The sequence below is a fragment of the Bacillus litorisediminis genome (assembly GCF_022808645.1).
GTDB lineage: Bacteria > Bacillota > Bacilli > Bacillales > JC228 > Bacillus_BF > Bacillus_BF litorisediminis.
Window position 1 is genome coordinate 57,672 of record NZ_JAKZKT010000001.1, and the last position, 115,343, is coordinate 173,014.

General features: G+C 38.1%; 104 protein-coding genes, 12 pseudogenes and 1 riboswitch (2 of these 117 cut by a window edge). Of the genes and pseudogenes, 43 read left to right on the forward strand and 73 right to left on the reverse strand.

Translation table 11 applies throughout. The annotated features are described in order from the left end of the window. The 4 genes from MLE14_RS00250 to MLE14_RS00265 form a co-directional block, all read right to left on the reverse strand. Nucleotides 1–1,191: the 5' portion of a BTAD domain-containing putative transcriptional regulator gene (locus tag MLE14_RS00250; RefSeq protein ID WP_243296242.1), read on the reverse strand. It extends 2,031 nt beyond the left edge of the window; the window shows 1,191 of its 3,222 coding nt (coding positions 1–1,191); the start codon lies at nucleotides 1,189–1,191; its stop codon lies off the left edge, out of view. Nucleotides 1,192–1,360: 169 nt separating this feature from the next. Beyond that, on the reverse strand, nucleotides 1,361–1,915 hold the full coding sequence (gene lepB, locus MLE14_RS00255) for a signal peptidase I (RefSeq protein WP_390627890.1): 555 nt from the start codon (nucleotides 1,913–1,915) through the stop codon (nucleotides 1,361–1,363). A gap of 30 nt (nucleotides 1,916–1,945) precedes the next feature. Further along, nucleotides 1,946–2,572, reverse strand: a complete 627-nt coding sequence (locus MLE14_RS00260) for a TVP38/TMEM64 family protein (RefSeq protein ID WP_243296244.1) — start codon at nucleotides 2,570–2,572, stop codon at nucleotides 1,946–1,948. A gap of 229 nt (nucleotides 2,573–2,801) precedes the next feature. Continuing rightward, nucleotides 2,802–4,799, reverse strand: a complete 1,998-nt coding sequence (locus MLE14_RS00265) for a S9 family peptidase (RefSeq protein WP_243296245.1) — start codon at nucleotides 4,797–4,799, stop codon at nucleotides 2,802–2,804. A 187-nt stretch (nucleotides 4,800–4,986) separates the two neighbouring features. Between MLE14_RS00265 and MLE14_RS00270 the strand changes: the two genes are divergently transcribed. Further along, nucleotides 4,987–5,385 (forward strand): hypothetical protein, encoded by a 399-nt coding sequence (locus tag MLE14_RS00270; protein ID WP_243296246.1) that lies wholly within the window; start codon nucleotides 4,987–4,989, stop codon nucleotides 5,383–5,385. On the opposite strand, the gene MLE14_RS00275 is transcribed toward MLE14_RS00270, so the two are convergent. After that, complete coding sequence (locus tag MLE14_RS00275; RefSeq protein ID WP_243296247.1) at nucleotides 5,371–5,940, reverse strand: competence protein ComK; 570 nt, start codon at nucleotides 5,938–5,940, stop codon at nucleotides 5,371–5,373. The genes MLE14_RS00270 and MLE14_RS00275 overlap by 15 nt on opposite strands. A 164-nt stretch (nucleotides 5,941–6,104) precedes the next feature. On the opposite strand from MLE14_RS00275, the gene MLE14_RS00280 reads away from it, so the two are divergent. Further along, nucleotides 6,105–6,344 (forward strand): IDEAL domain-containing protein, encoded by a 240-nt coding sequence (locus MLE14_RS00280; RefSeq protein WP_243296248.1) that lies wholly within the window; start codon nucleotides 6,105–6,107, stop codon nucleotides 6,342–6,344. 76 nt (nucleotides 6,345–6,420) lie between these two features. Here MLE14_RS00280 and MLE14_RS00285 read toward each other — a convergent pair whose 3' ends face one another. Then, on the reverse strand, nucleotides 6,421–7,686 hold the full coding sequence (locus MLE14_RS00285) for a M48 family metallopeptidase (protein ID WP_243296249.1): 1,266 nt from the start codon (nucleotides 7,684–7,686) through the stop codon (nucleotides 6,421–6,423). A 904-nt stretch (nucleotides 7,687–8,590) separates the two neighbouring features. Here MLE14_RS00285 and MLE14_RS00290 point away from each other — a divergent pair. Beyond that, nucleotides 8,591–13,519: a lamin tail domain-containing protein gene (locus MLE14_RS00290; protein ID WP_243296250.1), complete on the forward strand. Its 4,929-nt coding sequence runs from the start codon at nucleotides 8,591–8,593 to the stop codon at nucleotides 13,517–13,519. Between the two features lie 217 nt (nucleotides 13,520–13,736). Here the strand turns inward: MLE14_RS00290 and MLE14_RS00295 are convergent, their stop codons facing one another. The 6 genes and pseudogenes from MLE14_RS00295 to MLE14_RS00320 form a co-directional block, all read right to left on the reverse strand. Continuing rightward, nucleotides 13,737–14,741: a DUF3231 family protein gene (locus tag MLE14_RS00295; RefSeq protein WP_243296251.1), complete on the reverse strand. Its 1,005-nt coding sequence runs from the start codon at nucleotides 14,739–14,741 to the stop codon at nucleotides 13,737–13,739. Between the two features lie 485 nt (nucleotides 14,742–15,226). Then, nucleotides 15,227–15,523, reverse strand: a complete 297-nt coding sequence (locus MLE14_RS00300) for a hypothetical protein (protein WP_243296252.1) — start codon at nucleotides 15,521–15,523, stop codon at nucleotides 15,227–15,229. Between the two features lie 987 nt (nucleotides 15,524–16,510). Continuing rightward, the gene (locus MLE14_RS00305) at nucleotides 16,511–16,879 is read right to left on the reverse strand and encodes a DUF2294 domain-containing protein (protein ID WP_243296253.1); all 369 of its coding nucleotides are present in this window, start codon (nucleotides 16,877–16,879) and stop codon (nucleotides 16,511–16,513) included. Between the two features lie 297 nt (nucleotides 16,880–17,176). After that, a pseudogene (locus MLE14_RS00310) lies at nucleotides 17,177–17,696 on the reverse strand (carbonic anhydrase). 75 nt (nucleotides 17,697–17,771) lie between these two features. Beyond that, nucleotides 17,772–20,396, reverse strand: coding sequence for a DUF2309 domain-containing protein (locus MLE14_RS00315; RefSeq protein ID WP_243296254.1), 2,625 nt, complete (start codon nucleotides 20,394–20,396; stop codon nucleotides 17,772–17,774). Continuing rightward, nucleotides 20,396–21,928, reverse strand: a complete 1,533-nt coding sequence (locus tag MLE14_RS00320) for an NADH dehydrogenase subunit 5 (protein WP_243296255.1) — start codon at nucleotides 21,926–21,928, stop codon at nucleotides 20,396–20,398. The genes MLE14_RS00315 and MLE14_RS00320 overlap by 1 nt, the downstream gene beginning before the upstream one ends. A gap of 671 nt (nucleotides 21,929–22,599) precedes the next feature. Between MLE14_RS00320 and tnpA the strand changes: the two are divergent. Continuing rightward, nucleotides 22,600–23,086, forward strand: a pseudogene (gene tnpA / locus MLE14_RS00325) (IS200/IS605 family transposase). 152 nt (nucleotides 23,087–23,238) lie between these two features. Continuing rightward, a pseudogene (locus tag MLE14_RS00330) lies at nucleotides 23,239–24,542 on the forward strand (IS3 family transposase). A 13-nt stretch (nucleotides 24,543–24,555) separates the two neighbouring features. Here the strand turns inward: MLE14_RS00330 and MLE14_RS00335 are convergent. From MLE14_RS00335 to MLE14_RS00350, 5 genes and pseudogenes are all read right to left on the reverse strand, one after another. Further along, nucleotides 24,556–25,177, reverse strand: a pseudogene (locus MLE14_RS00335) (transposase); the annotation flags it as partial. A gap of 209 nt (nucleotides 25,178–25,386) precedes the next feature. Next, entirely contained in the window at nucleotides 25,387–25,518 is a 132-nt protein-coding gene (locus MLE14_RS00340) for a hypothetical protein (protein ID WP_243296256.1), read from the reverse strand. A gap of 25 nt (nucleotides 25,519–25,543) precedes the next feature. Further along, the gene (gene sda, locus MLE14_RS22665; RefSeq protein WP_390627896.1) at nucleotides 25,544–25,669 is read right to left on the reverse strand and encodes a sporulation histidine kinase inhibitor Sda; all 126 of its coding nucleotides are present in this window, start codon (nucleotides 25,667–25,669) and stop codon (nucleotides 25,544–25,546) included. A 190-nt stretch (nucleotides 25,670–25,859) separates the two neighbouring features. Continuing rightward, a complete protein-coding gene (locus MLE14_RS00345) occupies nucleotides 25,860–26,876 on the reverse strand; it encodes a DUF3231 family protein (RefSeq protein ID WP_243296257.1) in 1,017 nt (338 codons plus the stop codon). A 1,305-nt stretch (nucleotides 26,877–28,181) separates the two neighbouring features. Continuing rightward, on the reverse strand, nucleotides 28,182–28,625 hold the full coding sequence (locus MLE14_RS00350) for a hypothetical protein (RefSeq protein WP_243296258.1): 444 nt from the start codon (nucleotides 28,623–28,625) through the stop codon (nucleotides 28,182–28,184). 1,384 nt (nucleotides 28,626–30,009) lie between these two features. Here MLE14_RS00350 and MLE14_RS00360 point away from each other — a divergent pair. Further along, entirely contained in the window at nucleotides 30,010–31,044 is a 1,035-nt protein-coding gene (locus MLE14_RS00360; RefSeq protein ID WP_243296259.1) for a two-component system sensor histidine kinase NtrB, read from the forward strand. A gap of 572 nt (nucleotides 31,045–31,616) precedes the next feature. On the opposite strand, the gene MLE14_RS00365 is transcribed toward MLE14_RS00360, so the two are convergent. Beyond that, nucleotides 31,617–31,970 carry an NAD(P)H-binding protein gene (locus tag MLE14_RS00365; RefSeq protein WP_313897721.1) on the reverse strand — a complete coding sequence of 118 codons (354 nt, stop codon included), beginning with the start codon at nucleotides 31,968–31,970 and terminating at the stop codon, nucleotides 31,617–31,619. 299 nt (nucleotides 31,971–32,269) lie between these two features. Between MLE14_RS00365 and MLE14_RS00370 the strand changes: the two genes are divergently transcribed. The 5 genes and pseudogenes from MLE14_RS00370 to MLE14_RS00390 form a co-directional block, all read left to right on the forward strand. After that, nucleotides 32,270–32,965: a DUF4405 domain-containing protein gene (locus MLE14_RS00370; RefSeq protein ID WP_243296261.1), complete on the forward strand. Its 696-nt coding sequence runs from the start codon at nucleotides 32,270–32,272 to the stop codon at nucleotides 32,963–32,965. Further along, on the forward strand, nucleotides 32,958–33,191 hold the full coding sequence (locus tag MLE14_RS00375) for a hypothetical protein (RefSeq protein ID WP_243296262.1): 234 nt from the start codon (nucleotides 32,958–32,960) through the stop codon (nucleotides 33,189–33,191). The genes MLE14_RS00370 and MLE14_RS00375 overlap by 8 nt, the downstream gene beginning before the upstream one ends. 29 nt (nucleotides 33,192–33,220) lie before the next feature. Continuing rightward, nucleotides 33,221–33,532 (forward strand): annotated as a pseudogene (locus tag MLE14_RS00380) (cyclophilin-like fold protein). 16 nt (nucleotides 33,533–33,548) lie between these two features. Next, a complete protein-coding gene (locus MLE14_RS00385) occupies nucleotides 33,549–34,703 on the forward strand; it encodes an MFS transporter (protein ID WP_243296362.1) in 1,155 nt (384 codons plus the stop codon). Between the two features lie 187 nt (nucleotides 34,704–34,890). Further along, nucleotides 34,891–35,460, forward strand: a pseudogene (locus tag MLE14_RS00390) (SDR family NAD(P)-dependent oxidoreductase); the annotation flags it as partial. 296 nt (nucleotides 35,461–35,756) lie between these two features. Here the strand turns inward: MLE14_RS00390 and MLE14_RS00395 are convergent. The 3 genes and pseudogenes from MLE14_RS00395 to MLE14_RS00405 form a co-directional block, all read right to left on the reverse strand. Further along, a pseudogene (locus MLE14_RS00395) lies at nucleotides 35,757–36,086 on the reverse strand (helix-turn-helix domain-containing protein); the annotation flags it as partial. After that, nucleotides 36,064–36,285: pseudogene (locus tag MLE14_RS00400) on the reverse strand (hypothetical protein); the annotation flags it as partial. The pseudogenes MLE14_RS00400 and MLE14_RS00395, both read right to left, overlap by 23 nt. A 36-nt stretch (nucleotides 36,286–36,321) precedes the next feature. Then, nucleotides 36,322–36,696 carry a hypothetical protein gene (locus tag MLE14_RS00405; RefSeq protein ID WP_243296263.1) on the reverse strand — a complete coding sequence of 125 codons (375 nt, stop codon included), beginning with the start codon at nucleotides 36,694–36,696 and terminating at the stop codon, nucleotides 36,322–36,324. 904 nt (nucleotides 36,697–37,600) lie between these two features. Here MLE14_RS00405 and MLE14_RS00410 point away from each other — a divergent pair. The 5 genes from MLE14_RS00410 to MLE14_RS00425 are packed head-to-tail and all read left to right on the forward strand — an operon-like array spanning nucleotide 37,601 to nucleotide 40,704. Continuing rightward, complete coding sequence (locus tag MLE14_RS00410) at nucleotides 37,601–38,473, forward strand: AraC family transcriptional regulator (protein ID WP_243296264.1); 873 nt, start codon at nucleotides 37,601–37,603, stop codon at nucleotides 38,471–38,473. Between the two features lie 25 nt (nucleotides 38,474–38,498). After that, nucleotides 38,499–39,161: an AraC family transcriptional regulator gene (locus tag MLE14_RS00415; protein ID WP_313897719.1), complete on the forward strand. Its 663-nt coding sequence runs from the start codon at nucleotides 38,499–38,501 to the stop codon at nucleotides 39,159–39,161. Nucleotide 39,162: 1 nt separating this feature from the next. Next, a complete protein-coding gene (locus MLE14_RS22350) occupies nucleotides 39,163–39,369 on the forward strand; it encodes a GyrI-like domain-containing protein (RefSeq protein WP_390627901.1) in 207 nt (68 codons plus the stop codon). A gap of 17 nt (nucleotides 39,370–39,386) precedes the next feature. Then, nucleotides 39,387–40,247 carry a hypothetical protein gene (locus tag MLE14_RS00420; protein WP_243296265.1) on the forward strand — a complete coding sequence of 287 codons (861 nt, stop codon included), beginning with the start codon at nucleotides 39,387–39,389 and terminating at the stop codon, nucleotides 40,245–40,247. After that, a complete protein-coding gene (locus tag MLE14_RS00425) occupies nucleotides 40,240–40,704 on the forward strand; it encodes a DinB family protein (RefSeq protein WP_243296266.1) in 465 nt (154 codons plus the stop codon). Before MLE14_RS00420 ends, MLE14_RS00425 begins: the two co-directional genes overlap by 8 nt. Nucleotides 40,705–40,905: 201 nt before the next feature. Here MLE14_RS00425 and merA read toward each other — a convergent pair. Together merA and merR are read right to left on the reverse strand one after the other, a co-directional pair. Further along, a pseudogene (merA, locus tag MLE14_RS00430) lies at nucleotides 40,906–42,545 on the reverse strand (mercury(II) reductase). A gap of 514 nt (nucleotides 42,546–43,059) precedes the next feature. Then, nucleotides 43,060–43,458: pseudogene (gene merR, locus MLE14_RS00435) on the reverse strand (Hg(II)-responsive transcriptional regulator). Nucleotides 43,459–43,654: 196 nt separating this feature from the next. Between merR and MLE14_RS22355 the strand changes: the two are divergent. Beyond that, nucleotides 43,655–44,938 (forward strand): annotated as a pseudogene (locus MLE14_RS22355) (IS110 family transposase). A 616-nt stretch (nucleotides 44,939–45,554) separates the two neighbouring features. On the opposite strand, the gene MLE14_RS00450 reads toward MLE14_RS22355, so the two are convergent. Continuing rightward, nucleotides 45,555–45,857, reverse strand: a complete 303-nt coding sequence (locus tag MLE14_RS00450) for an AzlD domain-containing protein (RefSeq protein ID WP_243296268.1) — start codon at nucleotides 45,855–45,857, stop codon at nucleotides 45,555–45,557. Further along, complete coding sequence (locus MLE14_RS00455; protein WP_243296269.1) at nucleotides 45,850–46,587, reverse strand: AzlC family ABC transporter permease; 738 nt, start codon at nucleotides 46,585–46,587, stop codon at nucleotides 45,850–45,852. Before MLE14_RS00455 ends, MLE14_RS00450 begins: the two co-directional genes overlap by 8 nt. Before the next feature lie 120 nt (nucleotides 46,588–46,707). On the opposite strand from MLE14_RS00455, the gene MLE14_RS00460 reads away from it, so the two are divergent. Then, nucleotides 46,708–47,259, forward strand: coding sequence for a helix-turn-helix domain-containing protein (locus MLE14_RS00460; RefSeq protein WP_243296270.1), 552 nt, complete (start codon nucleotides 46,708–46,710; stop codon nucleotides 47,257–47,259). An 821-nt stretch (nucleotides 47,260–48,080) separates the two neighbouring features. Here MLE14_RS00460 and MLE14_RS00465 read toward each other — a convergent pair. The 8 genes from MLE14_RS00465 to MLE14_RS00500 all read right to left on the reverse strand — a co-directional run bounded on the left by MLE14_RS00465 (nucleotide 48,081) and on the right by MLE14_RS00500 (nucleotide 56,339). Further along, entirely contained in the window at nucleotides 48,081–49,640 is a 1,560-nt protein-coding gene (locus tag MLE14_RS00465; protein ID WP_243296271.1) for a fatty acid--CoA ligase family protein, read from the reverse strand. Between the two features lie 137 nt (nucleotides 49,641–49,777). After that, nucleotides 49,778–51,097: a 6-phospho-beta-glucosidase gene (locus tag MLE14_RS00470; RefSeq protein ID WP_243296272.1), complete on the reverse strand. Its 1,320-nt coding sequence runs from the start codon at nucleotides 51,095–51,097 to the stop codon at nucleotides 49,778–49,780. Then, complete coding sequence (locus tag MLE14_RS00475; RefSeq protein WP_243296273.1) at nucleotides 51,094–51,417, reverse strand: PTS lactose/cellobiose transporter subunit IIA; 324 nt, start codon at nucleotides 51,415–51,417, stop codon at nucleotides 51,094–51,096. Before MLE14_RS00475 ends, MLE14_RS00470 begins: the two co-directional genes overlap by 4 nt. Nucleotides 51,418–51,421: 4 nt before the next feature. After that, nucleotides 51,422–52,165 (reverse strand): chitin disaccharide deacetylase, encoded by a 744-nt coding sequence (gene chbG, locus MLE14_RS00480; protein ID WP_243296274.1) that lies wholly within the window; start codon nucleotides 52,163–52,165, stop codon nucleotides 51,422–51,424. Nucleotides 52,166–52,168: 3 nt separating this feature from the next. Beyond that, the gene (gene celB, locus MLE14_RS00485) at nucleotides 52,169–53,485 is read right to left on the reverse strand and encodes a PTS cellobiose transporter subunit IIC (RefSeq protein ID WP_243296275.1); all 1,317 of its coding nucleotides are present in this window, start codon (nucleotides 53,483–53,485) and stop codon (nucleotides 52,169–52,171) included. A gap of 11 nt (nucleotides 53,486–53,496) precedes the next feature. Continuing rightward, nucleotides 53,497–53,805 (reverse strand): PTS sugar transporter subunit IIB, encoded by a 309-nt coding sequence (locus MLE14_RS00490; RefSeq protein ID WP_243296276.1) that lies wholly within the window; start codon nucleotides 53,803–53,805, stop codon nucleotides 53,497–53,499. A 789-nt stretch (nucleotides 53,806–54,594) separates the two neighbouring features. Further along, nucleotides 54,595–55,584 (reverse strand): lipoate--protein ligase, encoded by a 990-nt coding sequence (locus tag MLE14_RS00495; RefSeq protein ID WP_243296277.1) that lies wholly within the window; start codon nucleotides 55,582–55,584, stop codon nucleotides 54,595–54,597. A 20-nt stretch (nucleotides 55,585–55,604) separates the two neighbouring features. Further along, nucleotides 55,605–56,339 carry an MBL fold metallo-hydrolase gene (locus tag MLE14_RS00500; protein ID WP_243296278.1) on the reverse strand — a complete coding sequence of 245 codons (735 nt, stop codon included), beginning with the start codon at nucleotides 56,337–56,339 and terminating at the stop codon, nucleotides 55,605–55,607. A 203-nt stretch (nucleotides 56,340–56,542) separates the two neighbouring features. On the opposite strand from MLE14_RS00500, the gene yhfH reads away from it, so the two are divergent. Continuing rightward, a complete protein-coding gene (gene yhfH, locus MLE14_RS00505) occupies nucleotides 56,543–56,677 on the forward strand; it encodes a protein YhfH (protein WP_243296279.1) in 135 nt (44 codons plus the stop codon). A 106-nt stretch (nucleotides 56,678–56,783) separates the two neighbouring features. Here yhfH and MLE14_RS00510 read toward each other — a convergent pair whose 3' ends face one another. From MLE14_RS00510 to hemE, 3 genes are all read right to left on the reverse strand, one after another. After that, nucleotides 56,784–57,287 (reverse strand): DinB family protein, encoded by a 504-nt coding sequence (locus MLE14_RS00510; RefSeq protein ID WP_243296280.1) that lies wholly within the window; start codon nucleotides 57,285–57,287, stop codon nucleotides 56,784–56,786. A 125-nt stretch (nucleotides 57,288–57,412) separates the two neighbouring features. Beyond that, nucleotides 57,413–58,348: a ferrochelatase gene (gene hemH / locus MLE14_RS00515; protein ID WP_243296281.1), complete on the reverse strand. Its 936-nt coding sequence runs from the start codon at nucleotides 58,346–58,348 to the stop codon at nucleotides 57,413–57,415. 72 nt (nucleotides 58,349–58,420) lie between these two features. Next, complete coding sequence (hemE, locus tag MLE14_RS00520) at nucleotides 58,421–59,461, reverse strand: uroporphyrinogen decarboxylase (RefSeq protein ID WP_243296364.1); 1,041 nt, start codon at nucleotides 59,459–59,461, stop codon at nucleotides 58,421–58,423. A 227-nt stretch (nucleotides 59,462–59,688) separates the two neighbouring features. Here hemE and MLE14_RS00525 point away from each other — a divergent pair, with 227 nt between their 5' ends. Then, nucleotides 59,689–60,201 carry an antibiotic biosynthesis monooxygenase family protein gene (locus tag MLE14_RS00525; RefSeq protein ID WP_243296282.1) on the forward strand — a complete coding sequence of 171 codons (513 nt, stop codon included), beginning with the start codon at nucleotides 59,689–59,691 and terminating at the stop codon, nucleotides 60,199–60,201. A gap of 22 nt (nucleotides 60,202–60,223) precedes the next feature. Here MLE14_RS00525 and MLE14_RS00530 read toward each other — a convergent pair whose 3' ends face one another. Genes MLE14_RS00530 through liaF form a run of 3 tightly spaced genes read right to left on the reverse strand, consistent with a single transcriptional unit; the run spans nucleotide 60,224 to nucleotide 62,967 of the window. Next, nucleotides 60,224–60,853: a response regulator gene (locus MLE14_RS00530; RefSeq protein ID WP_243296365.1), complete on the reverse strand. Its 630-nt coding sequence runs from the start codon at nucleotides 60,851–60,853 to the stop codon at nucleotides 60,224–60,226. Nucleotides 60,854–60,857: 4 nt separating this feature from the next. After that, nucleotides 60,858–61,928, reverse strand: a complete 1,071-nt coding sequence (locus tag MLE14_RS00535; protein WP_243296283.1) for a sensor histidine kinase — start codon at nucleotides 61,926–61,928, stop codon at nucleotides 60,858–60,860. Further along, entirely contained in the window at nucleotides 61,915–62,967 is a 1,053-nt protein-coding gene (gene liaF, locus MLE14_RS00540; RefSeq protein WP_243296284.1) for a cell wall-active antibiotics response protein LiaF, read from the reverse strand. Before liaF ends, MLE14_RS00535 begins: the two co-directional genes overlap by 14 nt. A gap of 188 nt (nucleotides 62,968–63,155) precedes the next feature. On the opposite strand from liaF, the gene MLE14_RS00545 reads away from it, so the two are divergent. After that, nucleotides 63,156–64,553, forward strand: coding sequence for a hypothetical protein (locus MLE14_RS00545; RefSeq protein ID WP_243296285.1), 1,398 nt, complete (start codon nucleotides 63,156–63,158; stop codon nucleotides 64,551–64,553). Between the two features lie 1,306 nt (nucleotides 64,554–65,859). Here MLE14_RS00545 and MLE14_RS00550 read toward each other — a convergent pair. From MLE14_RS00550 to MLE14_RS00560, 3 genes are all read right to left on the reverse strand, one after another. Next, the gene (locus MLE14_RS00550) at nucleotides 65,860–66,237 is read right to left on the reverse strand and encodes a hypothetical protein (RefSeq protein WP_313897720.1); all 378 of its coding nucleotides are present in this window, start codon (nucleotides 66,235–66,237) and stop codon (nucleotides 65,860–65,862) included. Nucleotides 66,238–66,332: 95 nt separating this feature from the next. Next, nucleotides 66,333–66,842: a YbaK/EbsC family protein gene (locus MLE14_RS00555; RefSeq protein ID WP_243296286.1), complete on the reverse strand. Its 510-nt coding sequence runs from the start codon at nucleotides 66,840–66,842 to the stop codon at nucleotides 66,333–66,335. Nucleotides 66,843–66,924: 82 nt separating this feature from the next. Next, complete coding sequence (locus MLE14_RS00560; RefSeq protein ID WP_243296287.1) at nucleotides 66,925–67,572, reverse strand: phosphatase PAP2 family protein; 648 nt, start codon at nucleotides 67,570–67,572, stop codon at nucleotides 66,925–66,927. 129 nt (nucleotides 67,573–67,701) lie between these two features. On the opposite strand from MLE14_RS00560, the gene MLE14_RS00565 reads away from it, so the two are divergent. Then, nucleotides 67,702–68,898, forward strand: coding sequence for a M20 family metallopeptidase (locus MLE14_RS00565; protein WP_243296288.1), 1,197 nt, complete (start codon nucleotides 67,702–67,704; stop codon nucleotides 68,896–68,898). A gap of 30 nt (nucleotides 68,899–68,928) precedes the next feature. Here the strand turns inward: MLE14_RS00565 and MLE14_RS00570 are convergent, their stop codons facing one another. Genes MLE14_RS00570 through MLE14_RS00580 form a run of 3 tightly spaced genes read right to left on the reverse strand, consistent with a single transcriptional unit; the run spans nucleotide 68,929 to nucleotide 71,602 of the window. Beyond that, complete coding sequence (locus MLE14_RS00570; RefSeq protein WP_243296289.1) at nucleotides 68,929–69,636, reverse strand: EcsC family protein; 708 nt, start codon at nucleotides 69,634–69,636, stop codon at nucleotides 68,929–68,931. A gap of 27 nt (nucleotides 69,637–69,663) precedes the next feature. After that, nucleotides 69,664–70,866 (reverse strand): ABC transporter permease, encoded by a 1,203-nt coding sequence (locus tag MLE14_RS00575; RefSeq protein WP_243296290.1) that lies wholly within the window; start codon nucleotides 70,864–70,866, stop codon nucleotides 69,664–69,666. Next, nucleotides 70,859–71,602, reverse strand: a complete 744-nt coding sequence (locus tag MLE14_RS00580) for an ABC transporter ATP-binding protein (protein ID WP_243296291.1) — start codon at nucleotides 71,600–71,602, stop codon at nucleotides 70,859–70,861. The genes MLE14_RS00575 and MLE14_RS00580 overlap by 8 nt, the downstream gene beginning before the upstream one ends. A 539-nt stretch (nucleotides 71,603–72,141) precedes the next feature. Here MLE14_RS00580 and MLE14_RS00585 point away from each other — a divergent pair. Then, the gene (locus tag MLE14_RS00585) at nucleotides 72,142–72,576 is read left to right on the forward strand and encodes an HIT family protein (RefSeq protein WP_243296292.1); all 435 of its coding nucleotides are present in this window, start codon (nucleotides 72,142–72,144) and stop codon (nucleotides 72,574–72,576) included. A gap of 125 nt (nucleotides 72,577–72,701) precedes the next feature. Then, nucleotides 72,702–73,241, forward strand: coding sequence for a tryptophan transporter (locus tag MLE14_RS00590; RefSeq protein ID WP_243296293.1), 540 nt, complete (start codon nucleotides 72,702–72,704; stop codon nucleotides 73,239–73,241). 52 nt (nucleotides 73,242–73,293) lie between these two features. Here the strand turns inward: MLE14_RS00590 and MLE14_RS00595 are convergent, their stop codons facing one another. After that, a complete protein-coding gene (locus tag MLE14_RS00595) occupies nucleotides 73,294–73,491 on the reverse strand; it encodes a hypothetical protein (protein ID WP_243296294.1) in 198 nt (65 codons plus the stop codon). Between the two features lie 242 nt (nucleotides 73,492–73,733). Here MLE14_RS00595 and MLE14_RS00600 point away from each other — a divergent pair, with 242 nt between their 5' ends. The 4 genes from MLE14_RS00600 (at nucleotide 73,734) to MLE14_RS00615 (ending at nucleotide 75,911) form a co-directional block, all read left to right on the forward strand. Next, complete coding sequence (locus MLE14_RS00600) at nucleotides 73,734–74,090, forward strand: YtxH domain-containing protein (RefSeq protein ID WP_243296295.1); 357 nt, start codon at nucleotides 73,734–73,736, stop codon at nucleotides 74,088–74,090. 88 nt (nucleotides 74,091–74,178) lie between these two features. Further along, entirely contained in the window at nucleotides 74,179–74,769 is a 591-nt protein-coding gene (locus MLE14_RS00605; RefSeq protein ID WP_243296296.1) for an HTH-type transcriptional regulator Hpr, read from the forward strand. A gap of 255 nt (nucleotides 74,770–75,024) precedes the next feature. Further along, the gene (locus MLE14_RS00610; RefSeq protein ID WP_243296297.1) at nucleotides 75,025–75,570 is read left to right on the forward strand and encodes a DUF3267 domain-containing protein; all 546 of its coding nucleotides are present in this window, start codon (nucleotides 75,025–75,027) and stop codon (nucleotides 75,568–75,570) included. Between the two features lie 161 nt (nucleotides 75,571–75,731). Continuing rightward, nucleotides 75,732–75,911 carry a hypothetical protein gene (locus tag MLE14_RS00615; protein ID WP_243296298.1) on the forward strand — a complete coding sequence of 60 codons (180 nt, stop codon included), beginning with the start codon at nucleotides 75,732–75,734 and terminating at the stop codon, nucleotides 75,909–75,911. Between the two features lie 65 nt (nucleotides 75,912–75,976). Here MLE14_RS00615 and MLE14_RS00620 read toward each other — a convergent pair whose 3' ends face one another. From MLE14_RS00620 to MLE14_RS00630, 3 genes are all read right to left on the reverse strand, one after another. Next, nucleotides 75,977–76,069 carry a YjcZ family sporulation protein gene (locus MLE14_RS00620; protein ID WP_243296299.1) on the reverse strand — a complete coding sequence of 31 codons (93 nt, stop codon included), beginning with the start codon at nucleotides 76,067–76,069 and terminating at the stop codon, nucleotides 75,977–75,979. 47 nt (nucleotides 76,070–76,116) lie between these two features. Beyond that, nucleotides 76,117–76,203: a YjcZ family sporulation protein gene (locus tag MLE14_RS00625; RefSeq protein WP_097158301.1), complete on the reverse strand. Its 87-nt coding sequence runs from the start codon at nucleotides 76,201–76,203 to the stop codon at nucleotides 76,117–76,119. Nucleotides 76,204–76,313: 110 nt separating this feature from the next. Then, nucleotides 76,314–76,397, reverse strand: a complete 84-nt coding sequence (locus MLE14_RS00630; RefSeq protein WP_243296366.1) for a YjcZ family sporulation protein — start codon at nucleotides 76,395–76,397, stop codon at nucleotides 76,314–76,316. Between the two features lie 210 nt (nucleotides 76,398–76,607). Between MLE14_RS00630 and MLE14_RS00635 the strand changes: the two genes are divergently transcribed. Next, nucleotides 76,608–77,489 (forward strand): peptidylprolyl isomerase, encoded by an 882-nt coding sequence (locus MLE14_RS00635; protein ID WP_243296300.1) that lies wholly within the window; start codon nucleotides 76,608–76,610, stop codon nucleotides 77,487–77,489. Nucleotides 77,490–77,549: 60 nt separating this feature from the next. Here MLE14_RS00635 and MLE14_RS00640 read toward each other — a convergent pair whose 3' ends face one another. From MLE14_RS00640 to MLE14_RS00655, 4 genes are all read right to left on the reverse strand, one after another. Next, nucleotides 77,550–77,732 carry a sporulation YhaL family protein gene (locus tag MLE14_RS00640; RefSeq protein ID WP_279326734.1) on the reverse strand — a complete coding sequence of 61 codons (183 nt, stop codon included), beginning with the start codon at nucleotides 77,730–77,732 and terminating at the stop codon, nucleotides 77,550–77,552. A gap of 84 nt (nucleotides 77,733–77,816) precedes the next feature. Continuing rightward, nucleotides 77,817–78,761, reverse strand: a complete 945-nt coding sequence (yhaM, locus tag MLE14_RS00645) for a 3'-5' exoribonuclease YhaM (protein ID WP_243296301.1) — start codon at nucleotides 78,759–78,761, stop codon at nucleotides 77,817–77,819. Between the two features lie 98 nt (nucleotides 78,762–78,859). After that, nucleotides 78,860–81,844, reverse strand: a complete 2,985-nt coding sequence (locus tag MLE14_RS00650) for an AAA family ATPase (RefSeq protein WP_243296302.1) — start codon at nucleotides 81,842–81,844, stop codon at nucleotides 78,860–78,862. 16 nt (nucleotides 81,845–81,860) lie between these two features. Continuing rightward, nucleotides 81,861–83,072 (reverse strand): metallophosphoesterase family protein, encoded by a 1,212-nt coding sequence (locus MLE14_RS00655; protein WP_243296303.1) that lies wholly within the window; start codon nucleotides 83,070–83,072, stop codon nucleotides 81,861–81,863. 368 nt (nucleotides 83,073–83,440) lie between these two features. Here MLE14_RS00655 and MLE14_RS00665 point away from each other — a divergent pair, with 368 nt between their 5' ends. Next, nucleotides 83,441–83,626, forward strand: coding sequence for a YhzD family protein (locus tag MLE14_RS00665; protein ID WP_243296304.1), 186 nt, complete (start codon nucleotides 83,441–83,443; stop codon nucleotides 83,624–83,626). 79 nt (nucleotides 83,627–83,705) lie between these two features. On the opposite strand, the gene MLE14_RS00670 is transcribed toward MLE14_RS00665, so the two are convergent. The 4 genes from MLE14_RS00670 to MLE14_RS00685 all read right to left on the reverse strand — a co-directional run bounded on the left by MLE14_RS00670 (nucleotide 83,706) and on the right by MLE14_RS00685 (nucleotide 87,983). Continuing rightward, nucleotides 83,706–85,229, reverse strand: a complete 1,524-nt coding sequence (locus MLE14_RS00670; protein WP_243296305.1) for a coproporphyrinogen III oxidase — start codon at nucleotides 85,227–85,229, stop codon at nucleotides 83,706–83,708. 172 nt (nucleotides 85,230–85,401) lie between these two features. Continuing rightward, on the reverse strand, nucleotides 85,402–86,268 hold the full coding sequence (locus tag MLE14_RS00675) for an HAD-IIB family hydrolase (protein WP_243296306.1): 867 nt from the start codon (nucleotides 86,266–86,268) through the stop codon (nucleotides 85,402–85,404). A gap of 160 nt (nucleotides 86,269–86,428) precedes the next feature. After that, on the reverse strand, nucleotides 86,429–86,782 hold the full coding sequence (locus tag MLE14_RS00680) for a YlbF family regulator (RefSeq protein WP_243296307.1): 354 nt from the start codon (nucleotides 86,780–86,782) through the stop codon (nucleotides 86,429–86,431). A 67-nt stretch (nucleotides 86,783–86,849) separates the two neighbouring features. Further along, nucleotides 86,850–87,983: a DUF445 domain-containing protein gene (locus MLE14_RS00685; protein ID WP_243296308.1), complete on the reverse strand. Its 1,134-nt coding sequence runs from the start codon at nucleotides 87,981–87,983 to the stop codon at nucleotides 86,850–86,852. A 131-nt stretch (nucleotides 87,984–88,114) separates the two neighbouring features. Between MLE14_RS00685 and MLE14_RS00690 the strand changes: the two genes are divergently transcribed. From MLE14_RS00690 to MLE14_RS00725, 8 genes are all read left to right on the forward strand, one after another. Continuing rightward, entirely contained in the window at nucleotides 88,115–89,434 is a 1,320-nt protein-coding gene (locus tag MLE14_RS00690; RefSeq protein WP_243296309.1) for a YheC/YheD family endospore coat-associated protein, read from the forward strand. 16 nt (nucleotides 89,435–89,450) lie between these two features. Further along, nucleotides 89,451–90,533 (forward strand): YheC/YheD family endospore coat-associated protein, encoded by a 1,083-nt coding sequence (locus MLE14_RS00695; protein WP_243296310.1) that lies wholly within the window; start codon nucleotides 89,451–89,453, stop codon nucleotides 90,531–90,533. Next, complete coding sequence (locus MLE14_RS00700; protein ID WP_243296311.1) at nucleotides 90,530–91,891, forward strand: YheC/YheD family endospore coat-associated protein; 1,362 nt, start codon at nucleotides 90,530–90,532, stop codon at nucleotides 91,889–91,891. Before MLE14_RS00695 ends, MLE14_RS00700 begins: the two co-directional genes overlap by 4 nt. Continuing rightward, complete coding sequence (locus MLE14_RS00705) at nucleotides 91,888–92,976, forward strand: YheC/YheD family endospore coat-associated protein (RefSeq protein WP_243296312.1); 1,089 nt, start codon at nucleotides 91,888–91,890, stop codon at nucleotides 92,974–92,976. Before MLE14_RS00700 ends, MLE14_RS00705 begins: the two co-directional genes overlap by 4 nt. A gap of 83 nt (nucleotides 92,977–93,059) precedes the next feature. Continuing rightward, a complete protein-coding gene (locus MLE14_RS00710) occupies nucleotides 93,060–93,272 on the forward strand; it encodes a DUF5342 family protein (protein WP_243296313.1) in 213 nt (70 codons plus the stop codon). 62 nt (nucleotides 93,273–93,334) lie between these two features. Beyond that, nucleotides 93,335–93,541, forward strand: a complete 207-nt coding sequence (locus MLE14_RS00715) for a hypothetical protein (RefSeq protein WP_243296314.1) — start codon at nucleotides 93,335–93,337, stop codon at nucleotides 93,539–93,541. A 119-nt stretch (nucleotides 93,542–93,660) separates the two neighbouring features. Further along, nucleotides 93,661–94,569, forward strand: a complete 909-nt coding sequence (locus MLE14_RS00720) for a PucR family transcriptional regulator (RefSeq protein ID WP_243296315.1) — start codon at nucleotides 93,661–93,663, stop codon at nucleotides 94,567–94,569. A gap of 131 nt (nucleotides 94,570–94,700) precedes the next feature. Beyond that, nucleotides 94,701–95,852 (forward strand): ABC transporter ATP-binding protein, encoded by a 1,152-nt coding sequence (locus tag MLE14_RS00725; protein ID WP_243296316.1) that lies wholly within the window; start codon nucleotides 94,701–94,703, stop codon nucleotides 95,850–95,852. Nucleotides 95,853–95,896: 44 nt separating this feature from the next. Here the strand turns inward: MLE14_RS00725 and MLE14_RS00730 are convergent, their stop codons facing one another. Further along, complete coding sequence (locus tag MLE14_RS00730; protein WP_243296317.1) at nucleotides 95,897–96,151, reverse strand: hypothetical protein; 255 nt, start codon at nucleotides 96,149–96,151, stop codon at nucleotides 95,897–95,899. Nucleotides 96,152–96,443: 292 nt separating this feature from the next. Here MLE14_RS00730 and MLE14_RS00735 point away from each other — a divergent pair, with 292 nt between their 5' ends. Continuing rightward, nucleotides 96,444–96,653: an alpha/beta-type small acid-soluble spore protein gene (locus tag MLE14_RS00735; RefSeq protein WP_243296318.1), complete on the forward strand. Its 210-nt coding sequence runs from the start codon at nucleotides 96,444–96,446 to the stop codon at nucleotides 96,651–96,653. 59 nt (nucleotides 96,654–96,712) lie between these two features. Here MLE14_RS00735 and fumC read toward each other — a convergent pair whose 3' ends face one another. The 4 genes from fumC to MLE14_RS00755 form a co-directional block, all read right to left on the reverse strand. Beyond that, nucleotides 96,713–98,095: a class II fumarate hydratase gene (gene fumC / locus MLE14_RS00740; RefSeq protein WP_243296319.1), complete on the reverse strand. Its 1,383-nt coding sequence runs from the start codon at nucleotides 98,093–98,095 to the stop codon at nucleotides 96,713–96,715. 90 nt (nucleotides 98,096–98,185) lie between these two features. Further along, entirely contained in the window at nucleotides 98,186–98,347 is a 162-nt protein-coding gene (locus MLE14_RS00745; protein ID WP_243296320.1) for a hypothetical protein, read from the reverse strand. Nucleotides 98,348–98,788: 441 nt separating this feature from the next. Further along, entirely contained in the window at nucleotides 98,789–100,807 is a 2,019-nt protein-coding gene (locus MLE14_RS00750; RefSeq protein WP_243296321.1) for an ABC transporter ATP-binding protein, read from the reverse strand. Then, nucleotides 100,804–102,564 carry an ABC transporter ATP-binding protein gene (locus MLE14_RS00755; RefSeq protein WP_243296322.1) on the reverse strand — a complete coding sequence of 587 codons (1,761 nt, stop codon included), beginning with the start codon at nucleotides 102,562–102,564 and terminating at the stop codon, nucleotides 100,804–100,806. Before MLE14_RS00755 ends, MLE14_RS00750 begins: the two co-directional genes overlap by 4 nt. A 605-nt stretch (nucleotides 102,565–103,169) precedes the next feature. Here MLE14_RS00755 and MLE14_RS00760 point away from each other — a divergent pair. After that, the gene (locus tag MLE14_RS00760) at nucleotides 103,170–103,322 is read left to right on the forward strand and encodes a hypothetical protein (RefSeq protein ID WP_243296323.1); all 153 of its coding nucleotides are present in this window, start codon (nucleotides 103,170–103,172) and stop codon (nucleotides 103,320–103,322) included. 115 nt (nucleotides 103,323–103,437) lie between these two features. Here MLE14_RS00760 and thiT read toward each other — a convergent pair whose 3' ends face one another. Further along, nucleotides 103,438–104,037 (reverse strand): energy-coupled thiamine transporter ThiT, encoded by a 600-nt coding sequence (thiT, locus tag MLE14_RS00765; protein WP_243296324.1) that lies wholly within the window; start codon nucleotides 104,035–104,037, stop codon nucleotides 103,438–103,440. An 86-nt stretch (nucleotides 104,038–104,123) separates the two neighbouring features. Next, a riboswitch (TPP riboswitch) is annotated at nucleotides 104,124–104,225 on the reverse strand. Nucleotides 104,226–104,359: 134 nt separating this feature from the next. Between thiT and MLE14_RS00770 the strand changes: the two genes are divergently transcribed. Continuing rightward, complete coding sequence (locus MLE14_RS00770) at nucleotides 104,360–105,481, forward strand: histidine kinase N-terminal domain-containing protein (protein WP_243296325.1); 1,122 nt, start codon at nucleotides 104,360–104,362, stop codon at nucleotides 105,479–105,481. A 41-nt stretch (nucleotides 105,482–105,522) separates the two neighbouring features. On the opposite strand, the gene MLE14_RS00775 is transcribed toward MLE14_RS00770, so the two are convergent. The 10 genes and pseudogenes from MLE14_RS00775 to MLE14_RS00815 all read right to left on the reverse strand — a co-directional run bounded on the left by MLE14_RS00775 (nucleotide 105,523) and on the right by MLE14_RS00815 (nucleotide 114,218). Continuing rightward, nucleotides 105,523–106,449, reverse strand: a complete 927-nt coding sequence (locus tag MLE14_RS00775; RefSeq protein ID WP_243296326.1) for a glycerophosphodiester phosphodiesterase — start codon at nucleotides 106,447–106,449, stop codon at nucleotides 105,523–105,525. A 99-nt stretch (nucleotides 106,450–106,548) separates the two neighbouring features. Beyond that, complete coding sequence (locus MLE14_RS00780) at nucleotides 106,549–106,719, reverse strand: twin-arginine translocase TatA/TatE family subunit (protein ID WP_313897644.1); 171 nt, start codon at nucleotides 106,717–106,719, stop codon at nucleotides 106,549–106,551. Between the two features lie 95 nt (nucleotides 106,720–106,814). After that, the gene (locus MLE14_RS00785) at nucleotides 106,815–107,795 is read right to left on the reverse strand and encodes a ComEC/Rec2 family competence protein (RefSeq protein ID WP_243296328.1); all 981 of its coding nucleotides are present in this window, start codon (nucleotides 107,793–107,795) and stop codon (nucleotides 106,815–106,817) included. Nucleotides 107,796–107,943: 148 nt separating this feature from the next. Then, entirely contained in the window at nucleotides 107,944–108,318 is a 375-nt protein-coding gene (locus MLE14_RS00790; RefSeq protein ID WP_243296329.1) for a hypothetical protein, read from the reverse strand. Between the two features lie 34 nt (nucleotides 108,319–108,352). Continuing rightward, nucleotides 108,353–108,439 (reverse strand): annotated as a pseudogene (locus MLE14_RS22670) (spore photoproduct lyase family protein); the annotation flags it as partial. A 30-nt stretch (nucleotides 108,440–108,469) separates the two neighbouring features. Next, nucleotides 108,470–108,706, reverse strand: coding sequence for a transcriptional regulator SplA domain-containing protein (locus MLE14_RS00795; RefSeq protein WP_243296330.1), 237 nt, complete (start codon nucleotides 108,704–108,706; stop codon nucleotides 108,470–108,472). A 76-nt stretch (nucleotides 108,707–108,782) separates the two neighbouring features. After that, on the reverse strand, nucleotides 108,783–109,232 hold the full coding sequence (locus tag MLE14_RS00800) for a YusW family protein (protein ID WP_243296331.1): 450 nt from the start codon (nucleotides 109,230–109,232) through the stop codon (nucleotides 108,783–108,785). Nucleotides 109,233–109,357: 125 nt separating this feature from the next. Next, nucleotides 109,358–110,377, reverse strand: a complete 1,020-nt coding sequence (ltaE, locus tag MLE14_RS00805; protein WP_243296332.1) for a low-specificity L-threonine aldolase — start codon at nucleotides 110,375–110,377, stop codon at nucleotides 109,358–109,360. 266 nt (nucleotides 110,378–110,643) lie between these two features. Next, entirely contained in the window at nucleotides 110,644–113,760 is a 3,117-nt protein-coding gene (locus MLE14_RS00810; RefSeq protein ID WP_243296333.1) for an MMPL family transporter, read from the reverse strand. Next, nucleotides 113,757–114,218: a MarR family winged helix-turn-helix transcriptional regulator gene (locus MLE14_RS00815; RefSeq protein WP_243296334.1), complete on the reverse strand. Its 462-nt coding sequence runs from the start codon at nucleotides 114,216–114,218 to the stop codon at nucleotides 113,757–113,759. Before MLE14_RS00815 ends, MLE14_RS00810 begins: the two co-directional genes overlap by 4 nt. A 221-nt stretch (nucleotides 114,219–114,439) precedes the next feature. On the opposite strand from MLE14_RS00815, the gene MLE14_RS00820 reads away from it, so the two are divergent. Together MLE14_RS00820 and MLE14_RS00825 are read left to right on the forward strand one after the other, a co-directional pair. Next, nucleotides 114,440–114,880 carry a DUF6376 family protein gene (locus tag MLE14_RS00820; RefSeq protein WP_243296335.1) on the forward strand — a complete coding sequence of 147 codons (441 nt, stop codon included), beginning with the start codon at nucleotides 114,440–114,442 and terminating at the stop codon, nucleotides 114,878–114,880. 304 nt (nucleotides 114,881–115,184) lie between these two features. Then, nucleotides 115,185–115,343: the start of an anthranilate synthase component II gene (locus MLE14_RS00825; RefSeq protein ID WP_243296368.1), read on the forward strand. It continues 432 nt past the right edge of the window; only the first 159 of its 591 coding nucleotides appear in the window; it begins with the start codon at nucleotides 115,185–115,187; its stop codon lies beyond the right edge, outside the window.

Here is a 115,343-nt window from a genome sequence, read left to right on the forward strand (position 1 = left end):
TTCTAATTTACCTTCCTTAAGCATTTGTGAACCATGCTCCTGTAAAATAGCGGCTACGGCAAAATCCTGACCAATCTTATCGTAGATTCGGATTGCCTTCTCATACTCTCCATTCCGTTCATAATAACGGGCACTTCGTTCGTGTAAAATATGATATTGTCTGGGCTGATTCGTATATAGCTGTTCTTGGAGAAATTCACGAAATAATGCATGGTACCTGTATGTTCCTTCACTATCTGCATGGAGAAACAAGCTTTTTTGAGAAAGCTGGCTCAACATTGCTTTAGCACCTGTTAACCCTAGTACCTCTTCACAAAGATCTGCTGAAATTTCATCAAAAACAGCAGTCTGTTCAAGAAATTGCTGAAGCATCGGAGGCTGTTTTGAAAATACCTCTAAAGCTAAATATTGAAATAAATCCTGCAGGGAAGTTTGTGAAGAATGGATTTTTTGTGACTCCATCCGTTCAAATTTTAAATTCTCTGCAATCATACTGACGGCAATAACCCATCCTTCTGTTATCCGATAAATATGGGCAATATCCTCTTCGGCGACATGCAGCTCATGGTAATCGACAAGGAGAAGCTCCACTTCCTCTTGCGATAATTTGAGATCCGTTTCTCCTATATCTAACAGTTGCCCATTTACCTTTAATTTCGTAAGAACCGACCAATTTGGCCGAGTTCGTGTTGAAAGGACTAAATGTAAGGACTCAGGGATATGTTCAATCACAAGTTCAACCCATTTTTGAATAAGATATGAACCTTCTGTATGGTGAAAATCATCCAAAATTAAAATAAGCGGAGTATCTAGCCTATAAATTTCATTGACAAAAATAGAACAAAGCGTAAACAGTTCCTCTTCTCGAATGTACCGATCCATTTCTTGCATATATTCCTTTAAATCCTTGCCAAAGTCGGGAAAAAGGCGTTTAACTGAGTAAATGATGTAATCGATAAAAGGGAGAATATCATCATCATGAGAAGTAATCGTATACCAGGAACAGGCCACTTTTTCATCCCGTACATAAAGAGATAATGCCGTGCTTTTTCCGTATCCGGCTCCTGATGTAAGGATTGTAACCGAATAAGCCGAAATCGCTTTCATTTTCTTGAACAAACTGGCACGTCGAATATAATTAGGCCGAACCTGAGGTGGCATTAACTTCGTTTGTACAATCATCTGATTCATTGTTTTCCCCCTCCTTTTACCAAAAAAATCACTTTTTCACTATTCTATCATAATTCTTTGTCACCCTTCTCATAATATTGCGAATAATCTATCGGAATTGTAAATAAAGAAAATAGGCATAAAAAAACAACCAGCTCTACTTATAAAACTGGTTGTTTCTTTTCGATATTTAAAAACTGGTGTCAACTTCGGACAAAGGCCAATAGCGGAGGTTTACTTCTCCTACAACTTTGTCAATTGGCACAAATCCAAAATGGCGGCTGTCCCAGCTTTCGAGACGATTGTCACCAAGTACAAATAGCATTCCTTCTGGAACCGTTTCAGTTTCCCATAGCTCTGCCAAGTTAAAGTCTCCAGTTAATGGCTGACCAGGAGATACCGTACTGCGATAGTTATTTAAATAAGGTTCCTCGACAGCTTTTCCATTAATATAAAGCTGGTCATTTTCGTATTCAATTCGGTCTCCGGGGAGTCCTATCACACGTTTTACATAATCTTCATCCTCATTCGCATGAAACACGATGACATCAAATCGGTCTATCGAACCAAGTGTATATCCAATCTTATTTACTACTAGTTTATTGCCTTCCTCTAAAGTAGGCATCATCGATTCGCCTTCTACAACGTAACTTGAAAATAAGAAGGTACGTATAAAAACAAAAATCACCAATCCAATCCCTAGCGCTTTTAACCATTCAATGCTTTCTTTTTTTAGTGTTTCCATAACAAGCGTCTCCCTCTTGATCATTCTCTATTACTTTGAATCCATCTCCATATGCTCTTTTTCTACTTTTTTATTTAAACTCATTTCAATTCGTTTTCCAACAATCCAAAGTATGAAAATAACTATAAGCACAATAATCGTTTTTCCAGGGTGGTCCAAAAATGAAGTAATGTCATACCCTACAAAAGTAATGGATATAATCATAACAAACTTACCTGTCATGACCGCTAAGCCGTATTGATGCGGTTTGATCGCTGATAAGCCAGATACGATATTAACTAGGGCCGAAGGTGTAAACGGGAAGCAAAGCATCAAAAATAAAGGGCCAAACCCATGTCTTTCCACCCATTTGGTAAGCTTCTGGACTCTTTTGTTTTGACTGATAAACCGAAAAAACTTCTTTTGTCCAATTTTTCGGAATGCCAAAAATACGACAAAAGCACCTAGACAGGAACCAATCCAAGAGAACAAAAAACCCCAGAAGAATCCAAACGCATTTGCATTCGCCACAACAAATAAGACAAGCGGTAAAAATGGCAGGAAAGCTTCAAGAAAAGGTAAGAAAATACCCATTACGGGTCCCAGCGCCTTATAATTTTGAATCAATTCTTCAATATTTTCCTCAGTAAACCAGCTAGTAAAGTCTTGAAAATCCATGTTGTTCTCCTAACTTTCTCTCTCTATAGGGAATATATGGCAGATAAAGGTCTAATAGTAGTAGTATAGCATATATTACCACGCAAAAGAGTTTCAAAATAGTAACGTTTCTTAAAGCTTTCTCCATGATTGTCCATATACTCCACTATACCCTTTTCTTGGTAAAAACAAACTGTCCGATGACGTAGAAAATGCCAAAAAGCCTTGTCCGTGGACAAGGCTTTTCGGATTAAACATATTCTATAAACCAATCTCGAATGGCTTCTAATCGTTTTAATCGTAAATTTGGTTTTCCGCTTCTGGATAATTCATGGTTTGATTCTGGGAAACGGATAAATTTTGTTGTTTTCTTTTGTCGTTTTAATGCAATAAATAACTGTTCTGCCTGTTCGATCGGACAACGGTAATCCTTCTCGCTGTGGAGAATCAATAAAGGTGTTTCTATTTTGTCAGCATAAGCGAGCGGTGAATGTTTCCATAGTTTTTCAATATCACTTAAATCCGCCTGAATTTGCCATTCAGTAAAGTAGTAGCCGATGTCGCTGACACCATAGAAACTAATCCAGTTAGAAATTGAGCGTTGTGTTACGGCTGCTTTAAAGCGATTGGTATGACCGACAATCCAGTTCGTCATAAACCCGCCATAGCTTCCCCCGGTAACACCAAGACGGTCAGCATCAATAAAATCAAAGGTATCTAAAGCATAATCGACAGCAGCCATTAAATCATTATAATCATTGCCGCCATAATCTCCTCTAACCGCGTTCACAAACTTTTGCCCGTAGCCATGACTTCCTCTCGGGTTAGCGAATAATACAGCATATCCTTGTGCCGTTAATACCTGGAACTCATGGAAGTAGGTGTTAGCATACATAGCGTGTGGACCGCCATGAATCTCTAGTATCATCGGGTATTTTTCGCCTTCCTTAAAACCAAATGGCTTCATAATCCAGCCTTGTACGTCCCAGCCATCAGCTCCTTTAAAAACAAAGGACTCCGCAGGTGAAAGCTCTACTTCCGCCAAAAATTCTTCATTAACAGCTGTAAGCTGTTCCCTTTTCCCAGTTTTTAAGTCTACTAGATAAAGGTCACCAGGGTGAGCAGGATGACTCACAGCCACGACTCCAGTCGTACCTGCTGCATTTACAGTAAATCCATACACATGCTCATTGCCTGGAGTAAGGTCTGTTCTTTCTCCATTTAAAGCATAATGGACGATTTGTGTAGATCCCTGTTGTGAAATTTGTAAAAAGAAGCCTTTTGAATCCTCTGTCCAAATTAGTCCTGGCCCCACAGCACCTTGCTGGAAGTCAGCTGCTACATAGTCTCCAATCGCAACATCCCATTCATCTGTAACACATTTTAAATTATTATGCTCTACGTCATAGAGCCAAACTTTGGATAATGTCGCGTTTTCAAATTCTCTTTCATTTCCCAGAAAGGCAATATATTTGCCATCTGGCGACCAGGAAGCGCCGTAGAACATACCCTTTTTCCCTTCGGTGAGGGGTTTCTTTTCACCTGTCTCAAGGTTGTAAATATATAAATCGAGATTAAATGAAAAATCCTTTTCTTCATCCTGATTGCTGGAAATTAAAAGCTGATTCCCGTCTGGCGACCAATCTTCAGCATCATGACTATGTACGCCCTCTGTTAATTGGGTAATTTCACCGGATTCTAAATCAAGAATCGCTACCTGTCCTTTTTTTCCATCAAGGAACCCGCTGGCATCAGACTTATACTTCATTTCGACAACTTCAAGCGGTTTTAATTCTTTTTCCTTTTCTTCCTTCTTTTTATCTTCTTCTCGCTTCTCATCTAACTTTTCGTCTGGCTTCAGCGCTACCGAAAACGCAATTTTCTTTCCATCTCTTGACCATACTGGCTTGCTTGCTCCATTTTCTAGTTCGGTCAAAGGCTTTGCTTCCCCGCCACCCAGATGAAGCTTATATAGTTGATTTTTACCGCTTCTGTTCGAAACAAAGACTAGCTCATTCCCGGCTGGTGACCAACGCGGAGAGTGATTTCTATGATCGCCAAATGTCCAGGCGACCGAAGTTTTTTGATCCAGGCTGATGAAATACAGGTTAGAGCTATAATCATTTTTCTCTTTTAACATTTCAGTTTGAACATAAACAAGATTTTTTCCGTCTGGCGAAAGTCGCGGGTCTGTCACTGACTTCAGCTTATATAAATCTTCTGGGCGAATGCCGCGTTTTTCTGTCAATTTCCTTCATCCTCTCACATACTCGATGTATTGCACATTATTTATTTCGACAATCAAAATAAATGTCCTGCTCCATTAAAAAAAATTTTGTTATTGATTTAGGGAACAATCATAACAATACTTGCAAACTATCTTGTCTATCATGTATGATATATAAGAACAGATGTTCTCTTGAAGAGGTGGGCTTATGACAAAAATCCCAGACCATGACCGTGACATCATTGAATATGCAATTTATTTACCAATGGTCTTGACCATTTTTGAGAGAGATTTAATGGCTATTAATAAAAGTTCTGTGAAGCTTAAAAAGCCATACCAGGAGCTGCTTGAGAAAAAAATGATCACGGTACAGAAGGATTTGCGCGAAGTAAAAAAGTATTTAAGGCAGCATAACATAAATGTGCAGGAATCAAAGAGAGATGAGTCTTTTACCACATACCTTTTTCTGTACAAAGGATATGAGGAGTATCACAATTATTTTAATCCGAGAATACGCAATAAAGTTCAAGAGCTGATTACGAAGTATTTTCTGGGAGTAAAGGTAGTACCAGACAATAAAGATGGCGGCTCCCTATCTGTTGAATAAGCTATGAATAAAGGGCAGTTCCTCATAAACTTGTCCATTATCGACTTTTGGGGGAATCATAAACCATTTTTTGCTGGGAAGGTCCATTCGCTGAATAAATCGCACCATTAAGAAGGACGTTCTAAATAACTGGCTCCTAAACGCATCGATTGAAGTCGGAATCGTTACAGCCTCATTATTGACGAATCTTACCTCTGTATCATTCTCATTTGTTTCTGAGAACTGTAAGACATGTAGCAGGGAAATCCAAGTGCATTGTTCACGTGATGGGGAATGTGTAGGGAAAAAATAAATAAAATGATAAGGGTCAATAGCAACAGGGGCTTTATGAGTGATGGCCATTAACTGTTTGGTGCCTTCCTTCCTCCCTGGATAACTTGAGCCAAAATACCCACAGCTTTCCTTTATAATCTCAAGCGGTTTTTTTGGAACTATAAAAGAATCGGTTGTTTCCTTTACCATTGAAAAAGTTTTAGATCCATATGTATGCGGGATAATGGCCATTGTGTCCGGCCGGATCTCGTATTCCGTTTTCAATTTTTGACTTTTATTCAAGTTACTTCATCTCCTTTCAATTTGTGACTATCATACCATAAAACTGTAAATTTGTACAAATATTTTCAAAAATTGGTACATTAATTATTTAAATTTTTAGAATTATTAGTTGTTATTTTTTGAAAGGTGCCATATACTAAGAAAAAGAGTTGGAGTGATGTAAAATGACTCAAAGAAAATCGTATTCTGACTCATCTAAAGCCGGTGCCTTAGTACCTATTAAGTCAAATGGCCAATTTGTATTAGACTTGTACATTGAGTCACTCTTCTTCGAGGCATTCCTACAGTTCCATTCGGACAGGCTGATGTCTGAGATAGACGAGGCTCTAGATCAGGGAGACATCGGAACCTTTCATAAAAAAGCAAAGGAATATAAAAAACTCCAAAGTGTTCTCCATTCTTAAAATCTAAATATCCTTCATGCAAAAGGCTGTCTGCCCTGCCGGGTTCTTCCGGTAGACAGACAGCCTTTTGCATTGTTTATTTTTCAGAGTTTCTAAAATCCTCAATCATCATCAGACGTTCCAGCATCGTCGGATGAGAGTAGTAAAACCATTTAATTAATAAAGGAGGCTGCACTTGGCTTAATCCTGCTTTTGTCAGCTTCTGGAAGGTAGACACGGCAGCATCTGGATCTTGCGTCAATTCTAATGCATATTGATCAGCACTCGCTTCTGCATATCGGGAGACGGTATTCGAAATGGGACTTGCTGCAAACAGCATCATGGAAAGCAATGCAAATAATAATGGCAGCGAACTCAGCCGGTTCCATCCCGAGATTTTCAGTGTTTCCTTATATCGTTCTCCCCAACGCTTTATGAGCTTTGACAGAATCCATAATCCAATTAAGGAAAGCCCTATATATCCGGCTAGTCCATAATACAAATGCTTTTTGACATAGTGCGCCATTTCATGTGCCATGATCACTAATATTTCATCCTTGGTAAGCTGCTGTAAGGTCGTATCCCAGAGCACAATTCTTGAGCTTGCCCCAATCCCATTTACATAGGCATTCATCGCATTCGTTTCTTCCGACATATTGACCTGATATACATGCTCTGCCGGAATATCGGCTTGATCGGCCAACTGCAAAATTTCTTTTTCTAACTCTTTATCCTGCAATGATGTAAAGTCATTGTACAGCGGATCTATGACAATCGGCTGAATAAAAACAAAGAAGGTTGCATAGGGCACAAAGAACAACCATGCATAAAACCACCAGCGTTTCGGACTTTTTTTCATCAGCCAATAAATAGCCGCAACGATGATGAATGTGGTGAAAAAGCCTAACCAGAAATCAATCATTTCGTCCTTCATCCAAGCTGAGAATGTTTGGTTGGATATGCCATATTGAACAGAGAACCGATGACTTAAATATTGGAAAGGAAAAATCGCAATAAAGGACAGAACGGATAAATAAAAAACATACACTGCCGACTGGACAGCATGATACTTAGATATTTTTTCGGCTGATTTCTCAAACAGCAAAGAAGCACCTGTCACTAATACTAGCAAATAGAATAACCATTCATAAGGAGTTGAAAGCAGGCTTAACAGATAACGTATTTTTGAATACTCTTCGGATAAAACTAATTCCCGCTCTGTCATGAAGGTCTTAGGATCAGCTACACTGCCTCTTAAGTTTTCTGGAATCGTGGCATCAGCCCAGTAAAATAAATAGGCGTACATCAGCAATCCGAACAAAATGTAAAGAAGAATCCCCCGGACTCCCCATTTTTTAGACATAGGCTGTCCCCCTTTTGTACATGCTCTTTTACCATTGTAAGCGAAAAAATCAAAATTAGACCTATAGGAAAGAATTTCATTTCGGTATTAGATTGGGACTCTGTTTTAATTTGGATATTTTCGTAAAGATTGTTGTTCTCCGTATGATTGTTTTTACTAAAGGGCCTCCGATTCAGACACAATCGACTTAGGATTCCGGAATCCTGTCCGAATACAGCTCTGATTCTGACACGTTAGGCTTAAATATCAACAAAGCTGTCCGAATTCAGCTCTGATTCTGACACTTTGGGCTTAAATATCAACAAATCTGTCCGAATTCAGCTCTGATTCCGACACGTTGGGCTTAAATATCAACAAAGCTGTCCGAATTCAGCTCTGATTCTGACACGTTAGGCTTAAATATCAACAAAGCTGTCCGAATTCAGCTCTGATTCTGACACGTTAGGCTTAAATATCAACAAAGCTGTCCGAATTCAGCTCTGATTCTGACACGTTGGGCTTAAATATCAACAAAGCTGTCCGAATTCAGCTCTGATTCCGACACGTTAGGCTTAAATATCAACAAAGCTGTCCGAATTCAGCTCTGATTCTGACACGTTGGGCTTAAATATCAACAAAGCTGTCCGAATACAGCTCTGATTCTGACACGTTAGGCTTAAATATCAACAAAGCTGTCCGAATACAGCTCTGATTCTGACACAGTTTTCCTCAAATTCATCAAACCAGTCAGAAATCAGCTATGTTTCAGACAAAATGCTTTTAATTTTTTTGTCCCTATTGCAGGTTTTGAGTCGATTGTCTCATTCCTCACATATTTATTACATTTTTACATGTAATTTACAAACTATTAATAGACTACATATAAGATTAAATTTAAAAGCTTATACATAAACAGGAGGAACATATGAGAGGGAAAAGAATGAGAAACAAATTTAAAAAAGGAATGAAAATTTTATTCATTCTAGCAATCTTATTTTCAAATGGAGGTTTTGCAAGTAACTCAAGATTAGCCTATGCAGAGAATCAGCCATCATCTACAGGCAGTAACACACCTGCACAGCCAGAAGAAGAAACAACTACTAATCAGAATTCTGTTGGAACAACGACACTGGAGGAAAAGGCTCCAAATGCATCACAATCAACCAATAATGACTCTGGTCCGAAAGACGGGGAAAATTCTGAGAATAAAATAGTTACAGAGGAGGACAATGGTTCTCCTGTCATTCAGCATACTCCTGTTACAGAAGTAAAGGCTTCAGAAGATGTTGTGATAGCTGCTGAGATTACCAATGCTACCGAATTCAAAGCTACACTTCATTATCAAGCTTCGCCAGATGAAGTATTCCACACCATTCCAATGAATCTAGTAGATGGCTCATCCTATCAGGCTGTCATCCCGAAAGAGCAAATTAAAATAGACTCTCTAAAATACTATATTACAATTAGCCAATCAGATCACGAAATCATCTACCCTGAGGGCGACCCGTTTGAAGTATCCGTTTCTCATGAAGCAAGTATACAGGAAAATGGTGTGCAGGAAGATGGAGTAGATTTTAATAGTCTGCCGCACCTCTTAGTTACGGAACTATCGCCAAACTCAAGCGGATCCGGAACTGATTATTATGAGTATTTTGAGCTGTACAATAATACAAATCAGCCACTGGATTTAACGAATTACTCATTTATCTATCGGTATACAGATACAGGAAATGAATTATCTTTTCAAATCCCGGTGACGACAATTGAACCTCAAGAGACACTTGTATTTTGGTTTAATAATGGAGACAGAACGCACGCAGATTTTAACACAAATTTTGGAACAGCATTATCGGAGGAACAGGTCATTCAATTTAAGGATGTTTTTCCGGGATTCGCTAATGGGGGGAATCGTGCGATTGTCATAAAGGACCCTAGTGGCGCTGAGGTAATTTCAGCCAGTTATCTGTCCGGTGAAACAGATAATGCAGGTGCCGTTGTGGAATACAAATATCCGACAACAGGCACTGAAATGGTCAAGCATCAAGTCTTAACGCCGCCAACACCTGGTACGATTGAAGCCATTCAAGTACCGGAAACGCCAGTAACTTTACCAGACCTCCCAGAGGACGTTGAAGCACCTGTCATTACACATGGACCAATCACAAGCAGTGAGCCTTTGACATCCATCCAGATTGAAGCAACAGTGACAGATAACCTCGCTGTCCGAGCGGTTACTCTTTATTATAAAAAAGAGAGTGATGCTGATTTCACATCGATACCCATGAGTCCTAATGATCAAACATACACAGGAGAAATTCCAAGCTTTCAAGTGTATGAACCTATTGTGTACTATATTCAAGCATCAGACGGTGTAAACTTTACCAGCACAAATGAATATACGATTCAGGTGGTTCAGCCAGAGGTTGATTATACAAGTATTCCTTATTTACTAGTTACAGAGCTTGTACCTGATACCACAAATGTCGGATCAGCTGATGGCTATGAATTTATTGAAATCTATAATAATAGCAATCAAGCAATTAATTTTAAAGATTATAAAATGTATTATAGATATGGAACCGACCCAGGTACAGATGTCGTTTGGCCCTCCGTTCCCGAGGAAGTGGTAATCCCGGCTGGAGAGACGCTCGTGCTTTGGATTATCAATACGCAAAATAGGGAACAAACAGTTGCTGATTTTAATGCAAATTACGGTACCAGCTTAGTTGAAAATGAAGACATTGTTCGAATCTACAGTGACGGTATGGCCAATGGCAGTATGCGCGGGCTTGTGGTTGGAACCAACACGCATAAAGAAATTTCTGTTTCGTATTACAATGATGAACCAAATGTCGATGATACGTATGCAAATAAAGGGATTATCTTCGGGTACCCAACTGATAAATCTACTGTTGGTAAAAAGATTGGCGTCCTAGATGCTACGCCAGGCAGGGTCGAGGGCTTCCAGGTTCCAAGCGAGCCAGTTCATTTAGAGGCAGACACTGTCCCGCCCACCATTGAAAACCTAACCAATCTTACAGAGGTTAATCAAAAGGATAATATTGATATCACAGCTAATGTAACGGACGATCAGGAAGTAAAATCAGTTCGTCTATTTTATAAAGTGGATAACCAAAGCACTTATAAAGAAGCGATTTTACAAGAAAATTACGATGACTTGCTGTACCACCACACCATCTACTCCCCTGATTTAATCGGGAATCAATATGTTGAGTATTATTTTGTGGTATCTGATGGCAGTACAGAGGTCAAAAGCGATACCTATCGGGTAACGATTACGAATGACCTCGATTCCTCTAGTCTTCGATTAAATGTAAAAAGTGATGAAATCCTGCGCGGTGAAAAGGAACTCAAGGCTACATCAGCAACAGATGCTCCAGCAGACATTAAAATGTTCATTGATGGTAAAGAGGTTACAGACGGGTTGTACCAATCGGTAGAGCATACGGCTTACTTTGCTTTTGATGTAAATGGCCTCAATACCTATTTTCAAAACGCCGTGACAATGGGAGAAGAAGTTCTATACCTCATGGATGACGATTGGCTAACTCAGTGGAAAACGTTTAGCATTCCAATTGAACCTGAGCGGCTGGCAGTTGGAGAAACAGTTATTACCGTTCGTTCAGGAAACAAAGCATCTCCGTTTGATTTAGATTCTGCCGAAAATCGAGATGATTATGATTTAAAAAATGTTCGCTTGGTGCTGGCTGATGGCACCATTATCAGGGATCCTGCCTACAGTGACCCGTCTCGAATTCTTAAAATGAATGACGCGAACCCATTTGTTGATTTTACCTTCACGATTACCGAAAAAGAAGCACACTCAAAAACCTATAAGTGGGACACTGCCTCTGTATCCGATGGCAAACATGTAGTGATGGTACAGGATAAAGACGAAGAGGTTAGTACAGAGCTAGTAGTAGACAATACAGCACCGACTGTCAAAACCAGCCTGAAGAACGGAAAGGAATACAAAGGCGCCTTTTCCATTGATGTTGATGTAAAGGATAAGTTATCGGGTGTTGAGAGCTACAAGGTTATGCTAGATGGCAAAGATATTCAAGTGCCTTTTGAAACATCTTCCGCGGAGCTGACTCCTGGAGCACACGAGCTGCTCATCACAGCTTTCGATAAGGCGGGAAATCAACAAGAGACGAGTGTTCAGTTTTCCGTTGCAGATGAAAATCCAAGTGAGCCCGAAGTTGTGTCACCAGCTAATAATTCGATCGTTGACGGTGACCCGAGATTACAGGTAAAGGTTACTGATCCAACAAACGATAAGTTAGATGTTACTTTTTACGAAGGGTATAAGTATGACCTGAATACTGATACAAATGTAAAAGGGTTTAAACATGCAACTGAGTTTGAGCCGCCATTGGAAATGGCTCCTGAAGGAGAACAAGCTTTTACCACTAAGGATATACAGCTTGTCTCTAAGGCAGACGGGAGCTATTTAACTTCAGATTCCGAAACCCAATTCCCTTATCATCGCTTTGATGTTACGGTTGACGAGTCATTAGACGAAAATGATCGCGTCGAACTTTATTGGAAAGGGAATTCGCTTGAGGGCAGAAAAGTATCGATGTATGCATGGAATCACAGTTCCAATCAATGGACATTAATCGACTATAAAATTGCAGGGACTGAGGATTTTCAGCTAAAGGGACTGGTCACTGTTGGTGACTATGTAAAGGATTCAAAAATAAATGTTCTTGTCCAAGACGAGATTCCGAGTACGCCAGACGATTATGATTACACATTTGTCTGGATGTCGGATACACAATTTTATTCAGAAAGCTTCCCTTATATATATGAGCGACAAACGGAGTGGATTGCTGAAAAACGAGAAGAACTAAAGATTAAATATGTGTTCCACACTGGTGATTTAGTTAATAAATCAAACCAGGAATATCAATGGAAAAATGCGGACACCTTTATGAAAGTGCTGGATGACCACCAGATCCCATATGGCGTGCTTGCAGGGAACCATGATGTGGATCAAGTAAGCAATGACTACACGGAGTACTATAAGTACTTTGGCGAAGATCGTTTTAAGGATAAGCCATATTACGGCGGATCTTATTTAAACAACCGCGGACACTATGATTTAATTTCTGTTGACGGAAATGATTTCATTATGGTTTATCTTGGCTGGGGTGTGACAGATGAAGGGATCCAATGGGTAAATGAAGTGCTTGCGGCACATCCGGATCGAATGGCGATATTGAACTTCCACGAATATTTGCTCGCAACGGGATCTAGACACCCGCTTGGAGAAAAGCTCTACAATGAGATTGTGCTGCCAAATCCGAATGTCATTGCCGTCCTCAGCGGTCATTACCATGAGGCACAAACCCTAGTGGATGAAATCGATGACGACGGTGATGGTGTCGCAGATCGTCAAGTAACACAAATGCTTGCTGATTATCAGGCAGGACCTGAAGGCGGTCAAGGCTATATGAGACTGCTTCATTTCGATCAGGACAATAATCGGATCTTGGTGAATACGTACTCCCCTTACTTAGAGGACTATAATTACTATGATCCAGGGGCATATCCTGGAAAAGATGAATTTGTTATAAATCTTGATCTGGCCCCAACTCAAAAGCGAGTTGCAACCGACTATTTTGCAGTTAATATCTATACAGACCATGTGATTAATACGGATAAAGTAAAAAGCGGGGATATTGCTGAAGCAGTTTGGAACGGATTAGAGAGTAATAAGGCTTATTCATGGTATGTGATTGTCGAAGATAGGTATACAGGGAGAACGATTTCTGATATTTGGACGTTCGTAAAAGGAGAAGAAAACGATGGAACAGACAATAAATAGAAAATAGGCAGTTCTGATTCTGAGTAAGTATTAGAGCAGTATTTATCAGGGCACCCAAGTGTGGGTGTCTTTTTTTAACAACTCTTCGTGTATAATATACATTTTATGAAAAGTATGCATACCGTTGTAAATCACCGCTTTGCCTGTACCCCTTAATAATTTTATTCGTTATAGTATGCAAGAGTTAGTAGTTATTATCAATGATTGTAAACTATTGTTAACTATTGACTTTTTTATTGTGTTTGTCCGTTTGAGGTGGTTCCTCCATCCAACCATGTTTAATCATAATTTTTGCTCCTTCATGAGCATATTCAAAAATATCCTTTAAAAGGATTGACATTTTTGCTGGCAAATCATTTCTCAAACTAAATGCAGTACCAACAGAGTTTCCTCCAATAGAGAAACTACAAAAAAGGCTAACACAATACATCATGATCTTATCAGAAAATGGTGCTAGTGTTGATGTTGTGACATTTCCTCCGGCAGTAGCAGGTATTTGCAAATTGTTTTCTAAAAAGATTTCGTTTAATTCTTTTACAATCCCTTTAGCAAGTTCTCCACCCTTTGTAAAATACTTGCGAACATCGTTATTTTGAGCACATTGAGCAAAGCCGAAAATCATATTCATTCCCATGACATTAGATTCGATGGCGTGGTATATATGAGCAATTTCTACGGTATTTAAAGACCGTTTTCCACTTATCGGATTAAGTCCCCCTAGGTATTTTGTATCTTTTACAAACTCAACTGATTTTTGAACGGAAACATAAGGTGAAGTTTGGAGTAGTCCTTTGATAAGTAAATACTGGGTGCATTTGTCATAACACCTTTGAGTGATAACAGAAAGCTCCCTAAACATTTCAGTAATATCTTTCCGGTAAGCTATTGTTAAATTTAATGCATGCATTCCCATACTTATTTTCTTAATTAATCGTAAGAACATAATGTCAAATCCATTATCATATAGTTTAGGAACATCAATATTTACATCTTCAGAAGTAAATCCAACAGGGACTGGTACTTTCTCTTTTTGAAAAATAGTAACAATTTTATCTGTATAGGGGTTAATTTCATCTGAAATTTCTTTCATAATCTCTTTTGCTTCCCCATCGTCGGCCTTATTTATAAAATAATCTAACATTCTCATTAGCATTGTTTGTTGTTGATAGGTCATCCATAAGATTCCTATTTCAGAAGAACAAATTGAGGGTGTTTTATACAAAGTGATTCCTCCCATTTTTGTGAACTATCTTAGATTTATTTTTAACTAGGAGAAGTTAAATTATTCATAAAAGGTAAAATATCACACCATATTTATCATAATACCAATGCCCGTTTTTGCATTCAGTACACCAACGACTTACCATGTTACGATTTATATCGACAAGCAACTAAAGACTTATGCCAGTCTCGTTAGCTTCTTTTATTACCTGTAGTATAAATACTTTTAAATGTTTTGTTCGTGCCATGATGTCTGCATCATTGGTATATCTAGCAGTATAGAATATATTATTCTTATTGTCCAAGTTCATTTTGGGGCTTATGAGATACAACACTTGTTTTTACTCGTTATATTCAAAAATTACTTAAATTAGAAGCAACGTCAAATGGACAATGTTTGTTTTAGTACAAAGACATTAAAGAGTTAACTAGCACATGGTTTGAGTCTCTTGTTAGTTATATCCTTTTCTATGTTCAAAAGTAGAATTAATAATTAATATTTTCTTTCCAAACCCCTATATATCCTTCTTTAAACCAAGAAGTAAGTTGTACTAAAGCTTGATACCATGCCTCTTCCTTGGTATTATAACCGTTTATTGATGAATTGTATGAACTTGCTAGGTCAGGTCTATGATAATAATGGCTTGTTGTAAAAAAGTACTTTCCTTTAATATTTCGGGTTATACGAATTTTGATTAGTTGATTTTCAACGTTTACTATATATTCTCCAATTACTTCATATACATCAGAAATAATTCCAAAGTGTGAAAAAATATCTTGCATGCTATTCCCTCCATTCTTCATTTATTACAAAGAAATTTTAATTATATTTTCTTAGTAACCATGCCCCTACCATTTGTTACCATCCTATCCCTTATAAGCAGCAGGTGGACGCATCTAAAGGTAGTATTTACTTGAGAATGGTCTTTGGACAAAGGAATAGAAGACTTATGTCCTTTATTTCGTTCGACTCACTTAATAAAAACGGGTACCTAACTCGCTTTGCCTGAGCGTTGACTGCACAAGAAACTGGCATGGCCTCCTCCACCACCTGGTCTTTTCAAAAATGAAAACGCCCTGTTCATCAAACTTGACACCCATACTGTACCAGATAAATCTTGGTGTTACTTTTTAAAGATGCTATATAACCGTTCCATCTGGGTTTCAAATTAGGGTTTTAGCGGTTGGTTTATAAACTTGATTCAGTGTTTTTCCTTCTAGAGATTCATTAACCTTCCTATAATGTTCTTTCTCTAACCACTCCCAAAAGCGTTCATTTAAATCCTTTAAGGAGTGGACATGGTTATCATGTAAAAGTGGATAAAACCTGGCTTGAAGGTTTTATCCATCCTCTCAATATACCTTTTGCCTAGTGTGGAGCTGGTGTATGCATATTGTGGTATTTCATATTGACAAAAATTCCCATTCAGGAATTACATACCCTACTGGGGTTTATTTTTTCAAAATATGGATATTTTTTTGTGAATTTCGATGATTTGATCTTGAACAGCTGGAGATAGAATTACTAATTTCCTCGAACTTCAAGATTCTTTGGTTCTAATGCTTCAAACCCATTTCTACAATATAAATGAACTCCTGTAAAAGGTCTAACATGGTTCTGATGTGTACTGAAAAAAGGATAAAGAAATCTGTTAGAATCGATATTTATACTTAACAAATCAAACACCTAATTCGACTTACTGGAATCTCGATAGTTAAATCCTCTGTGAACTCCAAACCTCCACTAGAACCCGTCCATCCCTATATTTTTTACATAAAAAGATTTTTCTCAAGATCATTATATAATTTAAATACCATCACTCGTTCACCAGTACGAGAGCTTATATCAGTATGAAAGCTCTTCACTTTTTCTCCAGTTATAGTTAATATAATATTTTTAAGAACTTCTATACCTGATTCAACTAATTCCGAACGAGTTTTTTTTATAGTTAAAAGTCCCTCTTTTGTTTCACAAACGGTATATTCAGCTGGTGTTAAAATACCTTGTAAATTCACAATTATCATATCCCGTAATATATCTGTTTTTACAGATACAGACCCGCGCCCAAGAAAGTCTTTTTCCCATTGAGTAATTGCTTTACTTATTTCAGATTCATAAGAACCTTTAGATATTTTCATAAAGTATACATCTCCTATAGAAAAAAATTAGTCTACTACTTCCTTCACTAGCTATGCCAAGAGGGAGACCAAGTTCATCCATTTCCATTCTTGCTTTTTTCCAGAGAGTTTCTATCGCTCTATCTCTTCAGAAAAAGTTCCTAACAGGTCTGTATTAATCTTATTTGGGACTTGCACAGAAACATTTTAAGAATTTTTAAAAGGATAAATCATTGCCTGCTGTTTCCCATGCATTGTAGATAGATCTGCCTTTTCCCCCATGTACGGGTTCATAGAAGTTAACTTCCCCTTCCGTTTCTAAATGAAAGTGTGATCAGGTAAGTTTTGACGCTGTTTTATTAGTAGGAACCTCCACAATTGAGGATTTTCCATCCTTATTATTAACTATTAAACCACAAACTTTAACATAGGATGGTACTAAAGGATGGTGACGAATGATATCAACACTCTTTTCGATACTGTCAATGATATTTTCATTTCCATTTAGCCATTCATCAACCGTACCACCTGAAAATTCAGGCATACAATTTTGAAATAGATATTCTAATGTTTGTATTTTATCTTTCATTGGTACATTAACTGTGGCAGTCCTCTTATCTTTTGTTCCTACAACAAAAATTTCCTCGACATTTTCCTGATAAATAGCAATGATAACAGACCTCATTATATCTCCATAAGGATGTGAGATTAAGGTACCATAGCTTTGTAAAGTCAGCATGTTTTCTGCTCGAATATTAGTCACTTCTTGTAAAATAGGCTTCAACCCGTTTTCAATGTCCGTTAAAAATAATGCTTTTTTATTTTTATTTAAATCCATATCGTACACCCTTTCTTTATTTTTATGAATTTTATAAATGAGTAACAAATTATTGATAAATGTTTATTTTTGCAGTTACCAGTTTTTCCAACGTCCTTCTGGATTAACACTAGCAAGTCGAACCCATCCATTTTGAACTTTTTCTCGAAATGCTGAATCATTATTTAATAACCGTTCTACATATTCGCTAGGTGCCTGTATGACAATCAGCAAACGAAGAGGAGAATGATAAGCCTCGTGATCTGATTGCATAACGGATTGCCAAGGTAGTCCGGCTAATAAGTCACTTGCATTCCCCTGCATAACACCGAGACCTGCTGTAACGGTTTGAGTTGCTTTATTCCCACTACCATAATAATGAGGCGCTACTGTTGAAGCGTAATATTGAAGATTAATCCATTGGGACACCGTTCCTGGTCCTGCAATGATGTTAGCTAGGAGATCACCACTTTCATCCTCTTTCCAATCATAATTATGAAGGAAAACTCTACCTTCCAAGTCACAATCCCGAGTTAGTTCACGTTGTCCGATAATAAACGCGGCATTACGAGCTAATCCCCATTCCGGACGATTCTCACTCCAATCTTCCGCAAATCGGTGTGCCTCTGCCTTCGGATTTTTATGTTTTTTTTGGAAATTCGGTAATTGGGCCAGACGTTCTGTATTTGCATTATGACTCACTTTTGGCATAATAGCTTCGATACGATCAAATGCTTCTTGTGCAGCTTTTGAAAGTTCTGGAACATAAATCCAATGCAATTCATCGACCGTTGTTTTATGTTCAGCGGCTACGAAAACGGTGTCCTTAGGGATTTTAATTCCTTCAGAAGAAAGCTTTTCTCTTACCTCTGGAAAGTTGCATAAAGTAGCTAAAACTCTAGCATTGAATCCACCTGCAGCTCCACCGCAGGCACCACATTCGAGAGCAGCGGCATAAGGATTGTTGGTACTTTTACTACCATGTCCGCATATTACGACTAATGGTGCGAAATTCTTTGTTAATCCCATCATTTTCAGAGCCTGTCGCGCATAATTGACTTTTTCTTCTTCTGAAAAACCAACAGGTAAATCCGCTTCTGGATCATGAACACGATTAAGCGAGAGAGTTGTATTAGGTTTGCGTAACCAAGTCTCACGAAGGTTACGAATTAGACGATCTGTTCCTCTTGGAATAAAACTACGTGCTACCATTTGCAGACTAAGCCAAGGTCCACTTAGCTCAGGCAAAAGTAAACTCGCAAGTACATTCTGTTTCATCGTTTTAAATGTATTGTTTAAAGAATAAACTGCCTGTTTACGTTGTTGATAAGATTTGAGTTCATTTTCATTTGCAGACTCTTTTATTTTGTGTTGAGGCTTTAGTATAACCGGCAAGGAAGAATGGCTATGATTACTCCCGAGTTTACTAGTTGCAATCGGCAAACTAAAGAAACCGGCAATTCCAAACGTTTCGAACGGACCTTCTTTTTCAAGATGACGACGAAAAGGTTCTGATCGTACATCAATGCAGAATGCAAATTGAGCTAATGCAGTTTTTTTATCGTTTGACTCACGTTGTTTAGAAAAAATCTTCTGACTTAATTGATTTGTATATGTTTGTTCCCAAGCTTCTAACCAAAGTTTCCTGCGTAGCTTATCGTCAAAGCTGTAGGCAAATGATAAATATTCGTTTTGTTCAGCGGCTGACATCTGTGACCATTCCTCGATTGTAAGGTCCCCCCAATGGATCCAAGATGCTATAAGGGGAGTAATCGAAACTTTTTTTTCAGTTTGTTGCTTGGCAAACGGTAAGTAAGGCTTTATAAGCGCCCACTCCATGGAAATTCGAACTGCTAAATATTCTGTTAGGAGTGCATGTTCATGGCTCGATTGTCGGGAGCGCCAAAGCATCATCCCTGCCCACCCTGGTAAGGAAAGTAAATGACCTTCAAGATAAGGCTGTATCTCTGATTCAGGTATTTCTAGTACGAATAACGCTTCTTTTAAAGCCATGTGTGCATCTTTTGGCCAACCTTTTAAACTTTCACGTTGCTTTTTACTAAGTGCCGGATCATATTGAATAAGACGCTGCCAGGCACGATAGAAACCTTCCTCACGATTTGGCATTGTCCAACCTGCTTGAGAGTCATCAAGATATAATTTACACCACTTGATGACATGATAATCGAGAATATTGACTAACCTTTGACCATCTTTATTCTCTATATGCGAACTTATTGGTTGCATTGGAAAATTCTCGAAACTATCCGTATTCAGTCCACTAAATTTATCTACCAATATTTCCAATTTGCGTGATGATAAAAGGTTAGAAGGTAATGGATCTAATTTTAGTGCAGCATAACAAAATCGCTCTGCCACGTCCCGTGGGATATTAAAGGAATGTGAATCAAGCCAACGTTGAAGCCCCATTTTCACAAAAGCTTCATCAATCTCACCTTTACTCTTTGCTGAAAGGATCATAGACGCACTAGGATATATATCAATTTCACGAGTATTTTTTAGCCAATCTGCAACCTGGTCAAAAGATTGCTTTTCAAGTCCCATCCATGGATTTCGTGCTGCAAAAGTAGAAATAGGCCATAGTGGTGCAATCACTCGGCTAGCAGATTCAATTAAAACGTTAATATCACTTTCTTGAAAATCCATATCTGTATCTTTCTTTTTTACATTTTCTTTAATTAATACGGATGTTACGCCCATCACTGATGACCTCCTCGTGATAAGTATTGTTTAAGGTAGTTTGGATGACTCTCTACTGCCTTTGGTTTTGCTTCACCTAATCGTACTAACCAAAGATAGAGTACTGCAAAGGAAACAGATGAACGATTACGAGCAACCCACGTACCTAAAGCACTACCAAATAGTAAAAGAGATACGACAATGATGACAACTGAAATGGGAGGTTGAGCCCCTTGAAAAACGGTTGTATGCAACCACTCATAGAAGAGGTTATGAATGATAAAATAAACGATGGCAGCTACTATTAAAAATGATAAGCCAGCAATTCGACCTATTCTCCCCTCTCCCAAAGCTACTAGCTGCGTCCAAGAAACGGACAATGACCACCCTAAGATTAGCGCACTAATCAATTGATACCCCTCCCCAGGAGCCATGAGCCAAAAAGCAAGCCCTACAACCAAAGCTAATGTTCGACCAGCCATAATCAATAAATAGGATGACCGTTCATTAACGCGAGTCGATACTTCGAAACGACGTACAGCCGAACCAGCCTGTAAAAACAGCGTAGCTTTGAACAAACCATGTAAGATAAGATGAATAATGGCTGCAATATACGCACCTAATGCACACTGAATGAGCATAAACCCCATTTGTCCAATCGTGGAGCCTACTAACTGACGTTTATAGTCAACCTGCACTAAACTAATTCCAGATCCAATCAATACAGAAATGCTTGCTAGGATAAGTAACATAATCGAAGCTATATCACCATTAAAAAGAGGTGAAAATCGAGTTAGCATAATCCCACCTGCATTTACTAAACCTGCGTGCATAATCGCAGAAACAGGAGTCGGAGCAACAACAGACTCAATTAACCATCTTTGGAAAGGCCACTGGGCTGCAGGAATTATCACTGCTAATATAATCAATAAATTAATCCCTGTTATCTCCCATGAACCAAGTTGAGCTAAACTATCATTTGTTAGAACTAATGATAACTGCCATTGACCTAAAGCTTGAAAAAGCCAAATGATCGCGAATAACAGAGAAAACCAACTTAACATAAATAATCGACCAGAAACCTTGGCTGCTTCACTAGTTACTTTCCAAGCAAGGTTTAACCTTATAAGTGAGGTTAAACCGAAGAGGGTTGCTCCCCAAAATATAACCATCAAGCGGAGATCATCACTTAACCATGCAATTGAAGCAACGCTTGTAGTGAATGTGAATAGGGTAAAATACTTACGATAATGGCCATCTCCCATTAAGTAACGTACAGAAAAACGCTGAATGATTAAACCAATTGCAAGAACAAAGAAAGCCATTAACCAAGCTAAGGAATCCAAGGACCAAGGACCAGCATTTCCATTCACACTAGAATTAGCAAGAGCCACTAAGGAAACCAAAGGTGGTAAAGCCGAGATACAAATATGAATGCGAACAAAACTCAAGGGTACTCTTGGATGTAAAAACAATAGTCCACTTAGCCCAGAAGCAATAAGCATAATAAAAAATAATGTTAACAATGATGGCAAACTCAGCGAAGCTAACATTTCAAATTCTCCCTTTTTTATGGACATTAACAGACTAAAAATCCTTTTAATTAAGTTGATTTTATTCCTAGATTATTTGCCTCTTTTATTGGTTAAATGTTTTTTCAATAAAAAAAGCCAACAACTTCAGCAATTCAATGATGCATTTAAATCATTGAATTTTGAAAATTGTCGGCTTCACTTCAACTAACTTTATGCAAAGTTTTTTGAAGAGCTACCTATTTATCAGTCATTTGACATTATGTTTTAAATTCCTTCTAAAGAAAACATCATTTTAACTTTCATAAAATAAATTGATTTCGTTACTCTTCCTTTTTTATTTAGGATACTTCTTCATCCAGTCAATATAAAATATTAAAAGAATGCTGAAAGCCTAATTATTTAAAAGGCGAAATAATATTCTGTCGATTATTAAGTTAAGTAAAAGATATGCCAAACTATAAATATTGTCAACAAAAAAGCTCTGAATTTTTCTTGATTACTGACAACACTATGCTGAGGGAGTTCAAAAACTTCAAGGTAAATCCAAGTGTTTCTTCTTGTATAAGTGAAAACCATACGCTGGCGTATAGTTCCGGAAAACTTAAAGCGATGTATTAAAAAAGCCCACTCCTGGTGTTACAATAAATTTCGGTTCGCCAACCAAATTTATGTAACAAGGAGGAACTCTTATGTCATCTGACATAAACAGTTTAGCACATACTAAATGGAATTGTAAGTATCACATAGTCTTTGCACCAAAATATAGAAGACAAATCATATACGGAAAGATAAAACAAGATATTGGACAGATTCTAAGACAGTTATGTGAAAGAAAAGGTGTAGAAATTATTGAAGCAACAGCATGTAAAGATCATATCCATATGCTGGTGAGTATCCCGCCAAAAATAAGTGTTTCATCATTCGTGGGGTATTTAAAAGGTAAAAGTAGCTTAATGATATTTGATAGACATGCACATTTAAAATATCGGTATGGCAACAGAAAATTTTGGTGTAGAGGTTTCTATGTTAGATACAGTAGGGAGAAATAAGAAAGTAATTGAAGAGTGCATTCGAAATCAAATACAAGATGATATAGTCGCAGACCAATTGAGTATGGAAGAATTTATAGATCCGTTTACAGGAGAAGAAACAAAAAGGAAAAACAAAAAGAGATAGGAGAAACCCTTTTAGGGTTAGCCGGAAAAGCAGTACGGTTAGCGAACTATTCAGAGCCCCTTGAAGGGCTGGCCAGCGAAGACTTTTAGCCGCCAAACAAACAATCCGTTTTGAACTACACCCCAATTGTTAGACACACAAGGTGCATTTATATGCCTACATTTAACATAGAGCAAAAGATAGAATCAGTTGTTCGTTATCAACAGGGAACGGAAGAGGTAAAATCTATTGCAAAATCTATAAGAGTCCATCATACAGTCTTATTAAATTGGATTAAACAATATGAACATCATGGTGGAAATGCTTTAAAAAGCCCATACATCCTACACAACACAGTCTAAACCAGACGTACTAAATTATATAAAAGATACAGGGACGTCTATAAGGGAAGCCGCCACTATATTTAACATTGCGACACATGTTTCGAGTTACATGGAGTAGACGCCCTAAAACCAACAAAAAGGGGCGTCCACCAATGAAAAAAGAAACAAACAAATCTCAACCAGTAAAAGGTTCAGAATAGGCGTTACGGGCTGAAATTGTACGTTTACTTATGGAGAATGCCTATCTAAAAAGTTGAGGCTCCATTTCTAGAAAAGGAAAAATTATAGAACAAGACAGAGCGCAAGTAGTTTATGAATTAAGGCATAAATTTAAAGTTATCGATCTTGTAAAGGTCGCTGAAATTGCGCGTAGTACATATTATTATTGGGTAAAACAAATGGATCGTCCAAATAAGTACAACGGAGTCAAAGAGCTCATTCAGGAAATTTTTGATGGACATCAAGGACGATATGGATATCGCCGCATTACGTAGAAATACGTAATCGAGGTTTAAGAATAAACCATAAAACAGTCCGTCCCTTGATGAATGAAATGGGATTAAAATGTGTTGTGCGCACGAAAGTATCGTTCATATCATGGGAAAGTATGTGAAATCGCTCCAAATATTTTGGAGCGTGATTTTAAAGCATCTTAAGCCAAATGAAAAGTGGGTAACGGATGTGACAGAATTCCACTTACATGGAGAGTATTTATATTTATCCCCCCATTCTAGATTTAGATTTAACGAGGAAATCATTGCTTATAACATAGAAAGAGTCCTGTTCCTGCTAGTTTCAAAAATGTTATACAAAGCTTCTGACCGTTTAAAAGAGGGAGACGCCCTCATCCTCCATTCTGATCAAGACTGGCATTATCAAATAAAACACTACCAACATGCTTTAAGAGAACATGGGATTACTCAAAGTATGTAATTGTTTAGATAACGCAGTCATGGAGAATTTCTTTGGCTTATTAAAGTCCGAATTACTCTATTTAAAAGAATTTAAGGGTATGGAGCATTTTAAAGTAGAATTAGAGCTATATTTATTACTATTATCACAAACGGATTAAGGCAAAATTAAAAGGCATGAGTTCGGTTCAATACCGAAATCATGCCCAAGTAGCTGCCTAAATTTCTGTGTCTAAAGTTCATCAGAAATTTGCATCCATTTATTCTTACTTTCGGTTTCATTTAACCATAGACCTAGCTTCGTTTCATAGTCATTACGAATCGTTGTTTAGACAATCAACAAACACAAGAGGGTAACAGCTGTTTAAAGGATGATCTTGCCACTCTTCTAAATCAGGGAGTACTGAATCTGTAATATCGGACACCATTTCATGAGATACAGAGAAGCCATAGATGTCTTCTATCGTGGAAGCTATGTCTCGTTGAGACATTCCTCTTACATACATCGAAATGACCTTATCCTCGATAGAGGATACGTCTCTTTTACGCTTTGGAATCAGCTGCGGTTCAAATGAACCATCACGATCACGGGGGACCGCAATTTCAACTTCTCCTGTCGTCGTTTTCACGAACTTTTTGCCATATCCATTTCTTCTATTGCTTGTTTCTTTTTCTCCCTTGTCATTTGATTCATAGCCCAAATGATGATTCATTTCACCTTTAAGCATCGACTCAAACATAGGGCCAAATATGTCTTTTAATGCTTCTTGCATATCTTCTACAGATTTAGTTTGGTACTGTTCGATAATCTTGTTAGCTAATTCTACGGAGTTCGGATCTCTTTTCAATTTCCTCATTGAAACACTCCATAAGCTATATACTTATTATTCTATCAAATAAAAAACTGTATGAGTAAGGAACCGTACGTATTCCTAACTTACACAGTTTATATTACACTCCCATCACTTCACGGGTGGATATCATTTCAACAAAAACACCCTTTCTCTCAAGTACAATCCTTCACAATCTACTGTTGGTTTGTTGTAAAAATAAGACAACTTAATTTTTATTTTGCAATTCGATTAAACACTTTAAAAACAGATTTCTTTTCCTCTTCCAATAGTTTTATAAACGCTTTGTCCATATTCCCTATTTCTCCGACATTCACAAACACATCAATCAATAGTTCATCTGTCAAGCATTCATTTTCTTTGCCCCCAAATTCATTTGATCAATTGTAGGTATTCTCTAGGAGGAATATTTCGTATAGTGATTTCTTTAAATACGAATTCGATAAAGTCATTTCCTAGTTTCTCCTCAATTGCTTTTCGATAAATCGCCAATAACAAATCATCCTCTACATAAAACCAAAGTATAAAACAATATTTTGCAACCTCCTTTTTTGTCTTTCACAATTATTATCCCCTTGTTTAGGAAAAAATATTTCTTCTACATCATCCTCAGTAAATAGCTTATAGCTTTCACTTACCTTCCACGTAGTAATGTAGTTCAAAAAACTTGAATAAAATAAGGGTATAATTATATCTTTTTTCTAATTAATTTATTACGGTCCATTGTACCTGGCGGTTGTTCAAGCCAATGGTGTTTAATCATGATATCGGCTCCAGTTTTGGCATAAAGCCCAATTTCCAATGAAAGTCGTTCATAATTAATGACTAAATCATTTCGTTGACTGGCGGCAGCTGCTGTAGCGTAATTTCCCGTACCAGTTGCACTTAAAAGTGACATATGAAACATTAATAACTTATCTGAAAATGTTTGAGTAGTCGAATTGCTTACAGCAACATCGGGTAATTTAGGTGTTGGAATATCATTGTCAAGCAGTATTTCAGAAAATATCTTAATGTGTTTATTGGCTATATCTTTTCCGCGCAGCATGTAGTCTTGAATTTCTTTGGTTGGAGAGGTCTGGGCAAAACTCACGGCTAACATAACTCCCATTGCATTGGTTATGACATTCATGTACAAATAAGAGATTTCCACTGCGTTTAATGGTCGTTTGTTCGTAAATGGGTTTAATCCGCTATAATATTGTTTACCTTCCACAAAATCTGTTTTTTTCGGCACTTCCAAATAAGGATGCTTCGCCAGTATTCCTTTCGAAAGAGCAATTTTATTAGTTTGATTAAAAAGTGTAGACGTATCAATTAAACCTTCCGTAAAGAAATTACTGATATCTTCTCTTGTGCTCATAGCAACAAATCCGCTGTATGCCAACATTCCGACTCTAGCCATGTGATTCACATACGTTAGACAGAATATATCAGAAAAAAGCCATGGAGCCTCCATGTTCACGTCATTTTCGGTAAAACCGTTAGGTACAGCATACTGTTCTTGATCAAAAAGGTTTTTCAAAAAATCCAAATGACTTGATGCTAGATTATAGGCATATTCTATAGCAGGTTTTATGTCTGTATCTTTAAGATGCTTAAGCATAAACCCTAAGACACATTTTGACATACTATCATTCATATACGAAGTCCAAAGACTTCCGATTTCGGCCGAAGTTAAATAAATTTTATTTTCATTAACCATATTAGCCTCCAAAAAGAATAAGTTCATTTATATTATTCTTTGCAATTAACTGTTAATTATACTGGCGACTGGTTTTGCTCATAAAACATCAATAAAAAGGTATCAATCCCTTATTGGTTTACCATGCCAGATAATAAAAAAGCGTTTCCTCGTCAATCTATAAAGGTTTACGTTTTACTATTAAAAAATACAATGAAGAAACAGACTTCCTTCTGCACGAACTAATTGAGCCTTGAGAAGAAATTTGGGCATTAAATAAGTTGCCTTAAGTTATATAGTTGCTCCACCCAGTTCAATCCTTGTAGTTGGATCCAACTGTTTTTGACTTAATGCTTGCTGGTCACTCACGTTGAATTCTTTCAAGAGTTTTCATGGAGGAGAAAGTAGCCCACTTCAACCTTTTTTCCATTTGTTTTCATCTCTTCGCTTTTGCTCGTAAGTCAACATCTCCATTAAAATGGCTGTACAGGTTAATTCCTTCGTTTCAGCTTCTTTAATTAACGAAGGTAATTGATTCGCTGTTTCAGCTAAGCGCAAAGCACTTAGAAGACTTTGTAGGCTGCTCTAGTTGGCTCATGATTGACCCTCCAATACAGCGACATACTCATGGACATCCATCGTTTGAGTCTTTGTCTCCATTAAAGATTGGCTACCGGTATGAAGGGACTTTACACTTTTGGCGTTGGTGGTAGTACCTGTAAGTGAAATCGAGCGTTGGCCGTCAAGGTGCTGAATATAATCGGTGAAATCTTTGCACTAAACAGCCTTTCTCGACACAACTTTTTAATGGCTGATCTAAAAGAGTAGGTTCATGTACCTTCATTTGTCTGGATATTACCTTCACTAATCACTTATATACCTTGGCTTTTTTCTTTACGAACTAGTTCTAGAAAATAGTGGGCAAGCTTTACATTACCAAACTGATGGGCAAAGGAGTTGATATACTCTTCAATGCCTTTTGTGCGGCCGCGAGTATGTTGCCGATCCTGAATAAGCTTTCCTTCTCCTTGATAAATAAGCTGCTTCGCCCTTACAGGACCTTCAGCTGACTCTCGAATGATTAGCTGAACTTCTAATGTTTCCTATACATATACTTGAGTATGCTTATCAAACGTTCCTAAATGAACGGAGTATTGGTTTAAACCGTAACGAATCGTATTGTCCTTTCGAACAGTTCTTATTATACTTAAATTGAGTTTGATATATTTAATTTTTGATTGACCTATCGAAGTGTTTCTCTACTTGATACACTTCGATAGGTCTTTGTTTGTGTGGTGTTATGCAGTTTATAGTTTCCTGTCCGGTTCAGCCACTCCCAGCGGTTTCATTCCACTTCTCAAGCCCATAATAAACGCGATGTTGGGCAAAGTTATGTTTAATAAATCCAACGATATTCTCAATTTTCCCCTTGCTTCCAGGGTCTGCTTTTCGACAAATGTTGAAGTTCAGCTTCCTTTCTTGGCAGTATAACTGAAATTCTTCCGTTAGAATTAAATCCCCGCCATTTTCACTTACAAATAGTAAACTATCTTGATCATAGGCAAGCTCTCGAGGAATCCCACCATACCATTCAAAAGCATTTTCGTGCGTACGAATGACATCACGTGTGGTAAAAGGTCTATCTAGCCACTCCTTATATTTATAACGATAGTGAGAGAGCACACGCGCAATAAAGTAGAGCTTTATATGTTTCCATTCCAGTGTTTTTTTGAGTGGTTTGTCCAAAATTAATAGAGATGAAAAAAACATTACTTTTTTAAAGATTCATGTTATTAATTCCCAAATTTTCGAAAAAGGGAAAACCTAAGAAAAAATAGCTTTCTATCATTCATACCCGAAATAAAATCATGGTGTATTTATTAGCATTTATTAGCGTTCTTTATAGATATTTTAATAAACGTTTCCTATGACAGAGTAAGATTGGCGCTGTTTCTTGCTATTTTGTAATCATCATTTTTAGTTTTTTGAATGCATTGATCTATAAAAAATATGGATTAATTTTATCATGTTTTTAACTGAGTCACTTGCAACCGTGTTATTTTAATTAACTTTATGGATTATACACCTTATCATATATTTTATTTATTTTTCGAGCCATTCATTCGGAAAAATTACTATCAAAAGCAGAAAGCAACGAGGAAAAGACTATAAAACAAAAGCAGTAAATAAAACAAACCTTGTATCAGACCAAACAGACCGTGAAAAACTTAAATATTTTTAGCAGATTAAATCAAAATAAAAAGGAAGTCAGTTTATCCAGCCAAAGCGCCCTAACGTCATTCCACCAAATGAACCAAGCACTTGAAAAGCAAACAGATTTCATAAAATCGATCCATTTAAATATTAATAACGTATCTGATGAAATTGAAAAAATCCTAATCTGCAAATATGAAAAGAGCAAAGCGACACCAAAAAAAAATCATCGGACACTCAAAAACGTACATTCAAAAACTGAATTTTACCCTTTGTATTGGAACGCACCTTTCAAAATAACGTAGAAACAAGCGAAAAATAACACATATAACCTAATATATAGAAAGAATCATCAAAACGTCCATGAAATAGCAGAAATAACAAATCCTCCCGATTTAAATGCATCCATTGAAGCTGCGAGTGCCGGAGAACATGGAAAAGGCTTTTTTCTTCTATCAAAAGTATAATGAGAGATTTTTAGAAGAATTAACAAGCATAAACGAATGGATCGGTTATCTTCAGAACTTCATAAAAGATACAAATTACATATTTCAACCCTTTCAGCGCATCAGAGGAAAACACAGCGACACTAGAAAAAATTACATCTTCTTATGAACAAATCAACGCCAGTCTTGAAAGCATTGTTATAGATTTTACGATGAGGAAAAAATAAAAGTGACTAACTCTGTCGCTTTTTAGTTGGAAGTGTCCTCTATTTTAATCTAGCGAACAACGAAAAACCTTCTTTAATGCCGTTCATGTGCTCGAAATATACAACTAATTTCCGGATTGTCAACAACATTAATTTCAGTATTGGTATTGATAACATAATTGCTACTACTAATAATAATCTATTAAACTTGTCTAACATATGTTTAAAATTACATATCTTTATAGTAAAATATTTTTTAGTTTATTTTAAAGGAGTGATTATCTACTGATGATAGTTGAAGAACAAGAGTTAGATTTTCAGCAATTATTGGATTTTTCATTAGATGCAATTTTTGTCATTAAAGAAAATGAGATCATTTATGCTAATAAGTCAGCTTTAGATTTATTAGGTGGTAATTCTCAACAAGAGATACTGAATGAGAAATTCCAGAAGTATTTACACCCAGATTATTATTTTGTTTGTAAAGAAAGACTGAAAAAGGTGAGAGAAAGGCTACATATAGCCGAACTATTGGAACAAAGAATTATTAGGAAAGATGGTGAGATAATTGATGTAGAGGTCATGGCAACACCTTATAAATTTAAAGGTGAAATATTGGCACAAGTCATTATTAGAGATATTACGTTAAGAAAAAAAGCAGAAAAACGATTATATGATGCAGAAAAATTATCTGCAATCGGGGAAATTGCGGCAGGTGTTGCTCATGAAATCAAAAATCCTTTAACAGCAATAACAGGATTTCTTCAGTTGCTAAAATCTGAGATTGAACATCCATATTTGGATATTATATCAAATGAATTAGATAATGCTTTATCTACGCTTACAAATTTACTTCAAGTTGCTAAACCTGATCTAGATAATGAGCCTTCTATTACATTTAATTTATGTTTAGAATTAGAAAGATTATTATTTTTATTTCAAGACCAATTTTATCGAGTAGAGATTGAAAAGCGCCTTTCGGATAAAGAGCAAAAAATAATGGGAAAAAAGAATCTGTTATTAAAAGCCTTTTTCAATTTATTAAAAAATGCGTTTGAAGCGATTGAAGACAAAGGAAAAATCATACTAGAACATTACTTTAAAGATGGATTTATACATATTAAAATTTCAGATACGGGCGTTGGTATCCCGGAAGATAAAATAAAAAAATTAGGTACACCATTTTTTTCAACTAAAAGTGAAGGTACTGGCATGGGATTAACCCAAGTTTTTCATACAATACATACTCATGGTGGAACAATTGATATTCAAAGTGAAGTCGGAAAAGGAACAGATTTTTTAATCAAAATTCCACTATTATAATAAAATATGTCAAAAAAAGTCGCATAAAATTCATGCTGTTTTTCACATCTTTTATCTTCTATGTTAATAAGGAGGTGATAAGACTTATTCTTTTGAACGAACGTATAGGGGTGGCGTCAGGAAAATGCGGATTTACAACGTTAAGGAAGTTAAATATCTAAAAGCCTAATTTTTCAATTAATTATGAAGAAATTAGTTTTTTTCGTTTCTCAATTAAAGCGGCTGATTGTTGAATATAATTTTTTTTGTTGAACAGTATTGTTGACTGTGCAACAAGTGAATCTTTGTTTTTCCTTTTTCTTATTGAACAACTTTTCTATAGTTTAAGTGAATACTTTCACAAACATTAACAAAAATCCGTTTTCAGATAAAAAAACGGATTTTTCTTGTAATTAATTTACTATTTTTCAAGTTCTTTTCCCCAAAGTTGAACCGGTCACGTATTGATAAAAAAACGAGGTTTCTTCTATAAAATAACTAATAGAACGATGGCTTTCCAAAATCGTAATTGGGTTCACTTACCCCTAAGCTTTCACGAATATATTTCGTATCATCATCCAGTAAGTCCAAAATTAAACGGCCAACAGCTTGCCGTGTAACTTGTGCACCTCAAAAGGTTCCTCTTTTGAAGTTAGATGATAATCTTCTCCCACCATTGCATCATTCCAACGACCACACGCACCAGGTACCTCATTATAAATTCCTAAAGCTGTTGCACCAATAAGACGTTTTATACCTGCCTCATGCATTGCGGAAACAATAGACTGTGTTGCACAAGCGTCAAACATGTCATTTAAATAGACAACATCCACTCCAGACATTGCATCGACAAGTTTAGTTTTCTCTTGAAAGTCTCCAGAAATAATTTCCACTCGTTTACTTATCACTTTTAAACGAGAATGTGCACGTCGTGCATAAAGAACAATTTCTAAGTCTGTTTCATTAAGTAATTAGATGATGAAGATAAAACCAAAAAAATACAGGAAGTTCTTTTGAAGGTGTATTTACAGAATTATGAAAGCTAATGGTTGTAATGTTTAGATGATCATTACATGCCCAGCTTAGTAATCAAAAACTCCTGAAAAATAAGCATTAGAAGGAGGTGTATTCTTTGAATGGCAAGATGGTATTCAAGCCAGTAAATGATATTGTTATGACAGTTCTTATGTTGTTCGGAATGGCTTACTACATTACTTGAAATATGGCCCATGAAGTAATTAGAGTTATGGTATTTATTCCATTTATCTTCCATAACTTTTTAAATAGACGTTGGTATCAAGCACTCCTTAGAGGAAACTACAATGTAAGGCGCATTCTACAAATAGCTATCAATCTACTTTTTCTTGTAACAATGTTTTTAATGATGATAAGTGCTGTGTTAATTTCCAATCACTTATTTGCCTTTATTCCCACAAATAACGACATGATTCTGCGTCAAATACATGTTCAGACAGCTTATTGGGGATTTATCATCATGGCAATTCATGTAGGGTTTTCCTGGGAGATTGTTCTTCATTCAGTACGGAGGATGATCGGAATCACCGGTATAAGCCGTACTCGCACTCTTGCATTGCGTATTTTGGTAGTATTAATTGTTGTCTATGGGGTACACTTTTCCTTCGAGGGAGAAATGGGTTCTAAGCTATTCATTTACAACCCATTTGGTTGGTTCAGTGATGATTCCACTATAAGGTTTTTAATTGAACACCTATCCATCATGGGAATCTATATTTGTGGGACACATTATACTTTGAAATTTATTCAAAAGCAGGAAAAACGAGCAAAAGATACAATCAAATTCAGCCTTAAAAATGAAGGATATCAATTAATTTTTGGAACTGTTGTTAACGGTGTAGGTTCAACAAGTGCTTTTACAATCTTCTCGATTTTTTTCATGCAAATGAGGTGTAATGGTGGATAAAGGATTTAAGTTCATACTTTTGTTAATATTAGGATTTTCAATGTTTCTTACAGGTTGCGGAAGTAGTAGCAATGGGAGTGAAAATAAAAATGGTGATGCTCCTCCAAATAAAAATTCAAGTGGTGAGAAAATATTCAGAGTCGATGAGCAGGATAAACTGAATAGTAATGATTCATCAATTGATAATGGAGGTTTAGTTAATATGAAAATGTTAAAGTTAAATTAACCTTTAATAACGAGGAAGTAATCGTAAATATGTATGATAATTCAGCAAGTAGAGATTTTTTAGCTCAATTGCCCTTAACGGTTACATTAGAAGATTATATAGGAAAAGAAAAAATTAGCATTTTACAAAAAAAATTATCGGTAGATAGAGTGAGCTCCAAAAACCAACCCTAAAAAGGGGATTTTGCTTATTTTTCTCCTTGGGGAAATATCGCTATTTTTTATAAAGGTTTAGCCGATCCCACAAATGATCTTATTATACTGGGTGAAATTGAATCTGGAAAAGAAAACTTTGAAAATATTCAGGGGGATTTTACAGTTCATATTGAAAAAGTCAATTAAAGAAAGAGGAACTTCTTTGCTAAAACAAAATAACTTACTCATTTTTATATTAACATTAGGAGTCTTCGGTATTTTAAATACTGAAATGGGTGTTATTGGGATATTACCCGATATTGCTGAACATTTTCATATAAGTATTTCAAAAGCTGGATGGCTGGTGAGTATTTTTGCCCTAGTTGTTGCAGTATCTGGACCAACAATGCTTATACTATTTTCAGGGATAAACCGGAAGAAGGTCATGTTACTTGTATTAGGCGTGTTCATACTTGGGAACATCGTTTCTATATTTACAACAAACTTTATTACTCTATTAATAGCTCGTATTATTCGAGCCTTCTTTCATCCGATATATTGTTCTATGGCATTTTCAGTAGCAGCTGCTTCAGTAAATAAAGAAGAATCTCCAAGGGCTGTTGCTAAAGTATTTATAGGAGTATCAGCTGGTATGGTAATCGGTGTACCAGTCTCAAGCTATATAGCTAGTGCAGTTTCATTACAGATGGCAATGGCATTCTTTGCTGTTGTGAATGCTATAGCATTCATTGCAACTATTCTATTTGTACCTTCTACTTCGGTGAATAGACTTTCTTACGAATCTCAATTATCGGTATTAAAAAAATCAATTACTTGGCTTTCTATTGTGACTGTCATTTTATTAAATTCTGCCGTATTTGGAGTTTATAGTTATCTTGCTGATTATTTAAAAACAGTTACGAATATGTCTACGAATACTATAAGTTTAATGTTATTCATTTACGGTGTAGTCAATATTATTGGGAATATTGTGGCAGGGAAACTACTAACTAAAAATGCAAACAAGTCTGTTTTATCTTATCCTTTTGTATTGGGAGCAGTTTATATCCTATTATTTTTTACAGGTCAGTTTACCGTACCTATGGCGATCATTACTCTTATTTGGGGGACATTGGCTGGTATTGGAGGGAATATCACTCAGTATTGGATTTTATCTGCAGCATCCGAGGCACCGGATTTCGCTAATGGATTATTTTTAACATCGGCAAACTTAGGTACAACAATTGGTGCAGCTGTAGGCGGGTTATTTATTTCAGAAATGGGAACTCCATACGTTGTATTAGTAGGCTTATTATCGTTGCTGTTAAGTGTGATATTCATTTTCTTAAGAAACTACATGTATAGATCTATAAAATAACTATCAACATAAGGTGTGTCCCTATTTTAAAAATAAATGGATGATATGAATGTCGCAGAACAATCAAGTCGCACTTATCGCCGTTGGGAATCGAGGAATTGGATATGAGCTGGTAAAACAATTGGCATTGAAGGGTTTTAATGTGATCTTGACTGGTCGGAATTCAGAGTAGTGTAATGAAGCTGTTCAAAAACTAAAGGAATCAAATCTGGGTGTTTCATTTGTGGTGATGGATGTTAAAAATCAAGGGAGCATCAGTCAAGTTGCACTTACAGTAAATGAACAGTATGGTAGATTAGACGTATTGATTAATAATGCAGGTTTGTATTTGGATAAGAATGAAAAGTTAACGAAGATGAACCCTTCCATTCTGGAAAAAACAATGGCAACCAACTTCTTTGGGACTTACCATGTCATCCGTTCCTTTATCCCTTTTACGGAAAAACAAGGGTATGGGAGAATCATTAATGTTTCCTCAGAATATGGGGCGATGAGCGAAATGCCTTACCCAGGAGTAGGAACTTACAAGTTGTCTAAGTTCGTACTGAATGGATTGACAGAATTAGTAGCAGCAGAATTCAAGGCTGATCTCAAAATAAATGCTGTCGATCCCGGATGGGTTAGTACAAATATGGGTGGACCATCAGCTCCAATAACACCAGAGCAAGTCGCTGAGTCAATCCTTTGTTTTGCGACGATTGGACCAGATGGACCTAACGGAGAATTCTTCAGAGATGGTAAACAAATCGAATGGTAACTATCTTATGAGCAATCATATTTTTAAGAATCGAAAGATGAAAACCGATTTTGCAATTTGATATTGTTTAAAATTGTATTAAAGAAAAAAGCCGAACTTCCTTTTTATTACTAGGATAATCGGCTTTTTTGTACTAGAGAAGGATTATACTTCAACTAAACTTACCCATTAATTTAAGCGAAACCTTCACAAAGTCCTCTGAAACAGAAGTATGTTTATTGCGTAGTAATCGTCTACTACGTAATTGGTGATACTCCACAATCGGGCCTTAATGGAATAAGGAATAACTAACTTGTTCACTCTGACAGCTTTCTATATAATGAAGCCCTAGATACATTTGTAAATTCACAGATTTGATTTACAGTCATATTTCCTTCTTTATATAGCTTTACTGCATAATTCATCCCTGCGTGATTTTTATGGTACTTTTTTATCCGACCTTTAAACTTTCCTTCTTTTTTAGCTAGATTGATACCTTCGCGCTGTCTCATACGAATAAGGTCCCTTTCTAGTTGATTAACTCCAGCCATGACGATAATTAGAAATTTGCTATATGGATTATCCTTTGATAAATCTAGCCAAGTATCCTTCAAAGATTTCAAATTTGCTTTCTTCCTTCGTATGTGAGTCTAAGCGTGCAAGTGACAGCTTTCCTTTTTCAAGAGAAACTCTATCCATCTTGTTGGAATTGGAAGCTAACCACTTTAACCTTTCATTAAGGCTGCCGGTTCTCTCCGTTATATAATCCTCGAGTGAAAAACTAACTGATAATCTAGTATTCTCCCTCGTTTGAATCCATGTATCTTCAGAAAACAAATAATCCTCAGTAGCTCATATAACAGGTTTTCATGAACAATTCACTCATGCTTCCAATAATCGAAAACCAGATAAGGAAGAAACAATCATTATCATGGCTACCCTTTTAAGAATGGGAATGTCGAATGGTTGGTCTGGCAGAGGGTGGAAATATTCTTTTTCTTTAGCCCACATATCGGCAACTGTTTCTTTCGAGCGAGAAACTTTTTTGTGTTCAGCCTTATTTAAACACCATTCTCGTAGGTAATTATTCAATTCATTTAATGATTGAACTTCTGGTTCTGGTACTAGGGCATACCGTCTTACATACCTTACTGATCCTTTCCCACGTCCCTTTTCATTCCCTGATCGGACATTACTGAACTCAGCTTTAAATAGATAGTGATTTGTAAGGCAATAAAGGACTCTTGTTCTAGCCAATCTCTCCCGTGAATAATTTTTATTACGGCTGATTTCAAGTTATCAAAGAGACCTTCAGTTGGTACACCTCCAAAGAATTCAAACGCATGGACAAATCCGTCTAAGATAGCTTCTTTTTTTCATGAAGGTATGCTCTCACAAATCGTACTCGACTTGCTGAAAGCTTAATACAAAAGAGGTAAATGCGCTGTTTTCGAACCTGTGGAATGATATCTGCCTCACCCCCAGTCGAATTGGAGTTGTTGGTCCAGTTGGTCAAGAGGGATGAAGACTTCTTTCATCTTATTCCTGCGTTTCGCTACGAGTTTGCGTAGGTTTGATTCAGATCCTTTAAAGTTATACTCATCTAATCTTTGATAAATACGTGCAGCTGTATGATTTTGTTTTCCCCAACGTTTAAGATTATCTTCAAGCCATTGGTCGATGATTAGGGTAATTCGCTCTGTTTCATCAGAGTAATTTTTGGTATTTCCGTAGTATTTTGCCGGTGAACAGTAGTAGGCATTTCATTAGTTTTAAGGTATTTGCTTACAGTATTTCTTGAAATACCCAATTTTTTGCTATTTCCCTTTGTGATAGTCCTTCTACCCCATGTAAGAATTTGATATTATAAAAATGAGCCATATTGATCATCCTTATTGCCTCTCTTCGTTGATAGTTTGGTCACTTTTAATCATAAGAGAGGTTATTATATTTGGAAATCTTGTGTCTCATTTTTTATGTGATCGAACCGATTAAAAGTGGCTATTATCAAATACAATAGTGTGGGTTAAGATTTCCACATCTGTTATTAACTTCAATAAATAAGCTAAAGGAATTTACGAAGATACGTTAAAAATAGCAAAATAAATCAAAAAAAGTTACGGTATAAACGATACAATCAAACCAATCAAGGAGGAGAACGATGGCCATCAATTATTTTTCCAAGATTAACCTTTCGATTGACTTCATTGAATCACATATTCATGATGAGATTCGTTTAGAGGACATTTCGAATCATGTTTCCTTATCCCCTTTCGACTTTCATCGTGTCTTTCACTCCGTTTTAGGGGAAACCATCACCGAATACATTAAGAAACGCCGCTTATCGTTTGCAGCAGAAGACCTTTACCATTCAACGAAACGCATCATCGATATCGCATTGGATTATGGGTATGAATCACAGGAGGCCTTTACCAGAGCCTTCAAGCAAATGTTTGGCGTGACTCCAGGAGCCTTTCGAAAGAGAAAGGAACAGTACAAACTATTATACGAATTAACGAAGCGAAAACCATTCAATGAAGAAAAAATTATTTATGTAGGAGGGGTTCATCAAATGGAACCTACATTCATTCATAAAGAAGCCTATCATATTGTTGGTTTACAAATTCATAGCTCAAAAGCAAAAGAAATTCCAATGCTATGGGATCAACTGGACCAAGTGCATCATAACATCCAACATAAAGTCTCGGAAACAATCTTTTTGGGGGTCATGGAACCTACGGGTGTCAACGTCGAATTCAACTATATTGCTGGATTAGAAGTGTCAGAACTGAAAGATGTCCCTGAAGGAATGGTCGGGAAAACCTTTCCGGCTAACGATTACGTTGTCTTTACGCATAAAGGGACAACCGAATCCTTACAGGACACTTATCAATACATTTATGGAACGTGGTTTCCGAAGAATGGATATGACAGAGGGAATGGACCTGAATTCGAGTTATACGATGATGACCGCTTCTTTGGACCTATGAATCCTAAATCTGAAATTGATATTTATGTTCCTATTATAAGATAGGCTTTACAATTGGAAGGTGATGTTCGTGGAGTATCTTAAAAAAATCCAAACAGCCATTGATTTTATTGAGGACAATCTTCATAACGAATTGACATTAAATGAGATAGCCTATAAAGTACATTTCTCCATGCATCACTTTCACCGAATATTTCACTCTTTTGTTGGAGAGTCCCTAACGGAATATATCAGACGACGAAGGTTAACAAAAGCTGCACATTTTTTGCGAAACACCCAATCTCGCATTTTAGATATTGCGTTTGTTTCGGGATTCAACTCCCAAGAGGCATTTACGAGAGCTTTTCAAAATATGTTCGATATGACACCTGGACAATATCGTAATCAAAAACAGAGACTACTATTGAAAGAAAAACCAAGAATCACTTTGTCGATGTTAAAACAGTTGGAAGGAGGATTACAGATGCATACTAGAATCGTCGAAAGGGATGCGATGACTGTCATAGGATTACCTTGTTTAACAACATTGAAAGAAAACAAAATCCCTCAATTATGGGATAAATTTAACCAACGCAAACAGGAAATTAAACAAAGAGTTGATCAGCATATTGTAATGGGGATTAGTGAGTTTAGCTCCAATCCATACGATAATCCTTTTACTTACCTGGCTTGTGTACCTGTTAAAGAAGTTCTTGATATACCCCGAAGGGATGGTTACCAAAACAATCCCTAGCATGAAGTATGTAGTCGCAACACATAAAGGGAGATTAGACACACTTGGGGACACCTTTGATTACATCTATGCGATTTGGTTACCTAAATCCGACTATGAGTTAGCCGAAGCTCACGACTTTGAAATATATGATGAGTGCTTTTTAGGGCCAGATCATGAGCAATCTGAAGTAGATGTGTATATTCCAATTATAAGGAAAAGTGAATAGTCGAAAGGAGATCAAACATGGTCTATCATTCACAAGTGTACTTTTCACCTATAAACGAGTGTTTGACCAGTCTCAATTTATACTTAACCAAACCTTGGCATCAGAAAATGCATCTTGGTGCAAATTGGTATGAAAAGACGAAACGAGATCTATCACCAGACGTTGCGGAAACGTTAGACAAGAAGAAAATGGGTATTTACAACCCGATCAATCTGTTATGTTGGCTTGGAAATGAGAATGGTATTCACACGCCTGAAACCTTTGTGTCGTGGATACGTGAACTTACCATAGAGGACATAAAAGAGGTGTTGTATCCATATGTAGACTTTTTTCCGAAAACAATGGAAACAACAGTAATCAAATCAATTCGCATGATAGAGGTGTGGAATGAACAATATTTCTCTCATATGAACAAAGAAATCGTAACAAACCTAGAAAAATTTGCGGTAAAACATAATCAAGAATTATTATCGAACGATCCCAAGACCTTTATCGAAGAAAAGACGAATGGTATTGTGTTTGAGGAAACCGATGAACGGGATACGGTGGTGTTGATTCCTCAATATCATTGCCAACCAGCTACAATTTACTATTGTTTTCAAAGGGTTACGCTAGTCTATTATCCAGCAAATCTACCAATTCCGAATCACGAAAATCAAAGGGATTTCACTGTGAACGAAACGGCTGCACAAGTGATCGACATCCTCCAAGAAAGCCAAGAACCGGTCAACTTTGTTCGAATCATGAAGCAGATAGGTATCGACAAGGTGAAAATGTTTGACATCGCTTCTCAACTACGTGTCCAAGGGAAGGTTCGGATGCACGTCTATACGGAACGCTCTTTTGCATTAAGCATAAAGGAGTTCTCCCATGTATGAAGATAGTGTCTTTCAACAATTTCGTTATTGGCGGGATAGAACTTTAAATAGTATAAGTAACATTGATCCAGAATTCATTGACATTGTGCCGGTTGGGTTTAACAACAATATACGATGGAATCTTGGTCATGTATTAGTGACTTGGGATGAGGGAATCTACCATTCGTTATCCATGAAAAGAATGTTGCCTAAAGACTATGATTCTTTCTTTAAACGAGGAACTAAACCTTTGGATTGGGAGACGCAACCTCCATCCTTTAACGAAATTAGAGAAAGACTGGAAAGCCAAACAGAGCAAATAATTAACGCTTGTCGTGGCAAACTGGATCTCCCTCTAAAATTTGACTTTTTAGGGATGAAAACTATTGGTGAAATGTTTCTGTTTCTTATAACACATGAATCTATGCATGTGGGTGTTTTAACTTCTATTTACAAATCAATGAGGATGATTTTTTAAGTAAATTTACAGTTAAAAACAAGTCCCCAACGTTTAAGGTTGGGGATTTTTAGAAGTACAATTCATTTATAATACTCTTTCCATTCTTGAATACATATCTTGTCTCAATATACTTTATTCACAGAGATGTTAGTCAATATGATTGGATTATTAGGTTGAACCTTATTCAAGTATGAATTTACCTAATGTTTAGCCATTTTATTATCCTGCGCAGCAAGATAATCTTGCTATATCTTTACTAAAGGTATGTGCAGCTAATTTTAAACCTTCCGCCATTGTTAAATTTGGTGCCAGACTATCTTTTAAATCCTCCACAGTTAAACCAAACTTAACTGCTAATGTTGCTGCGTAAATCACCTCACCTGCATTTTCAGATACAAGTTGAACTCCAAGGATTTTTAATGTTTTAGCATCAGCAACTACCTTAAATACACCTGCAGTTTCTCGGTTTACTATCGCTCTTGGAACGGCATCTAAAGGCAATACAGAAGTTTTTACATCATAACCTTTTTGTTTTGCTTGTTCCTCTGTTAAACCAACCGATGCAATCGATGGATTAGTAAAAGTTACGCCAGGAACAACGGATAAATCTAATTTTTTATTTAATCCTCCAATCGCATTATCAGCAACTATTGCACCTTCATACGCTGCAACATAGACAAATTGAGGCCTAAAGTCACATCTCCTGCTGCATAAATCTTTTCATTACTTGTCCTCGCATAATCATTTATCAGTATTTCTTTTCGTTTTCCCACTTCAACTCCTGCTGCACTTAAATTTTAAAAATCTGTATTTGGTTTTCTTCCTGTTACAACAAGCAACTGCTCTGATTCCACCACTTTTTTCTTACCATCTACTGTTACATAAACCTTTTTTATCTCTCCATCTTGTTCTACACGCTCAAAAGTTGCACCTTTGACAAGGTTAATACCTTGTTCCATTAACGCTTTTTCTATTGCTTCTGAAATTTCGGGATCATATTCTTTTAAAAGTCGCTCACTTCTTTGCATAAGCGTAACTTCTGAACCTAAATGATGAAACAATTGCCCAAGTTCCATTCCGATATATCCCGAACCAATAACCGTTAATCGTTTTGGTACATTTTTTAATTCAAGTAACGTTGTACTTGTTAGATAATCTACTTCTCCAAGTCCTGAAATCGGCGGTAAAGAAGGCGAAGCACCCGTTGCAATTAAAAAACGCTTTGCAGAAAATTTCTCTCCATTGACTTCAACTGTATTTTTATCAACAAATTTTGCTTCACCTTCAATTAAATCAAAACCATATTCATTAATTAGGTCAACATATTTTTTATTCCGAAGCTCACTCACTAATTCATTTTTCTGCTTGACTAAACGTGCTAATACCACATCCCCAGCAGATGTTTGTAAACCCTTAAACGAATTAACTTTTGCTAAATGATTGATTTCCCCAGCACGAAGAAGTGTTTTTGACGGAACACAACCAATGTTTACGCATGTTCCCCCAACGGTTCCACGCTCAATCATGGCTACTTTTGCCCCGTATTCAATCGCTTTAATCGCAGCAGAAAAAGCAGCCCCACCAGAACCAATGATAAGAAAGTCATAATCACCCCCATTACCTAAGAACACATTTTCTTGTAAGGATACTTCTTCTATTTTTCCAGGTTGATACTTTGCTTCATTAATTGCCTTTTTTGCACTTTTAATGGCTATATGACAAGGTAATTCAAATACTGCTTCTCCACGGCGGAAACTCACATTAATGTATTTAGCTCCTATCTTTTCAAGTGCAACCGTTACATGCTCTTCACACCCTGTACAAGTCATTCCCTCAATGTTTATCCGATATTTTCTCATGCTTTATCCTATCCTCCTTTATCTCCTAACCCAGATTTTAATATCTGTTTTTACACCACCATAAGAAACCTTTAGTCCCCTCTGTTCCTTTGTTACTTGTGGTTTGTACCTCTTTTTCATTGCTACACGCAAAAAAATTGCAAACCCTCAAGTAAACCTATTAAACCAAGAGGAATTAAAACTATAGGTCCTAAAGCCACAGCCTGCGATCACAAAACGAGTCAATAGCTTTTCTAATTGTACAAACTTCTATTTTATAATCTTCCCCCTAATCCCTTAAACTACAACAATCATCCTTTTGGAGTTCCAAAGACATTTTTCTCCATCCTATATGAAGTCAAAACATAAATAATAAAGCAAAAGCACAGAAAACAATGGTTTTAAATTCAGATAAAAATATACCAAATCTCTGTTCCGGCTACCAGTGGAACCACTAAAACTAAATGACACTGGCAAGTAAATTTTGCTACTAAAAACCACCTGTACTTTCTATACGATTTTTCATGTTTCCTCCTTAGTCCTCGATCAGAGTTTCAATTATGGGGCACGTATGTAATTGTTTTTCATCTGGACATCGTTGTTTTAAATCTTTTAACATGGTTTCAATTCGCTTTAAATCCTCTATTTTCTTTTGAACTTCCTCTTCTTTTTTAGATACAAATTCAAACATATCCTCGCAGCGAACCTCATCTTTATCTACAATTTCAAGTAATTTATAAATTTCACTTAAAGAAAATCAAAGTTCTTGCATCCGTCTAATAAAATTCATACGTTTAACATCATCATCTGAATATTCTCGGTAACCAGCATTCGTGTGGGAAAGTTCTAGTAATAAGTTTTTCTGTTCGTAATATCTAATTGTTTCTTTATTCACACCACATTTTTCTGCAAATTCACTGACACTATAACTCACATGATTCACCTCATAAACGTATAAACCGTGTACCATAGTACACGGTCAAGTATATTATTATTTTTATGTTGAACTATCTTGCATCGTTAGAATTCCTGTAGATAGATAATTTTCAACTTTGAAAAAAACAGGGCTCCTCAGTAAGATATGAGTATAGACACCACTCTAACTCAAAACCTTAAGGAGGAGCCCTTATATGAAGTTTAAAATGCAAGTCAAACAAAATCAACTAATAGAGAGAATTTCAGATAAACACCTTGTAGTCGGTGTAGATATCGCCCAAGAATTACATGTAGCTAGAGCTGTGAATTTTCGTGGGATAGTAATCGGAGATCCTCTTACATTTGAAAATAATGAAAATGGTTTTGCTAGATTCCTACAATGGGTTAGTCAGTTAAAAACCTTAAAAGGATTTCATTCTACAATAGTTGGAATGGAACCTACAGGACATTACTGGATTAACCTATCTAAATGGCTTTATGATCAAAATATTGAAGCAGTTATGGTTAACCCCATCTGGTAAAAAAGAATAAGGAAAACCAGGATAATAACAATCCAAAAGTGATAAAAAAGATGCTCTTGTTATCGCTGATATGGTCAAGAATGGTTACTATTCCTTTATTCACCCTACTTCAGAGGCCTTTGAAAAACTTAGAGTGTTAAGGTCTAACCGTGATATGACGGTTAAAAGACTAGTTAGCACTGTCAATCAAATTAATCGAGGGGTGGATGTTGTATTTCCTGAACTTCGGCAGGTATTCATAGATGTTAAAGGGAAAGGTGCAATAGCTACACTACGCTTATTCCCTACACCAAATGAACTTCGTTCTATGAAAGCATCGGATATCATTTGTGGATGGAAAACTCTAATAAAAAGACAACCTGGGTTAAAAAAAGCACAACAATTAATTGAATTAGCTAAGCATTCAGTCGGAACACGCCAAGCACTTGATGCTTATAAACTACACCTTGAATAATTAATTGAAGAGTTTGATCTTGCAACAGCTCAACTTGAAGGAGTGGAAAAGGAAGTTACTGACTGCCTTAAACAAATTCCTTTCGCGAGAAAGTTACTTGCCATCAAAGGGATAAGCGAAATTGCCCTTGCAGGCATTTTAGGTGAGTTGGAGATCTTAGTGGATTTGCACACAGTAATTCTTTATTGCGTCATGCGGGGTTACAACTTGCAGAGGCTAGTTCAGGAAAATGGAAAGGGCAAATTGTACTTTCTAAACGCGGGAGATCTCGTTTGCGGCGCTTCTTGTACTTAGCGACTATGAGTCTAGTCATGAACAACCCTGACTTTAAAGAACTGCACGCAAACAATGTTAAAGTCAAAAAGATGAAAAAAATGAAATCTATTATGAAATTAATTCATAAACTCGCAAGAGTTTTAGTTGGAATGGCACGTAAAAATGAATCTTATCGCCCCAACAAAGTAAAACCAGTAGATCTAATGCTGCATAACTTAAACAAGTAAACATCTTTTAAGTAACAACAACAGAACAAATAAAAAATAATATTTTTCGAATATTGCCTTATTCGTAGGATCTCAAAGAAGTACGAAGTACCGGATTTATTGTGCAAAAGGGCACTGACCCGTTCCGTTAGAAAGACCGGCCTCTACCACACTCGGATAGGTATGACGAAGGAATGAAAGGGCATTTGACCCGTTAAGACGTGGGATCGAAAACCTCCAGGGGTGGCGTGGAGAATACGTACAGTATGCGGAAAATAATGGAGTTATCTTTACCTCCATTATTTAAGTACGCCTTCATGTAGCCAAAATACTAATAACTTATTCAATCAATCCTTTTTTTCTTTCAAGTGATTTGAAATCCTGCGAATAAGTGAGTATTTGAGAAAAAATCGTATCTAACTGAGGGAGCTCAATAACTTCAACAAAAAATGCGATAATCCTTCTTGGATCAACCGGGAGAAAAAAGGAGTTACCCCAACTTTGTGTACGTGTACGGATTTTCTTTTTTTGTTTATAATAGATTTAATTCTTCATAAAAATTGTATTATACACGATCTGTAAACAAAGAAAAAGACCTTCAAATTAAAGGTCCTATGGAAGCGAATATATGATAAATCTAAAACAATGAAAAGATTGACAATACCGCCACTGTTCCAATCACAACCACAATCACATTTACTCCGGCGAATGCAATTGCAAATGCGGAAATCGCGCCGACGACACCAAACCAAAGCTCCTCTTGAATAAAAAAGATGGCCGGAAAAATGAGCGCACCTAAAGTGGCATATGGTACATTTTTTAATACCCCTTGAATAAATGAAGGCAGCTCTTTTCCGCGAATCAGGACAAAAGGAAGCATTCTCGGTATGTATGTTACAATCCCCATACCAACAATCATCCAAAAAATTGGGCTAGTCATGCTGAACAACACCTCGATTTCTGATCCATTCAACCCATTCTATTAAAATAGCTGAAGCTAAAGTCGAAGCTACAATTGCCCAGCCAGATGACATCACATCCGCCATCGTTAACACCGTATTAAACACTGCGGCCACTAAAGCCAGAAAAATTACCTTTCTATTCCCTTTCAATGAAGGGACTAATAGTCCAATAAACATCGCATACAAAGCAACCGACATACTGTCCTGTAAAAATTGAGGCATTAGCGAGCCGCCGATATATCCGATACCGGAACTGATGACCCAACTGGCGTAGGCAATAATCGTTAAGCCGTACATAAATTCAGTCGTTAATTTTTCTTTCGTAATCGATGCTACAGAAAACGTTTCGTCAGTGATCCCAAATGCATAAATAGCTTTTTTAAAGACGGAATCTTTCTCTACTTTTTCATTTAAGGAAGTAGATAAAAGCAGGTGCCTGATATTAACGATAAAGGTAGTCAAAACAATTTCTGCCATGCCAATTCCTTCTTCAATCAGACTCAAAGACATATACTGGGCCGCCCCAGCATATACAAACAGGCTCATAAAAACCGTTTCATTTAAAGTTAGTCCTGTTGTTTTTGCTATCAGACCAAAAGCAACTGCGATGGGAAAATAGCCGATCGCAATACTGGTCCCCGCTTTTAACCCCTGCTTGAAATGTGATGAAGCTGTTATTTCCGCTTTATCGTAAACACTTTCCTCCATATTCTGTCCTCCCATCTTGGCTATCTGTATGATACTCTTAATCTATGTTTATCTTTTTTAAAATATTGTAATATATTATACAAATGTACGTTAAAACATACAATCCAAGGGAGAAAAAATATGGAAGATATTCAAAGAAAAATTGGGGAAAAAGTGAAGTCGCTGCGAAAGCTAAGAAGGCTCAGCCTGGATCAGGCCGCGATTCGAACAGGGGTATCCAAAGCCATGCTTGGCCAAATTGAAAGAGGAGAATCAAGCCCGACGGTCACCACTTTATGGAAAATTGCAACAGGCTTCCAAGTATCCTTTTCTTCCCTGCTTCAAGAGGAAGAATCCAACATATCCATTGTCAATAAAGACTCAATAACCCCGATTCTAGAAAATCACGATAAATACCGGGTTTATTCGATCTTTCCCTTTGATGCTCGAAAAAAGTTTGAAGTATTTTTAATTGATTTACTGCCGGGCTGCCATCACATTTCAGAACCTCATCCTGAGGGAGTTGAGGAATATATTACCGTGATGAATGGAACTCTGACGATCGAATTCGGGGGGAAGGAGCATGAGATTCGCAGAGGCGAATCGATTCGATTTTTGCCTAACCAAACTCACACATATCAAAATAAAGGCTCTGAGATTGTACAATGTCATATGATTATATATTATCCCTAAGAGAATTGAGAGCAATTTGAACACTGTAAGAGCGAGAACAAAATTTTGAGCATAGAAACCAAAGTTTGACCGATAGAACTACGATTTTGACCGATAGAACCGGATTTTGACCCGTAGAAACCAAAGTTTGACCGATAGTACCGGATTTTGACCCGTAGAAATCAATTTTGACCGATAGTACCGGATTTTGACCCGTAGAAACCAAAGTTTGACCGATAGTACCGGATTTTGACCCATAGAAATCAATTTTGACCGATAGAACCGGATTTTGACCCATAGAAATCAATTTTGACCGATAGAACCGGATTTTGACCCATAGAAATCAATTTTGACCGATAGAACTACGAATTTGACCGATAGAATCCCATTTTTGACCCGTAGACACCCCGATTTGACTGATAGAATAGAATTTTGACTCATAGAAACCAAGTTTGACCGATAGAACGGGATTTTGACCCGTAGAAATCAATTTTGACCGATAGAAATCAATTTTGACCGATTGAATCCCATTTTTGACCCGTAGACACCCCGATTTGACTCATAGAATAGAATTTTGACTTATAGAAACCAAGTTTGACCGATTGAATCCCATTTTTGACCCGTAGACACCCCGATTTGACTGATAGAATAGAATTTTGACCCATAGAACAGGATTCTGACCGGTAAAAACCAATTTTGACCGATAGAACAACATTTTAAGCCGTACTACCAATTTTGACTTCTAATACACCCTTTTATCGAAAACTTATCCACAAGTCGAGAATTGTATAATTTCCCTACGACAAAAAAGCTGGAGAAATATCTCCAGCTTCACCCTTTTTTTATTTAGATTCAACTGCTATTTCCTTTAACGATCTTCTTAAAATTTTTCCTGTGGCGTTTTTCGGGAGTTCGTCTAAAAATTCAACGTAACTAGGAAGCTTGTATTTGGCTAAATGCAAAGAGCAATACTCAATCACATCATCTGCCGTTAAATGAGGATTATTGGAAACAACAAAGCTTTTCACAGCTTCACCATGGGTTGAATCCGGTACTCCTACAACAGCAGCCTCCACAATATCAGGATGATTATATAATACTTCTTCTACTTCACGAGGATAGACATTATATCCGCCGACAATAATCATATCCTTTTTCCGGTCAACAATATAGAAATATCCTTCTTCGTCCATTCTCGCCAGGTCACCTGTGTAAAGCCAGCCTTCTTTTATGGTAGCTTCAGTTTCTTCCGGCATTTTGTAATATCCCTTCATTACGTTAGGGCCTTTTACAATTAATTCCCCGACCTGACCTATGGGTACTTCCTCGCTATTTGGATCTACTACTTTATTTTCTACATTGATGATGGATGTTCCGATTGAACCGGGCTTTCGCGGACGATCTAACGGATTAAAAGCAGTTACGGGAGAGGCTTCAGAAAGTCCATATCCTTCCGAAACTGCCACCTTAAATTTCTTTTCAAAATTTTTAAGCAGGGCTACCGGCATGGAAGCTCCCCCAGAAACACATAGTCTAAGAGACTTCAGATCATCTGGGTTCCCTTCTGGGTATTGGTACAAGAAATTGTACATCGTTGGGACACCAGCGAAAACAGTTGGATTCATGGTTTTTCCTAAATCAAAAATTTCTTTCGGACTAAACCGCGGTACAATTAGAAGAGTAGCCCCTTTCATTAATGGAGCATTCAAGGCAACGGTTAAGCAAAAGACGTGAAACATCGGTAATGCGGTGATGATCCGGTCTTCTTCATTAAATTTTAAATACTCTCCGATGTCATGAGCATTACTAAATAAATTTTTGTGAGTCAGCATCGCACCTTTAGGCTTGCCTGTCGTACCCGATGTATAAAGGATGACAGCCGTATCATCCTCATCTGCGTCGCTTGGCTGGAATGATAAATCCCCGCTCTCGAGCACATTTGTAAACGTTTGCAATTTTGGACGGATTGATAATTCTTCGATACGTAAACTAGTTTCCCCTTCCTGCTTTGGCGTTTCACATAGAATATAAGATTCAATTTTTGGAAGAGATGGGTGCGCTTTTTCCAATACAGGCAAAGCAAGATCGAGTGCAATTAACGCTTTCACATCCCCATTGTCAAGCATATATCCCAGTTCTGACGGAGTGTAAAGCGGATTTAAAGGAACAACTGTTGCTCCTGCTCTTAATGCGCCATATAAGCCAATGATAAAGTATGGCGAATTTCCCAAGAGCAGGCCCACATGGTCGCCTTTGTCAATCCCAAGCTTTTGCAAGCCGCTTGCAAACTTGGTGACAGCCCCATCTAATTCTGCGTAAGATTTGCTTTCCCCAGCAAAATAGTACGCTGGCTTAGTCGGAGTCCGAGCTGCTGTTTCTCTAAGCTTTTCCGTGATATTCATAAATTCCCTCCCCTGTAATGAATGAGTATTCATTCAATATCCAAATCTTATTATATTTTAAAAATTACAAAAAAACAATAGAATCAAAGATAGCTATAGGCCGGCAGGTAATCCATATGCCGGCCTTATCATGTATTCTAATTATTAAATTGCGGAAGGTAATCTTTATGAGCTTCTAGCATTTCATCTAATATTTGTTTGGCAATCGTATCAGACGGTACAAGCGGATTGATGGTCATCGCTAATAAAGCGGTATGGTAATCTCCTGTTACTGCAGCTTCTGCAGCCACTCTTTCAAAGGACTTAATTTGCTGAACAAGTCCTCGTACTGAAACAGGAAGGTCACCTATCGCGATTGGTTTTGGACCATCCTTCGTAATTACACAGTTTACTTCTACCGCTGAATCATATGGAATACTGGCAATTGCGCCCAAGTTTTTCGTATTGACCGGCTGGATATCTCCTTTATTGGTATACATGGAATGGATCAGACTGCAGGCTGCATCGCTATAGTAAGCTCCTCCTCTTTTTTCTAATTGCGGAGGCTTTATGTTTAAATGAGGATCTTTGTAAAGCTCAAACAAATCCTCTTCCAGCTGTTTCACAACCTCTGCCCTTGTTCCGGCTGTCTCAGCTGCCTTCAGTTCCTCCTCAAGCATTTTACTAGTTTGATAGTAATAGCGATGGTACGGACAAGGCAGAATTTTTAAAGCCTTAATAAAATCAGGCTCCCAGCCAAGATTGACAATGTTTTTCATCGATACACTATTGGTTGGATTGGTTAACTCCTCTAGCACCTGGTCTGTTATTTCTGTCCCGTCCAGATATACACGGAGGCCATAAACCATATGATTCAACCCAGCAAAATCAATTTGGACTCTGCTTGCTTCGACCCCTAAAACTTTTGCAATTCCCATCCTCATTCCAATGGGAACATTGCATAATCCTACTACTTTTTGATGGCTGGAATATCTTAATACGGCTTCAGTTACCATTCCTGCAGGGTTCGTAAAATTGATAAGCCAGGCATCCGGACAAAGCTCCTGAATTTCTTCTGCGATTTCTAAAATGACTGGGATCGTTCGTAACCCCTTAAAGAGCCCGCCTGGCCCATTTGTTTCTTGGCCAATTACGCCATATTTCAAAGGAATCTTCTCATCTTTAATACGGGCATCTAATAGCCCCACCCGCAATTGCGTTGTGACGAAATCAGCTCCCTCAAGTGCTTTTCTTCGGTCCAGGGTTAAATGAATCTCCATCGGAACGCCAGCTTTTTGAACCATCCGCTTCGAGAGTTCCCCAACAACCTGTAATTTATGCTCTCCCTCTTTAATATCAACAAGCCATAGCTCTCTAATTGGAAGCTCGTCATAACGCTTAATAAATCCTTCTATTAATTCCGGAGTGTAGCTTGAACCTCCGCCGATGGTTGCAATTTTTAATCCCTGCTTGCTCATGAAGAGCTCACCTCCCCAAGATGTTTCCAAAGATGCAATACTTCCTCACACAATTCCTTTACCGTAATGGCATTCATCAAATGGTCCTGAGCATGGATAAAAAGCAATGAAATCGAAACTTTTTCACCTTTCGCTTCATTTGTTAATAATCCCGTTTGAATATGATGAGCTTCAATCAGCTCCTGATTGGCTTCCTCTAATTTTTGCTCGGCCGCATTCCATTTTTTTTCTTTTGCAAGGGAGAGTGCCTCCATCGCCAAGCTTCTTCCGTTACCACTATGCAAGATTAGCTGAAAAGCAGCTTGTTCTTGTGATTCCATTCGTTCACCCCTTGATACCCCCATAGTGAGTTAGCTCTATTTTTCTTTTTTCTAATTCCTGCTTTAAAGTTGAATCAGTCAGGACTTGTAACTCTTGTAATCTCTGAACATTATAGCTGCTCCCTATTTTTACAGCCTCATCTACATAGCCCGGATGCGTCATAAGTTCCGCAGTTTCAAACCCGCTGATGGTCTCCAGTAATTGAATAAAATGATCACGAGTCGCCGTCTCCCCATAGAATGTGTGGGCTAAAAAATCCGTCGTGAGGATAGCTGCGTTCTTGAGTTCCTCCGAATTTGGCTTTGTCAGTCTTATCGGAAGGGAATATTTCTGCGCAATCTCAATTACGGCCGGCAATACCTTCTTATGGGCATGAACATGATGATGGCTATCAATATGAGTAGGCAAGCCGCCTTGCTCTACAAATCTGGTAAACTGGGCGTTCAGCTCTTTCCGAATTTCTTTTGAATCGGCCGCATCGAGATATTCTTTGCCTTTTCGGAAGTATCCTTCTTCATTCATTAAACTCGTAACATCTGTACAAAGAGGCTTTCCGCAGGTCAATACGAAATGAATGCCCACCCCAAGAGATGGATTAGCTTCTTTTAACGCAAATGCATGCCCCGCTCCCGGCATATTAACCATAAGGGTGGCTGATGTAACCACCCCATGGTAAAATGCTTCCATGATTCCATGATTAACTCCTTCTGAATAGCCGAAATCATCGGCATTGACAATAAGCTTCATCGTTTATGCCCCTTGCTCTTCTTTTAACTTTTGACGATCCCAGATACGGAAGAATGGATAATAAATGGCCATCGCGACAAGGAAGTTGACAAGCTGTAATATTGCCCCTGATATTTTCCCTCCAGTTGCTAAATACCCGCTGAATAGTACTGGTGTTGTCCATGGTACACTGACTCCGCTCGGCTTAGCCGCTAATCCGGTCGCCATTGCGAAGTAAGAAATCAGTACAATTGCAAGAGGAGCCAATATAAATGGAATAATGAGGAGCGGATTCATGACAATCGGCATCCCAAATGTAATCGGCTCATTAATATTAAAGATTCCCGGTCCTATTGAAAGTCTGCCCAAGCTTTTCATCTGCTGACTTCTTGCAAAAAGGAGCATCATAATGACAAGTCCTAGTGTTGCACCTGACCCCCCGATATAGATCCATAGGTCGAAAAATTGCTGAGTAATGACATTCGGCAGTTCCCCATCCGGATTATTCTGGTAGGCAAGCCGGTTCTCGTCCATGAGAGAAAGCCAGATTGGTCCCATTACTCCCCCGACTATGGCAGCTCCATGCAAACCGCAGGACCACAATAACTGAATAAACAATACCGCTACCATTGCCCCAAGTAAGCTGGAGCCCAACGCACTTAATGGAGCACTTAATATATCACTTACAATATTGTGAACGCTTTCAAATGAGGTCAATTCAATTAAGAGTCTCAGGATCCACATCACTGCCACAACAATGAAACCAGGGATTAAGGCTACAAATGACTTGGCAACAGCTGGGGGAACGCCATCTGGAAGCTTTATCACAATATTTCTTTGAATAACGTACCTGTAGATTTCAGTGCCCAATACAGCCATAATCATCGCAACAAAAAGTCCTTGACTTCCCATTAATGTTACAGGAATTGCACCGCCGACCATCACTGCTTCAGTTGCGCCTTCTGCCAGGAACGGAACTTTATAAGGTGTGACGAGCAGAAAAGAGGAAAGCGAAATGGCCCCAGCAGACAACGCATCGACATTATACTTTTCCGCTAAACGATACGCGACACCAAAGCTAACGATTAATGCCATAATGTCAAAGGTCGCACCTACAGGATAAAGAAGCTTTTCCCTCCAAGCATCACCAAATGTATTGGCCATAAATTCGTCATAGCCCTCAATCGGAACAAAGCCTAAAATGAGGAATAGGGAACCAATAATTAATAACGGCATGGCTAAAATTAACCCGTCACGGATTGCCTGAAGATGTCTCTGTTCTGCAATTCGTCCCGCTGCCGGCATCACGTACTTGTCTAAAAATGAAATGAACCGATTCATGTTCATCACCCTCAATTTTTATTCAAAAGCGATAAAGCAAAATGTAAAACCCCTTCTCCATTGACACGCCCATAATCTGCCGGATTAATAACATCAACTGGAATACCCCTTTGTTCCCCCTCTTTTTTAAAATGAGCCAGCTTGTATCTCACTTGCGGCCCAAGTAAAACAACATCTGCTTTGTCTAAATGATCCTTTGCTTCTCCTGCAGACACTGCCCAAATATTGGCTTTTACTTCCTTATCTTTTGCAGCGTTTTGCATTTTCGTTACAAGTAAACTGGTCGACATCCCTGCTGCACAAATGAGTAAAATATTCATATCTAGTCCCTCCTTCACCCTTTTGTCCTATATGTATTGTCGAGTAAGCGTTTTCATGATAGATATGCATGTCGTTTTGCAAATTTTTATGAAAAGTTTTAAACGATAAGGAAATATCTGTTTAATGAGTTGATTCTTGGTTTAATCTTGCTGTATAGAGGCTTGCACTAAAGGTCCTGCCTGTTTATGGGCCGGTCTGCATTGTTTATGGGCCGGGCTGCACTGTTTATGGGACGGCACGCATTGTTTATGGGACGGTCTGCACTGTTTATGGGCCGGGCTGCACTGTTTATGGGCCGGTCCTCACTGTTTATGGGCGGGCTGCACTGTTTATGGGCGGGTCCGCATTGTTTATGGGCGGTCCTGCCTGTTTATGGGCCGGTCCGCATTGTTTATGGGCCGGGCTGCACTTTTATGGGCCGGTCCTCACTGTTTATGGGCCGGGCTGCACTGTTTATGGGACGGGCTGCACTGTTTATGGGCCGGTCCTCACTGTTTATGGGACGGGCTGCATTGTTTATGGGCCGGGCTGCACTTTTATGGGGCCGGTCTCACTGTTTATGGGCTGGTCTTCACTGTTTATGGGCAGGGCTGCACTGTTTATGGGCCGGGCTGCACTGTTTATGGGCCGGTCCTCACTGTTTATGGGCCGGGCTGCACTGTTTATGGGCCGGTCCTCATTGTTTATGGGCCGGGCTGCATTGTTTATGGGCCGATTCAGACTATTTATGTGTCTTGTTGTAAAAATAAAAAACTCTGCGCCCACATAGGACACAGAGTAAGGAAATATTAATAAATCAGATTTAGCAAATCGGACTTTTCTACATTTCCGAAGTAATGCTTGAGATCAACATCTTGCAGTGCATCTTCAATCGCCGATTTTTCATAGCGGATCCCTTTAAGCTTGTTTTCGATGTCTGATACTTCACCAACTCCAAAGAAGTCACCGTATATTTTACAGTTTTCAATAATTCCCTTATTTACCTCTAGTCTGAATTCGATGGTTCCTGCCGGGAAACGGTGAGAGTGCTGCATGTTAAAGGCTGGAGATTTTCCATAGTTCCAATCCCAATTTTGATAGCGCTCTTTTGAGATTTCATTGATCTTTTCCCAGTCTTTTTCGGTAAGCTTATACTCAGGAATTTCTTTTTCGCCATTAAAAATATAGGAAAGGAGTTTAGAACGAAACTCTTCCATTGTGATTGGCTCAGCTAGAAATTCGGAGATATTTGCGACTCTGCTTCGAATTGATTTAATTCCTTTTGATTCGATTTTTTCTTTTTTTACCTTTAAAGCAGAAACAACATTTTCGATTTCAGAGTTAAGCATTAAAGTACCGTGTGTAAACATGCGTCCTCTTGTTGAAAATTGAGCGTTCCCCGAGATTTTTCGGCCATCTACCTCGATGTCATTTCGGCCGCTAAGCTGGGCATTTACGCCCATCGTCTTTAATGCATCAATTACAGGTTGGGTGAATTTTTGAAAATTATGGAAACTATTTCCGTCATCTTTCGTAATAAAGCTATAATTTAGATTTCCTAAATCGTGATAGACAGCACCCCCGCCTGAAAGTCTTCGCACCACAATGATGTCATTTTTTTCTACATATTCAGTATTAATCTCTTCAATCGTATTTTGGTTTTTCCCAATAATGATAGAGGGCCGATTTATGTAAAACAAAAGGTATGATTCGTCAATATCTAGATGCTTAAGTGCATATTCCTCAATCGCAAGGTTAATTCTAGGATCTGTAATTCCCTGATTATCAATAAATAACATCTATATTTCCTCCTCTTTTTCTAAAGAGTTACCTGAAGTCCGCTATGGGCTAAGGCAACAGGTCCATTATAATTCTCTTTGGCTTCTTGCACCAGCTGTGTAACATCTCCATAATGAGGCAAATGGGTCAGAATCAATGAACGGACACCAGCTTCAGCTGCTAATTTCCCTGCCTCTTCACTTGTCATATGACCTGCCGCTTTTCCATCCTGCCCTTTATAAAGATTGCATTCACAAATCAGTAAATCAGCATCATTGCTGAATTCTATGAATTCTTCCTTGAAGGACGTATCCGCCGTATAAACAAGTGCCTTTCCTCCAGCTTCGAATCTCATGGCAAAGCATGGAACTGGATGATTGGTCCTTAAAAAGGAAATCGTAAGAGGACCGACTTGGAGCTTCGAATTCGGGTCGTAAGCGATTCCATTTGTAATCTGTTTGTATGTTAGCTCATGAAATTTTAAACGATCTTCCTGATGCCCATAAATCGGCAGGTTTGGCATCTGTTTCCCTAAAAATGATTGGATCAATCTGGCATGCTGAAGAATCCCTATATCTGCTATATGGTCCGCATGATAGTGTGAAATAATCACAGCATCCAGTTCCTCAGGCTGAATATATCTATGTAAGTGTGATATAACAGCACTGCCACAGTCGATTAATAAACGAAAACCATTTTCCTCCAATATGTAACCTGAGCTTGCTTCATCCTTTCCGGGATATCCGCCGCGAAACCCAACAACAGTCAGTTTCATATCATCACTCCAGTTTTAGAAATGAATCCTATTTCCTATTTTACAAAATAACTGTTTTTTCTGCACCAATGCAACTCTCACATCTCATGTCTTTATTTGCAGTCTAAAAAATAATCGAAAATTGTATTAAAACAATGGTGCATATTTTCATCTGTTATAATACAATATAATATAAATCATTAAACTGAAAAGAGGGATCCTTGATGCTGCAAAATGTCCTTGAGTTCTTCCGTTCTTTACCGAAAAAAGAGTGTCAATCTTGCGGGAAAACGATTGATGAACAGCATGAGTGCTATGGGAATACTTGTGACGATTGCCTGCAGGTGTACAAAGGTTAATAAGATATACCTTCTTTTTTCACCTCCAATGCCTTCCATATAAAAAGTAATAGAGGGCTGTCATCTATATCGATAACAGCCCTCATTTTTATCCTTGAAACATGATTTAGATAGCAGGTGCTTCCATACCCACTTTACTCCAGTCTTCTCGCGCAGTTCCGTACACACCCGGTACTTTTAATCCGGCTTGCCTCATTAAAACCGTCATTTGCCCTCTGTGTTGAATTTGATGATGAAAGTGAACCATTAAGAAAAATCCATTCGGCTGTTTTTCACCATACATATCACTCAATTCCTTTAAGGAATCATCCGTCCATAGTGTTTGTATCGCCTGTATAAAAGCTTCATTTACTTTCTTATATGTATCGGCGATTTCCCTAGCTGTTTCTGGAACAGGTGCATGGTCATCAGGTGCTTCAAATTGTAATCCAGTCCGTGACATCATTTCATGAATCGTAATTGTTATATGCCAGGCAATTCTTCCAAGTGTATGGTGATCAGGCGTTACTTCTTGTTTCAGTGATTCATCTGTTAAACTCTCCAACATTCGATGGGTAGCATTTGCTTCATGCTTCCAAGATCTGAGAAAGCCTTGAATCGTTTGGTACATTCCAACAGTCCCCCTTCCATTTTTTGCTTACCTATTGTATCTATTTAAAAAAACAAAACCCCCTGTCTAATACCAGGGGGTCAAATCAGATATAATCATATTCAATTAATATACGGTTATCAATTTTAGGCTTTGTTCAGTTTTTTTAAAACAACAGTTGCAAGTGCATCAATAAATTCAGGCTTTGCATTTGGCATTTCAGGTCTGTAATATTTGGCACCTAATTCTTCAGTAACGACTTTGCACTCATAATCGTTATCGTAAAGGACTTCTAAGTGCTCAGCAATAAATCCGACCGGAATATAAACGAAGGAGCGATAGCCCTTTTCGTCATATAATTCTCTTGTTAGATCTTGTACATCCGGGCCAAGCCATGGTTCAGGTGTCTGACCCGCACTTTGCCAGCCAACCGCATAGTTTTTGACTCCAGCTTGTTCGACGATCATTTTTGCAGTTAATTGTAATTGTTCTGGATACGGATCTCCATATTGAAGGATTTTCTCTGGCAAACTATGAGCAGATACAATCAGTACTGCATTTTCTTTTTCTGTTTCGTCCATGTTTGCATAGACTTCTTTTACCCGGTCCGCCCAATACTTAATAAATTTTGGTTCGTCGTACCAGCTTTCAACTGAAACAATAGATGGACCACCTAGTTTTTCAGCCGTATCTTTTGCCCTTTGATTATAGGATTTAACACTAAAGGTAGAGAAATGCGGAGCTAATACAAGACTAATCGCCTCTTCAATACCATCTTTATGCATCTGCTCAACAGCATCTTCGATAAATGGCTCGATATGCTTTAAACCTAAATAGGCTTTAAACTCCATTTCGTCTTGAAGCGAATTCAAATGCTCTTCTAATTTAGCCGCCTGTTCTTCCGTAATTTTGGCTAAGGGAGATAATCCCCCAATTGCACGGTATCGGCTTTTTAAATCTTCCAGCTGTTCATCCGATGGTCTTCTTCCATGGCGGATATGCGTATAATAGCGCTCGATGTCTTCTTCTTGATAAGGGGTACCGTAAGCCATTACAAGTAGACCCATCTTCTTTTTTGTCATGTATTTTTCACACCTTTTTTAAGCTTCATATCATTTGTATCATATAAAAGTACGGATTTTCAAAAACTATGCTTATTTGCTTATTTTTTCACTAGAATAGTCATGGATGAACTGGGTAAGTTTTACTAAAGTATCAGGCTGCACTTCAGGGAATACACCATGTCCAAGATTAAAGATGTACCCAGGCTGTTCTATGCCGGCATCAATGATTTCTTTTACTTTGCCTTCAAGAACCGGCCAAGGAGCCAGTAAAAGAGTCGGATCAAGATTCCCTTGGATTGCTTTCTGGATTCCCATTGCTCTTGCTTCCCTAATCGGCAGGCGCCAATCCAAGCCGATGACATCAACTGGGAGTTCATTCCACTCCTGAACTAAATGGCTCGCCCCTACGCCAAAATAAATCATCGGAACATTTTCGTCCTGAAGATTAGTGAAGATTTCAGACATCGTTGGTTTAACAAAATACTGGTAATCCTGACGGTTAAGGGTGCCGACCCATGAGTCAAAGATTTGAATGGCACTTGCGCCCGCTTTAATTTGTGCTTTTAAATACGTGATGGTCATGTCCTTTAGCTTATCCATTAAAGCAAACCAAGCTTGTGGCTCACTATACATAAAGGATTTTAAATGAATATAGTCCCGCGATGGTTTGCCTTCAATCATATAGCTTGCTAAAGTAAACGGAGCTCCGGCAAATCCGATTAATGGTACCGATAGCTGTTCTTTAGTCAGCAACCGAATCGTTTCTAGTATGTAAGGGATATGCTCTTCCGGCTGAAGCGGTTGCAAACGCTCGATATCTTTTATAGAACGGATGGGGTTGTCGATAACTGGGCCAATTCCATTTTTAATTTCGACTTGCACGCCCATTCCTGGGAGCGGAGTCATTATATCTTTATACAAAATGGCTGCATCAACACCGTAGTTTTCAACAGGCAGCCTTGTCACATATGCGGCTAATTCAGGATTGTGGGTAATCTCAAATAAAGAATACTTCTCTTTAAGAGCGCGATATTCTGGCTGAGAGCGTCCTGCTTGTCTCATATACCAGACAGGTACATGTGTTGTTTTCTCACCTCTTGCAGCTTTCAATAACGAATCATTGGTTATCATGGCTAATGTCACGCCTTTCTTATTCTCTAATACATTGTAATACAATATAAATAAAAGAAAAAATAATATATAAGTAAAAATAAGTATGTAATAGATTCCGTTATTCAATATAAGACATTTTTCCCAAGTTGTATACTATTAGGTATAGATTGTCATGAAATTGCCTTTTTCAATTATGATTGGAAAACAATGAGGTACAGCTTTTAGCAAATATGGAGGGATGAAAGATGTTTGTTTTTATGACCAATGGAACGTATGATTATCTAGCTTCATTACAAAAAAAACATGCAGAACAGCAGATGTATTTAATGCTAAATCCTAAGACTGCTTTGCTTTTTCATGAAACTGAAGGGCCATCCATCTTTAAGTCAGGTCGCAAATATGAAGTGATTGAGGCAGCAGGTACAATGGAGCAAACAGGTTTCGCCGTGATGAATCATATTCCAGTCACAGAGGAAGGACGCCCTGTCTTTGAATACCGTTTTAAAACTCGCGCGAAACTGATTGAAAAAGAACCAGGATTTAAAGCCTTTCGCCTTCTTCGGCCGGCAGCAGGTGATACCTATATCGTTTTTACCTTATGGAAAAATGAATCTGCTTTCCTCCAATGGAAAGAGTCTGCCTCTTTTGCACAGGCTCACGACAAAAAAGAGAGCCTCGATAGTCCTTCCGCCGTACAGAAGATTTTCTCAGGACCCTCTTATGTTTCTCAATATACGTTGCCGGCAGAGGAAGAGTGATTTTTGCCCTCTGCTTTTGGCATTACATATTATTTTTTCTTACAAGTCCATTTCGGTTTGCGTAGATAGCTGCCTGCGTCCGGTCTTGGACGCCCAGCTTGCTTAATATATTACTGACATGGGTTTTAACTGTTTTGATCCCAATAAAAAGCTCCTCACTGATTTCTTGATTTGTAAGGCCGTCTCCAAGACATGTAAGCACCTCTAATTCCCTTTCTGTCAGTGAATCATGTGGTTTAGGATCTTTTTTGCGGACTCGATTTAAAAGCTTAAAAGCAACTTTTGTCTCGATCACCGGTTCTCCCTTATATGCTTTTTTTACCGTTTCTACGACCTCTTCTGCCTTTGCAGTTTTGAGCAAATAGCTAAAAGCCCCCGCTTCAATGGCCGGAAATACTTTTTCATCATCATAAAAACTCGTTAATATGATAATTTTCACTTGGGGGAGTTTTTCAATAATTTTTTTAGTGGCACTAATCCCATCACCATCGTCCATAACTAAATCCATCAGGATGACATCTGGATTCACTTGTTCAGCTAAAGCAACTGCTTTGTTTCCGCTATCTGTTTCTCCAACAATTTGAAAATCTGAATCTGTCCTTAAATAAGATAAAATTCCTTTACGGACCAAATCATGGTCATCTACCACCATTACCTTAATTGGATTCAATGCATTCACCCCTTTTAATTGGAACCAACACTTCTATATATGTTCCTTTTTCAGGAATGGACCGGACTGTAAACATCCCGCCTATTTCCTCACATCTTTCTTTCATGGTTGAAAGGCCGTATGATCCAGCCTTCCCTGTATCTAATTGAAAACCTTTGCCATTGTCAGCTATATAGACATAAATTTGGTTAGCTTTTTCTGTTAATTGGCATTTTAATTGAGTGGCTCCAGAATGTCTTAGAATATTCGTAATCGCCTCCTGGATAATTCGGAACAAATGCTCTTCTACTGCTTGAGGCAGCGGCGGAACTTCATCAATACTGGCCTGGCACTTAATCGGGAATTTTTGCTGAATATCCCGCAGCAGCTTAATGGTTGCGTCACTCAAAGATTCTCCTTCCAGCTGTATAGGGCGAAGGTGAAGCAGGAGTGCGCGCATTTCAAGCTGGACTTGCGCAGATATTTTCGAAATTTCATGCAGCGAATCTAATAATTCTTCTTTGGATCGGTCTCCTTTAATCGCTGCCGAAGAGAGCATCGTTAAGGCAAATAGCTGCTGACTGATTGAATCATGGAGATCTCGGGCAATCTTTTGTCTTTCTTCAATGGCTGCAGCCGTTTGTGCTTGCTGAGCCAAAATAGACTTTTCCTCTGCCAGTCTTTGCAGCGTATCTACTTGTTCCTGGATATGCTCGGCTAGCGCATTTAAATCCTCTGCAATAATCGAAAACTCATTTTCGTCTTGCCAATGGAGCCGTTCCTTCCATTTCCCTCTCCTCAGCTGGGTTACATATGTTGATAAATCATCTGTTTGTTTTTTTACAAGTGATGAGGAACGGAATGTATAGTAAAACGAAAATAGAAATATCGTTATGACAGCTAAAAATGAGATCCACAACGAATCAATTAAAAAATTCTTGCCGCTCCGTGATATCAGTAAATAAAGCTGGATTTCGGCAAAAATGCAAAGACTTGCCATTACAGCCATTCTCGTAAACTCTTGAAATAATAACCCTCTTACACCCTTGTTTATATTCAGGCTTCTATACTCTTTCAATGCGAACATCCCCAGCCCAGCTCTTAATCTTAATATTAAGCTTTCTTGATGCTTCATTATAATTAGCAGAAGTGTAGGAGCAATTGGCGCCCCAATAATTTCCCATTATCTTTACATCTCCAAAGGTCATTTTCGTATCTACTTTGATTGGGATATCGTCAGGAACAATCATTTTAATATCTCCGACCCAGGTTTTTATGGAAATATCTATTTCAGTATCAGGGATATATGCTTTGCTAAAGTCAAAATAATAATCACCTACGGTTGATTTAAGATTTAACGGGGTCAACTCCCAATTTGGTTCTTTTAATGACATATGAGATACTCCAAAGGTTTTAACAGCCTGTTCCTTCATATGATCTATTTCTTCTCTGCCAACCTGAATATTTATTTTTTTCTCTGGACCATCGTTAGATTTAGAGATATCAATTTTGATATTTTTCAAGTTTTCTTGAACATTTCGATTTATTCGATCACTTAGGTCTTTCATCTCTTCACCTATTTTATAAAAATGATGATCCATTTTTTTAAATTCATCGTTCATCTTATCAAATTCTTCATCAGTATCATCAAACTCGTCTCCAATTGGATCAAATTCATCGCTGATTGCGTCGAACTCATCTGTCATTGGATCTGATTTTTCAGATTTGCTTTGTCTATCTGAATCAGGAATTTGTTCTTTGCTTGCACTTTTCCTTTCAACTTTTACTTTTGGACTTTTTTTACTGCCAAGCATCCAAATCGCGAGCAATATGAGCAGGATTGGCCAAAGTTTATACCCGTCAGAAAACGCAAATTCATATATACCAAACTGATCCAGTATTAATAATGCTGAGAAAATCGCAGCGAATCCCCCGCATAAAAGTAAAAACAAAGAAGAACGCTTAACTCCGCTATAAAGCCACTTTGCACCTACCAAAAATATAAAATAAGGAAAAAATACGACAAAAATCTCCTTTATTTCCAAGGAAATGACACCAAAATTAACAAGGAGCAATACAACTCCTATCCCTAATAAAACTAATGGAAACAGCCTCATATATATTCACATTTCCCTTCTATCTGTCCTGGTTATAAGTAGTTTACTAGGAAGCTGGCAAAAAATAAACATCCTCAAGGTCGAACTTAATTTCCGTCTCGAGACGGATAGTCATTCACCCAATACTCCTTCAGCACATATTCTGTAATACTCCGGGAACACCCAATTGAAGATGAGGAGGTAATAATATGGGTGTTGAAATGACTGCGATTCATTGGATATATGTGTTTTTTATCGTCTTAATCATCGGCTTTATGGTGAAAAAGCGAGATACTACACTAGTTTGTATTGTTGGGATTTTCTTAATTGCCTTATCCGCTACTGGAGAAGTTACAGCTTCTGTCATGAGCATTTTCAATGGATTCACTTATGCGATTAAAGAGCTGCTGCCAACGATTCTCGTTATCTCCATTATAGTAGCCATGAGCAAAACACTGACCGACACAGGAATTAACAATGTCATGATCTCTCCTTTTACAAAATTAATTCGTAATCCTTCTCTTGCCTACTGGACAATTGGAATAGTCATGATGCTGATTTCCTGGTTCTTCTGGCCGTCCCCTGCTGTTGCACTAATTGGAGCAGTCTTTTTGCCTGTTGCGATTCGAGTCGGTTTGCCAGCTTTGGGAGTTGCCATGGCGATGAACTTGTTTGGCCATGGAATTGCCTTATCTGGAGATTTTATTATTCAGGCAGCACCGAAGCTTACAGCTGATGCAGCGGGTTTAGAAGTTCAGGAGGTTATCAATGCCAGTATCCCTCTAGTGATTGTGATGGGAATCGTTACAACCATTGCTGCCTTCTACTTTTTAAAAAGGGATATGAAACTTGGGAAGCTGAAGGTGAACAGTGAGGAGAGAGAAACGGCAGCAGCCGAAGAAAATGTAAAAAGCGGGCTTTTATCAGGAATCATGAAAAAACTATTTGCCTTTTTGATCCCAATCCTATTCGCGTTAGACGTTTGGGCGATGTTTCATTTTGATTTAACTGGCGGTGACGCTACTGCCTTAGTTGGCGGCACTTCAATTTTCATTTTACTGTTAATTACACTTATGAGTCATAAAAATAAAGGACTTGAAAAAACAACGTCTTATTTAATCGAGGGATTCCAATTTGGCTTCAAAGTCTTTGGTCCTGTGATCCCAATTGCGGCGTTTTTTTATCTGGGAGATGCCGGATTTGAGACCATTATAGGTGATTTTTTGCCGGAAGCCTCTAACGGTATTGTAAACGATCTTGGTGTTGGGTTAGCCTATCTCGTACCATTAACGAAAGAAATCGGAGCGATTACTTTAACAGCGGTAGGAGCGATAACCGGTCTAGATGGATCCGGTTTTTCAGGAATATCACTGGCTGGTTCAATCGCCAGTCTCTTCTCTTCATCGATTGATGGCGGAGCTGCAACATTAACAGCACTTGGTCAAATTTCAGCGATTTGGGTCGGGGGAGGAACCCTTGTCCCATGGGCACTCATTCCGGCTGCTGCCATCTGTAATGTCGACCCCTTTGAATTAGCTCGAAGAAATTTACTTCCTGTGACCATTGGTTTAACAGTTACGACTATTGTGGCGATGTTTTTGATTTAAAAATTTCAAAAAGAGCTTATAGCCCAGCAAGGTTTTATTGGAAACTTCTGAGTGTGCAGTAAATAGCGGAACCAATGTCCGTTGAAGCCTAGATTGCCGCCAACCCAATATGTTAAAGGACATACGTTCCGCTACCCTGAAAATTACCCTCATTTTTTAAAAAATAGAGTTTTTTGCTATTAATATCAGAGGCTGGTACCACAACCATAAATGGGTCAGTCTACCCTGCGTGCTTCTCGAAGGGTGACAATCAATAGTGCACCTGCGTCGTGGTCTGGCTATTTAACAGGCACGTAGCACCATAGCGGAGCGACCTACCTTCGCCAGCCATATTCAGTACGAAAGCTTCTTTTGGGTTTAAAACTCATTTTCATTCATCTGGTGGTGGCTTCATGCAGCACGGCATGGAGCGCTATTTATTTAAGAATCTTTGTTTGGAGCATGGTTTCGGATTCTGGTTCCGTTATTTGCCCTTTTTTCCGTCAAATTTGATTGATTTTGTACGAATAGCGGAATCAGAATCCGCTTCAGCCCCTAAAGTGCAGGTTTTCATTCTAATAACGGAATAAGGATCCGCCAAACTTATTTAATGGATCCTCATTCCGCTATTTATTTAAAAATCCTTATTTGGAGCATGGTTTCGGATTCTGGTTCCGTTATTTGCCCTTTTTTCCGTCAAATTTGATTCATTTTGTACGAATAGCGGAATCAGAATCCGCTTCAACCCCTGAAGTGCATATTTTCATTCTAATAACGGAATGAGGATCCGCCATACTTATTTAATGGATCCTCATTCCGCTATTTATTTAAAAATCCTTATTTGGAGCATAGTTTCGGTTCCTGGTTCCGTTATTTGCCTTTTTTTCCGTCAAATTTGATTGATTTTGTCCAAATAGCGGAATCAGAATCCGCTTCAGCCCCTAAAGTGCAGGTTTTCATTCTAATAACGGAATAAGGATCCGCCAAACTTATTTAATGGATCCTCATTCCGTTATTTATTCAAAAATCTTTGTTTGGAGCATGGTTTCGGATTCTGGTTCCGTTATTTGCCCTTTTTTCCGTCAAATTTGATTCATTTTGTACGAATAGCGGAATCAGAATCCGCTTCAACCCCTGAAGAGCATATTTTCATTCTAATAACGGAATGAGGATCCGCCAAACTTATTTAATGGACAGCCTGGTACAATAGTTGCCGTAGCGGAATGAGGCTCCGTCCTGTTCATTTTTGTTTAGTGTGAGCTATGTTTTAAATGTGATTACTAAACGATTTGTTGTTTATATAATTCCCTGCATCCGCAAAATAATCTTAGCTATGGCAGCAGACCCGATAAATGTTCCAACGAATACGAAAAAGTGCAACTACAATACTTCTCCAGCGCAACTTAGAAAAATCAGCCCAGTTTCTGCCAACCGATATTCCAGCATACGCTAAAATTGGAGTTGCAAGAGCTAAAATATTGATTTGTAAAGTCCAATTAACAATATATTCGGATCCAGGAAACCATGGCATTGAAATAATAATTCCTATTATTCCAATATACGCAACTGCAGGAATATTTCCGGGAACTGCTTTTTCTAAATTCAACCCCAATACGCTAATAGTAGTTAACACCAGTAATCCTGGTATAGCATTTAGCGGAAGCACATCATACCCAATCCAGTTACCTTTTCCCCTTAAAACCATTTTATAAAACGCCGTAAATACGAACAAATATACTAAAAAAGTGTACAAAAGAATCCATTTGGAACCTTGTACACTTTTTTATATTTGCTATTAGTCTAAAACGAAACTTCTTTTACTCCCAACTCTGTCTCTTCTCCCCATCCTTTACAAGCATCAATCCATCCTTTGGCAGATGAATATTTGTATAGTTCGTCAATCGTCAATTCAATGGCTGAGTTGGTACTGCCGCATGCCGGAAAAACGGTCACAAAACGCTGCAGTGAAACATCTAGATAAACATCTAATTGTTTCTTTAGTCCAAATGGACAAACACCGCCAATCATATGACCGGTATTCTCAAGCACTTCATCTGGTGTAAGCATGCGAGCCTTAAAGCCAAAAACTTCCCGGAATTTCTTGTTATCGACTTTTGCATCTCCAGCAGCGACAATTAGAAGTGCATGATCGTTTTCTCCTCTGAAGGACAATGTTTTTGCAATGCGGGCAGGGATGACGCCAATGGTGTCAGCTGCCTGTTCAACCGTAGCACTGGAAGACGCAAATTCCATAATATCCTGTTCCCGATTCCACTGTTTAAAATGTGCCTTTACACTTTCGAGTGACACCTTCCTCATCCTTTCTTGGCAAATTTTATATGTAATGCTTAACACTTTACTACTTATTAAAATACAATACAACTCTATGGAACTAGTTTCCGTTTTTCGGAAACCTCCCTGCAAACCTTCTATAGATATAAAAACAAAGCATTAACCAAACCAATCCTAAGGCATATCCCCCTATTACATCTGAAGGATAATGAACATGAAGAATAATCCGGCTCATTCCAGAAACGAATGAGATCAGAAGACAAATGGAATAAATGATTAGTTTCGCCGAACTTGATTTCATCTCTTTTGCAATGAAAAATGCCAATAACACATAAAAGCAGATCGATACCATGGCATGTCCACTTGGAAAAGCAAACTCTTCTTCCATAATCACAGCTGATTCAGGTCTTTGGCGGCCAACCGATTCCTTAATCCAGCTTTTTAAAAGATTGCTGCCCGCAACACCAAGGACAAGCACAGCCATGCCTAAATAATTTTTTCGCATAAACCATAGCCAAAGCAACAGAAAAAATGCGCCTCCTCCGATGACTAACCCAGATCCCACTATCGTTACTTTTTCAGCAAAAGCTATGAGACCTTCATTCGAAATCGAATCTGCTAAGCGAAACAGAGCGGAATCAAATGGTGTAAGTTCTGCTTTCTGTGCAATTGAAAGCATCCAAATAAAAATAATCATAGCGGTAATAGAAATTAAATATTGTACATTGATGACAGAATGTTTCTTCAAAAGGTTCTCCTCCTTTTTACCTAATTTTTATTAAAGGGGTTGGCTTGGAAAATATCAATCTTTTTTTGTTTTCTTCAAAAAAGTTTGACAACATGCTATAATTATTTGAAATTATGAGGGGGTTAGCAAATGGAAACGAAACTTTTTCAGAAGCTTGAACAGTACTATGATGAAATGGTTTCAATCAGACGATATCTGCATCAGCATCCTGAGCTTTCATTCAAAGAATTTGAGACTGCTAAATATATTGAAAACTATTATCGTGAGCTTGGCGTTTCAGTTAAAGGTAATGTAGGCGGAAATGGTGTTGTGGCAAGAATTAAAGGAGCAAAGCCCGGTCTTACTGTGGCGTTGCGTGCTGATTTTGACGCACTCCCGATTCAGGACGAAAAAGATGTTCCTTACAAATCTACAATTCCAGGTGTGATGCATGCATGCGGACATGACGGACATACAGCTACCCTTTTAGTATTAGGAAAAGTTCTTCATGAACTGAAAGATCAACTTGAAGGGGAATACGTTTTGATTCATCAGCATGCTGAAGAATTTGCACCAGGCGGAGCGATTAGCATGATTGAAGATGGCTGCTTAGAAGGTGTTGATGTTATCTTTGGTACTCACTTATGGTCAACAGAACCTTTAGGCACAATTCAATACCGTGTCGGACCTATAATGGCAGCTGCCGACCGATTTGAAATTACAATCCAGGGTCAAGGCGGGCATGGGGCGCAGCCTCACCGAACTAGAGATGCAATTGTGACAGCTTCCCAATTAGTGGTTCATCTCCAGCAAATCATAGCCAGACGTGTGAATCCGATTGAATCAGGTGTTGTAACAGTTGCATCCTTTGTTGCCGAAAATGCATTTAATGTCATTGCAGATAAAGCAAAACTTGCAGGGACAGTCCGCACCTTTAGCGAAGACATACGCGATCAAATTGAAGAAGAAATTGAAACGATACTTAAAGGTGTTTGCTTAGCTAATAAAAGCGAATACGTATATGACTATTATCGTGGTTATCCTGCTGTTGTTAACCATGAAACGGAAACCCAATACTTAGTTAATATCGCTAATCAAATTCCGGAAGTACTTACTGTTCAAGAAACGGAGCCACATATGGGCGGAGAAGATTTCGCTTATTATTTACAGCATGTAAGAGGAACGTTCTTCTTCACCGGTGCAAAACCAGATGGAGTTGAAACAGCGTATCCGCACCATCACCCACGCTTTGATTTCAATGAAAAAGCGATGTTGGTTGCAGCCAAAACACTAGGTTCTGCTGCTATTCACGCACACCAGGAAGAAAAAGTGGAAGTTTCCAATTAACAAAAAGGGTCTGAACCTCTTTAATGGGGGTCAGACCCTAAAATATCTCATTCGGTAAGCAAATTTTGCCGTTTCACCCAATTGATCGAGCAATTGATAATTCACATAGAAACCTACTATCGCACCAATTCCCGGTACAAGCTGCAACAGTTTTTTAATATCCAGGTAATCCCGATATTCTTGCTGAAAGGTTTGCCAATCCAGCTGCATTAATACCTCCTTTTTATCTTCCCAATCTTCTAATATCGTTAGGGTTTCTTTTCTTTTTTCATCACTCGAAAACGCTAATAAAAAAACATACAAAATATATATCCGGTTTTCATATTCTTTTGGATCATACCCGTAAATACTTGAAACATCATATAAAAACTTCAATTTAATCGAGAGCAGCAGCGGGAAATCAGCCAATCCTAAAAAAATCCCCCCTGCACCCGTACCTGCTCCTTCAATAGCGGCTGTTTTTTTATAAAAACCTACTTTTTCAAGTGCAAGCTTCTCTCTTTGTTCTAACTCAACTCCCACAAGCGGTTCGATACTTTTGATACTAGAACCGGCAAGTGCAGTTTGAACCATTCCCTTAATGCCTTCTGTAATGACAGTATGAATTTTTTTTGGAATCCATTGATTTATTTTAGTTTGTACCCGTTTAGCAGTACGATTCAATGAACTTGATTTTTTAGTTTGTTTCATTTTCCAAAATTCCAGTTCAGCAAGAGCTCGCTGTTCATAATCAGTCATTGTTTACTCCCCCTGCCTTATTAGGCTTTAAACATGATCCTTTTGAATTCTTCTTCCGATATAGAACTTCATAAAGAAGATGATAAAAAGATACCCCAATACGATACTGATTACGAAAAAGACCCATTCTTGGTGCAATAAAAACACACTCGATAACACAATCAGCTGCACTAAAAGAATAGCGGTTAAAAAACGGATAAAGGATTGCACTCGGATTTTGGCCTGAACCGGATAAAGCCTGACCCAGAGAAGATGAGCATTCTGCTTAAACAATGGGACGAGCTGAAATCCAGTTAAATAAAGAGTGATTAAAGTCGCCAAAAGAATTTGCCATTCAGTTTCGAGCAGAAAACTTACAATGTAGCCAATAACAGATAATCGGATGGTCAATCCAAAATAATCTCCATATCTGACATACGTCCGTGAAAATAAATAAAGATAGCCATTGTTCGTTACATGTTTTGCTGGCAGGAGAATATCAAGCAGACTTCTTCTCTTAACACGGCTCTTTAATTTTGGAACATCAGTAAACATATTGGCAAAACGGTAAAACTGAAACGTTCTTTGAATATCATCTTGAATAAGATCATCCCACTTTAAGAGCTTATTCCTTGTATTTGTGTAAACGGCTGCCAATAAAATCAGGAGAATTATAAAAGTAATAACTGTAAAGAGGTATGCTGCCTCAAGATAAAAATACAAAGCCACTGCATTCACTAGATATCGGACAATAGAACTGTAAGTTCGGACCTGGCCTTTTTCTTTCATAACCATCCAGCGCAGCCAAAGATTCAATGTCTTCAAAACAAGGATAAACATCAAAATGGAGCCATAAGACTGTATTCCATTCACTTGGCTGTACATTGGATACAAGACGAACAGCAATAACGCTAATGCAATCGACTGAATGATAAAACTATAGATCCCAGATCGCCAAAAATAGGTGCGCATCCGCGTTTCTGCCGGAAGTAAAAAGGCTTGATCGGCTTCATGCAAAAAAGTGGCTATGCGACTTCTCGTGATTAATAACGGAAGAAGCAGCGCCATTATGATTGATGCCGGAAAATCAGCTTCAACAGTTTGCAGCCAAGCCTGATACTGAAGCGCACCACCAGTAACAACAAACACAAGTACAATTAACAGATGATCATTAAACATGTAGCGCAAGTACTTCTGATAATCCTTTATATGTGCCTGAAATCGTTCAATCCATAGCCTTTGACTATTCATCTCTATCCTGTCCCTTTGTTAAATGTAAATACATATCATCCAAATTTGCATGAGGCATCCCGCAAAATTCCCGTAACTCAGTTAACGTTCCCTTAGCTATAATCTTTCCGTTATGTATGATGATAAAGCGGTCACAATATCGCTCTGCTGTTGCTAAAATATGAGTCGACATCAGAATGCCGGCACCCTTTTCTTTCTCTTTTTGAAGGAGATTAAGCAGCGACTGAATCGCAATCGGATCTAATCCGACAAATGGCTCATCAATTATATACAGCTTCGGCTCGACCAAAAAGGCACACATTATCATAACCTTTTGCTTCATTCCCTTTGAAAAATGAGCAGGGAACCACCCAAGCCGCTTTTCCATGCGAAATTCTTTCAAAAGCGCCTCTTTTCGTTTATTTGCCTTCTTCTCATCGATTCCGTACATCATGGAAGTTAAGGCAAAATGCTCCTCAAGCGTTAATTCCTCGTACAAAACTGGTGTTTCTGGAATATATGATAATTTTTTGCGATAGGCCTCTGTATCCTGATTGATCGTGATTCCGTCAAGTGTAATAGTTCCTTTTTGCTGTTCCAATAATCCAATAATATGTTTAATCGTTGTACTTTTACCGGCTCCATTTAATCCAATTAATGCAACCAATTCTCCTTGATTTACATCAAAGTCTATATCATGAATGACGGGCTTTCTTGTGTAACCCCCGCTTAACTGCTTCACACTCAGTAAAGACATGTCGTTTCCTCCAAGCTTTCTTTTGTTTGCCTATATCGTACCAAATTCTACATAAAAATCACTAATTTTATCTATTGACTAACTCAACTGGTCCTGTTTTCCAGTTATGTATTTACCGATAATGTGCATTCTAATTTGTGAAGGGGAAAGCACTTGAAAGTCATATAGATCAACACCTTAGAACAGTCAGTTCACCATAAGGGGATGGTCGTGTTGCACGGAGAGTGGAAAAATCGATAACGCCAGCATTATAGAATGACACATTCAAAATGGGGTGTTTATCAAAGATACAACCACTGTAAGCTCTTTAAAGGTCCTGAGATCTTGAGCTCTGTCACACTCTAACCAAGCAAGCTATGACACATTCGAAAATGGGGTGTTTGTTAAAGAAAATATATGAGGTTTTTCAAAAAGCAATCCCCTTCAAGAGGCGGAATCCAATACGCGGATTTCGCCTTCTTTATATTAGGCGGTGTGGAACTTTTTTCACCTTAAGGATTGTGGTACAATGTTCCAAAAAGAGAAGGAGTTGTCCCGTGTTGAGCGATTGCATTTTTTGTAAAATCATTAATGGGGAAATCCCAGGTGCTAAAGTTTATGAAAATGAACATGTTCTAGCCTTCCTTGATATTAGTCAAGTAACAAAGGGTCATACATTGGTTGTACCAAAAGTACATAAGGAAAATGTATTCGAACTTACTCCTGAAATTGCAAAACAAATATTTGAAGTGGTTCCTTCTATTGCAAATGCCATTAAAGAAGCATATCAGCCAATCGGTCTTAACCTTTTAAACAATAATGGCCAGGAAGCTGGCCAGTCAGTTTTCCATTATCATATGCATATCATCCCTCGCTATGGAAAAGGCGATGGCTTTGGTGCCGTTTGGAAATCTCATCAAAATGAATATACCGGTGAGAAATTACAGGCGATTGCAAGTGAAATTAGTCAAAAAATAAACAATAGCAATTCATAAATAATTTGAACGTTTTCAAATGTTAGGACTTATGATATACTAAGAAAAATCTCGCTATAGACCATGAGGGTACTATAGGAGGTATCGAAAGATTAGTTTAGTTTAGATGAGGAGAGATGAGAAATATGAAAACGAAAGAACTCGTTTTGCTTGCGTTGCTAATCGCAATGGGAGCAGTATTGCACATAGTAGTTCCTCCTTTTATTGGTGGAATGAAGCCAGATTTGCTTTTAATTATGATGTTTTTAGGAATTATTCTGTTTCCTAGAGTCGGGAATGTTCTGCTAGTTGGTCTGGCTGCAGGTATTATATCCGCATTAACCACTGGTTTTCCAGGCGGTCAAATTCCAAATATCATTGACAAGCTGGTTACAGCTTTTATCTTTTTTGCCTTATTTATAGTTTTGAACAAAATTGCAGCTCATGTGGCAACGGTTACCATCCTTACGGCAATCGGTACTTTTATTTCTGGAATGATCTTCTTGGGCTCTGCATTTATTTTGTTCGGATTACCTGATGCTTTTCTAGCATTAGCAACAGGAGTAGTTTTGCCAGCTGTAGGCTTAAATGCCGTTTTTATGTTAATTATATACCCAATTGCGTTAAAGTTATCTGGAAGATTACAGCTCCAAGCACCATCCACACAGGCAGTTATAAAAAAATAAAATTCCAAAGCCTAGGCTCCTACAAAGCCTAGGCTTTTTACATGGGTTTCGGTTATCCTGCAGGAATATATAAAAGGATCACGCCCAGCAGCAAGGAGACTACAGCAAAGGTGCTTAAGGTTTGGATTTTTTTGCGGACAACGGTTTTAGGCGGATACATTTTAGATCTTTTTAAAACCATCACATAATGTATAGCAGCTGCAAATAAAAGAAAGCTGATGATAAAAAAGAGTAATGTAATCATGATCAAAGAAATCCCCCTCTCAATGATGAAGCTCTGAAACACACCTGCCTACTCTTCAGTTTTTTCATATATATGCTTCTGCAGCAATGGACATGAAACAACTTATTAATGTTTTATTGAGAAAATTTATTCATTAATTGGTTGAATATAGCTTTTACGGTTTATTTCTGCTATAAATTTTCCAATTAAAAGAGGATTTTGTTGTTTTTTGTAGAAAAAATTACATAACCTATAGTTGAGGTGATTACATGAAACTAAAATCTTTAGTAACTGGGGCAATTGTTGGCGGAATCATCGGCGGTGTTACGGTATTGTTAACAACTCCAAGCTCTGGAAAGGTGATTCGTTCTTCTATAAAAACTGAAACAAAAGAGTGGAGTAATCTTCTCAAAAACATTCAGGAAAAAGCATTGGATGTAAAAACAGACGTTTTAAGGCTAATTTCAGAAAGTAAAAATGCTGCAAATGTTGTTCAAACCCAAATCCGGCCATCCATTGAAAAGTGGAGACATTCAATTGACCCCGAATTAGAGCAATTCAGACAGGAAATGAAGGAGATTCAGCAGCAGTATAAAATGCTAGAACGTTCAGTTTATCAAAAATAGACTAAATTTTTGAATTTTTTTATCTTCCCTTCTATTCATTTTACTGGCATAATAATACTAAGTAGAAGAAAGAAAAGCAGGTGATGGGATGGCAGACCAATTTGGTTCAAAAAAAGAAGCAATGTTATTCTCGCAAAGAATTGCACAATTATGCAAAGCCCTATGGAAATCTGTTGAAAAGGACTGGCAGCAATGGATAAAGCCCTATGATCTAAACATTAATGAACACCATATTTTATGGATTACGTATCATTTAGGCGGTGCTTCTATTTCCGATGTTGCCAAGTTTGGGGTCATGCATGTATCCACAGCTTTTAATTTTTCAAAAAAATTAGAAGAGCGTGGCTTATTGACATTTTCAAAAAGAGAGAATGACAAACGGAACACCTATGTGCAAATTACTGAAAAAGGTGAAGAAATCCTTTTAAAACTGATGGATGATTACGATCCGGAACAAAACTCCGTCTTTAACGGGGCTCTCCCATTACGGAATTTGTACGGAAAATTCCCTGATGTTTTAGAAGTGATGGCTATTGTTCGGAATATTTACGGAAAGGACTTCATGGATATTTTTGAGAAATCCTTTTCTAGCCTAGAGAATGACTTTTATGAAGAAAATGGGAGTTTTAAGAAAAAAGAGTCAAAAGATGTAAAGGAAGCAGCCGTTTCTCTTGAATAGCCAAGAGTCTTATAAATTGATAAATTTGTGTTTTTAAATATTTAAATCTTTTGAATATATCGTCTAATCTCATAGTCATAGTTGATTCCATCATTTGGAGATTCCATACTTTATTTTTTAGTAAAAAAACACCTTGATTTTGTCAAATAAATTGCTTAAAGTATGTAGGGAAGTTCGAAACGTAACTCTTTAATTCCAAATGTTAGAGAGTAAGAGATTCCTTAATTAGAATGAGAACATTAGAAATCAACAACTATGAGAAAGGTGAAAATGATGCATTGCTGGAAGTCAATTCCTATAACCCGACAGGACGGTTTTTTCCGTTTGGTCATTACTTCTTTTTTGACAATGTTGCTTACTTTTATTTTTTTATATTCGATTGCCCATGCTTTTCATGATGGTGTAGGTCTTAATGACGAATACATTGCCTTTTTTATTTTTACTTTAGTGCTGCTGTATCCGGTTCATAAAGCACTTCATTATCTGCCATTGCGTATCTTAGGCGGAAAATGCCGCTTATTTATTAATAAAAAGGGACAATTAAAATTCCGTTTCCATGAGCCTGTCGCCAAAAATATATATAAACTCGCCTTACTTTTTCCTTTTCTCATTTTAACGTCGGTAGGCATTTTCTTTACCTTGTCCTTTCCGGAATATTTTCACTATGGTGTTTTACTCATCGCTCTTCACACCGGGCTTTGTGTCGAGGATTTTGTGTTTTTAAAAAACCTTTCTCATACACCAAAAGCTTGTTTGGTTGATGAAACTGAGGATTCACTTGAAATATTAATTAATCGTTAATTGGATAACGCACCCGGCCAAAATGGTGCGTTTTTCAATGAATAAGAGAAATAAACAAGCGCATATATTGGAAAGGGATGTTTGTTAAGAAGGTTTAGAGTTTCTTTTTTTAATAAGTTCTGATATGGTTAATTCATAGAATCAAAGGAGGGGAATTCAGGATGATCTCCATATTTCTCGTATTCTCTGCTTTCATCCTTTACTCCATTAATCGATTGACGAATTCTTTATGCATCCAGAAAGAGATCCCTGAAGACCGTCAGCCAAAAGTTTTCCGCTTTATTAATATTTCTATAACGATTCTTTTGCTTTCGTCTTATGTAGAAATTTTATATGCTTAAAAAAAGGAGAGACAGCTTTGCTACTCTCCTTTTGTGTTTCTGGGATACGTATAATCCCTATCAGGTTACCAAATCCAAGCTGCACCGATAATAATGAGAAGGATGAACAATACTACGAGTAATGCGAAGCCTCCTCCATATACTCCATGTCCTGACATACTAGGGTTCCCTCCTTTCTCATTAACCACTTAAACGAGAACGTCATTTATAGCCATGCTGCACCTACGATAATTAATAAGATGAACAACACAACAATTAACGCAAAGCCTCCTGCGTATCCGCCGCCGCCCATTCAGACACCTCCTTTGCAACTGACTAACATATACTATTCATTCGCCCTGCAGTGCGAATAGGCACGTATCACGAGTTGATGAATTTCCTTATCATGGATTAGTCATTCCATTAACAAATAAACGCTGCTCCTACGATAATTAACAAAATAAACAACACGACAAGAAGCGCAAAACCATTGTTGAAGCCGCTCATTTTGTTGACCTCCTTTTTCTTTCGTCGCTATATCATATGTAGGCTTTTTAATTTTGGGTGGGCGGCACACCCAGTTTTTTAAACTTTTCCTAAATAACGAAACAAGTTGACAAGTTTGCTTGTCTACTCTTCATTGTTTTATTTCCTCTAATATGGTATAAGTTACTGTATGGGAATTTTGGTTATACAACAATGTTTAGGAGTGTTTGCATGAAAAAATGGATGAAGACCTTTTTACTTTTTGGAACTTTAGCACTAGTACTTACTGCATGTGCAGATGAAGGACAAGAAGGAAAAGAAGATAATTCAGAGGTAATCGTAGAATTTGAAGGCGGAACTGTTACGAAGGACGAGCTTTACAATGAGATGAAAAAAACACTGGGTGAACAAGCACTGCAAACGCTAGTTCAAGAAAAAGTGCTGAGTGAAAAATTTGAAGTATCCGATGAAAAAATTAATGAGCAATTAGATCCTATCAAAGAACAATTTGGCGAAAACTTTGAGACAGCTTTACAATCTAGCGGATTCCAAAACGAAGAGGAATTTCGCCGTGCGATTAAATTGGACTTGCTTCGTCAAGAGGCTGCAATGAGTCAAGTATCTGATGAAGATTTAGAAAAATACTACAATGAAGAATGGGCTCCTCCACGCAACGTTCGCCACATCTTAGTAGAAGATGAAGCAACTGCGAAAGAAGTAAAACAGAAGCTTGAAGAAGGCGGAGATTTTGCTGAATTAGCCAAGGAATATTCAACCGATCCTGGTTCTAAAGAAAAAGGCGGAGAGCTTGGCGAAGTGTCAAAAGGACAAATGGTTCCTGAATTTGAAGAAGCGGCTTTCAACTTAAAAGTAAATGAAATCAGTGATCCGGTTAAATCACAATATGGCTATCATATTATCCAAGTCACTTCAGCACCTGAAAAGCCAGCATTTGAAGATGCAAAAGATCAAGTTATCGAAGGCTACAAAACGGCTAAACTAGATCCTACAGCAATTCAGTCTGCCGTAGACAAAGTATTAGCAGATGTTAATCTTGACGTGAAAGATGAGGATTTTGAAACTCTGTTTGAGAATAATAATACAGAAAAATAGATAAAATAAATGGGTCTAACCTATAATGGTCAGACCCATTTTTTTATAAATTCATTTTCATTAAGATGAAGAAACCTGCCGTTTTCTCTCTTTTTCCTTTTCCATGCGCTCCAAAAAGATTTCTCCTTCTTTTTCGATAAACTCTTCCTCTTCTTTTCGTTCATCTTTTCCTGCCTTTACTGTCATAATGCCACTGACAATAATCCCAATGACAATGAGAATTACCCAAAACGGGACGTCCAAGCTATTCACTCCTTCATAGGTTGTCCATTTTTGATTTACTACACTTTATGCAGTGAAGAATGTGAATATACCTGGAAGCTTATATTACTTGACAAACGTAGGTTTATAAAAGGAACGATTATCAAGTGCGAATACCCGTTCAGAAAATTCTCCTGGCTTTGTACGAGACAGCACCCGATCGAGCATATTCATTTTTGCATCAATATTATCTATATAATGAAGCAATTCGGCTTCACGAATCATTGGCTGTTTCGGACTACCCCACTCATGCTTCCCATGGTGGGATAAAACCATGTGCTGAAGAACCGTTACCTCTTCCCCTTTAATTCCTAATTCTTCAGCCGCTAGTCCAATTTCATTGACCATAATGGTAATATGACCAAGAAGCTGCCCAGTCGTCGTATAAGAAGGTGAAATCGGCCCGGAAAGCTCCGTTGTTTTGCCTAAGTCATGGAGGATAATGCCTGCATAGAGTAAATCACGATCAAGCGATGGATACAGCTGGCAAAGGCTTTTAGCAAGATCCAGCATAGACACGACATGAAAGGCAAGGCCAGAAACAAATTCATGGTGGTTTTTAGTCGCAGCCGGGAACTGTAAAAAGCTCTGTTGATGTTTTTTTAGAAGATGCCTTGTTATTCTCTGTATATTAGGGTTTTTCATTTCAAAAATGTATTGTGTAATTTTTGACATCATTTCATCCTGCTCTAATGGAGCCGTCTCGAGAAAGTCTGAAATCGTTACCCCATCTTGAACCGTTGCTTTCCGAATTTGGCGGATTTTCAGCTGATTTTTCCCTCTGTAGCTATGAATATCTCCTACGACCTTTACAATTGCTTCCTGAACAAAAGCTTCCTCATCGGCATCTGTTGCGTCCCAGAGCTTTGCTTCGATTTCCCCGCTTTTATCCTGTAAAATTAAAGTCAAAAACGGCTTGCCTGTGTTCGTAACACCTTTTGATACGCTTTTGATCAAGAGGAACTGCTCTACCTGCTCCCCTACATCTATAAACGTAATTCCTTTTGACATGGTTTCCCCTCCAATATGTACTCGTATTCACCTATTTTATTATTCTACTATTATTGGCAAATAGATGGAAGTGGACGTATGGTAGCCGCTTCCTTTTTTTACTGTACTGGCTTGTGCTGGAAGTTCATCAATTCCACTATTTCATCTTCTGAAAAATAATAAGCCATTTCTGGGTGGCATGATAAAACGATAACCTGATGGCGAGAACTAAAATTTTTAAGTGTTTCCATTACTTTAGCGACACGATTAGGATCAAAATTTACAAAGCTATCATCAATAATAATCGGTAATGACAAAGTCGGATATAAAGCAGCAATCAGTCCAAAACGAATGGCTACATAGAGCTGTTCCTTTGTTGCCTGACTTAAAGCACCCGCTGGAAACCATTTTCCTGTTATATGAAGGACTGATAACTCCTCTTTATCCGAAGAAAACCGGATTTTTTCATAATTTTCATTGGTTAACGTTTTAAATATGGATTCTGCATGCTGTAATACCTTCGGGAGTGTTCCCTCCTTGAAATGAACCATGGCTTCCTGAAGCAGTCCTCTGGCTATGGTCAGCACGGACCAAGCTTTGGCAGATTGCTGAAATGAATGCTTTTCTTGATGGTACTGATGAAGAAGGTCAATATAAACGCCCCCTTCCTCCATTTGTTTAAGCTGATATTCAATAGTGGCCACTTGTTTACGTACATATTCGAGCTCTTCTGTCTTAGCTTTTTGGCTTGTTTCAAGCTCGTGAATCCGTGATCTGCAGCTATCCGGATCTAAAGTTCTTTCTAACCGTTCGGCTTCCGAAAAGCGGGTTAGATTTAGCTGATTATGAATGGCCGCTAGCTGATCTTGCAGTTTTAACTTCTCGGCAAATTGGAAGCCTTTCTTCCAATAAGATTCTTCATCCATACAGCCAGCTTTTTCTAGTAACAGCGACAATTCAGCTTTTACTAAGTTTTTTTCAGCTTGCAGCTTCTTAAGCTGCTGTTTACTATCATTTATTCCCTCTTGCAGATATTTTCTTGATTGCTCCTGTTCTTTTTCTGCCTCTAAACGCTCCTTTAATAATCCAAATAATTCTAGTTGGGATCCGCTCAACTGAAGCTTTTCTGCCCAATCATCCAGCAGACGACGAATCGGTCTCATTCTTCCCTCAATCACTTGTATTTCATCTTCTATTCTGTTTTTTTCTTTGATTTGTTGAGAAATAGACTGAATAACGGGGAGTTCATAGGAAAGCCTTTCTATTTCTACATCGTTCTTCCCCGTGTTCATTTGATAAAGTTCAAGAAGCAACATATGAACAGATTGAAGCTGAGCTTGTACTTCTGAGCATTCCTTATCCATTTGCTCGACAAACCAGCTTTGTTCCTTTAGGGCTGTTTGGAGCTCTTTAATCTCTTCTGCTATTCTATGATGAACTTGGATTTTTTCTCTGGCTTCTATGTACCGTTCCTCGGTACATGTAAAATCCTTTTCTTTTTCTTCAATTTGCCTTAACCTTTCCTTTAAAACGGTATATCGGTTGGATTCAGCTCTATGATCAGACTGATTCCGCTTCAGAAAAGTAAATGCGACTCCTGCTGTGACACAGAGGAAGAAACAGATTAGAGCAATTAGCCATTGCTTCTGTCCTATTGATATGGCCAATCCGGCTAAACTAATAGCGGATACAAGCCCCATTAACAAACTCTCTATTTTTTTATGTTCATTGCTTTTTCTATTCAATTTATCATTTTCTTGTTCGATTAAAGTAATTTCCGACTGAACAGTTTTTTTCTCATTTTCTAAGGATCTAATCGTCTCCCATTCAATTAGCATTCCTTCTTCCAGCTCTAATTCTTGTGGACTGAGTATTTCAGTCTGCATCTGTTTAAGCTTATCCAAAGTGAGTTTCATTCTCTGCTTTTCAAGCTTATATCTATTCTCCTTTTCAAGAAATAGCGTTTGCAGATGCTGCCATTTTTCTAACCGTATCTCTGCTTCCTTAATCGAAGCCGCATCCCAATAAAATTTATCTAGATCAGAAATGCCCAGCAGTTGCCTGTTTTCTTCGAGCCCTTCTTCTAGGTATTTCAGCTTCGTTTGTAACTGTTGCTTTCGTTCTTCCTCCCGTGATAATAAAGACGATTGCTCGAGAAGTGCTTCAATTTTGCTTTTATCCTGAAGGAGAATCGGCTTTCCCAGCATGTTTAACTTGGATTCTGCTTGCTCTAACTGATCAATCAGAGATATTTCCTGAGCGGTTAATGGTTTAAGAGCATGGCTCCATTCCTTCCATCTCTCAAGTCCATTTTCCGGGAATGAAAGAGTCTCATATTCTTTTATTTTTTCTTCCAATTGTTTTTCTTTTACAACTAGAGGGATAGTCGAAAACCAAGCCTGTTCTTTCTCCAATTCTTTAGAGAGAAGGATTAATTCTTGTTTTAAATTAGATTCTTTATCAATTAATTGCTGTTTTTTCTGCAAAAGCTGGTCATATTGATCCATTTCCCTCTTCTTCTCTTTTACTTTTGTGTCGAGGTCAACAAGTGTATTCAGTTTTTGGTTTAGAACCGGATTACGGCCTTGCGGTTTAAAAATAGATTCTTGTTGCTTGATTAGTTCATTTTCCACCTGAAAGAGCTTCTCCGACCCTATCGTGCTGGCTGACAGCAAATAACGGGTAATATCTTCCGCATGGATTTTATGGACATTCTGCAGCCCATCAAGATCAAAGAAATAGATGTGTTCATAAAGGCCGCGGTCGATTCCTCCCAGCCATTTTTTAAGCCATTCCTCATCTTTAACCGTTCCATCCGCAAATAGGACAGACACATCCTTTCTTCCATAGTTCCTTTCAATGCGAAACTCCCCATAAGTCGGACATTCAATCAGGAGGGCACCTCCATACTCGGAAGAAGCAGATGCCTTAAATCGGTCGTCTCGTTTAGTGGGAAAACCAAATAAAATACTTAAAATAAAGGAAGAAATAGTAGATTTGCCTGTCTCATTTTCCCCTTGAAAAAGGATGAATGGAGAGAGTCCGCGAAAATGAGTATCTGTCCATTTTCCATATTGGTAAATAAAGATTTCTTTAATAATCAAAGCCGGCCCCTCCTGTTCATCGGTTTAGCAGCTTGAGCAGTAATTCCTTGGCTTCCGATTTTAATTGTTCATACTCCAACTCTGGAACATCCTGCAAATACCGAGATGCTTTTTTATGAAGAAATAATGGTTCTAATTCATGCTTTACATCAGCAGACTCTATCACTTTTTCTAAACTGTATAAAAAAGGATGATGGGCTAATGAGAATTCAGTGGTCTGAGTTTGAAACAGTTTGATATCAAAAATCCAAACAAAATGTTCATGATTTATCGTATCTTCTTCCTGTAAAAGCTCTAACAGCTGCCCAGATTCTATCAATAGTAGAGTACTCGGATGTATATCACTTTCACTATGAATCTCTATTCGTAAAAATAATCGTTCAGATTCACTGGCGAGCCTTTCCATTAATTGCTTACAGGCCTGAAAAAGCTCGTCTGGCTGGGTTGAGTCCGAAATATGAATCTTCTCTATTCTCCATTCAATATCCTGACATGGTATAAAGGTTATATTTTGTTGGTGGGTTGTCCATTCCACATGGATAAATCCCTTTTCTCCTGTTTCATTGATATGTCTTCCCTGGATATTACCAGGATAGATGACGTACGGAGCTTCACTTAAAATTTGTCTGGTATGTATATGTCCTAATGCCCAATAATCATAGGGCATTTGAACTAAATCGCTAATTGTAAAGGGAGCATATGCAAAATGATTTTGAGAAGTTCCGTCATGGCCGTGCAGCATCCCAATTTTCAAATCTCCTGCCGGCTGTGGGAACAGATTTAATTTATTGTGGGCTTCATGCCTTTTTTCATAGCTAAACCCCGCAATAGATACTTGCATCCCGTTTCCAGTAGTAAATTCAACTAAATCAGGCTCAGGTCCAAAAATATGAACATTTTCGGGCATCTCAATATGTGACCACGTGCCAGCTAAGTGGTCATGATTCCCATGAATGACGAAAACCCGAATATTGGCATTTTGAAGTTTACTAAATTCTTGCTGTAATCGGATTTGTGCACGGATGCTGCGATCTTCTCCATCATATAAATCTCCCGAGATTAGAAGAAAATCTACTTTTTCATTGAGGCAGTAGTTTACAAGATTTCGAAAAGCAACAAATGTACTGTCTTTTACTCGTTTATATAGTTCTGGAGGTAATTTGTGCATTCCAACAAACGGACTGTCCAAATGGATATCAGCTGCATGGACAAAGGAAATACTCTTCATATGTACTAGCCTCCATTCTAAAATTCTGACCCTTTTAGTTATTCTATCAAATCCATAATGCGAATACACGTTCGGTTATTAAAATTATTTAATCAATGTTCTCTTTATAAAATGATTTAGCTCCATGCGAAACGCTGTACTTTGGAAAGAAAACGGCATCATTCTCATTTCTCCAAACCTGTCACGGGGGGTTTTCTGTAAAACTTTAGCTGCTGAAGGATCTGGTTTGATCGGGATCTGAGCAAATAAAAAAGAGGAGCTTCCTGCAGCCTCTTTTCTTTTGCTATTTTTATTCAATAAATCCATTGATAACATCAGAATAATATAACATAATGATAGAAAAATAAAGATAGCGGGTGACTATGCCTATGAAAATCTATAGATTAACAGTCTTTGAGAAAAACGGGGAAAAACTGCTTGATGAATCGATAGAAGCTGCTAGTGATGCAGAGGCTAAACAAAAGGGAACTGAGCTATTAACGAAACATCAATATTTAGAAAAAACCCACCGCTGTACGTCTCCAGACGGAAAGCTCATACTATTTCACACGTAAAGCTTAATTAGTTATGATGGAAGCTCCGATTTACAATAACGAAAAGAGGTACCTGCACAAATGCTGGTACCTCTCTTCGTTATTTTTGTACGGAGATTTCAGAAAAAAGATCTTCTAAAATCTTAATTTTTTCATTGGTATAATGCTCAAAACCTTCGTTATAGGATTTTGGATCCTTTGGGTTAGCAAATCGGGTAATTTTCCCGGTATCCGGGTGAACAAATTTACTGGAAGCGCCACAGCCTAAACCAATAATAGTTTGCATTTCTTCCATAATCATGATGTTATAGATACTTTCTTGGCCAGGAAAGGCATAGCCAACATTCTCTAAATTTCCGAGAATATTCTTTTGACGGTACAAGTAGTACGGAACATAGCCATGCTGTTTCGTCCAGGTGCTTGCCATATCCATCATTTTTTCAACCTCTGGACGGTCCGCTACTTTATAGCGACTCTTATGTCTCGTCATTTCTGAAGCTCTTTTGAAAGAAAGGGTGTGAACCGTCAGCGATTCTGGCATTAGTTTTTCTGTCTCTGCCAGAGAGTGTGAAAGTTCTTCAGTCCCCTCACCAGGCAACCCAATAATTAAATCCATGTTAATATTCTTCATCCCAGATTTTCGAGCAAGCCAGAATTTTTCAATTGTTTCTTCTACCGTATGGTGTCTTCCAATTGCCTTCAAGGTTTCTTGCGTATACGATTGCGGGTTAATACTAATCCGGTCAATCCTCCACTTCTTCAATACTTCTAGCTTTTCAGGCGTAATGGTATCCGGTCTCCCAGCTTCAACTGTAATTTCTCTTACCTTTTCTACGTCTGGGAAAGATGTGTACATTTCTTCATAAAGAAGATCCATTTCTTCCGCCGTAATACTGGTTGGTGTTCCACCGCCATAATAAATAGTGGTAATACGAATTCCTTTTTCCTTTAACCACTGGCCAACTTTCCTCATTTCATAATGCAGTCCGCCCAGAAATGAATCGACTTTCCCCTGTTTCCCATTAATGGCAAATGCAGGGAACGTACAGTAGGCACATTTGGTCGGGCAAAACGGAATCCCAATATAAATACTGACCTCATTTTTTAACTGATAGAGATCGGGAACGATTGTTAACTGCCGGTCTACAATCTGCTGCATGAGTTCAATTTTTTCTGATTCAATCATATACTCATCTTTCAGCTTTTGGTGGGCAATTTTGAGAGGAGTACCCATTTGAACTTCTTTATGAAGCAGTTTTGTCGGCCGAATCCCTGTTAAAAATCCCCACTTTTGTATAATCCCCGTTTCATTCTGCAGTGTCAGTAAGAAGCATTTTGATATTTCCCGCTTGATTAATTTAAACATTTCTTTTTCTTCTGCATTTGTCCAGCTGCGCTGTGAAGTTTCCTTATGGATAACACCAGTCTTCCGATTTTGTAAAATAACGGATACAGAAAAATTAGTGTGTTTCTGATTTATATCAATTGTTATCTTATAATCTTGATCCTCTTCCGCTTCATTTGACGGAAAGCGAACCTCACATTCTTCAAAAAACAAGTCCGCAATGAGCTGGAGCGGTCTGATTAGTCTCTCATCATCTGTTCCAACTAATGTCATTTTCATAAAATAATCATTCCTTTTTACACATTGACTATAGTGTACAGAATTTGACGGCATAGGGTCAATCTATATTGCTGGATGGGAATTTTTTGGAATGGAATCTTTGAAGCTCTCTTTTCCTCTTCGATTCATTTTTGTCCTTTATAGCAAAAAACGGAGGTACAACCTCCGTTCCCTAATCAATAATATTCATCTTTTTCAAAAATTCAATTGGATGCTGCTTGCGAAAGTGTTCCATAATCATATAAGCGACTCCATTTTCTTCCGCTGAACGGGTAATCCAGTCAGCTCTTTCCCGGATATACTTTGGCGAATCACCCATGGCGACTATGAGTCCGCAAGTCTCCAGCCACTCGAGATCTTCTGCCCCATATCCAATCCCTACTGTTTCCTCCATCGATATTCCAAGATAATCAGCTAAGTAATGGAACGATTTTAGGGTGGAAACTCCTGCCGGAACAATGGTTAACCGATTGTTTTCTCGCAAGTTACTGTCAATTTCATCAAACATACCCTTTAATGCTTTTTGTGCATCTAATAAGTCTTCTCCATCCTCAAACTGAACATCGATGTTTAGGGGCGACAGATTCTCTTTTTTAACATATTCTTCTATATCTTCAACAAACCGAACCTGATATGGTGTCCGATCTCCTGGTGTGAAAATCGCCTTAGCCTTTAGTTGCTTTTGTTCCTCAGGCTGTTTGCATAGTATGAAATTTTCGGTTATGAGTTTGATTTCACATGGGAATGCTTCAAGGAATTTGATGACATCTGCTGTGACATTTTCTTGTATACGGCGGACAAAGATGGGTTTTTCTGAGGCCGACGAAATGTAGGCTCCAACATGAGATACGATGGTTGCCTCTATTTTTAACGTTTTGGTTATTTTTTTTACATAGCTGAATGGATGAGAAGTTATAAAGACAATATGAATCCCTTTATTTTGAACATACTGGAGAGAGTCTTTTACAGACTTATACAGTCTGCCTTGATTATTAAGGACTGTTCCGTTTAACGACAAAGCGAGCAGGCGATATAACAATGCGATTCCCCCATTCTAAGGTGTAAATATCCCTTATTAAGAAATATGTCTGTGAATAGGTACTTAGAACTAGACAAGCTGGAGGAAATCATAGATTAAAACGAAAAGACCGCCCCCAAAGCATACCTTTCATATGCTTTAGGGGCAGTCCCCGATATGTCTATTTTTCTAGAGCCCCATAGATTTCTTCTAGCGGCTTCATGATAATCCGATTCAGTTCCGTGATGACCATGCTCATTCTTTGCTCTACTTCTAGCAATTTTCCGATTTTTTCATTCTGTTGGGCAAGTGCTGCTGCCTTTTGTGCTTGCTGTACTTCTTCTTGAGTAATTGGCTGCCCTGTCATTTGTTTTTGTTGGAGCTGCATTTGGATATTACGAAAGTTTTGGAAAATTCCTTGAGCGGCTGTGTCTTTCTCTACATCAGCATATGCTTTATGAAGTTCCGCAAATTCGTCGCTTTGACGGACCGCTTTCTCCAAATCGTGGGCTGCATCATACATATTAACAGACATTTCTCATCCTCCTTCTCGAGTCTTCCTTCCACTATAACAAACTATGTCAATATTATCGAGGAGTTCCTTAAAGAAAGAACAGGACTAGAGATTGAATCACTCCGATAAAGCCTCCTAAAAAGGCTCCTAAATACGTAATCATTTTTAATTCAGACTTTGCTACCGATAACACCAGTTCTTCCACTTTTTCTAATGAGAATGATTGAACTTGTTCCACTACCAACTGATCAATTTGAAGCTTTTCCAATAACAAATCTAAGTTGGAAACAACCCCTTTACCGCCAATCTCAACGAATTTAGGCAATAGCTGATTAATGACTTTTTCTGTGTAAGGGGCCATCGCTTCTTTAACAGATTTATTGAACAATGCAGTAATAGAAATACCCTTTCTCATTGTATTTTGCAAAAAAGGAATGATATTTTCCCGTTTTACGATTTTCTCGGCTTCCGAAATTTTATTCTTCTGCCATTTCTCCCACTCATTGAAAAACAGGGAATACAGAAGATCGTGGGTCCCTTCATTTTGAATAAACCGTATTATTTCTGGCTGTATTTTATCGACAAGATTCACATTCCCGAGTAGCATTTGCAACATATTTCCAAACATTCCCCTATTTTGCAGAAATTCATCAGCCATCCTCTGAATTCGCCACTTTCCCTCTGCACTCGAAAAATAATCTTGACATTTTTCTAATATATATGTAGTTAAACTATAGATTTTCTGGCTGATATCTTTTTTTAATTCTTCCGGAATAGCTTGCTCTAATGGGATGTCCCCGTACTTTTTAAGCATCTTTACATAGGCTTCTTCTATTTTGCTATCCAGAAATCTAACAGTCCGCTCATCAGCATGATGGAATCCCCATTCTTCTAACACTTGCTGAATTGTCTTCCCCGACTCTAGCCATTTGCGGGCTTCAGCCTGAATAAATTCAATCATGTCCTGTTTAAAGGAACCATTTAATAATCTTTTCTCAATTCGTTCCTTTGTAATTAACTGTTCAACTACCAACTTTCCGAGCTGATTTGCTAATTCTTCCCTTCTTTTAGGGATTAAGCCTGGCGTTAGCGGAACTTTGAATTTTCCAATATATAAGGGACGGTATGGCCGAAACAACATTTTGATAGCTAAAAAATTAGTGAATCCGCCAATTAATGCCCCAATCAAACCGAGAAAAAGCATACTTGTCCATAAATTCATCTAAATCACCTTTCAGTATTGGTACAAAGCACCGTTTCTTTCAGTGTTTCATACGATAATAAAAAATGGGCTCTGGGTCTGTATAATTTATACTGCTTATTATCCCATTTGTCCATAAAAGGATGAGTACTGTGGATATATGTACGATTCAGGTTGACCCTTTGCTTCAGGATTATCAAATATTTCTGCCGGTATCAATAAAAAAACATCTGTTTGAACATAAGTGCACCATTAAATTAGGGGATAAACAAGCTAGGGTTTCCATTCTTTTTAAACAGAAACTTTCTGCTGAAATCATAATCAGCGAAAAAGTAGCAGATGACTTAAGAGTACCGAAAAATCAGGTCAAACTCCAATTTTATGTAAATAAGAAAGATGCAACCATTGTGTTGGGTCCCATCTTGATGATTTGGACAGACGTTTCTTCAAATGATTTATCATCTCCTTTCTTTGATTTTTGCAAGGAGGTAATGACGGAAGGTCAAAATAAAGGAATTTTTGCATTTGTCCAAGTAAAAAATCAGACAGCAGGACTATTTTGGAGTGATGGAGGATGGCAGGAATCAGCCCGGATCCCAGCACCTGATGTCATTTATAACAGAATCCATTCACGCAAATACGAGAAAAGCTCATTGTTTTCATCGATAAAAAGCCAATGGAAAAATGCAATTATATTTAATGATCATTTTCTTAATAAGTGGGTTATACACGAACTCCTTTTTACAGATATCGAGATTCGAAAGTTTCTTCCAAAAACTCATCTATTAGATCTTACTCAACTATTATCGACTCTAGCCGATTATCCAAAAGCATACCTTAAACCGGTAAACGGGAGTCAGGGCAGAGGCATTTGCTTCATTGATCGGCAAGAAGAACAAAATAAGTTTTGGGTATACGTTTCTGAATCAGTTGCAACCGATCCATTTTTGCTTAAAAATATCGATCAGCTTTCAACGTTTATCGAACAACTTCAAAAAAGAGATACCTACATTGTTCAACATGCCATTCCTATATTCACATTAGACGGTCAATTAGTTGATTTTCGGTTTCTGCTTCACTATTACGAGAGAACATGGCATATTACATCTGCGGTCGCAAGAGTAGGAGAAAAAGATAGAATTATTTCTAATCAAGCTCAAGGCGGTCAGTTGCTGAAACCGCTGCATGTTCTCGAGCAATGGTTCCCGTCTGAAGGAAAACGAAAATTTGAAGAAATGGGAGCACTTTCAAAAAAAGTGGCAGAAACTTTGCAGAAATCCTCTAATGGTCTTTATTGTGAGCTTGGATTAGATTTAGCCATTGATAAAGATGGAGGAGTCTGGATTCTTGAGGTCAATTCAAAACCGTCTAAAACTTCCCCTCTCAGGGAAGAAATCCAAATCCGACCATCTGCAAGAGCGTTATGTAAAACGTGTCTGTCCCTTTTTCATGAACAGAAAAATTCAAAATAGAATCAGAGGTGAGAACATGCTGACTCTTGGTTTAATTTCGCTTCAGCCTGAAGCTCAGGGCTTTTTCAAACAAATAGCTGAACATGCCAGCGATTATGGAATTATGGTTTACCGTTTTAGCCCCATACAAATACAGCCTGAAACAGAACTGATTAAGGGTGAACGATATGACCCAGACTCAAAAACATGGGTCCGCGATACATTTCCGATCCCAAAATATTTATATGACAGAGTTTTTTATGGGGAAGATCGAATTTCATCCCAAAGCCGGGCGATTCTCCGCTGGCTAAAGATGAGGGATGATCTCGTATTTTTAGGATACGGACTCCCTAATAAATGGAAGCTTTATCAGAAATTATCTGAACTTGATTCAATCTCTCCTTATTTACCATTAACGAGAAAGGCTTCATCTACAGAAGATATCCAAAATGCCCTTTTAAAATATAAAAAAATTGTATTGAAGCCAGCAAACGGAGCACACGGCTATGCAATTTACGTTATTAGTTCGCATCCCAACGGAGTCCTAATTCAAACACAAAAGAAAAATAAGGTCATTCAACATGTTGTTCCATTAAATGGTTCATTTCAGAAATGGATTACAGAACTAATTGAGGGAAAGGATTTTTTAATTCAGCCCTTTTTAAAAATTCAAAACCATGAAAATCAGCCATTCGATGTAAGGATTTTTTTACAAAAAGATGAAAGAGGCATATGGGTTGAACGAGGGCGTGGTGTACGCGTTGGTATTCAGGAAGGGATTATTTCCAACTTAAGTGGAGGAGCTGATATCAAGCCTTATACGGAGTGGCTGAAGGAACTGCCTTTTTCGAAAAGAGATTTTATTCATCAGGAGATTAATACGCTGATAGAGTCGCTCCCCTCACATTTAGAGAATAGTTTTTTCCCGTTGTTTGAGTTAGGTTTAGATATTGGAATTGCGAGGGATTATTCCGTTTGGCTGCTTGATGCCAATTCGAAACCGGGTCGACATGTCATCCTTCACCTTTTTCCTGAGCTTGAAGAAACTTTAGCAAATGCACCGCTTCGATTTACACGATTTTTGCATGAGTCAAGTAAGCCGGGGAGAGTGAAAAAATGAAACTTTGCACTCTAAAAATTGTTGATCAAGAAGGCTTTTCCTTAGGCTACCCCAAAAACTGGAGCCAGAGTAAGCCTGTAAAGGTCTCTTTTGGAGGTGCTACAGAAGAAGTCCAAAGTGCACCCCTAACTACAGCAGACCATACTTTTCTATTATCTAAGCCTCTAGCAGAAAAACTCTATATGCCGCTTACCATTCGGCGTATACACGTGATCCAAAAAGATAACACTCTATATTTTGGTCCGCTGATTGGGATTATTACGTCAGGTTTTACTTCGATTAAAACAAAGCCAATTGGTGATCGAAGTTCTTTTTTTTCTAGAATAATGAGATTTCAAGCGAAACAGGGCGTTGTGTTTATAGTATTTGGAAAAGATCATATCAACTGGGATGAGGGAACAATTAAAGGGTTTTCTTATAATGAACAAGGCTGGGAGCAAGTAACTGTACCGTTCCCTAATGTCATTTACGACCGCCTTCCGAATCGAAAAATGGAAGGAGAGGAAAAGTTTCGTATCGTTAAAAAGAAACTTCAGGATGAATATCTTATTCCTTGGTTTAATCCCGGATTCTTTAACAAATTAGATGTATTTGAACGGATTGAGCAGGACAATGACGCACAAAGGTACTTACCCGAAACGCATGCCTTTACGTCCTTCGATGTCATTGAACGAATGCTTTCTAAGTATGGCCATGTTTACGTCAAACCGCAAAATGGCAGCTTAGGCAGCGGCATACACCAACTTTTCTACGACAGAGACTCAGACTCCTACTATTGCCGCTTCAAAGACAAAGAAGGAAACAAACGATTGCGAAAGTATCAAACATTAGAATCACTATTTAACAACCTTTTTAAAAATAAATCTTTGAAAAACATGATGATTCAGCAGGGAATAGCCTTAATGAAATATAATCATCATCCCGTTGATTTTCGGGTTCATACCAATAAGGATGAGGCGGGAAATTGGACTGTTTCCGCAATTGCAGCAAAGGTCGCCGGCACGGGCAGCCCTACCACCCATATTAAATATGGCGGTGAGGTCAAAACATTAGAAGAGATTTTTCCAGACACGAAACAGAGAAAAAAAATAGAAGACCAAATTACCGAAGCCAGCCTCATTTTGAGCCGGGCATTAGAAAAAAATATGGAAGGAATTATTGCTGAAATAGGCTTTGATCTAGGTGTGGACCAACAGGAACAAATATGGCTTTTTGAAGCGAATTCAAAGCCAGGCCGCTCAATTTTTATCCATCCAGACTTAAAAGGGTTCGAACATCTTACTAGAAAACTGATGCTCTCTTACGCCATTTATTTAACGAAGATGTCGATTCTTTCTCCAGAGGAGTTATTCTCATGAAACATACAATGGAAGCGACCCTTTTACAGCGCCTCGGCTTGGAAGAAACAGAAATAAAAGTTTTGGCTGGAATTTTGGCATGGAAGAGCCGCACAGGAAGTATCGTAGGCAATAAAAAGCTTTTTGAAGACTTGCAGAGAAAATTGTTATCGTGTCAAGGTGTTTCTTATATCATCACCCCAAATCAGTCGTTAGACAGACATGAAATCGAAGGCTATTTATTCGTTCCAAATGAAAATGTCTGGATTCAGGCAAATGTTCCGATCCCAAACGTGATTTATAATCGGGTTCCATATTATCAGCATGAAAAAAGCGAAAAATTCGATCAGTTTAAACAAGATGCTCTCAGAAAAGGAATCCCTTTTTTTAACTCTAGTTTTTTAGACAAATGGTCTACCTATCAATTACTTTCCCAACACGAGAAGATCCGTGAACATTTACCTGACACAATAGAGGTAAAGGACGAAGAGACTTGTTTTCAATTCCTGAGAAGGTATTCATGTATTTATGCAAAACCGAAATTAAGATCAAAAGGTTTTGGCGTAATGAGAATTCGCCTAAAACAGGATGGCAAAATTTATTGCGAAACAACTTCTACCACGATTTTATTTGCTAACTTTACCCGATTTTGGGAAAGATTTTATACTACTTTTGAAAAAAACCAGTATATACTCCAGCAGGCCATTGAACCTAAAACCTATAAAGGAAGAAGATTTGACCTGCGGATATTGGGCCAATTTACAGGTTCTGGCTTTAATATGACGGGTATTGGTGTTAGACAATCCTTTCACCAGGAGGTAACGACTCATATTCCGAAAGGTGGACGAATCATCCCGTTTTCAAGAGTAACGCATATGACCCCGGTGCAGCAGCTTGAGGAACTTACTCAGATGATCGGTAAAGAATTAAATAAAGCATTTGGAGTATTTTATGAATTTTCAATAGACATCGGGCTTGATGAAAATCAACACCCATATTTATTCGAAGTCAATGCTAAGCCGATGACCTTTGATGAGGAAGAAATCGAATCAAAAAGAATGCAGCAGCTTTGTACTTTATTTATCAGGCTTTATCAACAAAAATAGCGTAACTCTACTCCTTTATAAATTGCCATGATTTATGGTTAAATGAGAAAAAGGCAAATTCATTGGGAGAGGGTGTTACCGCAGTGATTTCACATTTTCAGTATAAACCGGTTCATTCATCTAAATTATTTGGATGGACCATTTCTTTCTTCTATAAAGGAAAACGTATTGAAGCAACCTATCATAAAGATGGCCGGGTTGAATGGCATCAAAACCAGCCGTCAGCAGAAGAATTAGACACAATAACAAGAGCGATTCACGAGTTAATGCTTTATCACGTGTATGATGGATCCTAATGTATGAATCTAGCCTTTTCCTCACAAGTTATAGGAGAGAACTTGTGAGGGGAGGTTTTTTCATGTTTGAAAAAGAACATTTAACGATAAAAGGGAAATCCTTTATGAAAGATGTGGAGTATGAAGGTAAGAAACTAGTTCAGCTCGATGAGGATCGTATTATTAATGAGGGTTTAAGCGGCGGTAGTGTACACTTTAGGGCAGATAGCACAAATATTGAAGAAGCTCATCCTTTTCCGGAAGAAGAATCCCCGCGAACCCAGGGTTGAAGAAAGCTGCTTATGAAAGAAATATTATGGGCATTCGCATAAAATAAGAAGGAGTCAGTATTGTCTGGCTCCTTCTTTTGCTATAATGAAAGCATGATTCTAATCCCGAGGTTTTGCAAATGATTGAGAAATTGTTAAGTCAATATCCAACTGCTAAGCTCCAAGAAGAACCGCCTCAAAATAACAAAAAGTATCAATGGTTTTTTGATGAAAATAATAAAGTATATCTGGGGATTCAGCGCCAAGATCTAACGAATGATACAGAGGTTCTGCTTGCCTGCCTGTTTGAAAAATGGGAACCGGCAGAATCCCTTGTTCCAGCACGTAATTTATCTATTCTTCAAAAGGGATGGTACTCACTATTACACGATGGACAAGTCAATGAAGTAGTCGGCGAGATCCATCATTTACGCTTTATACATATAGAACTCCTAAATTCTGAGTTATCCGCAATTGACATTGAAGAAGCCTGTACAGGTTTTTTTAACCAAACCATTCAAATGGTTTGGCTTACGGATACATCATTAGTTCTAATAGAAAAGGACTCATCTGACTCAATTCAGCTAGAAGACGTGATCGCATTTAGTAAAATTTTAGAAGGTGATTTTTACGTAAAAGCCAAATTTTATTTAGGAAAATGGCGATCTTTTTCGGAAGTAAAGGAAGTCACCAATTTTTTTCAAAGAGAATATCAGCTTTTCCAAAGACTGCTGCGTGAATTTGGAAAACAGTCGTATTTTACGTTTGAACGGGTCGTTCCTTACCTTATGATTAATCAGCTGCCTAAAGATTTTATTAAGATGCTAAAGGAAGAATATCAATCTGTCATAGAAGATCCGGAGCTTCTACACACGGCACAAGTGTATATTGAAAATAATATGAACACTTCCCTAACTGCAAAAAAAATGTTTATGCACCGCAACAGTTTGCTATATAGAATTGATAAATTCACTGAAAAAACGGGACTCGATTTGAAACAATATGAATCGGCCTGGATAATATACTTTTTGAGCTTACTCTCGAAATAAGAAAAATTCGAAAAATTGCCAAGGTGCCCAATAGGGTGCCTATTTTTTTGTGCACTTTACCTATTTGGAAGGGCTTTCAGTTCCTATACAATACTAGTAACAGTAAAAAAATTTTTGAGGAGGTTTTTATTTTGGCAGAACTTAGACTTGAACATATCTATAAGGTTTATGAAAAAGATGTAACCGCCGTTAAAGATTTCAATCTTCATATTCAGGACAAGGAATTTATCGTTTTCGTCGGTCCATCTGGCTGCGGAAAATCAACGACTTTGAGAATGATTGCCGGGCTTGAGGAAATTACCCAAGGGGATTTTTATATCGATGATAAGCGTGTAAACGATGTAGCTCCAAAGGATCGCGATATTGCGATGGTGTTCCAAAACTATGCGCTTTATCCGCATATGTCCGTTTATGATAATATGGCATTCGGACTTAAGCTTCGTAAGTTCCCTAAAGCTGAAATTGACCGTCGTGTTAAAGAAGCCGCTAAGATTTTGGGGCTCGAAGCCTACTTAGATCGTAAGCCAAAAGCTCTTTCAGGCGGTCAGCGTCAGCGTGTTGCCTTAGGACGTGCAATTGTCCGCGACGCAAAAGTATTCCTTATGGATGAACCGCTTTCAAACTTAGATGCGAAGCTCCGTGTGCAAATGCGTGCTGAAATTGCTAAGCTTCATCAGCGCCTGCAAACCACAACGATCTACGTAACCCATGACCAAACCGAAGCGATGACAATGGCTACCCGGATTGTTGTTATGAAGGATGGAGTTATACAGCAGGTGGGTACTCCAAAAGAAGTGTATGAAAAACCTGAAAATATTTTTGTTGGCGGATTTATTGGTTCTCCAGCGATGAACTTCTTCACTGGAAAAATTGAGGGAGACCAATTTGTTTCTGGTGAAACAAAACTTACAATCCCAGAAGGGAAATTGAAGGTTCTAAAAGATCAAGGCTACGTTGGAAAAGAAGTAATCTTGGGTATCCGTCCTGAAGATATCCACGATGAGCCGGTATTTATTGAGTCTTCACCAGGCACATCATTTAGTGCTCACATTGAAGTGGCAGAACTTACGGGTGCTGAAATGATGCTTTACTCCCAAATTAACGGGCAAGACTTTGTGGCCAGAATCGATTCCAGATCTGAAGTGAAAGCCGGCCAAACGGTAGATTTGGCATTTGATTTAAATAAGGCTCACTTCTTTGACACCGAAACGGAACTTCGAATTCGCCCTGAGGGTGCAAGCGTAACAACCCAAAATGAAATAGCAGCTGATTTAGAAAAATAAACTTATAGCAAAACCACTTTATGGGATCTTCCTGTAAAGTGGTTTTACTTATTTTCGTCCTCTTTCACTGACACAACTTCATCATGTCCGCATGTCAAACAGGAGAATAGATGAAAACAAATATGGTTTTTCCAATCAGCAGGATCCCCATTCTCCAGTTTTAATTCGTCAATCTCCATATAGGCACTATAGTCATCATAGTAATCACTTATCTTCCCGCTATCAATTAGCTCATTTTGGCAATTTCGGCAAATAATTCTCTTCGTATCGAATCCATTACACAGGGGACAAATATACATACAGCGGCTTTCCTTTCATTCAGACTTTTTGGATATAGAAATAGGGCAAATGGATAAGCTTATAATTGCCCAAAACCATAGAGACTATGTGAATGATCGATTGGAAGGATTTGACCGAAAAAGGGAGCATTTACCTAAAGAAAAAAAGAATAGTTTTCTCCCTTATCAAACACAATAAAAATACATTCGATGGGTTAAACCATGTTGGTCGCGGAAACTATTTCCGTCGCGCTGGTTCAAATCCAGCTAACCCAACCATTAAAAAAATATTTTTTGAGGAGATGAAACAGAAATGGCACGTAACAACAACAACAACCAATTATTAGTACCTGGAGTTCAACAAGCTCTTGATCAAATGAAGATCGAGATCGCACAAGAATTTGGTGTACAACTTGGTGCTGACACTACTTCACGTGCAAACGGATCTGTTGGAGGAGAAATCACTAAGCGCCTAGTTTCTATGGCTGAAAGCCAACTTGGCGGAGGATTCCCTCAAGCGTAACAATTGAATAAAAATGGCTAAAGCCCCCGTTTTTATACGGGGGCTTTTCATGGCTTTAATTAAAACCGAACCATTTTCCGAGGGTCTACCCACTCATCAAATTGCTCTTCTGTAATATATCCGGTTGCTAAGGCCGCAGCTTTTAAGGTTGTATTTTCTTTATAAGCCTTTTTCGCAATTTCTGCTGCTTTTTCATAGCCAATATGCGGATTTAGCGCAGTAACCAGCATTAAAGAATCTTGCAGGTATTGCTCAATTTTTTCCTCATTCGCTTCTAATCCGACCAAACACTTATCATTAAATGAATGGATGCTGTCAGATAAAAGGCGAACGGATTGCAGGAAATTATAAATAATCACTGGTTTGAAAACATTTAATTCAAAATTCCCTTGACTAGCGGCAAAGCCAATAGTTGCATCGTTTCCGAAGATTTGACTGCAAACCATGGTTACTGCTTCACTTTGAGTTGGATTTACTTTTCCGGGCATAATTGAGCTGCCCGGTTCGTTAGCCGGAATGGTGAGTTCACCAATCCCGCTTCTTGGACCGCTAGATAACCAGCGTACATCATTCGCAATTTTCATAAAATCAGCCGCTAACGCTTTTATTGCACCATGAGCATGAACAAGTTCATCATGAGAAGTCAGGGCATGGAACTTATTGTCGGATGAACGGAATGGATAACCCGTATTTGTTTGTAAATAAGCCGCTACGCGATCGCCGAAATCAGGCTCAGCATTAATTCCTGTTCCAACAGCCGTTCCTCCAATTGCCAGGTTCATCACATGTTCCATGCTTTCTATAATCATTTTTTGAGATTTTTCAAACATCGCTCTCCAGCCGCTGATTTCTTGTCCTAATGTTAAAGGAGTCGCATCCTGGAGATGAGTCCGTCCAATTTTAACAACAGAGCGGAACTTGTCTTCCTTTTCTTTTAGTGTTTGAATCATTTTATCTATAGCTGGCAGGAGCCTTTCCGTTACATATTTATAAGCGGCAATATGCATAGCTGTCGGGAAGGTATCGTTTGAACTTTGTGACATGTTAACATCATCGTTTGGATGAACTTTTTGCTCAATGCCTTTTTCAGTTAAAAATTGATTGGCCAAAAAGGCAATGACTTCATTTGCATTCATATTGGACTGAGTCCCGCTTCCTGTCTGCCAGACTTTAAGCGGAAATTCACTGTCATGTTTCCCAGCAATGATTTCATCACAAGCTTTAACGATGGCGTCTTTTTTCTCTGCTGAAAGCTTACCTAAGTCATGGTTAACAGTCGCTGCTGCTTTTTTTAATTGAGCGAAAGCGTGCATAACCTCAAGCGGCATTACTTCCTGACCGATCGCAAAGTTTTGCAGACTCCTCTGTGTTTGCGCTCCCCAAAGTTTTTCCTTGGGAACTTTCACTTCCCCTAGCGTATCTCTTTCAATCCGATATTCCATGTCTTTCACTCCTTTTGTTCAATCGATTTCCTTTTTTTATATGTACCACTGGTTTATGTAAAAAAGGCATAAACCATTTTTAAATAAATCTTACATGTTGACAATACTATAAAGCAAAGGGAAGACACAATTTTTTTGCATGGGTTTTGCATCTGACGTCAGCTTTTGTCCTTCATTCCTTTTATGATGGACATTTTCATTGCTTCTCCTCGTACCATTGTCCTTCATACCCCTTATGATGGACATTTCCACTGCTTCGCCTCCTACTTTTGTCCTTCATTCCTTTTATGATGGACATTTCCATTGCTTCTCCTCGTACCATTGTCCTTCATACCCCTTATGATGGACATTTCCGCCGCTTCGCCTCCCATTTTTGTTCTTCATCACACTTATGATGGACATTTCCGCTGCTTCGCCTCCAACCTTTGTTCTTCATCACACATATGATGGACATTTCCGCTGCTTCGCCTCCCACTTTTGTCCTTCATCACACTTATGATGGACATTCCGCTGCTTCGCCTCCTACTTTTGTCCTTCATCACACTTATGATGGACATTCCGCTGCTTCGCCTCCTACTTTTGTCCTTCATCACACTTATGATGGATACTTCCATTGCCGTTAAACCCAACTAAATAAAAAAAGACCGAATTCTTCACAAAAAAGAATTCAGCCTTCCTATCTTGATTCACTCACTATACAGCGAGCGAGCTTTTCGCACCCTTTTGCAGCTGGTACATTTGATAATACTTGCCGCCATTTTTCATCAGCTGTTCGTGGTTTCCTCTTTCAACAATTTGACCTCTGTCTAAAACGAGGATCAGGTCTGCGTTTTTGATTGTGGAAAGACGGTGCGCAATAATAAAAGTGGTTCTTCCTTTTTTCAGCACATCCATCGCATTTTGAATTACCGCTTCAGTTTCTGTATCTATATTGGAAGTCGCCTCGTCTAATACCAAAATAGCCGGATCAAATGCAAGGGCACGCGCAAAACTGATCAGCTGCCGCTGTCCGGAAGATAAAGTGCTTCCTTTTTCGACAACCGGTTCATCTAATCCTTTTTCTAAATGCTTGAGAATTTGGTCTCCCCCTACGGCTTTCAGAGCCATTTCCATTTGTTTGCGGGTAATCCTGTCATCATTCATACTAATATTTGAAGCAACCGTCCCTGTAAATAAAAATGGATCCTGAAGCACAATCGCCATATGCTTTCGCAGGGCTTGTTTTGGAAGATCTTTTACATCTTTTCCGTCTATTTTGATAGCTCCTTTTTGACAATCATAAAAGCGGAAAAGCAAATTAAGAATAGAGCTTTTACCTGAACCGGTATGGCCAACTAGAGCAACCGTCTGACCGGGCTTTGCTGCAAAATCAATATCCTTTAAAACATACTCATTTTCTTTGTAGGCAAACGAGACCTTCTCAAATTGAACATGGCCTTTTACCCGTGGCATCTCATCATCACTAACCGGAGTTCCTTTTTCATCCATCAGCTGAAACACCCGCTCCCCGGCTACTAATGCCTGTTCAAGATTGGCTAGCTGGTTCACAATGCCGTTTACTGGTTCGAACAATCTGGTAATATAATCAACAATTGCATACAAGACTCCCAGTGAAACTACAGTTCCAATTCCTAGAGACTGGCCTCCAAAATACCAGATAAAAGATACAAATACAATATTGCGTAACAACCATGATAAATTATGTCCGGTCAAGGAATCTAGATTAAGCATCTTATTTTGGTATTTAAAATGTTCAGCATTCAACTCTTCAAATTCTTGTTTCGTCTCTTTTTCTCTTCTGAACGCTTGAATAATTGACATCCCTTGAATCGATTCATTTAACATCCCATTAATTTCGCTTATTTTCGAGCGAATGACATGGTTATAGACGGATGCGTATTTTCGATAGAGCTTCATCCAAACGAATAGAATCGGCACTAATAGTAAGCACCAGGCAGCTAAAGTTGGATCTAGAATGAAGAGCCCGATAAATACTCCAATAATATAAATGATACTGGTAAAAAAGTTAGCCAACACGGCAACATAGAGCTCCCTAATCGCTTCGGTATCATTAGTGATTCGGGAAACAACCTTACCTGCGGGCAGATTGTCAAAATACTGAATCGGCAAACGTGAAATATGCTGAAACACATCATTTCGCATTTTTTGGATAATCCGGTTTGCAGCTTTTTGCAAATAAAACCGTTGGCCATATTGAAAAAATGAAGCAAAGACGAGAAGACCAAAGTAAGCACAGATTAATATCATAATTTTCGGTACTTCAGGCTGGTAAAAAGCCATCACTTCCCGCGTGTTTAATTTCGTACCGGAATACTCTCTTGTTTCGTCCCCGCTTGTAATCGTCAGAACTCCATCATTAAATGTCCGTTTTCCATCAAAATCGATCTCCGAGGGAACAAAGATGAAATCTTTTTGAACTTGCAGAATCCGTGCAGGGGTCCCTTTCTCTTCTCCCTCTTCAAAATAGGCTTCCCGTTTATACCAAGTCCCATTATACTCTACTGCTTCTTCACCTTGTGTTGTTTCATACCAAGGAGATTCAATGCCAATAATATGATCATCAATCAGTTTTTTTGCAATAAATGGACCCATAAGCTCCGCTCCGACGGAAACAGAAAGCATTAATAGAGCCAAAATAATCATCATTTTAAACTTTAATGCGTACTGAACTAATCTTTTGCCTGTATTCATTGGTGATCACCTCCGCCCACAGCTGTTTCAAGCTGCTGGTGCAAATACTGTTCGTGATACCATCCATCTTTTTTCTTCATAAGGATTTCATGTGTTCCTTCTTCTACAATCTTCCCATCATCTAATACGATAATCCAATCGGCATGCTGAACTGCTGATAATCGATGGGTCGTGATGATTGTGGTTTTTCCCGAACGTTCTCTGCGAATATTTTCAATAATTCTTGACTCTGTCTTTGCATCGACGGCTGACAGGGAGTCGTCTAAAATTAAGATTTCAGGATCTTTAATTAAAGCCCGCGCAATCGAAATTCGCTGTTTTTGCCCGCCAGACAGCGCTACACCCTTTTCCCCGACAAGCGTTTCTAAGCCATCTGGCAGAAACTGAATATCCTGATCAAAGGCTGCCAATTCGATTGCCTTTCTTAACTCTTCCGCTGTTGCATTGGGCTTCCCGAATAAAATATTTTCTTTTACGGTTTTAGAAAACAGAGTATGATCCTGGGGTACATACCCTATGAACTCTCGAACTTGTTCAATTGTTTGCTGTTCAATGGGGATACCTGAAATCGTTAGTTCACCCTTACCCTTGGGATAGTATTTTAGTAACTGCTTCACAAAAGTGGTTTTCCCGCTTCCCGTTTTCCCTACAATCCCTAAGGTTTCCCCCCGATTAAAATGAACCTGAATCTGATCGAGATTTGGTACATTAGACGTTGGATATTGAAAAGACACACGATTATACCCGACGCTTTCCGGTTTTGTTACTAAAATTGGCTCTTTAGCATCCGCAACATCCTGCTGATAGGAAAGCGTATTTTGCAGACGATCAAGAGAAGCACTCCCCCGCTGCATCACATTAATGAGCTCTCCCACTGCAAACATCGGCCAGATCATCATACCCAGATATACGTTAAACGTGACAAGGTCACCTAATGAAATCGTTTGCTGGAATACTAAATAGGAACCGTATCCTAAGCCAATCAGATAGCTGATTCCGACTAATACTTTAATTATCGGACCAAATAAGGAATCGATTTTGGCGACAGCTAGGTTTTTCTCATAAACGTCCTCTGTCATCTTACTAAACCTTGCCTCATCTGCCCGTTCTTGCACATAAGCGCGGATAACACGGACACCAGATACGGATTCCAATACCCGGTTATTCATCTCTCCAAATGTGTCCTGTGCGATTGTGAAGCGCTTATGAATTTTCTCTCCTAAAATCTTTATGAGATATGCCATGACAGGTAATGGTATGATTGCTGCAAGAGTCAGTTTCCAGCTAATCATAAACCCCATCGCAAATAGAACGGTAATCATAAAAATACTGCTGTCCATTAGCGTTAATATCCCAAAGCCGGCAGTTGTGGAAATAGCTTTCAAATCATTGGTCCCGCGAGCCATTAAGTCACCCGTTCTAAATTTTTCATAAAAGACGGGTGTCATTTTTAATAAATGATTCATAAATTTAGAGCGTAATTTTCTTTCAACGACATAGGCTCCCCCAAATAGTTTGTTAACCCACACATACGTCAAACTATAAGAAACGACAGCAATCCCCAACAACCCGAGGATATATTTTACCATCAGTTCATTTGTTAAGATTCCCTGATGAATATCATCAATCGCCATACCCACTAATCTTGCCGGCATAATATCCGTGATACCGACAATGGCCAAAAAGATCAGTGCAATCGTATAACGTTTCCATTCTTCTTTAAAAAACCATGATAATTGTCTAAACACCTTAAACATAAATTCTACCTACTCTCTGTCTTTTCTTTCGACTAGCCGCTCTCTGGATCTCCTTTGTAAAATCCTTTCTTTCCATTGATTTGAATCATAATAATTCCTCCCTAGTTTTTTCTTGAAAATGATTTATCTGAAAAACGGGGGCTACCCGCTGTTCATTAGAAATACATAAAGTAAAAAAAGGCATACCGCACCTGTGGTACGGCATACCTTTTTAATTCATACCGATTCCTTCAGATTGCAGCATAAGGCCGCAACCTAGAATCCTATAGAAATATAAAAGAATATTATGAACTATAAACGGAGCTAGGCTGCGCCATCATATTTAATTTTTGCATACCGCCAATAATGAATAGAAAATCGATTAAAATCATGACACAACAGCTCCTTTCGTTTACATTTTTTTCATATGCTCTGTAAGATTACCATCGTTCCCAAGTAGTGTCAATATAAATTTTTAGAAAATTATTGACAGAAGAAGCTTTGAGCACTGCATTTCAGCCTTTATTATTGCAATTCGGTTTTTTTGATTACAAATTGGTAAATGACCCAGAAAATTCTCTCGTCTACCGTATGATTATTATATAAGCTAAATAGAGGTGAATCTTATGAATGAACCTAATACTCCCTCTGTTCATCCTACCATCAAAAAATGCATGCTGCACCTGGATATCTTGGGTGCTGACGACAAAATTAAACAAATTGTATATATGTATATGGAAGGACTAAAAAAAGAAATTGAAAAACAACAGGAAGCATAAGTACTGGCGTCGTGATGGCCAGAAGTATATGATATGAACGAAGTGCACTGCAGGGGGATTCATAAAAGAAAAAGAACTCTCATGCTCATCTTGAAGCATTGAGAGTCCTTTGACATTAGGCTGTTTTATTAACTGAAAGATCTTTTCTCATCATTTGGTTTGGTGCTGTTAAAAGCAGCAGATATACAATTACAGCTGTAATAATGATAGATGGAATCATATAGCCGCCGTTGTAGGTTAGCGAATATAGCCAAATAGGCTGTCCTGGTGGTGCCCATTGTGCAAAGAACGTAATACCTGAAATAAAATGGATGAAATAACGTAAAAGTCCGCCAACGACCGTTCCTGCAATCGAATAGGCTAAAAGCTTTCCTTTATTCTGACTGATTAAAGCATTCTGGACTGGTTTCGCAAAAAGACCAGCAAATCCGACTAATGCAAATGCCAGCGAATAGTCAAAAATAATTTGCAGAAAGTATAGAATCGTTGCAAAACCGTTTACTAGCTGAATCGATCCTAATAAAAACCCAGTTAATAATCCGCCTTTTAATCCCCATCTAAATGCCATTAAAACAACAGGTACCATCGCAATCGAAATGGAACCCCCCTGTGGCCAAATACTTTTCATAAGAATACCAGAAAGATAATCTAATAAAAATGCAATTGCAGTGAAAATGGCCACCTCTACAATGAATAGAGTTGATCTTGTTTGCATAAAAAATCCCCTTTCTTTTTGGAGGGGGAGTGAACGAACCATTTCTCAAAAAAAATAAAGCAATGCTAAAAGCACTGCACGCTGGACGAAATGGTAAACCACATCCCTACGCTAGTACTAACTAACAGGTTCGAAGGGTCTGAACAAAGTTCACTCTCAGCCGTATACAGGCTCCCCTTGTGGAAAAATAAATATATTAAGTTCACATTCATTATAGGAAAGGGATAGAGAAATTGCAATGAAAACCTTTTATTGTTAGCAGGAAACTCAGAATAAGTTCTAGAAATGTATAAAGAAAACATGTTCAAAAGGGGAAATTGGGATGTTTGCAACTAAGCTTCACATTCATGATTATTTGGAATCCTATAAATATTCTTTGCTCGAAAGGTGGAGCAAAAAAATTATAGTCTCTTCAAATGATCCCTTTCAAGGAAATATTCTAAAAAACGGCGAGCTTATGTTTTCTATTGTCCAAAAATCTATTATGACACCTTACGAGCAAATGAAGCCACAAATAGAAATACTGGCTAAAAAGGTAGCTGAGGAAAGAGTGGCTGCAGAATTCAACATTGGAGAATTTGTTTATAACGTAAGCATTGGCAGAAGTGAAATATTTCATCATTTATACCAGCTAGATCTCAAAGAAAAACATTTGTTTTTGCAAGAAATCTTCGATAATATCAATCAATGTTTTGATCGCTTCTTATATTGCGCAGTCAGTCATTATGACGAACTAAAAGATAAAATCATTGAAGAAAAAAATAGCTTTATTAATCAATCTCATAAAGATCGGTTAACTTTGCTTGGTCAAATGACATCTAGTTTTATCCATGAGTTTCGCAATCCATTAACATCGATTCAAGGGTTTGTACAGCTTCTGCGTTCCGATCATCCGACTGTCCCATATCTTGATATTATTGCAGGAGAAATTGAACAATTAAACTTTCGGATTTCCCAATTCCTCCTTCTCTCTAAAAAAGAATTAATTGGAAAAGAAAAGGGAAAAATTGATTTGCAGCTTTTAATCGAAGAAATCCTTTCTTTTCTTTATCCCAGTTTATTAGGTGCAAAAGTAGAAATATGCAAGCAATTACAGTCAGATACTTACATCTTTGGATACCAGGATGAACTCCGGCAAGTCTTTATGAACATCCTATTTAATGCAATTGATGTTCTGCAAAACTATCGGCTAGATCCAAAAATTTATATACATTCCTATACATATGATAATCAAGTAGTCGTTAAAATTTCTAACAATGGACCTGTAATCCCGCCTGATTTAATTAAAACCATATTTGAACCGTTTGTCACCACAAAACAGTTAGGGACTGGCCTCGGACTATTTGTTTGTAAAGAAATTATCGAAAAACATAAAGGCACACTAGAGTGTATCTCCAATTCGGAGCAAACAACTTTTACTATGACTTTTCCAGCTCATCTATAAGCGCAATCATAAATGTGGAGGACAAAACCTTTTGTCCTCCTTTAGTTTTCGGCCAAAATCTCTAACAATAAATCGGGACGGTCAGTTATGATTCCGTCTGCCCCTCGGTCAATCAGCTTCTCCATCGTTTCTTTATCGTTAATCGTCCAATAATAAATTCTCATACCCCGATTGTGAGCATTTTCTATGATATAATCCTTTGTTAAATCAATTTCCCCCTCATGCAGCGGCAGCTGAAAGGCATGAACTTTCGGTCGGTAAAGCGGCTGAATTGAAAGCATACTTGAGATAACGAAGTTTTTTACTTCCCCTCTGCCTCCTCCAAGTGCGACTTGATTGCCGCTAAAATGCTGAAAAGAATCAACAATACTTTGATCAAACGAAACAACGAGTGTTTGATCCGCCATATCATATGTATCAATCAGTTCCCAAAGCTTTTGCACGACTTCATCCATTCTGTTACGCGGATTATTATGTTTAATCTCGATCATCATATAGTGATTTGGAAAAGCTTCAAATATTTCTTGGACCGTTGGGATTTTTACTCCTTTTCCCCGATAAGTATAATTCCCGTTCTCATCTTGAAAGTTGAATCCTGCATCCAATTCTTTTAACTCTTTTAATGTAAAAGATTCTACCTTCCCGGTACCATTCGTTGTTCGATCCACAGTAGCATCATGAATCGCAACTAGATGTCCGTCTTTCGTAATATGGACATCAAACTCAAGTACATCTGCTCCCAGTCGGGCAGCCTTTTCAAAAGCAGCCATTGTACTCGACGGAGCTAAATCTGCTCCGCCTTGATGAGCAATCACCAACGGTTTTTTTGTCTCAAGAAAGGGATGCACGTCAGCTTTTTGGCCTGGCAGAGCTAAAAGTAACACAGTGAAGCCAATCAGTACTAATAACGAAATCTTGAGAATCCTGCTTAGCGTGCTTTTTCTTCTTTCGTATTCGACATTTCCCATCGGATCATTCTCCCAACATCAATTGATTGTGTACTCATTATAGCAAGTCTTGGGCATGTGTATGTACAAAAAAATACGACCTCCCTCTTAGGGAAATCGCTATTGTTTGCCTTTTTCAGTATCGGAATCTTCCATAATTTCTCTCATTCCGCGTCGAAATTCGTGAATAGTTTTACCGGCTGCACGGCCGAGACTAGGTAACTTGGATGGTCCAAATATTAATAACCCTACTATTAAGATGACAATCGCTTCGCCAAATCCTATATTCACAGCTAGCATCTCCTAGTGTTAAAGTATGATTCTCATTTAATATTATATTAAATTAAATTGAAAAGGAAAAGACATCGATACATAAATCGAATTTTTTAGCCAGGAGGAATATGTTTCATTTGATCAGTTGGCGGACTATTAAATTCAGTCATTATTTTTAGGGTTTCTCCATCAGTCTTCAGATGAACAGTACCATATATATCAGTCGGCAGGACGGAAACTCCAAGAATCTCATACCTTCTTAGGACATATAAACTTTGTAAAACATTAGCATTCATGATGACATATTCTGGAGATACCTGTCGGATAAAATGGATTGATGAAGAAGTCCCCCCTCCGTGATGCGGAGCTTCCATGACAGTCGCCCTTAATTGACTCCCATATAACGCAATCAGTTTTTCCTCCTGTTCATTATAAATATCACCTGTAAATAAAAAACTATGATTCCCATATTCCAATTTTAAGACGAGAGAGCGATTATTGATATCGGCCACAGAATAGCTGTCACTGAGGGTTTTCGTTTGGTTTTTAAAGGGGTTTAGTACATTTATAGTTACATAGTTTCCTAATGAAAATGTTTGGTTGGCATGCAAGTATTGATAAGGAATCGAAGTCTCCTCTATTTTTGCCATCCACTCCAGATAAATGTCGGATATATGATCGATTTTTGGCAAATAAAATTGCTTTATTTTTTCCTCTTCCAATAATCGTAAAAATCCTCCAATATGATCATGATGAGGGTGAGTCGCAATAGCTAAATCTATTTTTTCAATTCCTAGGTGATTTAAATAACCGGATAAAAGGGATGAGGATTCTGGAATCCCTGCATCAATTAACATGGAGAATCCATCAGGGGTATAAATCAGCATAGAGGAACCAGATTTTTGCGTATAATCAAGGTAAAAGTAGTAGACATGCAGAGTCTCTCCGTCGCTTTCAAGCGGTGCATACAACTCTTCATTTGTATCCAAATCGGCTTGCACGGTGATTGAGTCATTTCGCTGAAAAATCGTAGTGTATAAGAGAATGAGTAAAAAGATTAAAAGGGATGGATAGAAATAAAGTTTACTTTTCAACAGACACTCCCCCTTTCTCTATTTTATTTGAAAAAGGGGTCTTTTGTCCTAAATAATTCGCAAAATCTTTAGAAAATTTATGGGATATCGCAAAATTAGACGCAAGTCGGATAAAGAAAGTCAGTCCCCAATTAGGGAACTGACACGCTTAAGCATCTCCTTCCTTTACATGCCTAATCATATCATCTAATGAGTTAAACAATAGTGTGGGGTTCCATTCACCTTGTCCATTTTCGGCAGTAAAAACAGGAAATTCCACTTTAGTTACATCCACAAATAAGGGCTCACCCGTATCTAGGTTATACCCTATGACATACCAATCATCTTGCCAGGCTCCCTCTTCATCTTCAAGGATTGGGTTCCAATCCGCATCTACCCTATAACCGATTTGTCCCTCCTTGAATTCCTCTCTTCCGTAGAGATGAGCATGAATAGGGTCTTGCCCATCCTGATTTATTTCAACATCTTTGAATTCAATCGTTTCAATGATTTTGACCACGGTATCTAATTCCTCTGGTTCCATCTTATTCACCACTCTTTTTATTATGTAAAATACTCAATTTTTGCATCGTCATGGGATATTTTTTCTGAATGACTGGTCTTGCCGGCTTGGTGAAACGATGCTGGGGCAGTTCAAAAGTCAAGCGGCTTAAGCATGTAATGGCCGCCTGCTCTCAGCCAAAGTAATCTTGATACGCTTCTTCTGCCTCTTCCCGTGTTCGATAGATGGAAAGCTTATTAGTAATCGGATAAAACGTATCAAAAATAAAAAGGGCTAGCTGATTCGGGTGATACGGATCATTTACAATGGCTGCCTCCTGAATCGTGGCAACACTCTGGGTTTGCGGATTTCGATACATAACATACACAATCTGACCTGGATGATAATCTTCTGGTAAAGAGGTTTCCATTTTTCACCCTTCCTTCTGTTTCATTATGTCTCGAACCTGGCAAAAACTTGTGCCATTTCCTAATGGAAAGTAATTCCTACCCTTCATCATGGAACCGTTTAAATACTTTTTCTTCTCCATCGTTAAACCTCACCTTTACTTCCACAAGGCGAAAGTCCTCCCGAATCGGAAAGTGTGCAAATAGACGAGTCATAAGTTGTTCTGCATTTGTTTCTTTTGTTAAAGACAGACCTTTTAATTTTGGTTTTAAGAATTGATACGCCTCCTTACCATCCTGCTCTGTATTTTTGTCATGATCTGAATAGTTGGCATATATTTCATCATCCATATAACGATATTGCGCCAAAAGCTTATCATCAATCCCATGGTATTTCACATCTAATTCAAAAAAAGAATATGGAAAAGGATTTTGTTTTGCTTGAATCCCTTGATTTTGCTCCGTAATAGGCGGAGGGGGTGCTTGTTCTTGAGCCTCACAGCTCGTAATCACAAACAAAAGTATGAAAAGCTGCAGGATTTTCGGCAAATAAATTCACCTCTTTTACATACTTTTACTTAATTGATGCAAATCTATGTATGAAGTTTGGGAATTTTTTGCGAAATAGAGGGACGGTTCTTGCGATTTTGAAACGCAAGAACCGTCCCTCTGTTTCATAACCTTTGCTGCAATTTGTGAATGACCGTATCGATTTGTTCTTTCGTTACTCCATAGTTGGTGGTAAAGCGGATAGTTTCCGGACCAAAATCTACTGCTAAAATGCCTTCGCCTCTTAATAGCTCAAGGAATGTGGCGGCATTATATCCGGTATCACCTACATTTACTAGGACAATGTTCGTTTCTACCTGGTTTTCAACCTTAAGAGTTGGGATTTGCTGAAGTCCCTCTGCTAATTTTTTGGCATTTTGATGATCTTCTTCTAAACGATCTACCATTTCTGTTAAAGCAACATAAGCCGGAGCAGCAATAACCCCTACCTGACGTAATCCGCCGCCTAGTCTTTTCCGCCATTTTCTTGCGCTTTTAATAAAGTCCTTTGTTCCCGCAATGATGGAACCGACTGGTGCGCCTAATCCTTTGGACAAACAAATTTGAACTGAATCTGTAAATTGGGCAAATTCTTTTACAGGTGTTCCAGATGCCACGGAAGCATTAAATAACCTTGCCCCATCCAGGTGAACAGGAATATGGTGGTCCCTTGCTATTGTGTAGATTTCTTTCATATTTTCAAGCGGAATAATAGCTCCTCCAGCCCGATTATGCGTATTTTCAAGGCAAATCAGCCCTGTTTCAGGTGCATGAATATCATCTGGTCTAATCGCGCCCAGCACTTCTTCTGGATTCATCGCACCTCGCGTTCCTTTTATCGTTCTTGGCTGAATTCCCGCAAAGGCAGACATGGCAGCTCCTTCGTAATAGAATATGTGAGCTTCCTGTTCAACAATTACTTCTTGACCTGGCCGGCAATGGGTTAGAACAGCTATTTGGTTTCCTTGGGTACCGCTTGTTACAAACAATGCGGCTTCTTTCCCTAATATTTCAGCTGCTTTTTCTTCAAGCTGATTAACCGATAGGTCTTCTCCGTATACATCGTCGCCTACTTCAGCTTCATAGGCTGCTTTTCTCATCGCTTCTGTCGGTTTCGTTACTGTATCACTTCTTAAATCTATCATTGTCTGCACCCTCTCCTTTCTATTTATTGTAATGAAAAAACTCCTTTTAAAGAAGAACTTTCAGTTAAAAACGAAAATGATCCTTCATATTAAAGGCATAAGCGGTACAATGCGATGCTGTCTGAAAATAATACTTGAGTTGCTTAAGAAAATAGCGGTAAAAGTTTCCCTATTTGAAACACAAGAACCGTCCCTCTGTTTCACTCTGTTTCAAAAAAAGAACTGGTCCGAAAAGACCAGTTCTAGTTGTTTTTTAGTGCAATGAATTATTTGAGAAATGGCCACCAATTGGCTTTGCCAAATGTTTTGACCAAAACCGGTACAAGTAATGGCAGAACGATTACTGCGTAGAGTATTAGTCCCGTTAAAGTAATGGTTGCAATGAATAATAAGGATAGAACACCCGATGGCATCATTGCAGCAAAGGTTCCACCTAAAATGATAGCGGCTGAAATGATAACCGTTCCCATTTTTCTCATGGCTAGCAACAATGCTTCTTCAACGGACATTCCTCTGTTTTCATTAAATCGATCCATTAGGAAAATACTATAGTCGATTCCCAGTGCGATTAATAACACAAAGCCAAAGAATGGTACTGCCCAGCTTATGCCTGAATAGCCTAAAATGTCGACAAACACTACTTCAGTAATCGCCATGGAAGTAAAATACGTTAAAATGAGCGAACCAATTAAATAGATTGGCATAATGAAAGATTTTAACAAGATGACTAAGACAATAAAGATCCCCGCTAATACAAGGACTACAGTCCGAGTATAATCTGCATCTGACACAGCATTTAAATCGGCCTGACTGCTTGAAACACCGCCAATAGCCACTTCGGCATTTTCTAGCTTTGTATCCTTTGTTACTGTCTTAATTGTATTTTCAATGGTGTCTATTTGGCTGATTGCTTCATTTGAATAAGGATTAACACCAAAGACAATATCCATAGTTACTACTTTTCTGTCGTTTGACATATATGTGTCAAGAGCCTCTTTAAATTCTTCACTGTTTAATACCTCTTCAGGAATATAAACCGTGGAAATCCCATCACTTGATGCAATACCGGATAAATAATCCTGCGCTGAACCTAACCCGCTTGCCACTTGATTTAACCCATTTACACTTTGGCTAAGTCCATTCGTTAATTCTGACATTTGCCCGCCTAGACTGGAAAAACCGTCAAGCAGCTGCTGCTGGCCCTCGCTTAACGCAGTTAATCCGCCTGTCATAGCTGGTAATTGATCAACGATTTGTCCCTGTCCATCTGCCGCAGCCTTAAGACCAGTGTTCAATTCTTCAATGCCAGCAATAACTTCATTCATTCCGGCTGCCAGCTGTTCATTTCCGCTATTGATTGTTTGAAAAGAACGGTTTGCCTCATCAATGCCGCTCCTTATACCAGATAGTGCTCCATTTAATTGATTTAGTCCTGATGAGAGCTGGCCAGATTGCTCTTTTACGGTTAGTACAATCGTTTTTAATTGATTATAATCTGGGTCTTGAGATATCCCATCATAGTTTGATTCAAGACTAGCAAAATATTGATCTATATCTGCTAAACTTGCAGAAAGAGCAGAGAGACCTTCACCAATGCCTTTATACTGTTCTTCAAGCGAAGCTAATCCTTCTGCTATATCTTGATAACCAGAAAGCAGAGTTTTGCTTGCCTCAAGTAATTGTTCAGCATTCGAGTGAATTTCTTCTAAGCCTTGTTTAATTTCTGCAGATCCCATTGCTCCGGAGCGAATCCCTTGTTCAATCTCACCTAAATGATTTTGAAGCTGCTCCATTCCTTCTTTTAGCTCATTCGTACCTGAAATCAATTCTTCAATTCCATTCGTTGCTTCTTTCAGCTCAGGCTCTGATCCAGATAATTGGTTTGTTGCTTCATCTAATCCTTTACTGATTTGCTGAATTCCTTCGTTACCTTCTTCTAAACCGTCACCAAGTACGGCTGCCTGATTAGAAACATATAAATCTTCAATCGGTTCTCCTGTTGGTCTTGTTACTGAGCGGACTTTATCTACATGCTCTACTTTTTCCAATGCCCTGCTCATTTCCTCGATTAATCCGATATATTCATTTGAGCTCATGGCTTCATCATTTTTAATGACAACCTGAGTCGCCATCGATTCACCAGGTCCAAAGCTGTCCGCAATTACATTAAATGCTTTTACTGATGCCACGTCCTCCGGCATCTCTTCTAGGGAATTGAAGGAAAGGTCTCCATCATATGCAAGCAAAAATGGAGCCGCAACAGCTGCAACTAATAACAATGAAATAATTGGACGTTTAAGAGAGAAGCTGCCGACTGCTCCCCACATTTTGCTTTCTTTATGTTCCAGGCTTCCTTTAGACGGCCAAAATAACTTTTTCCCCAAAACGGCCATAAAAAACGGAACAATTGTCATTAATGCAATTAATAAAACGAATACTCCAACTGCAACGGCAGCGGCCGATTGATACAGTTTAAAGGTGGATAGACCAATAGCTGAAAAACCAACTAAAACCGCTAATCCACTAAATAGAACGGTTTTACCGGCATTTCGGTATGTTGCAATAATCGCTTCCGAAATATCCTCGTTCTGAGCCAGCTCTTCTTTAAACCGGCTGAGTAATAAGATACAATAGTCAGTCCCGATTCCAAATAAAATAGCTACTAAGAAAATTTGTGTAAAGGTTGAAAGCGGAAAATTAACTGTATCTGCTAAAAAAGCTACAATAGATTGAGAGACTAAATAAGAGAATCCTACCGTTATCAGAGGGATGAAAGGTGTGACTGCTGAACGGAATACGAGCAGTAATACAACTAAAATAAAGACAACCGTAATCCCCTCGGTTTTCTTAAGTCCCTCCTGTGAATTCGTTACTAAATCTTCATTGATCATCCATTCACTTGTGTAATAATGATCGACTTCGACGGAATCAATGGTGTCATAAAGAGCCTCTGATACCTCTTTCGGCTCCTTGCCTTCCATATTCATTTCAATCGATGCTAAAATTGTTTTTCCATCTTCTGACACCAATTCACTTTCCAGGCTTTCGTTGGTAAAATGTGTCAAGATATTGGTAATGCCTATGTCATCAGCGTGATCATTCAGTAATTGAATCGCTCGTTTTGCTTCTTCTATTTCCTTTGCTGTCAGTTTTTCTTCACTATGAAAAGCTAAAGCAACCTGAGATGTTTCTCCGCTTCCCTCATCTTCCTGCACTTCTGCCAGAATCTGATGTGCTGTGGTTGATTGCATCCCGTCTGGCACAGTTATTTGACCTTTTTCCCGTACAAGATCAGCCATGTTTGGTGATGTAACGAATAAAAGGATTGTAACAGCAATCCACGCAATGATAACAAACCATTTTCCCTTTAAAATGGCTCTCATTTCAATTCTCCTTTCTCTTGGATGTCAGATATTGCCTGTAAAAGTTTTTCATAGGTTTGAATAAAAGCAGCGATCTCCTCATCGTTAAATTGGGTAATAATCCTTTTAAACAGCTTTTGCACCTTCTGCTGTGTCTGTGAAAATAACTCATTCCCTTTTTCAGTCAGAGTAAGATAAACCACCCGACGATCCTCAGGGTCCCTCGTTCTTTTAATCAGTTCCCTATTCGTCAATCTGGTAATGATCGCTGTGATCGCACTTTTGTTTACATCAAATGCTTCTGCCAATTCAGTCGATGTGCACTTTCCAGCATTATGGATATAGCGAAGAATATAGTGCTGATCGTACGTAAGGTCAGCTCCAATTTCATTATTGATTAACGCTTCTGCCTTATTTGTTACTTGAAATGAGACAGATACATAGCGGTCGACTAACTCCATCATTTGGTCTTTTTCCACGTATCAATCACCTTTCTGCATTTAGTTCAACTGTTTAACTATTAACGTGTTTAACTATAATCCCTTTTTTAGTAACTGTCAATTATTTTCCTTCGATTTTTTTCGATGAATACACAGAGGAAAGGTAGTGTTTTTATATAGCCGAAAATGGGAATATGAAACTTTAGAGCTTCCGTTTCGTATGTATGTATAGAAACAATTCCTAATAAGGAGGATTTCCATTGAAGAAGTGGATTAGTCTTTTTGCCATGTTACTCTTCCTAAGCGGATGTTCGTTCCTGGAGGATGTCAATAACACCTTAGATTATGTAAATGAAGCCACGGAATATATTAATGAAGCGAGTCAGTTTGCCAATGAGGTCCAAACCCTTGCTGAACAAGCAGCGTCTGATCCTAATGCTCTAGCTGAACTAGAGGAACGGCTGCATATGATGCAGGGAGAAATTGAAGAATTTAATTCTCTAAATCCGCCGGGTATAGCTGAAGACATTCACCAGACTATCGAAGGTTATAATCAAACAATTCAGGCTGCAATTGATTCATCATTAGAAAAAATTGAACAAGGCCAGCTCCAATTAAACGAGCTTTTGAATTCTGAGCTGATGCAAACATTCGAAAATTTACAAAATACCCTGAATCAGCTTGAACAATTAGGAAATTAACCACTAACTTATTAGTGGTTTTTTCTTTGGCTGTTTTCACATAGTTTGCTGCTAATAACACGGCAGTTGAAATACACTTCGCTTTCCGCGTGCGACAGCTTAGCCCTCTCGAACTCCGCTGACGTTCCGTTCTGTTGGGTGTCACCTGGCTCGCTATTTCCACTTTCCACTGTACAGTCTATTATTTATATGAGGCAGCGAAAATGGCTGATTGCATCAAATATGTATTATTTCAAACAAAAATTTCTTGATTTATCAATGAAAACGATACAATATTGATACTGAAATGGAGGCAGCTATGATCATGATCTTAGTCATTGATAACTATGATTCTTTTACCTTTAATTTAGTTCAATACATTCAAATGATTGAAAAAGATATCGTTATTAAAAGGAATGACCAGCTGTTAATCAGTGAGATTGAAGAATTAAAACCGGACTATATCCTGTTATCTCCAGGGCCT

What these genes read in the sequence shown, in the direction of transcription:
- lepB (WP_390627890.1), bottom strand. Translation starts at nt 1,915, where the DNA reads ATGGAAACACTAAAAAAAGAAAGCATTGAATGGTTAAAAGCGCTAGGG.
- MLE14_RS00260 (WP_243296244.1), bottom strand. Translation starts at nt 2,572, where the DNA reads ATGGATTTTCAAGACTTTACTAGCTGGTTTACTGAGGAAAATATTGAA.
- MLE14_RS00270 (WP_243296246.1), top strand. Translation starts at nt 4,987, where the DNA reads ATGACAAAAATCCCAGACCATGACCGTGACATCATTGAATATGCAATT.
- MLE14_RS00280 (WP_243296248.1), top strand. Translation starts at nt 6,105, where the DNA reads ATGACTCAAAGAAAATCGTATTCTGACTCATCTAAAGCCGGTGCCTTA.
- MLE14_RS00285 (WP_243296249.1), bottom strand. Translation starts at nt 7,686, where the DNA reads ATGTCTAAAAAATGGGGAGTCCGGGGGATTCTTCTTTACATTTTGTTC.
- MLE14_RS00290 (WP_243296250.1), top strand. Translation starts at nt 8,591, where the DNA reads ATGAGAGGGAAAAGAATGAGAAACAAATTTAAAAAAGGAATGAAAATT.
- MLE14_RS00300 (WP_243296252.1), bottom strand. Translation starts at nt 15,523, where the DNA reads ATGCAAGATATTTTTTCACACTTTGGAATTATTTCTGATGTATATGAA.
- MLE14_RS00305 (WP_243296253.1), bottom strand. Translation starts at nt 16,879, where the DNA reads ATGAAAATATCTAAAGGTTCTTATGAATCTGAAATAAGTAAAGCAATT.
- MLE14_RS00315 (WP_243296254.1), bottom strand. Translation starts at nt 20,396, where the DNA reads ATGGGCGTAACATCCGTATTAATTAAAGAAAATGTAAAAAAGAAAGAT.
- MLE14_RS00320 (WP_243296255.1), bottom strand. Translation starts at nt 21,928, where the DNA reads ATGTTAGCTTCGCTGAGTTTGCCATCATTGTTAACATTATTTTTTATT.
- MLE14_RS00345 (WP_243296257.1), bottom strand. Translation starts at nt 26,876, where the DNA reads ATGGTTAATGAAAATAAAATTTATTTAACTTCGGCCGAAATCGGAAGT.
- MLE14_RS00350 (WP_243296258.1), bottom strand. Translation starts at nt 28,625, where the DNA reads ATGTTTTTTTCATCTCTATTAATTTTGGACAAACCACTCAAAAAAACA.
- MLE14_RS00360 (WP_243296259.1), top strand. Translation starts at nt 30,010, where the DNA reads ATGATAGTTGAAGAACAAGAGTTAGATTTTCAGCAATTATTGGATTTT.
- MLE14_RS00370 (WP_243296261.1), top strand. Translation starts at nt 32,270, where the DNA reads ATGGTATTTATTCCATTTATCTTCCATAACTTTTTAAATAGACGTTGG.
- MLE14_RS00410 (WP_243296264.1), top strand. Translation starts at nt 37,601, where the DNA reads ATGGCCATCAATTATTTTTCCAAGATTAACCTTTCGATTGACTTCATT.
- MLE14_RS22350 (WP_390627901.1), top strand. Translation starts at nt 39,163, where the DNA reads ATGAAGTATGTAGTCGCAACACATAAAGGGAGATTAGACACACTTGGG.
- MLE14_RS00420 (WP_243296265.1), top strand. Translation starts at nt 39,387, where the DNA reads ATGGTCTATCATTCACAAGTGTACTTTTCACCTATAAACGAGTGTTTG.
- MLE14_RS00425 (WP_243296266.1), top strand. Translation starts at nt 40,240, where the DNA reads ATGTATGAAGATAGTGTCTTTCAACAATTTCGTTATTGGCGGGATAGA.
- MLE14_RS00450 (WP_243296268.1), bottom strand. Translation starts at nt 45,857, where the DNA reads ATGACTAGCCCAATTTTTTGGATGATTGTTGGTATGGGGATTGTAACA.
- MLE14_RS00455 (WP_243296269.1), bottom strand. Translation starts at nt 46,587, where the DNA reads ATGGAGGAAAGTGTTTACGATAAAGCGGAAATAACAGCTTCATCACAT.
- MLE14_RS00460 (WP_243296270.1), top strand. Translation starts at nt 46,708, where the DNA reads ATGGAAGATATTCAAAGAAAAATTGGGGAAAAAGTGAAGTCGCTGCGA.
- MLE14_RS00465 (WP_243296271.1), bottom strand. Translation starts at nt 49,640, where the DNA reads ATGAATATCACGGAAAAGCTTAGAGAAACAGCAGCTCGGACTCCGACT.
- MLE14_RS00470 (WP_243296272.1), bottom strand. Translation starts at nt 51,097, where the DNA reads ATGAGCAAGCAGGGATTAAAAATTGCAACCATCGGCGGAGGTTCAAGC.
- MLE14_RS00475 (WP_243296273.1), bottom strand. Translation starts at nt 51,417, where the DNA reads ATGGAATCACAAGAACAAGCTGCTTTTCAGCTAATCTTGCATAGTGGT.
- chbG (WP_243296274.1), bottom strand. Translation starts at nt 52,165, where the DNA reads ATGAAGCTTATTGTCAATGCCGATGATTTCGGCTATTCAGAAGGAGTT.
- celB (WP_243296275.1), bottom strand. Translation starts at nt 53,485, where the DNA reads ATGAATCGGTTCATTTCATTTTTAGACAAGTACGTGATGCCGGCAGCG.
- MLE14_RS00490 (WP_243296276.1), bottom strand. Translation starts at nt 53,805, where the DNA reads ATGAATATTTTACTCATTTGTGCAGCAGGGATGTCGACCAGTTTACTT.
- MLE14_RS00495 (WP_243296277.1), bottom strand. Translation starts at nt 55,584, where the DNA reads ATGTTATTTATTGATAATCAGGGAATTACAGATCCTAGAATTAACCTT.
- MLE14_RS00500 (WP_243296278.1), bottom strand. Translation starts at nt 56,339, where the DNA reads ATGAAACTGACTGTTGTTGGGTTTCGCGGCGGATATCCCGGAAAGGAT.
- yhfH (WP_243296279.1), top strand. Translation starts at nt 56,543, where the DNA reads ATGCTGCAAAATGTCCTTGAGTTCTTCCGTTCTTTACCGAAAAAAGAG.
- MLE14_RS00510 (WP_243296280.1), bottom strand. Translation starts at nt 57,287, where the DNA reads ATGTACCAAACGATTCAAGGCTTTCTCAGATCTTGGAAGCATGAAGCA.
- hemH (WP_243296281.1), bottom strand. Translation starts at nt 58,348, where the DNA reads ATGACAAAAAAGAAGATGGGTCTACTTGTAATGGCTTACGGTACCCCT.
- hemE (WP_243296364.1), bottom strand. Translation starts at nt 59,461, where the DNA reads ATGATAACCAATGATTCGTTATTGAAAGCTGCAAGAGGTGAGAAAACA.
- MLE14_RS00525 (WP_243296282.1), top strand. Translation starts at nt 59,689, where the DNA reads ATGTTTGTTTTTATGACCAATGGAACGTATGATTATCTAGCTTCATTA.
- MLE14_RS00530 (WP_243296365.1), bottom strand. Translation starts at nt 60,853, where the DNA reads ATGGTGGTAGATGACCATGATTTGGTCCGTAAAGGAATTTTATCTTAT.
- liaF (WP_243296284.1), bottom strand. Translation starts at nt 62,967, where the DNA reads ATGAGGCTGTTTCCATTAGTTTTATTAGGGATAGGAGTTGTATTGCTC.
- MLE14_RS00545 (WP_243296285.1), top strand. Translation starts at nt 63,156, where the DNA reads ATGGGTGTTGAAATGACTGCGATTCATTGGATATATGTGTTTTTTATC.
- MLE14_RS00550 (WP_313897720.1), bottom strand. Translation starts at nt 66,237, where the DNA reads ATGGTTTTAAGGGGAAAAGGTAACTGGATTGGGTATGATGTGCTTCCG.
- MLE14_RS00565 (WP_243296288.1), top strand. Translation starts at nt 67,702, where the DNA reads ATGGAAACGAAACTTTTTCAGAAGCTTGAACAGTACTATGATGAAATG.
- MLE14_RS00570 (WP_243296289.1), bottom strand. Translation starts at nt 69,636, where the DNA reads ATGACTGATTATGAACAGCGAGCTCTTGCTGAACTGGAATTTTGGAAA.
- MLE14_RS00575 (WP_243296290.1), bottom strand. Translation starts at nt 70,866, where the DNA reads ATGAATAGTCAAAGGCTATGGATTGAACGATTTCAGGCACATATAAAG.
- MLE14_RS00580 (WP_243296291.1), bottom strand. Translation starts at nt 71,602, where the DNA reads ATGTCTTTACTGAGTGTGAAGCAGTTAAGCGGGGGTTACACAAGAAAG.
- MLE14_RS00590 (WP_243296293.1), top strand. Translation starts at nt 72,702, where the DNA reads ATGAAAACGAAAGAACTCGTTTTGCTTGCGTTGCTAATCGCAATGGGA.
- MLE14_RS00600 (WP_243296295.1), top strand. Translation starts at nt 73,734, where the DNA reads ATGAAACTAAAATCTTTAGTAACTGGGGCAATTGTTGGCGGAATCATC.
- MLE14_RS00605 (WP_243296296.1), top strand. Translation starts at nt 74,179, where the DNA reads ATGGCAGACCAATTTGGTTCAAAAAAAGAAGCAATGTTATTCTCGCAA.
- MLE14_RS00610 (WP_243296297.1), top strand. Translation starts at nt 75,025, where the DNA reads ATGAGAAAGGTGAAAATGATGCATTGCTGGAAGTCAATTCCTATAACC.
- MLE14_RS00615 (WP_243296298.1), top strand. Translation starts at nt 75,732, where the DNA reads ATGATCTCCATATTTCTCGTATTCTCTGCTTTCATCCTTTACTCCATT.
- MLE14_RS00620 (WP_243296299.1), bottom strand. Translation starts at nt 76,069, where the DNA reads ATGTCAGGACATGGAGTATATGGAGGAGGCTTCGCATTACTCGTAGTA.
- MLE14_RS00625 (WP_097158301.1), bottom strand. Translation starts at nt 76,203, where the DNA reads ATGGGCGGCGGCGGATACGCAGGAGGCTTTGCGTTAATTGTTGTGTTG.
- MLE14_RS00630 (WP_243296366.1), bottom strand. Translation starts at nt 76,397, where the DNA reads ATGAGCGGCTTCAACAATGGTTTTGCGCTTCTTGTCGTGTTGTTTATT.
- MLE14_RS00635 (WP_243296300.1), top strand. Translation starts at nt 76,608, where the DNA reads ATGAAAAAATGGATGAAGACCTTTTTACTTTTTGGAACTTTAGCACTA.
- yhaM (WP_243296301.1), bottom strand. Translation starts at nt 78,761, where the DNA reads ATGTCAAAAGGAATTACGTTTATAGATGTAGGGGAGCAGGTAGAGCAG.
- MLE14_RS00655 (WP_243296303.1), bottom strand. Translation starts at nt 83,072, where the DNA reads ATGAAGAGTATTTCCTTTGTCCATGCAGCTGATATCCATTTGGACAGT.
- MLE14_RS00665 (WP_243296304.1), top strand. Translation starts at nt 83,441, where the DNA reads ATGAAAATCTATAGATTAACAGTCTTTGAGAAAAACGGGGAAAAACTG.
- MLE14_RS00670 (WP_243296305.1), bottom strand. Translation starts at nt 85,229, where the DNA reads ATGAAAATGACATTAGTTGGAACAGATGATGAGAGACTAATCAGACCG.
- MLE14_RS00680 (WP_243296307.1), bottom strand. Translation starts at nt 86,782, where the DNA reads ATGTCTGTTAATATGTATGATGCAGCCCACGATTTGGAGAAAGCGGTC.
- MLE14_RS00685 (WP_243296308.1), bottom strand. Translation starts at nt 87,983, where the DNA reads ATGAATTTATGGACAAGTATGCTTTTTCTCGGTTTGATTGGGGCATTA.
- MLE14_RS00695 (WP_243296310.1), top strand. Translation starts at nt 89,451, where the DNA reads ATGCTGACTCTTGGTTTAATTTCGCTTCAGCCTGAAGCTCAGGGCTTT.
- MLE14_RS00700 (WP_243296311.1), top strand. Translation starts at nt 90,530, where the DNA reads ATGAAACTTTGCACTCTAAAAATTGTTGATCAAGAAGGCTTTTCCTTA.
- MLE14_RS00705 (WP_243296312.1), top strand. Translation starts at nt 91,888, where the DNA reads ATGAAACATACAATGGAAGCGACCCTTTTACAGCGCCTCGGCTTGGAA.
- MLE14_RS00715 (WP_243296314.1), top strand. Translation starts at nt 93,335, where the DNA reads ATGTTTGAAAAAGAACATTTAACGATAAAAGGGAAATCCTTTATGAAA.
- MLE14_RS00720 (WP_243296315.1), top strand. Translation starts at nt 93,661, where the DNA reads ATGATTGAGAAATTGTTAAGTCAATATCCAACTGCTAAGCTCCAAGAA.
- MLE14_RS00730 (WP_243296317.1), bottom strand. Translation starts at nt 96,151, where the DNA reads ATGTATATTTGTCCCCTGTGTAATGGATTCGATACGAAGAGAATTATT.
- MLE14_RS00735 (WP_243296318.1), top strand. Translation starts at nt 96,444, where the DNA reads ATGGCACGTAACAACAACAACAACCAATTATTAGTACCTGGAGTTCAA.
- fumC (WP_243296319.1), bottom strand. Translation starts at nt 98,095, where the DNA reads ATGGAATATCGGATTGAAAGAGATACGCTAGGGGAAGTGAAAGTTCCC.
- MLE14_RS00750 (WP_243296321.1), bottom strand. Translation starts at nt 100,807, where the DNA reads ATGAATACAGGCAAAAGATTAGTTCAGTACGCATTAAAGTTTAAAATG.
- MLE14_RS00755 (WP_243296322.1), bottom strand. Translation starts at nt 102,564, where the DNA reads ATGTTTAAGGTGTTTAGACAATTATCATGGTTTTTTAAAGAAGAATGG.
- MLE14_RS00760 (WP_243296323.1), top strand. Translation starts at nt 103,170, where the DNA reads ATGAATGAACCTAATACTCCCTCTGTTCATCCTACCATCAAAAAATGC.
- thiT (WP_243296324.1), bottom strand. Translation starts at nt 104,037, where the DNA reads ATGCAAACAAGATCAACTCTATTCATTGTAGAGGTGGCCATTTTCACT.
- MLE14_RS00770 (WP_243296325.1), top strand. Translation starts at nt 104,360, where the DNA reads ATGTTTGCAACTAAGCTTCACATTCATGATTATTTGGAATCCTATAAA.
- MLE14_RS00775 (WP_243296326.1), bottom strand. Translation starts at nt 106,449, where the DNA reads ATGGGAAATGTCGAATACGAAAGAAGAAAAAGCACGCTAAGCAGGATT.
- MLE14_RS00790 (WP_243296329.1), bottom strand. Translation starts at nt 108,318, where the DNA reads ATGGAACCAGAGGAATTAGATACCGTGGTCAAAATCATTGAAACGATT.
- MLE14_RS00795 (WP_243296330.1), bottom strand. Translation starts at nt 108,706, where the DNA reads ATGGAAACCTCTTTACCAGAAGATTATCATCCAGGTCAGATTGTGTAT.
- ltaE (WP_243296332.1), bottom strand. Translation starts at nt 110,377, where the DNA reads ATGATAGATTTAAGAAGTGATACAGTAACGAAACCGACAGAAGCGATG.
- MLE14_RS00810 (WP_243296333.1), bottom strand. Translation starts at nt 113,760, where the DNA reads ATGAGAGCCATTTTAAAGGGAAAATGGTTTGTTATCATTGCGTGGATT.